This window comes from Cohnella rhizosphaerae, from assembly GCF_029525575.1.
Lineage (GTDB): Bacteria > Bacillota > Bacilli > Paenibacillales > Paenibacillaceae > Cohnella > Cohnella rhizosphaerae.
This window is the reverse complement of record NZ_JAPDIA010000003.1, coordinates 1,035,671-1,149,648: the sequence shown is the minus strand read 5'-3', so window position 1 is coordinate 1,149,648 and position 113,978 is coordinate 1,035,671. Positions and strand designations below refer to the sequence as shown.

At 59.8% G+C, this 113,978-nt stretch carries 106 protein-coding genes, 1 tRNA gene, 20 pseudogenes and 2 CRISPR repeat arrays (2 of these 129 running past the window's edge); of the genes and pseudogenes, 35 read left to right on the top strand and 92 right to left on the bottom strand.

Going from position 1 to position 113,978, the window contains the following annotated elements:
- The 4 genes and pseudogenes from OMP40_RS10935 to OMP40_RS10920 all read right to left on the bottom strand — a co-directional run.
- Positions 1 to 846, bottom strand: partial view of an ABC transporter permease gene (locus OMP40_RS10935; RefSeq protein ID WP_277531268.1) — the 5' portion only. It extends 438 nt beyond the left edge of the window; only the first 846 of its 1,284 coding nucleotides appear in the window; its start codon is at positions 844 to 846; its stop codon lies beyond the left edge, outside the window.
- A pseudogene (locus tag OMP40_RS10930) lies at positions 839 to 1,742 on the bottom strand (ABC transporter ATP-binding protein). The gene OMP40_RS10935 and the pseudogene OMP40_RS10930 overlap by 8 nt, the downstream one beginning before the upstream one ends.
- A gap of 345 nt (positions 1,743 to 2,087) precedes the next feature.
- Positions 2,088 to 3,123 (bottom strand): annotated as a pseudogene (locus OMP40_RS40015) (ATP-binding cassette domain-containing protein); the annotation flags it as partial.
- Between the two features lie 17 nt (positions 3,124 to 3,140).
- Positions 3,141 to 3,866 carry a hypothetical protein gene (locus tag OMP40_RS10920; protein ID WP_277531267.1) on the bottom strand — a complete coding sequence of 242 codons (726 nt, stop codon included), beginning with the start codon at positions 3,864 to 3,866 and terminating at the stop codon, positions 3,141 to 3,143.
- 709 nt (positions 3,867 to 4,575) lie between these two features.
- Between OMP40_RS10920 and OMP40_RS10915 the strand changes: the two are divergent.
- The 3 genes and pseudogenes from OMP40_RS10915 (at position 4,576) to OMP40_RS10905 (ending at position 9,296) form a co-directional block, all read left to right on the top strand.
- A pseudogene (locus OMP40_RS10915) lies at positions 4,576 to 5,410 on the top strand (RluA family pseudouridine synthase).
- 1,470 nt (positions 5,411 to 6,880) lie between these two features.
- Entirely contained in the window at positions 6,881 to 7,774 is an 894-nt protein-coding gene (locus tag OMP40_RS10910; RefSeq protein WP_277531266.1) for an MHYT domain-containing protein, read from the top strand.
- Positions 7,656 to 9,296, top strand: coding sequence for a sensor domain-containing protein (locus OMP40_RS10905; RefSeq protein WP_277533107.1), 1,641 nt, complete (start codon positions 7,656 to 7,658; stop codon positions 9,294 to 9,296). The genes OMP40_RS10910 and OMP40_RS10905 overlap by 119 nt, the downstream gene beginning before the upstream one ends.
- 109 nt (positions 9,297 to 9,405) lie before the next feature.
- Here the strand turns inward: OMP40_RS10905 and OMP40_RS10900 are convergent, their stop codons facing one another.
- The 14 genes and pseudogenes from OMP40_RS10900 to OMP40_RS10840 all read right to left on the bottom strand — a co-directional run bounded on the left by OMP40_RS10900 (position 9,406) and on the right by OMP40_RS10840 (position 21,841).
- A complete protein-coding gene (locus tag OMP40_RS10900; protein ID WP_277531265.1) occupies positions 9,406 to 10,617 on the bottom strand; it encodes an IucA/IucC family protein in 1,212 nt (403 codons plus the stop codon).
- A gap of 70 nt (positions 10,618 to 10,687) precedes the next feature.
- Positions 10,688 to 11,224 (bottom strand): annotated as a pseudogene (locus OMP40_RS10895) (IucA/IucC family protein); the annotation flags it as partial.
- Between the two features lie 19 nt (positions 11,225 to 11,243).
- Positions 11,244 to 11,600, bottom strand: a complete 357-nt coding sequence (locus tag OMP40_RS10890) for a type III PLP-dependent enzyme domain-containing protein (protein ID WP_277531264.1) — start codon at positions 11,598 to 11,600, stop codon at positions 11,244 to 11,246.
- A complete protein-coding gene (locus OMP40_RS10885) occupies positions 11,525 to 12,466 on the bottom strand; it encodes a type III PLP-dependent enzyme domain-containing protein (RefSeq protein ID WP_277531262.1) in 942 nt (313 codons plus the stop codon). Before OMP40_RS10885 ends, OMP40_RS10890 begins: the two co-directional genes overlap by 76 nt.
- Positions 12,463 to 13,569 (bottom strand): HpcH/HpaI aldolase family protein, encoded by a 1,107-nt coding sequence (locus tag OMP40_RS10880; RefSeq protein ID WP_277531260.1) that lies wholly within the window; start codon positions 13,567 to 13,569, stop codon positions 12,463 to 12,465. Before OMP40_RS10880 ends, OMP40_RS10885 begins: the two co-directional genes overlap by 4 nt.
- Positions 13,566 to 15,278 (bottom strand): IucA/IucC family protein, encoded by a 1,713-nt coding sequence (locus OMP40_RS10875; protein ID WP_277531258.1) that lies wholly within the window; start codon positions 15,276 to 15,278, stop codon positions 13,566 to 13,568. The genes OMP40_RS10880 and OMP40_RS10875 overlap by 4 nt, the downstream gene beginning before the upstream one ends.
- 77 nt (positions 15,279 to 15,355) lie before the next feature.
- On the bottom strand, positions 15,356 to 17,023 hold the full coding sequence (locus OMP40_RS10870) for an IucA/IucC family protein (protein ID WP_277531256.1): 1,668 nt from the start codon (positions 17,021 to 17,023) through the stop codon (positions 15,356 to 15,358).
- Positions 17,024 to 17,078: 55 nt separating this feature from the next.
- Positions 17,079 to 18,437: a diaminobutyrate--2-oxoglutarate transaminase gene (locus OMP40_RS10865; RefSeq protein ID WP_277531255.1), complete on the bottom strand. Its 1,359-nt coding sequence runs from the start codon at positions 18,435 to 18,437 to the stop codon at positions 17,079 to 17,081.
- A gap of 16 nt (positions 18,438 to 18,453) precedes the next feature.
- The gene (locus OMP40_RS10860; RefSeq protein WP_277531254.1) at positions 18,454 to 18,681 is read right to left on the bottom strand and encodes a hypothetical protein; all 228 of its coding nucleotides are present in this window, start codon (positions 18,679 to 18,681) and stop codon (positions 18,454 to 18,456) included.
- Positions 18,650 to 19,459 (bottom strand): ATP-grasp domain-containing protein, encoded by an 810-nt coding sequence (locus OMP40_RS10855; RefSeq protein WP_277531253.1) that lies wholly within the window; start codon positions 19,457 to 19,459, stop codon positions 18,650 to 18,652. Before OMP40_RS10855 ends, OMP40_RS10860 begins: the two co-directional genes overlap by 32 nt.
- 231 nt (positions 19,460 to 19,690) lie before the next feature.
- Entirely contained in the window at positions 19,691 to 19,855 is a 165-nt protein-coding gene (locus OMP40_RS41460; RefSeq protein WP_420871919.1) for a (2Fe-2S)-binding protein, read from the bottom strand.
- Positions 19,856 to 20,012: 157 nt separating this feature from the next.
- Positions 20,013 to 20,243: pseudogene (locus tag OMP40_RS41455) on the bottom strand (IucA/IucC family C-terminal-domain containing protein); the annotation flags it as partial.
- 236 nt (positions 20,244 to 20,479) lie between these two features.
- Positions 20,480 to 21,296: pseudogene (locus OMP40_RS10845) on the bottom strand (ABC transporter ATP-binding protein).
- A 107-nt stretch (positions 21,297 to 21,403) separates the two neighbouring features.
- The gene (locus tag OMP40_RS10840; protein WP_277531250.1) at positions 21,404 to 21,841 is read right to left on the bottom strand and encodes a hypothetical protein; all 438 of its coding nucleotides are present in this window, start codon (positions 21,839 to 21,841) and stop codon (positions 21,404 to 21,406) included.
- Between OMP40_RS10840 and OMP40_RS10835 the strand changes: the two genes are divergently transcribed.
- From OMP40_RS10835 to OMP40_RS43080, 4 genes are all read left to right on the top strand, one after another.
- On the top strand, positions 21,825 to 22,196 hold the full coding sequence (locus OMP40_RS10835; protein ID WP_277531249.1) for a hypothetical protein: 372 nt from the start codon (positions 21,825 to 21,827) through the stop codon (positions 22,194 to 22,196). The genes OMP40_RS10840 and OMP40_RS10835 overlap by 17 nt on opposite strands.
- A 131-nt stretch (positions 22,197 to 22,327) precedes the next feature.
- Positions 22,328 to 23,602 (top strand): stalk domain-containing protein, encoded by a 1,275-nt coding sequence (locus tag OMP40_RS10830; protein WP_277531248.1) that lies wholly within the window; start codon positions 22,328 to 22,330, stop codon positions 23,600 to 23,602.
- Between the two features lie 82 nt (positions 23,603 to 23,684).
- A complete protein-coding gene (locus OMP40_RS10825; RefSeq protein ID WP_277531247.1) occupies positions 23,685 to 24,701 on the top strand; it encodes a FecCD family ABC transporter permease in 1,017 nt (338 codons plus the stop codon).
- Positions 24,698 to 25,873 carry a FecCD family ABC transporter permease gene (locus tag OMP40_RS43080; protein WP_459076908.1) on the top strand — a complete coding sequence of 392 codons (1,176 nt, stop codon included), beginning with the start codon at positions 24,698 to 24,700 and terminating at the stop codon, positions 25,871 to 25,873. Before OMP40_RS10825 ends, OMP40_RS43080 begins: the two co-directional genes overlap by 4 nt.
- Here the strand turns inward: OMP40_RS43080 and OMP40_RS10815 are convergent.
- Positions 25,859 to 26,551: a hypothetical protein gene (locus OMP40_RS10815; RefSeq protein ID WP_277531246.1), complete on the bottom strand. Its 693-nt coding sequence runs from the start codon at positions 26,549 to 26,551 to the stop codon at positions 25,859 to 25,861. The two genes, OMP40_RS43080 and OMP40_RS10815, sit on opposite strands and share 15 nt — an antisense overlap.
- 160 nt (positions 26,552 to 26,711) lie before the next feature.
- Between OMP40_RS10815 and OMP40_RS10810 the strand changes: the two are divergent.
- A pseudogene (locus tag OMP40_RS10810) lies at positions 26,712 to 27,427 on the top strand (response regulator transcription factor).
- Here OMP40_RS10810 and OMP40_RS10805 read toward each other — a convergent pair.
- On the bottom strand, positions 27,418 to 27,693 hold the full coding sequence (locus OMP40_RS10805; RefSeq protein WP_277531245.1) for a hypothetical protein: 276 nt from the start codon (positions 27,691 to 27,693) through the stop codon (positions 27,418 to 27,420). The pseudogene OMP40_RS10810 and the gene OMP40_RS10805 sit on opposite strands and share 10 nt — an antisense overlap.
- 69 nt (positions 27,694 to 27,762) lie before the next feature.
- Positions 27,763 to 28,188 carry a hypothetical protein gene (locus tag OMP40_RS10800; RefSeq protein ID WP_277531244.1) on the bottom strand — a complete coding sequence of 142 codons (426 nt, stop codon included), beginning with the start codon at positions 28,186 to 28,188 and terminating at the stop codon, positions 27,763 to 27,765.
- Here OMP40_RS10800 and OMP40_RS10795 point away from each other — a divergent pair.
- Positions 28,187 to 28,276 (top strand): annotated as a pseudogene (locus OMP40_RS10795) (hypothetical protein); the annotation flags it as partial. The gene OMP40_RS10800 and the pseudogene OMP40_RS10795 overlap by 2 nt on opposite strands.
- A gap of 201 nt (positions 28,277 to 28,477) precedes the next feature.
- Positions 28,478 to 28,801 (top strand): sensor histidine kinase, encoded by a 324-nt coding sequence (locus OMP40_RS10790; protein WP_277533106.1) that lies wholly within the window; start codon positions 28,478 to 28,480, stop codon positions 28,799 to 28,801.
- A gap of 99 nt (positions 28,802 to 28,900) precedes the next feature.
- On the opposite strand, the gene OMP40_RS10785 is transcribed toward OMP40_RS10790, so the two are convergent.
- The 6 genes from OMP40_RS10785 to coxB form a co-directional block, all read right to left on the bottom strand.
- A complete protein-coding gene (locus tag OMP40_RS10785) occupies positions 28,901 to 29,347 on the bottom strand; it encodes a DUF420 domain-containing protein (RefSeq protein WP_420871959.1) in 447 nt (148 codons plus the stop codon).
- Positions 29,348 to 29,451: 104 nt separating this feature from the next.
- Positions 29,452 to 30,369 carry a cytochrome c oxidase assembly factor CtaG gene (ctaG, locus tag OMP40_RS10780; protein WP_277531242.1) on the bottom strand — a complete coding sequence of 306 codons (918 nt, stop codon included), beginning with the start codon at positions 30,367 to 30,369 and terminating at the stop codon, positions 29,452 to 29,454.
- Between the two features lie 127 nt (positions 30,370 to 30,496).
- Positions 30,497 to 30,817 carry a cytochrome C oxidase subunit IV family protein gene (locus OMP40_RS10775; RefSeq protein ID WP_277531241.1) on the bottom strand — a complete coding sequence of 107 codons (321 nt, stop codon included), beginning with the start codon at positions 30,815 to 30,817 and terminating at the stop codon, positions 30,497 to 30,499.
- 4 nt (positions 30,818 to 30,821) lie between these two features.
- The gene (locus tag OMP40_RS10770) at positions 30,822 to 31,442 is read right to left on the bottom strand and encodes a cytochrome (ubi)quinol oxidase subunit III (RefSeq protein ID WP_277531240.1); all 621 of its coding nucleotides are present in this window, start codon (positions 31,440 to 31,442) and stop codon (positions 30,822 to 30,824) included.
- Complete coding sequence (gene ctaD, locus OMP40_RS10765; RefSeq protein WP_277531239.1) at positions 31,439 to 33,304, bottom strand: cytochrome c oxidase subunit I; 1,866 nt, start codon at positions 33,302 to 33,304, stop codon at positions 31,439 to 31,441. The genes OMP40_RS10770 and ctaD overlap by 4 nt, the downstream gene beginning before the upstream one ends.
- Before the next feature lie 20 nt (positions 33,305 to 33,324).
- The gene (gene coxB, locus OMP40_RS10760) at positions 33,325 to 34,398 is read right to left on the bottom strand and encodes a cytochrome c oxidase subunit II (RefSeq protein WP_277531238.1); all 1,074 of its coding nucleotides are present in this window, start codon (positions 34,396 to 34,398) and stop codon (positions 33,325 to 33,327) included.
- Between the two features lie 425 nt (positions 34,399 to 34,823).
- Here coxB and OMP40_RS10755 point away from each other — a divergent pair, with 425 nt between their 5' ends.
- On the top strand, positions 34,824 to 35,558 hold the full coding sequence (locus tag OMP40_RS10755; RefSeq protein WP_277531235.1) for a hypothetical protein: 735 nt from the start codon (positions 34,824 to 34,826) through the stop codon (positions 35,556 to 35,558).
- A 758-nt stretch (positions 35,559 to 36,316) separates the two neighbouring features.
- On the opposite strand, the gene OMP40_RS10750 is transcribed toward OMP40_RS10755, so the two are convergent.
- The 3 genes from OMP40_RS10750 to OMP40_RS10740 all read right to left on the bottom strand — a co-directional run bounded on the left by OMP40_RS10750 (position 36,317) and on the right by OMP40_RS10740 (position 38,086).
- The gene (locus tag OMP40_RS10750) at positions 36,317 to 36,505 is read right to left on the bottom strand and encodes a hypothetical protein (RefSeq protein WP_090109397.1); all 189 of its coding nucleotides are present in this window, start codon (positions 36,503 to 36,505) and stop codon (positions 36,317 to 36,319) included.
- A gap of 134 nt (positions 36,506 to 36,639) precedes the next feature.
- Entirely contained in the window at positions 36,640 to 37,368 is a 729-nt protein-coding gene (locus OMP40_RS10745; RefSeq protein ID WP_277531233.1) for an FHA domain-containing protein, read from the bottom strand.
- Between the two features lie 202 nt (positions 37,369 to 37,570).
- A complete protein-coding gene (locus tag OMP40_RS10740; RefSeq protein ID WP_277531232.1) occupies positions 37,571 to 38,086 on the bottom strand; it encodes a hypothetical protein in 516 nt (171 codons plus the stop codon).
- Positions 38,087 to 38,337: 251 nt separating this feature from the next.
- Here OMP40_RS10740 and ilvA point away from each other — a divergent pair, with 251 nt between their 5' ends.
- Entirely contained in the window at positions 38,338 to 39,570 is a 1,233-nt protein-coding gene (ilvA, locus tag OMP40_RS10735; RefSeq protein ID WP_277533104.1) for a threonine ammonia-lyase IlvA, read from the top strand.
- Here the strand turns inward: ilvA and OMP40_RS40005 are convergent.
- On the bottom strand, positions 39,554 to 39,994 hold the full coding sequence (locus tag OMP40_RS40005) for a hypothetical protein (RefSeq protein ID WP_338131100.1): 441 nt from the start codon (positions 39,992 to 39,994) through the stop codon (positions 39,554 to 39,556). The two genes, ilvA and OMP40_RS40005, sit on opposite strands and share 17 nt — an antisense overlap.
- Here OMP40_RS40005 and OMP40_RS10730 point away from each other — a divergent pair.
- The 4 genes from OMP40_RS10730 (at position 39,978) to OMP40_RS10715 (ending at position 42,315) form a co-directional block, all read left to right on the top strand.
- Positions 39,978 to 40,871 (top strand): MFS transporter, encoded by an 894-nt coding sequence (locus tag OMP40_RS10730; RefSeq protein ID WP_338131099.1) that lies wholly within the window; start codon positions 39,978 to 39,980, stop codon positions 40,869 to 40,871. The two genes, OMP40_RS40005 and OMP40_RS10730, sit on opposite strands and share 17 nt — an antisense overlap.
- An 8-nt stretch (positions 40,872 to 40,879) precedes the next feature.
- On the top strand, positions 40,880 to 41,521 hold the full coding sequence (locus OMP40_RS10725) for a TVP38/TMEM64 family protein (protein ID WP_277531231.1): 642 nt from the start codon (positions 40,880 to 40,882) through the stop codon (positions 41,519 to 41,521).
- Positions 41,522 to 41,866: 345 nt separating this feature from the next.
- Positions 41,867 to 42,010 carry a hypothetical protein gene (locus OMP40_RS10720; RefSeq protein WP_277531230.1) on the top strand — a complete coding sequence of 48 codons (144 nt, stop codon included), beginning with the start codon at positions 41,867 to 41,869 and terminating at the stop codon, positions 42,008 to 42,010.
- A gap of 23 nt (positions 42,011 to 42,033) precedes the next feature.
- Complete coding sequence (locus OMP40_RS10715) at positions 42,034 to 42,315, top strand: transposase (protein ID WP_277531229.1); 282 nt, start codon at positions 42,034 to 42,036, stop codon at positions 42,313 to 42,315.
- Between the two features lie 868 nt (positions 42,316 to 43,183).
- Here OMP40_RS10715 and OMP40_RS10710 read toward each other — a convergent pair.
- From OMP40_RS10710 to OMP40_RS41450, 6 genes and pseudogenes are all read right to left on the bottom strand, one after another.
- Positions 43,184 to 44,239 (bottom strand): FUSC family protein, encoded by a 1,056-nt coding sequence (locus tag OMP40_RS10710; protein ID WP_277531228.1) that lies wholly within the window; start codon positions 44,237 to 44,239, stop codon positions 43,184 to 43,186.
- Positions 44,236 to 45,351, bottom strand: coding sequence for a DNA alkylation repair protein (locus tag OMP40_RS10705; protein WP_277531227.1), 1,116 nt, complete (start codon positions 45,349 to 45,351; stop codon positions 44,236 to 44,238). The genes OMP40_RS10710 and OMP40_RS10705 overlap by 4 nt, the downstream gene beginning before the upstream one ends.
- Positions 45,352 to 45,470: 119 nt before the next feature.
- The gene (locus OMP40_RS10700; RefSeq protein WP_277531225.1) at positions 45,471 to 46,286 is read right to left on the bottom strand and encodes a hypothetical protein; all 816 of its coding nucleotides are present in this window, start codon (positions 46,284 to 46,286) and stop codon (positions 45,471 to 45,473) included.
- Positions 46,287 to 46,460: 174 nt separating this feature from the next.
- Positions 46,461 to 47,426: a 2-hydroxyacid dehydrogenase gene (locus OMP40_RS10695; RefSeq protein ID WP_277531224.1), complete on the bottom strand. Its 966-nt coding sequence runs from the start codon at positions 47,424 to 47,426 to the stop codon at positions 46,461 to 46,463.
- 88 nt (positions 47,427 to 47,514) lie between these two features.
- Positions 47,515 to 48,186: an ATP-binding protein gene (locus OMP40_RS10690; protein WP_277533102.1), complete on the bottom strand. Its 672-nt coding sequence runs from the start codon at positions 48,184 to 48,186 to the stop codon at positions 47,515 to 47,517.
- A gap of 79 nt (positions 48,187 to 48,265) precedes the next feature.
- Positions 48,266 to 48,568: pseudogene (locus OMP40_RS41450) on the bottom strand (PAS domain S-box protein); the annotation flags it as partial.
- Positions 48,569 to 48,709: 141 nt separating this feature from the next.
- Between OMP40_RS41450 and OMP40_RS10680 the strand changes: the two are divergent.
- The 4 genes and pseudogenes from OMP40_RS10680 to OMP40_RS10665 all read left to right on the top strand — a co-directional run bounded on the left by OMP40_RS10680 (position 48,710) and on the right by OMP40_RS10665 (position 50,664).
- A complete protein-coding gene (locus tag OMP40_RS10680; RefSeq protein ID WP_277531222.1) occupies positions 48,710 to 49,327 on the top strand; it encodes a hypothetical protein in 618 nt (205 codons plus the stop codon).
- A 79-nt stretch (positions 49,328 to 49,406) separates the two neighbouring features.
- A pseudogene (gene mscL / locus OMP40_RS10675) lies at positions 49,407 to 49,899 on the top strand (large conductance mechanosensitive channel protein MscL).
- Complete coding sequence (locus OMP40_RS10670; protein ID WP_338131097.1) at positions 49,896 to 50,480, top strand: NUDIX hydrolase; 585 nt, start codon at positions 49,896 to 49,898, stop codon at positions 50,478 to 50,480. Before mscL ends, OMP40_RS10670 begins: the two are co-directional and overlap by 4 nt.
- A gap of 22 nt (positions 50,481 to 50,502) precedes the next feature.
- Entirely contained in the window at positions 50,503 to 50,664 is a 162-nt protein-coding gene (locus tag OMP40_RS10665) for a hypothetical protein (protein ID WP_277533251.1), read from the top strand.
- A 456-nt stretch (positions 50,665 to 51,120) separates the two neighbouring features.
- Here OMP40_RS10665 and OMP40_RS10660 read toward each other — a convergent pair whose 3' ends face one another.
- The 25 genes from OMP40_RS10660 to OMP40_RS10545 form a co-directional block, all read right to left on the bottom strand.
- Positions 51,121 to 52,065 (bottom strand): hypothetical protein, encoded by a 945-nt coding sequence (locus tag OMP40_RS10660; protein WP_277531221.1) that lies wholly within the window; start codon positions 52,063 to 52,065, stop codon positions 51,121 to 51,123.
- A gap of 120 nt (positions 52,066 to 52,185) precedes the next feature.
- Positions 52,186 to 53,205 (bottom strand): AI-2E family transporter, encoded by a 1,020-nt coding sequence (locus OMP40_RS10655; protein ID WP_277531220.1) that lies wholly within the window; start codon positions 53,203 to 53,205, stop codon positions 52,186 to 52,188.
- Positions 53,206 to 53,336: 131 nt separating this feature from the next.
- Positions 53,337 to 54,116 carry a DUF1906 domain-containing protein gene (locus tag OMP40_RS10650; RefSeq protein WP_277531219.1) on the bottom strand — a complete coding sequence of 260 codons (780 nt, stop codon included), beginning with the start codon at positions 54,114 to 54,116 and terminating at the stop codon, positions 53,337 to 53,339.
- Between the two features lie 116 nt (positions 54,117 to 54,232).
- Positions 54,233 to 54,724, bottom strand: a complete 492-nt coding sequence (locus OMP40_RS10645; protein WP_277531218.1) for a phage holin family protein — start codon at positions 54,722 to 54,724, stop codon at positions 54,233 to 54,235.
- An 84-nt stretch (positions 54,725 to 54,808) separates the two neighbouring features.
- Entirely contained in the window at positions 54,809 to 54,916 is a 108-nt protein-coding gene (locus OMP40_RS10640) for a CD1375 family protein (RefSeq protein ID WP_277531217.1), read from the bottom strand.
- Position 54,917: 1 nt separating this feature from the next.
- Positions 54,918 to 55,358 (bottom strand): hypothetical protein, encoded by a 441-nt coding sequence (locus OMP40_RS10635; RefSeq protein ID WP_277531216.1) that lies wholly within the window; start codon positions 55,356 to 55,358, stop codon positions 54,918 to 54,920.
- Between the two features lie 100 nt (positions 55,359 to 55,458).
- Positions 55,459 to 56,322 (bottom strand): hypothetical protein, encoded by an 864-nt coding sequence (locus tag OMP40_RS10630; protein ID WP_277531215.1) that lies wholly within the window; start codon positions 56,320 to 56,322, stop codon positions 55,459 to 55,461.
- Positions 56,297 to 57,616, bottom strand: coding sequence for a hypothetical protein (locus OMP40_RS10625; RefSeq protein WP_277531214.1), 1,320 nt, complete (start codon positions 57,614 to 57,616; stop codon positions 56,297 to 56,299). The genes OMP40_RS10630 and OMP40_RS10625 overlap by 26 nt, the downstream gene beginning before the upstream one ends.
- 681 nt (positions 57,617 to 58,297) lie before the next feature.
- Entirely contained in the window at positions 58,298 to 58,945 is a 648-nt protein-coding gene (locus OMP40_RS10620) for a hypothetical protein (RefSeq protein WP_277531213.1), read from the bottom strand.
- Positions 58,946 to 58,965: 20 nt separating this feature from the next.
- Complete coding sequence (locus OMP40_RS40000; protein WP_338131096.1) at positions 58,966 to 59,103, bottom strand: hypothetical protein; 138 nt, start codon at positions 59,101 to 59,103, stop codon at positions 58,966 to 58,968.
- Positions 59,104 to 59,125: 22 nt separating this feature from the next.
- Complete coding sequence (locus OMP40_RS10615; protein ID WP_338131095.1) at positions 59,126 to 59,539, bottom strand: putative phage tail protein; 414 nt, start codon at positions 59,537 to 59,539, stop codon at positions 59,126 to 59,128.
- Positions 59,524 to 60,648 (bottom strand): baseplate J/gp47 family protein, encoded by a 1,125-nt coding sequence (locus OMP40_RS10610; RefSeq protein WP_277533101.1) that lies wholly within the window; start codon positions 60,646 to 60,648, stop codon positions 59,524 to 59,526. The genes OMP40_RS10615 and OMP40_RS10610 overlap by 16 nt, the downstream gene beginning before the upstream one ends.
- Entirely contained in the window at positions 60,648 to 61,106 is a 459-nt protein-coding gene (locus tag OMP40_RS10605; RefSeq protein WP_420871918.1) for a DUF2634 domain-containing protein, read from the bottom strand. The genes OMP40_RS10610 and OMP40_RS10605 overlap by 1 nt, the downstream gene beginning before the upstream one ends.
- Entirely contained in the window at positions 61,099 to 61,362 is a 264-nt protein-coding gene (locus OMP40_RS10600) for a hypothetical protein (RefSeq protein ID WP_420871917.1), read from the bottom strand. Before OMP40_RS10600 ends, OMP40_RS10605 begins: the two co-directional genes overlap by 8 nt.
- Positions 61,363 to 61,385: 23 nt before the next feature.
- Complete coding sequence (locus OMP40_RS10595; protein WP_338131094.1) at positions 61,386 to 62,327, bottom strand: XkdQ/YqbQ family protein; 942 nt, start codon at positions 62,325 to 62,327, stop codon at positions 61,386 to 61,388.
- Positions 62,324 to 62,914: a LysM peptidoglycan-binding domain-containing protein gene (locus OMP40_RS10590; protein WP_277531212.1), complete on the bottom strand. Its 591-nt coding sequence runs from the start codon at positions 62,912 to 62,914 to the stop codon at positions 62,324 to 62,326. Before OMP40_RS10590 ends, OMP40_RS10595 begins: the two co-directional genes overlap by 4 nt.
- A gap of 33 nt (positions 62,915 to 62,947) precedes the next feature.
- Entirely contained in the window at positions 62,948 to 63,268 is a 321-nt protein-coding gene (locus OMP40_RS10585; protein ID WP_277531211.1) for a hypothetical protein, read from the bottom strand.
- 82 nt (positions 63,269 to 63,350) lie between these two features.
- Positions 63,351 to 64,094 (bottom strand): hypothetical protein, encoded by a 744-nt coding sequence (locus OMP40_RS10580; protein WP_277531210.1) that lies wholly within the window; start codon positions 64,092 to 64,094, stop codon positions 63,351 to 63,353.
- Positions 64,095 to 64,399: 305 nt separating this feature from the next.
- The gene (locus OMP40_RS10575; protein ID WP_277531209.1) at positions 64,400 to 64,825 is read right to left on the bottom strand and encodes a hypothetical protein; all 426 of its coding nucleotides are present in this window, start codon (positions 64,823 to 64,825) and stop codon (positions 64,400 to 64,402) included.
- Positions 64,826 to 64,832: 7 nt separating this feature from the next.
- Positions 64,833 to 65,411, bottom strand: a complete 579-nt coding sequence (locus OMP40_RS39995; protein WP_338131093.1) for a phage tail assembly chaperone — start codon at positions 65,409 to 65,411, stop codon at positions 64,833 to 64,835.
- Positions 65,412 to 65,425: 14 nt separating this feature from the next.
- Positions 65,426 to 65,833 carry a phage tail tube protein gene (locus OMP40_RS10565; RefSeq protein ID WP_277531208.1) on the bottom strand — a complete coding sequence of 136 codons (408 nt, stop codon included), beginning with the start codon at positions 65,831 to 65,833 and terminating at the stop codon, positions 65,426 to 65,428.
- Between the two features lie 19 nt (positions 65,834 to 65,852).
- Positions 65,853 to 67,301 (bottom strand): phage tail sheath family protein, encoded by a 1,449-nt coding sequence (locus OMP40_RS10560; RefSeq protein ID WP_277531207.1) that lies wholly within the window; start codon positions 67,299 to 67,301, stop codon positions 65,853 to 65,855.
- A 2-nt stretch (positions 67,302 to 67,303) separates the two neighbouring features.
- On the bottom strand, positions 67,304 to 67,501 hold the full coding sequence (locus OMP40_RS10555; RefSeq protein WP_277531206.1) for a hypothetical protein: 198 nt from the start codon (positions 67,499 to 67,501) through the stop codon (positions 67,304 to 67,306).
- Between the two features lie 12 nt (positions 67,502 to 67,513).
- Positions 67,514 to 67,963, bottom strand: coding sequence for a hypothetical protein (locus OMP40_RS10550; RefSeq protein ID WP_277531205.1), 450 nt, complete (start codon positions 67,961 to 67,963; stop codon positions 67,514 to 67,516).
- 107 nt (positions 67,964 to 68,070) lie between these two features.
- Positions 68,071 to 68,643: a sigma factor-like helix-turn-helix DNA-binding protein gene (locus OMP40_RS10545; RefSeq protein ID WP_277531202.1), complete on the bottom strand. Its 573-nt coding sequence runs from the start codon at positions 68,641 to 68,643 to the stop codon at positions 68,071 to 68,073.
- A 279-nt stretch (positions 68,644 to 68,922) separates the two neighbouring features.
- On the opposite strand from OMP40_RS10545, the gene OMP40_RS10540 reads away from it, so the two are divergent.
- Together OMP40_RS10540 and OMP40_RS10535 are read left to right on the top strand one after the other, a co-directional pair.
- Positions 68,923 to 69,318 carry a transcriptional regulator gene (locus OMP40_RS10540; RefSeq protein WP_277531200.1) on the top strand — a complete coding sequence of 132 codons (396 nt, stop codon included), beginning with the start codon at positions 68,923 to 68,925 and terminating at the stop codon, positions 69,316 to 69,318.
- Between the two features lie 74 nt (positions 69,319 to 69,392).
- Positions 69,393 to 69,971, top strand: a complete 579-nt coding sequence (locus OMP40_RS10535; protein WP_277531199.1) for an ImmA/IrrE family metallo-endopeptidase — start codon at positions 69,393 to 69,395, stop codon at positions 69,969 to 69,971.
- A 59-nt stretch (positions 69,972 to 70,030) separates the two neighbouring features.
- Here OMP40_RS10535 and OMP40_RS10530 read toward each other — a convergent pair whose 3' ends face one another.
- On the bottom strand, positions 70,031 to 70,573 hold the full coding sequence (locus tag OMP40_RS10530; protein ID WP_277531197.1) for a DJ-1/PfpI/YhbO family deglycase/protease: 543 nt from the start codon (positions 70,571 to 70,573) through the stop codon (positions 70,031 to 70,033).
- Positions 70,574 to 70,956: 383 nt separating this feature from the next.
- Positions 70,957 to 71,172 carry a hypothetical protein gene (locus OMP40_RS10525; protein ID WP_277531195.1) on the bottom strand — a complete coding sequence of 72 codons (216 nt, stop codon included), beginning with the start codon at positions 71,170 to 71,172 and terminating at the stop codon, positions 70,957 to 70,959.
- A gap of 224 nt (positions 71,173 to 71,396) precedes the next feature.
- Here OMP40_RS10525 and OMP40_RS10520 point away from each other — a divergent pair, with 224 nt between their 5' ends.
- On the top strand, positions 71,397 to 71,774 hold the full coding sequence (locus OMP40_RS10520) for a c-type cytochrome (RefSeq protein WP_277531194.1): 378 nt from the start codon (positions 71,397 to 71,399) through the stop codon (positions 71,772 to 71,774).
- Positions 71,775 to 71,843: 69 nt separating this feature from the next.
- Here the strand turns inward: OMP40_RS10520 and OMP40_RS10515 are convergent, their stop codons facing one another.
- On the bottom strand, positions 71,844 to 72,392 hold the full coding sequence (locus tag OMP40_RS10515) for a YdhK family protein (RefSeq protein WP_277531192.1): 549 nt from the start codon (positions 72,390 to 72,392) through the stop codon (positions 71,844 to 71,846).
- A 433-nt stretch (positions 72,393 to 72,825) separates the two neighbouring features.
- On the opposite strand from OMP40_RS10515, the gene OMP40_RS10510 reads away from it, so the two are divergent.
- The 3 genes from OMP40_RS10510 to OMP40_RS10500 are packed head-to-tail and all read left to right on the top strand — an operon-like array spanning position 72,826 to position 74,067.
- Positions 72,826 to 73,221 (top strand): IS110 family transposase, encoded by a 396-nt coding sequence (locus tag OMP40_RS10510; RefSeq protein ID WP_277531189.1) that lies wholly within the window; start codon positions 72,826 to 72,828, stop codon positions 73,219 to 73,221.
- Positions 73,214 to 73,780: a transposase gene (locus OMP40_RS10505; protein ID WP_277531187.1), complete on the top strand. Its 567-nt coding sequence runs from the start codon at positions 73,214 to 73,216 to the stop codon at positions 73,778 to 73,780. The genes OMP40_RS10510 and OMP40_RS10505 overlap by 8 nt, the downstream gene beginning before the upstream one ends.
- Positions 73,781 to 73,815: 35 nt before the next feature.
- On the top strand, positions 73,816 to 74,067 hold the full coding sequence (locus tag OMP40_RS10500) for a hypothetical protein (RefSeq protein ID WP_277531185.1): 252 nt from the start codon (positions 73,816 to 73,818) through the stop codon (positions 74,065 to 74,067).
- A 148-nt stretch (positions 74,068 to 74,215) separates the two neighbouring features.
- Here OMP40_RS10500 and OMP40_RS10495 read toward each other — a convergent pair.
- A tRNA-Thr gene (locus OMP40_RS10495) sits at positions 74,216 to 74,291 on the bottom strand.
- A gap of 134 nt (positions 74,292 to 74,425) precedes the next feature.
- Between OMP40_RS10495 and OMP40_RS10490 the strand changes: the two genes are divergently transcribed.
- The gene (locus OMP40_RS10490) at positions 74,426 to 75,088 is read left to right on the top strand and encodes a response regulator (protein ID WP_277531184.1); all 663 of its coding nucleotides are present in this window, start codon (positions 74,426 to 74,428) and stop codon (positions 75,086 to 75,088) included.
- Positions 75,089 to 75,663: 575 nt separating this feature from the next.
- Here OMP40_RS10490 and OMP40_RS10485 read toward each other — a convergent pair.
- Positions 75,664 to 76,149: a hypothetical protein gene (locus OMP40_RS10485; RefSeq protein ID WP_277531182.1), complete on the bottom strand. Its 486-nt coding sequence runs from the start codon at positions 76,147 to 76,149 to the stop codon at positions 75,664 to 75,666.
- A gap of 102 nt (positions 76,150 to 76,251) precedes the next feature.
- Here OMP40_RS10485 and OMP40_RS10480 point away from each other — a divergent pair, with 102 nt between their 5' ends.
- Complete coding sequence (locus OMP40_RS10480; RefSeq protein ID WP_277531179.1) at positions 76,252 to 77,271, top strand: SPL family radical SAM protein; 1,020 nt, start codon at positions 76,252 to 76,254, stop codon at positions 77,269 to 77,271.
- Positions 77,272 to 77,361: 90 nt separating this feature from the next.
- Here the strand turns inward: OMP40_RS10480 and OMP40_RS10475 are convergent, their stop codons facing one another.
- Positions 77,362 to 77,544 (bottom strand): hypothetical protein, encoded by a 183-nt coding sequence (locus OMP40_RS10475; protein WP_277531178.1) that lies wholly within the window; start codon positions 77,542 to 77,544, stop codon positions 77,362 to 77,364.
- On the opposite strand from OMP40_RS10475, the pseudogene OMP40_RS10470 reads away from it, so the two are divergent.
- Positions 77,501 to 77,611: pseudogene (locus OMP40_RS10470) on the top strand (DUF3298 and DUF4163 domain-containing protein); the annotation flags it as partial. The gene OMP40_RS10475 and the pseudogene OMP40_RS10470 overlap by 44 nt on opposite strands.
- A 163-nt stretch (positions 77,612 to 77,774) precedes the next feature.
- Positions 77,775 to 77,996: an RsiV family protein gene (locus OMP40_RS10465; RefSeq protein WP_338131153.1), complete on the top strand. Its 222-nt coding sequence runs from the start codon at positions 77,775 to 77,777 to the stop codon at positions 77,994 to 77,996.
- A gap of 140 nt (positions 77,997 to 78,136) precedes the next feature.
- Here the strand turns inward: OMP40_RS10465 and OMP40_RS10460 are convergent, their stop codons facing one another.
- Positions 78,137 to 79,222: a phosphodiester glycosidase family protein gene (locus tag OMP40_RS10460; protein WP_420871958.1), complete on the bottom strand. Its 1,086-nt coding sequence runs from the start codon at positions 79,220 to 79,222 to the stop codon at positions 78,137 to 78,139.
- 354 nt (positions 79,223 to 79,576) lie between these two features.
- Here OMP40_RS10460 and OMP40_RS10455 point away from each other — a divergent pair, with 354 nt between their 5' ends.
- Positions 79,577 to 80,464: an aldose epimerase family protein gene (locus tag OMP40_RS10455; protein ID WP_277531176.1), complete on the top strand. Its 888-nt coding sequence runs from the start codon at positions 79,577 to 79,579 to the stop codon at positions 80,462 to 80,464.
- 90 nt (positions 80,465 to 80,554) lie between these two features.
- Here OMP40_RS10455 and OMP40_RS10450 read toward each other — a convergent pair whose 3' ends face one another.
- From OMP40_RS10450 to OMP40_RS39990, 8 genes and pseudogenes are all read right to left on the bottom strand, one after another.
- Positions 80,555 to 81,427, bottom strand: coding sequence for a TetR/AcrR family transcriptional regulator (locus OMP40_RS10450; RefSeq protein ID WP_277531174.1), 873 nt, complete (start codon positions 81,425 to 81,427; stop codon positions 80,555 to 80,557).
- A 37-nt stretch (positions 81,428 to 81,464) separates the two neighbouring features.
- Positions 81,465 to 84,655 (bottom strand): annotated as a pseudogene (locus OMP40_RS10445) (efflux RND transporter permease subunit).
- 383 nt (positions 84,656 to 85,038) lie between these two features.
- Positions 85,039 to 85,746, bottom strand: coding sequence for an SDR family oxidoreductase (locus OMP40_RS10440; protein ID WP_277531172.1), 708 nt, complete (start codon positions 85,744 to 85,746; stop codon positions 85,039 to 85,041).
- Complete coding sequence (locus OMP40_RS10435; RefSeq protein WP_277531170.1) at positions 85,743 to 86,198, bottom strand: VOC family protein; 456 nt, start codon at positions 86,196 to 86,198, stop codon at positions 85,743 to 85,745. The genes OMP40_RS10440 and OMP40_RS10435 overlap by 4 nt, the downstream gene beginning before the upstream one ends.
- Before the next feature lie 127 nt (positions 86,199 to 86,325).
- Positions 86,326 to 87,249 carry a LacI family DNA-binding transcriptional regulator gene (locus OMP40_RS10430; protein WP_277531169.1) on the bottom strand — a complete coding sequence of 308 codons (924 nt, stop codon included), beginning with the start codon at positions 87,247 to 87,249 and terminating at the stop codon, positions 86,326 to 86,328.
- A gap of 55 nt (positions 87,250 to 87,304) precedes the next feature.
- Positions 87,305 to 87,370 (bottom strand): annotated as a pseudogene (locus OMP40_RS10425) (hypothetical protein); the annotation flags it as partial.
- Positions 87,371 to 87,768: 398 nt separating this feature from the next.
- A complete protein-coding gene (locus OMP40_RS10420) occupies positions 87,769 to 88,962 on the bottom strand; it encodes a DHA2 family efflux MFS transporter permease subunit (RefSeq protein WP_338131092.1) in 1,194 nt (397 codons plus the stop codon).
- 79 nt (positions 88,963 to 89,041) lie between these two features.
- Positions 89,042 to 89,263: pseudogene (locus OMP40_RS39990) on the bottom strand (MFS transporter); the annotation flags it as partial.
- Between the two features lie 315 nt (positions 89,264 to 89,578).
- Here OMP40_RS39990 and OMP40_RS10415 point away from each other — a divergent pair.
- Positions 89,579 to 90,247, top strand: a complete 669-nt coding sequence (locus OMP40_RS10415) for a TetR/AcrR family transcriptional regulator (protein ID WP_277531167.1) — start codon at positions 89,579 to 89,581, stop codon at positions 90,245 to 90,247.
- A 121-nt stretch (positions 90,248 to 90,368) separates the two neighbouring features.
- Here the strand turns inward: OMP40_RS10415 and OMP40_RS10410 are convergent.
- The 12 genes and pseudogenes from OMP40_RS10410 to OMP40_RS39985 all read right to left on the bottom strand — a co-directional run.
- A pseudogene (locus tag OMP40_RS10410) lies at positions 90,369 to 92,121 on the bottom strand (glycoside hydrolase family 2 protein); the annotation flags it as partial.
- Between the two features lie 32 nt (positions 92,122 to 92,153).
- Positions 92,154 to 93,194, bottom strand: coding sequence for a glycosyltransferase WbsX family protein (locus OMP40_RS10405; protein WP_277531165.1), 1,041 nt, complete (start codon positions 93,192 to 93,194; stop codon positions 92,154 to 92,156).
- 119 nt (positions 93,195 to 93,313) lie between these two features.
- A pseudogene (locus OMP40_RS10400) lies at positions 93,314 to 94,205 on the bottom strand (carbohydrate ABC transporter permease).
- Between the two features lie 13 nt (positions 94,206 to 94,218).
- Positions 94,219 to 95,140 (bottom strand): annotated as a pseudogene (locus tag OMP40_RS10395) (ABC transporter permease).
- Between the two features lie 82 nt (positions 95,141 to 95,222).
- The gene (locus OMP40_RS10390; RefSeq protein ID WP_277531163.1) at positions 95,223 to 95,600 is read right to left on the bottom strand and encodes a type 2 periplasmic-binding domain-containing protein; all 378 of its coding nucleotides are present in this window, start codon (positions 95,598 to 95,600) and stop codon (positions 95,223 to 95,225) included.
- A complete protein-coding gene (locus OMP40_RS10385; RefSeq protein WP_277531162.1) occupies positions 95,578 to 96,945 on the bottom strand; it encodes an extracellular solute-binding protein in 1,368 nt (455 codons plus the stop codon). The genes OMP40_RS10390 and OMP40_RS10385 overlap by 23 nt, the downstream gene beginning before the upstream one ends.
- A 113-nt stretch (positions 96,946 to 97,058) precedes the next feature.
- Positions 97,059 to 98,363 (bottom strand): response regulator, encoded by a 1,305-nt coding sequence (locus OMP40_RS10380; protein ID WP_277531161.1) that lies wholly within the window; start codon positions 98,361 to 98,363, stop codon positions 97,059 to 97,061.
- Positions 98,364 to 98,382: 19 nt separating this feature from the next.
- A complete protein-coding gene (locus OMP40_RS10375) occupies positions 98,383 to 98,697 on the bottom strand; it encodes a sensor histidine kinase (RefSeq protein WP_277531160.1) in 315 nt (104 codons plus the stop codon).
- Positions 98,698 to 98,737: 40 nt separating this feature from the next.
- A complete protein-coding gene (locus OMP40_RS10370; RefSeq protein WP_277531158.1) occupies positions 98,738 to 100,105 on the bottom strand; it encodes a sensor histidine kinase in 1,368 nt (455 codons plus the stop codon).
- A gap of 87 nt (positions 100,106 to 100,192) precedes the next feature.
- The gene (locus tag OMP40_RS10365; protein WP_277531156.1) at positions 100,193 to 100,864 is read right to left on the bottom strand and encodes a phosphatase PAP2 family protein; all 672 of its coding nucleotides are present in this window, start codon (positions 100,862 to 100,864) and stop codon (positions 100,193 to 100,195) included.
- Between the two features lie 25 nt (positions 100,865 to 100,889).
- Positions 100,890 to 102,290 (bottom strand): LTA synthase family protein, encoded by a 1,401-nt coding sequence (locus tag OMP40_RS10360; RefSeq protein ID WP_338131091.1) that lies wholly within the window; start codon positions 102,288 to 102,290, stop codon positions 100,890 to 100,892.
- Positions 102,223 to 102,633, bottom strand: coding sequence for a hypothetical protein (locus OMP40_RS39985; protein WP_338131090.1), 411 nt, complete (start codon positions 102,631 to 102,633; stop codon positions 102,223 to 102,225). Before OMP40_RS39985 ends, OMP40_RS10360 begins: the two co-directional genes overlap by 68 nt.
- Before the next feature lie 352 nt (positions 102,634 to 102,985).
- Here OMP40_RS39985 and OMP40_RS10355 point away from each other — a divergent pair, with 352 nt between their 5' ends.
- From OMP40_RS10355 to OMP40_RS10345, 3 genes and pseudogenes are all read left to right on the top strand, one after another.
- Entirely contained in the window at positions 102,986 to 103,288 is a 303-nt protein-coding gene (locus OMP40_RS10355; RefSeq protein WP_277531154.1) for a hypothetical protein, read from the top strand.
- Between the two features lie 151 nt (positions 103,289 to 103,439).
- A pseudogene (locus tag OMP40_RS43075) lies at positions 103,440 to 106,731 on the top strand (DEAD/DEAH box helicase).
- 117 nt (positions 106,732 to 106,848) lie between these two features.
- Positions 106,849 to 107,331: a copper amine oxidase N-terminal domain-containing protein gene (locus OMP40_RS10345; protein WP_277531151.1), complete on the top strand. Its 483-nt coding sequence runs from the start codon at positions 106,849 to 106,851 to the stop codon at positions 107,329 to 107,331.
- Between the two features lie 1,298 nt (positions 107,332 to 108,629).
- A CRISPR array of direct repeats spans positions 108,630 to 109,679; the repeat unit is 33 nt; unit sequence ATTTCAATCCACGCTCCCCCCGCGGGGAGCGAC.
- Positions 109,680 to 110,661: 982 nt separating this feature from the next.
- Positions 110,662 to 111,856: a CRISPR direct-repeat array (repeat unit 33 nt; unit sequence ATTTCAATCCACGCTCCCCCCGCGGGGAGCGAC).
- Positions 111,857 to 112,120: 264 nt separating this feature from the next.
- Here the strand turns inward: OMP40_RS10345 and cas2 are convergent.
- From cas2 to cas4, 3 genes and pseudogenes are all read right to left on the bottom strand, one after another.
- A complete protein-coding gene (cas2, locus tag OMP40_RS10340; protein ID WP_277531149.1) occupies positions 112,121 to 112,411 on the bottom strand; it encodes a CRISPR-associated endonuclease Cas2 in 291 nt (96 codons plus the stop codon).
- Between the two features lie 86 nt (positions 112,412 to 112,497).
- Positions 112,498 to 113,530 (bottom strand): annotated as a pseudogene (gene cas1c, locus OMP40_RS10335) (type I-C CRISPR-associated endonuclease Cas1c).
- Positions 113,527 to 113,978 (bottom strand): annotated as a pseudogene (cas4, locus tag OMP40_RS10330) (CRISPR-associated protein Cas4); it runs 230 nt beyond the window's last position. The pseudogenes cas1c and cas4 overlap by 4 nt, the downstream one beginning before the upstream one ends.

Genomic DNA, 113,978 nt, shown 5'->3' with positions numbered 1-113,978 from the left:
GTCGATGCCGAACTTCTCGAGCGCGCCCTTGTTGTGCGGCAGCGTCAGATTGACGAGCGCCGCGCCGACGAGCACGACGAGCTGGAGCAGGCCGACGAGGAAGGTGCCGATGACCTTGCCGAACATTTGCTTGAGCGGCGCTACGCTCGTGACGATGATCTCCATGACGCGCGAGCTTTTCTCCGCCGTGATCTCGGTGGCGATCAGCTGGCCCGTGATCATGACGGACATGAACAGCAGGATCAGGATGGCGTAGGTCAGGCCGATGGCCGTCCCCTGCTCCGCTTCGGTCTTGCCGCCCGCGGCGCCGTCCGAGATCTGGACGGTGTCGAGCTTGACCGGCGCCAGCAGCTTGGCGAACTGCTCGTCGGTCAGGTTCGCGTCGCGTACCGCCTGCTGTGTTTTTACGGTCTGCAGACCGGATTGCAGGGCGCTCGAGGTGCCGCTGTCCAGCATCTTTTTGGAATGATAGACGACGTCGGGGAAGCCGATCTCGGGATTTTCGGTAAAAGTAAGATAGCCTTTGATCTTGCCGTCGTCGATCGCTTGCTGGAGCGCGGCCGTCTTGTCGGCTTCCGCGCCGGAGGCTTCGACGGGCACGAGCTCGACCTGTTTCTCTTCCGCCAGGCCGAATTGCTGTTCCAGCCCCTTAATGATCTCGCCTTGCTCGCTTGCGACATAGCCTACCTTGGCCGCCGTGCCCGGCCCCGTCATCTTGTCGATGAAGTACGGCACGTTCGCGCCAACGACGAGGAGCACGCCGAGAATAATCGTCGTGATGATGAAGGACTTGCTGCGAAGCTTGTTCTGCATCGTGAAGGCAATGACCGTCCGCATGCTATTCATGGCTCTCACCTACCGTTTTAATGAAGATTTCGTTCAGCGTCGGCTCCAGCAGCTCGAAGCGTTCGACCGGGCCTTGCGCCATCGCGTGCTTGAGAATGTCCTGGGCGGCTTCCTTGCGGGAGATGCGCAGATCGTAGCCCCGCTCGGTACGGGTCGCGGAGACGACGCCCGGAATACGGTCCAGCCCGGGAATGTCCCGCTCTGCGCCGACGACCACCTTTTCCTTGGGAAAACGGCTCTTGATCTCGCGGATCGGTCCCTGCAGCACGGGATTGGACCTGTGCATGATCGTGATGTTGCGGCACAGCTCCTCGACATGCTCCATCCGGTGCGTCGAGAAGACGATGCTGGCGCCGTCGTCGCGCAGCTCCTTGACCGTCGACTTCAGCAGCTCGACGTTGACCGGATCGAGTCCGCTGAACGCCTCGTCCATGATGAGGATGCTCGGCTTGTGAATGACCGCGGCGATAAACTGGATTTTCTGCTGGTTGCCCTTGGAGAGCTCCTCGACCTTCTTGTTGTAATACTCCGGCACCTGGAACCGCTCGAGCCACCGCTTCAGATTCGCGTCCGCGTCTTTGCGCGACATGCCGCGCAGTTGGGCCAGATACAGGATCTGGTCGCTGACCTTGATCTTCGGATACATCCCCCCGCTCTTCCGGCAGGTAGCCCAGCATCGAGAGCTGTTCGGTGCTGTAAGGCTTCCCGCGGTAGCGGATGCTGCCTCCGTCCGGGAGAATGAGTCCGAGCACCATGCGCATCGTCGTCGTCTTGCCCGCGCCGTTCGCGCCGAGCAGACCGTAGATTTCCCCTTGCGCCACTTCGAAGCTGAGTCCGTTGACGGCGGTTTTGTCCCCGTATTGCTTGAACACCTTTTCGATTACGAGCGGATTCATCTTCCCGCGTCCCCCCTTCCGTACTAGACAAGCCATGATCTCTTCCAATTCCATTCGCTGCGAAGACAGGATCCGGTATCCGGCCGAGACGCAGTACGCCTCCGTCTCTTCGGGCGCGTCCGTCTCGATCCGGCAGATGCCGGGTCCGGCCTCCTGCGCCCCCTGGACGCCCGGCGCCTGCTTCAGCAACCGGGCCGCGTCCTCCCTGCCCGACGTACCCGTCTCTCCTTGCACCGCCAGCACCCGCCACGCCTCGAACAGCCGGTCTTTCTCGTACAGTCCGAGGCAGCGGCCGCGATGCATGAACAGTACGTAGTCCGCGAGCCGGCGCACTTCCTCCGTGATATGCGTCGCAAAAATCAATGTACGGTCGCCCAGGTCCATGTATCGCGTAAGTTCGTCCAGCATGGTCTTCCACGCCGAAGGGTCGAGGCCCGACGACGGTTCGTCCAGGAGCAGCAGCTCCGGATCGTGCGCCAGCGCGACCGCAAGCTCCGCCTTGCGCCGCATCCCCTTGGACAGCTTGCCGAGCTTTTTGGTCCGGTCGGCGTCAAAGCTGCGCATAAGCCGCTCGTATCGGTCCCAGCTCCAGCCGGGGTACCAAAGCGAAGCGAAGCGCGCCTTCTCGTCGGCGGTCAGATGGTTCTCGTAGGCATGCGGCAGCTCCGATACGAAGCCGATCCGTTCCCGCAATCGCATGTCGCTGTCCGGCGCCAGCCGCTGGCCGAGCACCGCCGCCTCCCCCTTCGCATGGCGTCAGCCGGAGCAGCATGCGCAGCAGGGTGCTCTTGCCGGAGCCGTTCGGCCCGACGATAGCGGTCACCATGCCCGCCGGCAAAGTCAGATCGAGCGGTCCGAGCGCGAAGCCGTCTTGCCGGACGGCAGCGCCCTTTAGCGCGACGGCGGCGCTGTCCGTCTCCGCATGCGGCAAGCCTTGCGTTCCGCGATTCATCGCTGCTCCCCCTTTTCCCCGTCGGCCTCCGCCTTTTTTGCGCGCGTAGGCTTCCAGCCAGATTCGCTCCATCTCCTCGCGGCTGCACTGCAGCTGCAGCCCCGTCTCCACCGCTCGCTCGAACGCCTCGACGACGCGGCCGAGCCTGAATTCGTCACGCGCCGACTGGTCGATGCCCGCGACGAACGTCCCCGTCCCCTGCCGCGTGCGCAGCAGCCCTTCGTTCTCCAGATCCTGATACACTCTTCGCACCGTGATGGCGCTGCACCTGAGATCCGCCGCGAACTCGCGGATGGACGGGAGCAGCGTGCCCTCCGCCAGCTGTCCGCTGAGGATAAGTCCGCGAAGCTGGACCTCTACCTGATGGTAGAGCGGCTCGGGCCGATTCTCATCGATATGAACGGGTATCCACAAACCGCCTCGCCTCATTTCCTCCCGCTGCTTGGTTAAAAGGTATAGCTTCTGCGCGCCATCCGCTTCACGATCGCCCGCCGCATCCCGTACAGCACGGCGATGGCAAGGATCCCCGCCCCGACCGGCAGCAGCACGGGCGCTTGACCGACCGCCGCCGTCACCTCGCCGACCAGGCTGATCCGCCGCCAGGCCGCCGCGAGCGCGATCAGCCCGAGCAGCAGACAGATCGACATGTATGCCTTGACGTAGGTTTTCCCGCTGAACCCCATCTCCAGGTAAAGAATGAGCGCGTTCACGATCAGTCCGTAGCAAAGCCAGACCACCGCCGTCCCCGCCCACTCGCCCGGAGAGACCCGATCGCGAAGCGCAGGCGCCAGCAGATACTGGCTGACGAAAAAAATCGTGCCGATCGCAGCCATCGCGACCGCCGCCAGCAGCATGCGGGCGCTCGCCATCCGCTCCAGGGGAATCGGCATCGTCCGCCAGTGCGACAGCCGCTTGGTGAAGACATCCCCTCGCCAATAAGCGAACATCGTGCGGTTCATCGCGCAGCCGAACGCCGGAATCGTGAACGTGTACAGCCAATCCGCCATGCCGCTCAAATAACGCGACACATCGCCGTCGCCGAATCGATCGTCGATCAGCGCGCTGATGATCGTGCCTACGTACAGGGCGAACGCAGCCGTCAATACAAGTCCCAGCCGATCTCGCTTGAACTCGAATGCCGCCAGCGCCTTCGTCGCGCGCCACCCAGACATCTGCTCGCCTCCGTCACCCATACTGTGTGTATATCCTTATACACAGTATAATCACTTCCTGAGGACGATGTCAATCCTGAATTTGGAATTTAGAATTTGGAATTTGGAATTCGGATTTACGAATTCGATGCCGTTGGCGGGCATGCGGATTTGTTGCAACGGGCCGAATCTATTAGAATAAAGACACCACGCCCGGCGCGAAGCAGATGCGCACTGGCGCGACGACCGGAGGGAATCGAGACATGAACGGGAAAAACGAACGAGGCGGACGCGGAGAAGCCGGCGGGCCGCGTGCGGGGGAGCGGCGCGAGCCGCGGGCAAGGCAACGGGAGCGGTTCGCGAGCGGGGAGCGACGCGGCGAGCGGGAGCAGGAGTGGGCGGCAGGGCGGTCCGCGGATAAGCGAATCGCGGGAGAGCCGGCCGGATGGCGGGCCAAGGTCAGGCGAATCGCGGGGGAAGCCGCCAGGCGGGGCAGACGGGCCGCGAGCGAAGCGGCGAACGGCCGCAGCGGGGGCGCGCGGACCGGGACGGCGGCGCCCGCCATGCCGGGCAGACGCGCGGCAGCGGCAGACGCGGCGCCGAAGCGGCGCGTCCGGCACAGCAGGGGCGCGGCGACGGCAAATCGGGTGCGCCCGCCGGACGGCCGGGCGCACCGAAGCGCCAAGCCGGCGGCGGCACGCGCAGCTTCGCGGTCGAGGAACAGAGCGAGCTGCTGCCCTTCTTGCTCGCGAAGCTGAGCGGCCAGGGACGCAACGCCGTCAAGGCGATCCTCGCCCGCGGCCAAGTGTCCGTCGACGGCGCGACCGTCACCGCCTACAACCATCCGCTTGCGCCCGGCGCCACCGTCTCCGTCAGCCGGGAACGCGTCGAAGAGGTCCCGCCGCTGATCGGTTTGTCCATCCTGTACGAGGACGACGACCTGATCGTCGTCGCGAAGGAGGCGGGCCTGCTCTCGATCGCTTCGCCGCAGGAGACCGAGCTGACCGCCTATCGGCAGCTCACCGATCATGTGCGGCGGACGGATCCCCCGCAGCCGCATCTTCGTCGTACACCGGCTCGACCGGGACACCTCGGGCGTCATGATGTTCGCGAAGCGCGAAGAGATTCAGCAGGCGCTCCAGAACAATTGGCAGGAAGCCGTCACCGAGCGGATCTACGTGGCGTTGGTCGAAGGCCGCGTCGCGCGCGCCGAAGGGACGGTCTCCTCCTGGCTCAAGGAGAGCAAGACGCTTAAAATGTATTCCAGCCCGTACCCGAACGACGGCCAGCATGCGGTAACGCATTACAGAACGCTCGAGGCCAAGTCGCAGCTCTCGCTGCTCGAGGTCAGGCTCGAGACCGGCCGCAAAAACCAAATTCGCGTCCACATGCAGGACATCGGCCACCCGGTCGTCGGCGATAAGAAATACGGGGCGCGCTCCAAGGTGCTCGGCCGCCTCGGATTGCACGCGAGAGTGCTCGCCTTCATCCATCCTTCGACCGGCGAGCGCTTGCGCTTTGAGACGGATATTCCGAAGGCGTTCGTTAACGCGCTTAAAGATTAAACGCAAACAGGACGAAGCAGAGCCCGTTTCTGATTCGTCCTGTTTGCGTTATGGTCAATGGCCATAGGCATTGCATAGCCATGGCCGAGGACAGCTCGTAACCGACGTCAGGCTTACGGGGATCTCGCGGTTTGCGTCAGCCGACCAAGCGGCGACTCGCTCGCGTCTCGGTATCACCATTTCCGCCACGTCGCCGCTCCCCATGCCGAAGAAGTCCCAACGGGGAACAAACCGCGCTTGCACGCAGACTACTAGTACACGCATGCTTAAATCATCGATCTATTAAAGTAAGAAGTTTGGGGATGAAGCACCTGCTGGACCGGCTTGAGAAGCTGCAGAGTAACTTTTTTGCCTTTACAGCGCCATTTAGACCGGTTCGCGAGGCTGCAGAGTAACTTTTTGCCTTTACAGCGCCATTTAGACCGGTTCGCGAGGCTGTAGAGTAACTTTTTGCTTTACAGCACCTTTAGGACCGGTTCGCGAGGTTGTAGAGTAACTTTTCGCCCCTATAGCACAATTTGGACCGGTTCGCGAGGCTGGAGAGTAACTTTTTTCCTTTACAGCACCATTTAGACCGGTCCGCGAGGCCGAAGAGCCTGTTTGAGGTGAAAATTCTGCACTTTTAATCGATTGATGATTTACGCCGTGCTGTACTAGGCAGAAGAAGTCTTCACCACAAACAAACGGTACCCCTTCGCAGCTCCTCATGCTGAAGAAGTCTCAACGGGGAACAATCCACGCTTGCACGCAGACTTCTAAGCGAAAGAAGTCTTCGCCAGGAACAAATCATGCCCCGTCGCATCTCCTCATGCCGAAGAAGTCTCAACGGGGAACAATCCACGCTCGCACGCAGACTTCTAGGTAAAAGAATTCTTCGCCAGGAACAAATCATGCCCCGTCGCTTCTCCTCATGCCGAAGAAGTCTCAACGGGGAACAATCCACGCTCGCACGCGGACTTCTAAGCGAAAGAAGTCCTCGCCAGGAACAACCGGTACCCCGTCGCATCTCCTCATGCCGAAGAAGTCCCAACGGGGAACAATCCACGCTCGCACGCAGACTTCTAGGTAAAAGAATTCTTCGCCAGGAACAAATCATGCCCCGTCGCTTCTCCTCATGCCGAAGAAGTCTCAACGGGGAACAATCCACGCTCGCACGCGGACTTCTAAGCGAAAGAAGTCCTCGCCAGGAACATTTCGGTGCTTACGAGCACGCCACAGCTGCGCAGCGCCTCGCGCGCATTGCGACAGCACCATTCCGGCGCTTGCTTCCAAGCACGCCCGACGCTCGCGCGGCGGCCCCCCCCTGCCCCCCGCTCTGCGCCTCAACGCGCGTCACCGACTTCTTTTCCGCCGAACATTACTTACTTTCCTACCTTTATGAATAAATAGGCCTATTCAATACGCTGTTAACCCGGTAAAATCAGGTTATGTCGATTCATGTCAATCATTGCCAAAGTTAGGATGGTCACGTTGATCGAACTTCAGAGCTCCTACAATGCGACCATGGTCGTTTTATCCTGCTTGATCGCGTCCATCGCTTCTTATACGGGACTCAGCATGGCGATTCAATATGCCGCGGCCTCAACCGGACGCTCCCGCCTCGCTTGGCTGGCTTGCGGGACGGCGGTTATGGGGGCGGGTATTTGGGCCGTCTGTTTCTACGAGATCAACGCTTATAAATGGTCGACCGGCATCGACTACGATTACTCCACGGTCCTGCTGACGCTGGCGATCGCGGCGGCGTCCGCTGCGCTGATCCTACGGGCGTTCAGCCGGTCCAAGCTTCGCAAGCGGGCGTTGCTCGCACGCGGCGGCATAGCGGGTATCTGCGCGGCCGCGATGCCCTTTGCCGGCCTTAGGACGATGAGATGCAGCCTGGCCCCGCGTTTCGACGCCCCGACGATCGTCTTGTTCGCGCTAGGCGTCGCTCTTATGTTTGTCGTGATCCTATGGATCGCCCACAAGCTTCAGTCGTCGCGCGGTCCGCGGCGCAAGGCTGTCGCGGGCGTGCTGCTAGGCACGGCCTATACCGCGGCGATCCATATCGGACTGGCGCTGACATCCTGGAAGTCCCCCGAGGATGTTCCCGTAGCCATACAGAGCAGCTCTTCCGCGACAATATCTTTTTTTACTGGGATTCGCTACGCTGTTCGTCATCGGAATCGCGTTCGCCGCCCTATTCATGGAGCGATTCTGGAAGGCGCAGATGCGCCGCCAGCTCGAGCGCGACATGCGGATCGAATCGCTGTTCAGGCACAGCCAGGACGCCGTCTTCTCGTACAGTCTCGAAGGCAAGCTGCTGGATGCCAACCTGGCCGCCTTCCGCTTGACAGGCTACGAGTGGGAAGATCTCTCCAGGCTTAAGCTGAGCGACATGATCTCCCCCGAGTATCAGCATACGGTCTCCGTTAACTTTCGGCACACGATATCGGGGCAGTCCCGCAACTTCGACTGCGCGCTCATCCACCGCGGCGGCAGGAGGCTGGAAGTCAACAATACGAACGTCCCCGTCCTCGTCGAAGGTCAGGTCGTCGGCGTGTACACGATCGTCCGGGACATTACCGAGCGCAAGCAGGCCGAATGGCAAATGAACCATATGGCGCATCACGATGAACTGACGGGTCTGCCGAACAGGCGGCTGTTCGAGCAGCAGCTCGTCAAGGCGATCTCGGATCAGCAGCAGGACGGGCAATCCGCCGCCGTCCTTTTTCTCGACATCGACCGCTTCAAGCTCGTCAACGATTCGCAGGGACACGACGTCGGGGACCTGCTGCTTCGCTCCGTCGCCGACCGGTTGAGCGAGGCGGTCAAGCATGCGGGGATCGTCGCCCGACTGGGCGGAGACGAATTTTCCGTGCTGCTGACGGGCGGCGTCACGCGCGAAGAAGCGCAGGCGATCGCGGCCCGCATCAACCGGGAGCTGGACATTCCGTTCTCGCTGCGGGGCAAGGACGTTCATATCACCGCCAGCATCGGCATCGCGTTGTTCCCCGAGGACGGCGATTCGCTCGTCTCGCTCATGAAGAATGCGGACACCGCGATGTACTCGGCCAAGGAAAACGGAAAAAACACTTACAACTTCTACGATTTGTCGATGAACGACTCCCTTTTCGAACGCGTCCAACTGGAGAACGAGCTGCGCAAAGCGCTCGACCGCGGCGAGTTTTTCCTCGTCTATCAGCCGCAGGTCGAGCTCGCGTCGGGCAAGGTCGTCGGCGTGGAGGCGCTCATTCGCTGGCAGCATAGCAGCAAAGGGCTCATCTCCCCCGCCGAGTTCATCCCGCTCGCCGAAGAGACCGGCATGATCGTGGCGATCGGCGAGTGGGCGCTTCGCACCGCATGTACGCTCGCGCGGCGCTGGAGCCAAACGGAGGTCGGGCCCTTGCGCATGTCGGTCAATCTGTCCAGCCGGCAGTTCGTCAGCCCCGACTTCGCCGAATCGGTGGAGCGCGTCGTACGCGAGACGGGCATGCCGCCCGAGCTTCTGGACCTCGAGATCACCGAATCGATGACGATGGACGTGAGCCGCTCGATCGAGACGCTCCGTCAGCTCAAGACGCTCGGCGTCTCCATCTCGATCGACGACTTCGGCACGGGCTACAGCTCGCTGAGCTATCTCAAGAGCTTCCCCGTCGACCGGCTCAAGATCGACCAGTCGTTCGTCCGTCAGATGCATTCGGAGACGAAGGACCGGTCCATCGTGGCGACGATCATCTCGCTCGCGCACAACCTGAACCTGCAAGTCGTCGCCGAAGGCGTAGAGACGGCGTCCCAATCCGAATTTCTCGCGCAGCAGGGCTGCGACGAGATGCAGGGCTACTATATCAGCAAGCCGCTCAAAGCCTTCGATGTAGAAGAATTCATCATTCGCAAGTCCGCCTCTTAATCGCCAAGCCATCGTCAAACAGCCGCACGGCCACCGAACGAAGTCGGTCCGCCGTGCGGCTTGTTTTTATCTGCCGAGCTTATCGAACGCTATCCTGAGCTCTTACTCTTTAGCGCTTCCTGTCGGCGGGCGATAAAAAAGGATTGTGCCCGTCGCCCTTGCCGGACGGCATCGCGCCCGGCACCCCGTCCGTCTCCAGCAGGGGACGAATGACGAGCTTCGTCGGCCAAGTCTCGGCATCGAACAGCAGGCGCGAGAGCCGCTCTTTGTCCGGTGCAGGGAGATCCGCCTGGCGGAGCGCATCCTTCATCAGCGTCTCCGTGATGTCCCACAGCGCGTCGACAGGGATGCCGTAAGCCTCCGCAAGGGACTCCATGATCGATGCCAGATTGACCTGCACGCCAAGCGACTGGATATAGAACATCAGCTTTTCCGGCGTCTCGTTGTACAGACTGTTGCCATACCCCGGACGAATCCGGTAGCCGGGATCGCCGATGCCGTGACGGTCCAGATACGGCTGATGCAGCCGCACCGAATCGTGGTCCCTGAACAGCAGGGACGATGGCACGCCGTTCCTCAGCACCAGACAGCAATTCTGACCGTGCATCTCGGGCACGATACCGATCTTGAACAGACGCAGAGCCACCTCCAGAAACAAAGCCGCGGTCTGCGCGTAAAAACGGATCGCCTCCGCTTCCGTCACATCCGCACCTAGCAGCTCCGACAGAAAATGCTTGCCTTGCGGCAGGACGCCCAGGGCGGACATCGGAACAATCCGGCTTCCCGCCCGCAGCGCCTCCGGCGGGAAGGCGCGAAGCTGTGCGGCCAGATGCCGGGGATGCTCGTCGAACAGCCCCATCGTCGGCGGCATATAGCCCCACCACCGCTTCTCCTCGCACAAATGGACCTTGTCCGCCAGCGTCTCGTCGCAGGCAAGCGCCTGCCGGAACATCCGCTCGCCCGCGAGCCCGTTCATCAGCTTCACGACCGGCAGGTACCGAGCCGCGCCCAGCGAGGCGACGCTGATCGGCAGCTTCAGCATCAAGCCAGGCGCGTCCGCCGACATCATCGTACGCACCGAGGAGGTCGCCGTGAACGCGCCCGCCTGCGTATCCAGAATGACGATCGTGCCCTCGGCGATCTCGCGCCCGAAGCCGGGACGAATCCTGTTCTCCAGCTGCCACGGATGCACGGGGATCACCGTATATTCGGGGCGCGACAAGCCCCGAAGCGACAATTCCCCCCTCAACGGCGGCACGCGCGGCGGCGCCAAGCGCGTCGAGTGCGTCGGTCCCGCCGTCCGGGGAGCCTGCGACGACATAGCGGCTGTCGATCGCCGCCCAGTGGAGCGCGACCGGGAGGCCGAACTCTGCCATGTACCGCTCATAGTCGCGAGGCGCGTAGCCGATCTTGGCCTTCGCAGCCGGGTGGAACGGCCTGTCGCGCAGCGATGCGATCCGCTCGCCCTTGGCGTACCATTCGCCGTCGGAACGCGGAGCAGGGTACCCGCCGTCTCCCTGCGACGACAAGCTCAGCGCGAGCTGCCAGACCGCCGTATCGAGCGACTGCAGCAGGTCCGCCAGTCCCGGATAGGCGTGCGCATCCCGTTGCAGCGCGATCCGGCACAGCTCGGACGGCGATCGAAGCTCGGCCCAGCCGGCTTCCGTCCGGCGATAGATCGCCGTCCCCGCAGCCCATTGATACCCCTGCCTGCGGCTGGGCCGCACGAGCAGGCAGACGTCCCCGGCATAGGCGAGCGCATCGATCGCCGCGGGATACAGCCCAGCCAGCTCGGGCGCGTCCGCCGGCGGACGGAGCGTGCCCGCATCGACCGGCAGCAGCCGCTCCGCGATCAGCGCATCGATCAGATCTTGCGTAATCTGCCGAACGGCGGCGTCCGTTCCCGCGCCAGTCAACGATCGGTTCATCGTTCAATCCCTCGTTTCGTCACGTCAGATAATGAAATTCAGGGTGGGGATGTCCCAAAAAGTCGTGGTGGGAGATCGTCCAGCAGTAAGCGCCGGACTTCTCGAACACGACGATATCCCCTGCGCGCAGCCCGTCCGTCTCCGCATCGGCATGAAGCCGGTCTTTGGGCGTGCACAGCTCGCCGACGATCGTGACCCTGCCCCCCCGCGCCGCCTCCGGGCGCTCGAACGGATAGGGCCATTCGGCAACCGGAAAGACCTGGAACGGATGATCGTGCCCCCCACGAAGCAGGCAGCCGGTTATGATGCGTCCCGCCCCGCAGCACGGCGAACCAACGGCCGTGCGAGCGCTTGATATCGACGATCTCCGCCGCATAATAGCCGTAGTCGGCGACGATCAGGCGGCCCGGCTCGAACAGCAGTTCCGTATCGCCCATCTCCCGCAAGATCGGGCTCTGCGACAGCAACCGGCAGAAAAGCCCCCCAGTCGAACCCCGCCGCGCTGTCGTAGGAGACGCCGAAGCCGCCGCCCGCATTGATCGCTTTGATCTCCAGACCGTACGCCGCCTTCCACGCCGCGACCCGCCGGACATAATATTCGACCATCGCCGCGTGCAGTTCCGCATCCAGATTGTTCGACAGCGAATGGAAATGAAACCCTGCAAAGCGGACATGCCGATGGCCGGCATCCCGCAGCAGGGCGATCGCCTCCTCCACGAACGACTCATCAAGCCCGAACGGCGTCGGCCGCCCGCCCATCGTAATTCGGGTCTGCGGCAGCGCATCGGATCTCAGGTTGACGCGCAGCAGCACGTCGATGCCGCGCTCCGCCTCTTCGGCGAACAGCAGCAGCTTGCGCAGCTCCAGCAGACTCTCGACGTGCACGTACTTCACGCCGAGCCGGAGCGCCTCGCGGAGCTCGGCATCCTTCTTGCCCGGCCCGCCGAACAGCACCGGCACATCGGCGGACACCTCCCGCACGAGCCGCAGCTCGCCCGCGGACGCCACCTCGAAGCCGGCCACGAGCGGCAGCAGCGTCTCGAGCATGCGCCTGTCCGGGTTCGCCTTGATCGCATAATACAGCCTTGCGCCCCCCGGCATCGCGTCCAGCATCGAAGAGACATGGCTTCGCAGGCCCGCCAGGTCGTAGATATAGGCGCACACCGGATCGCCGGTGCCGGATCGGCGGCGCTCGTCGATCCATTGTCCGATCCGCTCGTTCGACGTCAACTGACCGTTCATCCGCCCTCACCCTTCTTCCCCGCGATCGGCTTCGGCCCTTCCGCTGCCTGCCTCGCCGCAGCCTCGGCCGCCAGCCATATCCCATCCGCCCTTCCTCCGCGCTCCGCAGCGCCTTGGACCGTCGTCCCTGCCCCATCCGCCTTCACGCCGCCGGGCGCCGAAGCCCCATCGACCGTCGTCGCTATCCCATCCGCCCTTCCTCCGCGCTCCGCAGCGCCTTCGACCGTCGTCCCTGCCCCATCCGCCTTCACGCCGCCTGGCGCCGAAGCCCCATCGACCGTCGTCGCTGTCACTTCGGTCTTGCTGCCGCTATTCGCAGCGGACGCGACCGCCTCGCGCGTCGCCGCGACGTAGTCGTCCCGCTTGCCGCGGTACGCGCGAAACGCTGTATTGCGGTCGTCCCCGAGCACGAAAATGCGCACGCCCTTCTCCGCCCATAGGCGGTGCCCGTCCGCGCTCCGCGAGACGGTCGCGTACGGCACGCCGCAGCGCTGCGACGCCTCGTGCAGCAGCTCAAGCTGCCGCATCACCTCCGGATGCCCGGTATCCCACGGCACGCCGAGCGACTGCGACAGATCGGCCGCCCCCTCCAGCACGAAGCCGACATGCGGCGCCGATAGGATCGACGCGCGCCGCGCCACCCCCTCGGCGCTCTCGATCATCGGCACGATCAGCAGCGCCTCGTTCGCCCGCGCGATATACGCGGTCAGCGAATGCTTGGCAAAGGCGGCTGGCCGCCCGCTGTTCAGGCTTCGCCGGCCGATCGGGTGGTAAAAGGCGCACCGGACAACCTCCTCGACCTGCTCCCTGCATTCGACATGCGGGATGACGATGCCCTGGGCGCCGCAGTCGAGCACCTTCAGAATCTCCGTGCGCTCCGCCCCGGCTACGCGGACGAGCGGCGTCATCCCCGTCAGCTCCGCCGCGCGGATCAGCGACTCCGTCGTCTCCATGCTCGTCGAAGCGTGCTCGCGGTCGATGATGACGAAGTCATAGTCCGCATGACCGATCATCTCGACCGCGACCGGATGCGGGATGGAGACGAACAGCCCGTACGCCGGGACGCCGGCCGCGATTTTTTCCTTCAGCCGGTTGGCCCTCACGACAGACCGTCCCTGGCCGCGCGCAGCGGGTTGGGCGGACTGCGGAAGTACAGCGCTCCGTCGCCGTGCAGGCGCCGCTTCGTCATCTCTTCGACCAAAGCGTCCGCCGCGAACAGATCGAACAGTTCGAAGCGTTCCCGGTACTGCGGATACGCCTGCTGGTACGATTCGATCGCTTCGGCCGTCCGGCGCCAGAAGGAAGCCTCGGACAGTCCGAACGGCTCGAGCGCCAGGCAAAGATCCGTCATGCAGATGAAGAAGAAGGCGTCGTACGTATAGTCGCGCACCTCGGAGACCGATTCCGTCCGCAAAAACGAATAGCGATTGAACTTGCGGTGCGTCTCCGGCTCGGGCGCAAGCGCGGGCGCCCACTCCGGTCTGAGCAGCTTGTCCTCGACATAGCGGACGCCGTCGTGCAGGTCCTTGACGATGATCCGCGTCGGCCAGCCGTCCTCCAGGACCAGAATGATGTTCTGCGCATGCGACTCCAGCGCGATCCCGTGCGCGCACAGCAGGTGGACGATCGGCACCGTCAGCACGCGGATGAGCGCCTCGCTCCATGCCTCGACGCCATAGCGGCCGATCGCCTCCGCGATGAAAGGCCGTCCGTTCCGCTGGACGAGCGACAGCGCGTTCAGCGGCCAGGCTTCCTCGCGGTCCGTCAGATGCGCCGACACATTTTCCCTGCAGATCGCGCCCAGCGTACCGTAGGCCAGCCGATGCTGCACAGGCGGCAGCTCGCCGTAGCGGAAGGACAGCCCCAGCCATTCCCGCAAAATCTCGAACCGCTCCCGCCGCAGCAGCTCGTCGCCTTGAACGATGCGGTCCAGCCACTCGCTGATGCGCGGCGCGTTGTTCGTCGTATGCTGCGCCAGAATGCGGCTCGTGGACGTATTGACGATGCTGAGCGCCAGCTTGATATAGGAGGCGGACGCGTCGTGCCTGCTCGCCAGCGTCCGGATCGACTGCTGCGCCCGGTACGGCCGCTCCGAAGCGCCGAGCGGCACGATGTCTTTGCTTGCGAGCTGCGGCGCGAAGACGCTCGGCAGCACATGCTCCATCTGCCACGGATGCACGGGCACGAATACGTAGTTCTTGTCCGGGTGTCCGGCATCCCGCAGCACCCGCTCGAACCGGCTGCGATCCCTTTCGCTCAGGTGACGTCCGGCCAGCTCCTCCGGCGCGCGGCCTTCGGCGCACGACACATCGACGAGCCTTCTGTCGACCGCCGCCCAATGCAGCGGGACGTCGCGGTCGAACTCGGGGCCGTAGGCGCCGTTGTCCGCCAGCGAGAATCCGAGGCGAGACTTGTAGCTCGGATGATAGCGGTGCCCGTCCCGCATATGGCTTTCCAGCGCTTCGTAATGCCGGTCCGCAGGCGGAATCTCCTCCGGCTCGGACTGCCTCGCTTGCGCGTCCTTCGCCAGCGTCTCCAGCAGCTCCGCGATAAACGAAGCCGCCTTCTCCCCGGCCTCCCGGTTGAGAATGACCTCCTCCAGCAGGACATGCAAACCGGGCGTAGCCTCGCCTTCCCGGCGAATCGAGCCGGGCGCGATCTTGATGCGGCCGAACGAGCGTTTTTCCGCGGCTTCGCACGAATAGCCGACCTCCCGCCCCTGGGCGGTCCGTCCGGCGAACAGCCAGCGCCCTTCCTTGCGTTCGGCCTCCACGATGCCCTCGAACAGCAGCGCCTCCATCGTCTGGCGCACGATGCGTTCCGCGACCTCGTTCAGGATTCGTTCCGCCTCCCCCGTCCGCGACGGCCTCCCTCTTTTCGGACCTGCCGCTAATCCCGCTCATGGCATTCGCTCCCTTTGCTCTTCAGCAGATTTTTCAACGGCACGTACGAAGGCGACTCTCCGTGGGCGGCGAGACAGCTCGCCATATTTTTTTTGGCGTACAGCACGTCGGCCGTCAGCAGATGCCGCGCATAAGCATTGCCCGTCCTCGCATACTCCCGCGCCAGCGATTCCCTTACGACGGACCACAGGCCCATCTCTTCCAGCCCCGTCTCCCTCGCGATCGCGTGTATGAAGGAGCCCAGATGGTTGACGATCAAATAATAGTCGGTGCGCGCCCTCGCCTGCGCTTTGTCATAGAACAGCGGTCCCGTCGGATTCGCGCCGCGTGCGGCCAGGTCCCGGTCCACGCTGACGCCTTCGAGATCCCGGACGATAAACGTCTCGGGCATGCCGTCCCGCACGGTGAGCAGCGCGTTCTGCAGATGCGCTTCAAAATGAATGCCTTTCTCCTCGGCGGCCCGAACGAGCGGCAGCAGCGAGATGTCCAGGTAACGGCGGAACCACGGCTCCGCGCGGCGGCGGTCCATGACCTGACTCAGTCGCGACGGTCCCTCTCCGGCGGGCGCCTCGGCCAGGCTAGACAGCACATAGGTCGTCTTGGTATCGAAAAGAACCGGTCGGTAGGCGACCGTCAGCAGCGCCTCGAGCGATTCGTCGCCGAACGCGCAGCCGCATACGCCCTCCTCGGAAGCGATCCGCGTATGCGGCTCGCGGCCGAAGCAGCCGCTGTCGCGCACATACGCAGCCGCGTCCATCGTGCGCCGCATCTGCTCGCGCGTATTATTGCGCCTGAGATTCGTAATCTGAATGTCGAGCGGCAGCTTGATGTTGCAGCGCATGTCCGGCACGTAAACGGTGCGCACCGAAGATGTCGGATAGGCCATCGGACCGCAGCCGCCGAGCGGGACGACATCGCCCCGGGCGATCGCAGCCTCGACTGCGGGGATACCCAGAACATGTTCATACTGCCACGGGTGGACCGGCAGCAGCCCGTATTCGTCCGCAGCGTCGCCCAGCTTCTCCCGCGCGCGCTTGACGACGCTGCCTTGCGGCTCAACGGTTCTGCGGCCGGAGAGCCATTCCTCGCGGTACAGCTTGCCGCGGACGGCCATATAGCACAGCGGGAAGCCGTTGCCCAGCTCGGGCGCGAATCGCGACACGTCAGCCGCCGTGAAGCCCGACATATTTTTAGGAAAAGGGTGAAACGGATGGCCGAAAAGCAGCGACTGTTCGGACGACAAATAATCGAAGTCGCGCGCCGGCTTCGCGCGCCCCGCGAATAGCGCCATATTGCGGCAGCTGCCGGCGACCTTGTCCATGAAGTCGGCCGCCTGTTCGTCCGTGACGGACGCATCCTCGCGTCTAAGCTCGGCGACGATCCAACCGGCCAGCTCCGCGGATGTCGGCTCTCTTCCGTCAAAATGCCCGTACTCGTGCTCGCCCGTCGCGGCGTACATGGACAGCCGACCCGTCAGCCGGACGCCGCTCGCCGGAAAGTCGACGGCAAACGCACGCCCGCCGGACGCCGCGTTGAATAGAGCCGGGTGTTCGCAGCAGCGCTCTCTGATATAGCAATTGAGCAAGATTTTGCACGTTTGGCGGTTGGCCAGCTCCTCGGCTTCAAGCCGCCGTTGTTCTTCCGTCGCGGGCAATGCGCCGCACCTTCTTTCTCTGGATGAAACGAATACATTCGGACGGCAGCCAACTTCAGCAGGAAGGCTGCGCAGCGGCGACAGCCTCGTCGACCGCCTGCCCGAAGATGGCGAGCACCTCGGCCGTCTCCCGTTCGGAGATCGTGAGCGGCGGCAGGAAGCGCAGGACGGCCGAGTGACGGCCGCCCGACTCGACGATCAGTCCGCGCCGGAAGCATGCCGCCTGAATGCGCGATGCCAGCTCGCCGCTTGCCGGAGGACGGCCGAGGCGATCCGGGCGTCCGAAGGCGTCCACGATCTCGACGCCGATCATCAGGCCGCGGCCTCTGACGTCGCCGAGCGCCGGATGCCGCTTCTGCAGACGGCGCAGGCCTTCGAAAAACTGCGCGCTGCGCGCGTTCACATTGCCGAGCACATCGTGCTCCCTGATATATCGCAGCGTCGCGAGCCCGGTCGCCATGCCGAGCTGATTGCCGCGAAAGGTGCCGGTATGCGCGCCAGGCTGCCAGCGGTCCAGCTCCGCCTTGTAGATGACGACCGACATCGGCAAGCCGCCGCCAACCGCCTTCGAGCACACGATCACGTCCGGCACGATGCCCGCATGCTCGAAGGAGAACATGGCGCCGGTGCGCCCGATGCCCGTCTGCACCTCGTCCACGATCAACGGGATGCCCCGCTCCGCCGTCATGCGGCGCACCTGCCGGAGCCATTCGAGATCGGCCGGCACCGCGCCGCCTTCTCCCTGTACCGTCTCGACGATCAAGCCGCAGGGCGCCGCGATGCCGCTCTCGCAGTCGTCCAGCAAATTCTCGATATATTGGGCGCTGATCGCGGCCGTTTGTCCTTCGCCGACGCCGAACGGACAACGATATTCATAGGGGAACGGCAAAAAGTGGACGTCCGGCAGCAGACTTTGCATATGCTGCTTCTTGCCGAGATTGCCGCCCATCGCCATCGTCGCCTGGGTCGAGCCATGATAGGCGCCCGAGAAGGCCAGAATCGATCTGCCGCCGGTAGCGGTCTTCACCAGCTTGACGGCGGCCTCGACGCCGTCCGCGCCGGTCGGGCCGCAGAACTGGATCTTGGCGGTGTCCCGAAGTCCCTCCGGCAGCAGCGACGCGAGCTCCTGCATAAATTCGAGCTTCAGCGGCGTCGCCAAATCCAGCGTGTGCAGCGGGATCTGGCGCCGGAGCACGTCCTCGATGGCCGCCGTCACGACATCGGGATTGTGGCCGAGCGCCAGCGTTCCCGCCCCGGCGAGGCAATCGTAATACGTTTTTCCGTCCGTGTCGGTAATCTTGATGCCCTTGGCCTGGTGGATGACGAGCGGGAAGCGGCGCGGGTACGACCTCGCGTTCGACTCCCGTTCGGACTGCCATTGCAAATCGGGCTGACCCGCCTGCGTAGGTAGCATAATTCGTGCACTCCTTCTATTCTTCGAATAAGTAGCGCAAATACTGCTCGAATACGTCGGGCTCGTCGCCTTGAAAATACAAGTACGGATCGATCATGTCCGGCAAAGCGTTGACCTCAATAATCCCCCCGTTCTCCTCGTCAAGCGGCTGACGGATGTCCCGGCAGCGAATATCGACGCCGGCGACGTCGAGCGCAAGTGCGGCAGCCGCCTCAACGGCGACGCGCGCATGGTCCGGATGCATATCTCCGGATCTGTCGAACGGCACCTCGCTGATCTCGCTTGCCGCCATATTGTCCCGCTCGAACAGGCGCACCCGCTCGCCGACCGCGGGTACGTCGGCGAGACCTCTGCCCGCTTGCGCAAGGCCCGCCTGCAGCGTCTCCCCCAAGCACGTCGACCGGCAAGTAGGAGCCGACCGCTCCGGCGCGGCGGCTGCGGCTCGCCTGCTCCGCGTTCAAGCGCTCGATCAGCTGTCCCAGCGTCGACTTGCCGTCTCCCTCGACGCTCGCCGCCCGGTATTCCAGTGCGCCGACGACTCGCCCCCCGACGATGAGCACCCGGTAGTCGCTCCCGTGCACGTACTTCTGCAGCATGACGCGGTCGCTATGAACGAGCGCACGCCTCACGGCGCCGACCAGCTCGTCCTCGCTCCTCACGCGGATCGTCACGCCCGCGCTGCGGCTGGCGTCCAGCGGCTTCACCGTCACGAGGCGGTGCGCCCGCCAGAATTGGAGCGCCTCCTCGCCCGGACCGGATACGACCGTATAGGCCGGGACCGGCAGTCCGCTTCTTGCGAACAGCAGGTTGGAGGCGGCCTTGTTCTTGGCCAGCAGACCTGCCAGCAGCGGCATCCTGTGCGAGCGCGTACGGTTGACGACGATGCGTTTGCCCGCCCAAGTCAGCTCCAGAAATTCCTCGTCGCCGGGGATCAGCAGCCTCCCCGCGATTCCAAGCGCCTCCGCCTTTTTCAAAATAAGCCTGTTGTGCGTCTGTGCATCCTGCGACTGATCGCGTTTCAAGCGGCCGCTTCCTCCTCTGTCGAATCCGAATGATACGCCATGCCCTTAAATGATAATGATACTCAATATCATTTATCGCGATAATCATAAATCGCCCGGCTCATAAATGTCAATATCATTTATTTATGTATATATATGTATTGATGCATGACAAAAAACGCCTTCTTCTTGGCATGGAAAAAGGCGCTTAAAACCATCGCACTTTAATGGCGTAATCGGAAAAAATGCTGCTTACACGCTTGTCTCCGCCACCTTCTCATGTTTGAGCTTGGGGCAAGTCGGACAATAATCGTCGGGCTCGTCCGATGCCTGGTAATAAAAACAGCAGGTTTTGCGGATACGGATCGGCGTGCCCGATCCCTTCGTCGCGACCTTCGGCGCATCGAAGCGGGACAACGGGTTGACGCGTTCTCCGAACAGCTCCCCCCGGCGCGCCGCTCATCAGATAGCGGTAGTCCTCCCGCAAGCGGGCCGCCTCTTCCTCGCCGGCGCCCTCGACGAACCGGTCCTCATAGAGCCAATGCACATAGATCGCCGTATTTTCCCATAGTACGGCTTTGGACACCGGTCCGGCCTTGGACAAGCTTCCCCATACGCGCGACAAATTGTCGGCGAAGACGCGGCGAAGGACGCTCTCGCGCCATGCTTCCCGGCCCAGCGGTCCCGGCTGCGTAAGCGACCGGTCGTCCAGGCGAACCCGCGGCAGCCACGGCGATCCCTGATAGTGGGACTCGACGTGGCAGTTATCCAAGCCGTAGTCGAAGCATTTATTCAGCACGCTCATCGCGTAGAGGCTGGACGCCATCGCCAGGCAGCTGTAGCGCTTCGCGAACAGGGAGGCGCACGCCGTTCGGGTCGTGGCTTCGAACACGGCGTTGACGCGGTCAAGATAGGCGATACATAGATCCGGATCGAGCAGATCGGCGGCGCGGATCGACATGGACCGGTCCGCCGAAGGCGCCGTCGCGAAGCGGAATTCGCCGGCCAGCTTGTCGAGCTCTTCGTTGCTGAATGCTGCTGTCATATGCGTCCTCCTTTTTCCTGCGCCGCTCGCCTGCCCTTGCCGTGCGGCACGCACAGCGGCGTTCCGTACAGCGGGTCCTGAATGACGCTCGACTTCAAGCCGAACACCGCTTCGATCATGTCGGCGGTGACGATCTCTTCGGGCGCACCCTCCGCATAGATCTCGCGGTCCCGGATCGCCACGATACGATGCGCGTACCGGCAAGCCAGATTAATGTCGTGAAGCACCATGACGATCGTCCGGCCCTCGCTTTGGTTGAGCGTATACAGCAGGTCCAGCGCTTCGATCTGATGCGTCAGATCCAGATACGTCGTCGGTTCGTCCAGCAGCACGATATCGGTACCCTGCGCGAGCACCATCGCGATCCAGGCGCGCTGACGCTGCCCGCCGGACAGCGAATCGACCGGGCGCTCCGCCAGCTCCGACAGTCCGGTCGTCTCCAGCGCCTTCGTCACCTGCCGTTCGTCTTCGACGGACCACTGCCGCATCCAGCTCTGGTATGGATACCTGCCTTGCTTGACGAGCTGAAGCACGCTAAGTCCCTCCGGCGCCGTCGGCCCTTGCGGCAGCAGCGCCATCCGCTTGGCGACTTCCTTCGTCGGCAGCTCGGCGATGCTTCTTCCCTCCAGCAGCACGCCGCCCTGCCTCGGCTTGAGCAGACGCGCCATCGTCCGGAGCAGCGTCGACTTGCCGCAAGCCGTTCGGACCGATCAGCGCGGTCACCTCGCCCCTGGCAATCGACAGATTCAAATCCCGGAAAATAAAGGCGCTGCCGTAGCTAATCGACAAGTCGCGGGTTTCCAAAGCGTTCAAGCGGGCCGCCCCCTTTATTTACCATTCACTTTAAGCATTCCATGGATCGCTGTCAATGATATTGATAATTATTCTCAAAAAATGATTGATAATGAATTCCAGTTGCCCTAAAATAACGTACGACACAGACAATCAGCAAAAACCTTAGGAGGTATCTCATGGCAGTTTTTCCAACTGCGCCGCTTATTCGCTTGTCCCTGGCGGCAGTCGTCGTCATCGCAGCAGGCTGCAGCGCTTCCCCCTTCCGCCGAGCGATACATCCAATCGACCGCCGCTCCGTCCGTAACGGACGATGCGGCTTCTCCGTCTGCCGCTGCCGCCGAATCCGCTCCTTCGGCGGCGCCCTCCGGGTCCTCGCAGGCTTCGGCGTCCGCGGCGGCACAGACCGTCGAAGCGTCGGCCGTTCCCGATCCGTCTCCCGCCGCGAGCGAAGCCGCCGCTACGCCGGCCGCGCCGCCAACGCGCTCGCCCGCCGCTCCGGCCGCCACGCCGCCGCCGGCCAAAGAAGCCAAAAAGAACAACGCATCGGTGAACCAGGCGGTCACCGATTCGATACTGGACCGAAGCAAAGATACGAAGGCGACGGACGATGCGCAAATTGCCAAGCTTAAAAGCGAGATCGAGACGATACGTTCGCTCGTTAAGGAGCTCAAGCAGCAGACGGAGAACGGCGACGCGGAGAAGATCAAGGCATGCGCGGACCAGATTGCGCAAGCCTGGGAGACGATGAAGGACAAAGTGAACGCCGCCTATCCCGACATGACCGATTTTCTGCAAAAAAAGATCGATAGTCTGAACGCGCTCCAGACGAGCGACCCGTTCGATTCGGAGGCGATGCTACAGCTCGATTACGAGCTGTACCAGGCGTTCCGTCAGTTGTCCGACAAAGCGGGAGATTAATCGCGGTCAAGCGGATTTTCCAAAATAATGGTTGACAATTCTGGCTGCGGAAAAATATGATAATAACGATTTGTTTTGATAATGATTATCAATATCAATTTTATCGGACGAAAGGTGGATTCATTTTTTCTATGCTCAAATCTTTGTTCCGCACGTTAACGCTCGGTCTGACGGTCGCCTTGGCGGCCGTATCGGCCCCCTTCGCGCCGGCTGTCGCCGCCGCGCCGATCCAGGTCGTCGTGGACGGTCAGCGTCTCGCCCTCGACGTGGCGCCTCAAGTCGTGAACGGTACGACGATGGTCCCCTACAGCAGCCTGATCCCCAAGCTCGGCGCGACGTTAAGCTTCGACGCCAAGACCAAGAAGCTCGTCGTCAAGCGGAACCAGCAGAAGGTCGAGCTGACGATCGGCAGCGACAAGGCGAGCGTCGACGGCGCGTCCGTCACGCTCCCGGCCAAGGTGATCGAGCGTTCGGGACGTACGTTCGTCCCGCTGCGCTTCCTCGGCGAAGCGTTCGGTCTGTGGGTGAACTGGAACGACAGCGCCAGGACGGCCAGCATCGAGACGAAGCGCACGATCGCGCATGCGATGGGACAGACGACGCTCACTTCCGTTCCAAAGCGCGTCGTCGTTCTTTTCAACGGCATGGTCGACATCTCCCTCACGCTGGGCGTCAAGCCCGTCGGCGCGATCGAATCGTGGGTGCAGACGCCATGGTATCACTACCTGAGAGCGGATATGAGCGGCGTCAAGAGCCTCGGCAGCGAGCTTCAGCCCAATATCGAAGCGATCGTCGCGCTTAAGCCCGATCTCATCATCGGCGCCAAGACGCGACACGAGAAAATCTACGATCAGCTGTCGAAGATCGCGCCCACGCTGTTCGTCGGCCAACTGTTCGAATGGAAAGAAAATATGAGCATGGCCGCCAAAGCGCTTAACAAGGAAGCCGTAAACGATGCGTTCATGGCCGACTGGAACAAGCGGGTGGCCAGCTTCAAAGCCAACATCGGAGATCGCGCGAACAGCGAAGTATCGATCGTCCGCTTCTACGACGACAACTCGGCGCGCATCTACGTCACCGGGTTCGCGGGCTCCATTCTGAGCGAGCTCGGCCTGAGCCGGCCGAAGTCCCAGCAGTCGCCGGACAAGACGTTTGTCGACCTGTCCTCGCAGGAGCAGATTCCGCTGATGGACGGCGACATCATCTTCGACATTACGTCCAGCAATCAGGGCGGCGACGAGTTCAAGACGCAGGAAGCCTGGCAGAAGAATCCGCTCTGGACGAACCTCAAGGGCGTAAAGAACGGCAAATACTACAAGGTCAACGACATCACCTGGAACTTGTCCGGGGGCGCTACGGCAGCCAAGATGCTGCTGGACGATCTGTTCTTCTACTTTGACGTCTAATGGTCTATTGAATTGCATTGAAGCGACATGGAGGAATGAGCCCCGGGCTCATTCTTTCGCGCGCTCAGGAACTGGAGCGGAAATGATGGAAAGATTGTCAGCCAGCCCCCTGTTCAAGACAGTCGGACTTGCGCTCGGGCTCGTCCTCGTGGCCGCGGGCCTGTTCGCCAGCATGGCGTTCGGCTTGTCCACGATCGGCTTGTCCGACATCTACCGCGCGGCGACGAAGTATGACGCTGCTTCGAACGCGCAGATCATCGTGCATACGGCGCGCATGCCCCGGGCGTTCACGGCGGCGGCCATCGGCGCCTGCCTCGCCGTCGCCGGCGCGCTGATTCAGGGCCTCACGCGCAATCCGCTGGCCGATCCCAGCCTGCTCGGCATCAACTACGGCGCTTCCTGCTTGATCGTGTTCGCCGTGACCCGGCTCTCGATATCGTCGCTGCCGGCGCTGACCGCCGTCTCCTTCGCGGGAGCCGCGATCGCCGCGATCGCCGTATATATGCTCGGGGCGATCGGCCGCGACGGTCTGACGCCGCTTAAGATCATCCTCGCGGGGGCCGCGCTGAGCGCGCTATTCTCATCCTTCACGCAGGGCATGCTCGTGCTGAACGAGCAAGGGCTGAGCGAAATGATGTTCTGGCTGACCGGCTCCGTGGCGGGCAGATCGCTCGAGATGCTGCAGGCGGTGCTGCCCGTGATGGCAGCCGGCATGATCGGCGCGCTGTGGATCGCGCGGCATATGAACGTGCTGACGATGGGGGAGCATACGGCGCAAGGTCTGGGGCAGCGAACCGCGCTCATCAAGATTTTCGCCGGCATAATCGTCGTGGCGCTGGCCGGCAGCTCGGTGGCCGTAGCCGGTCCCGTGGGCTTCATCGGACTGATCGTGCCGACGCTCGTCCGTCCGTTCACCGGGAGCGATTATCGCTGGATCGTCCCCTACAGCGCCGTGGCCGGCGCGCTGCTCCTGCTCTCGGCCGACATCGCCGGACGCTTCCTCATCCGTCCGGAGGAGCTGCCGGTCGGCATCATGACCGCGATCATCGGCACGCCGGCCTTCATCGCGATCGCCAGAAAGGGGCTCGCCCAAAAGTGAAAAGCTACAAATCCGCCCGGTTCGCCAGGCTGCCGATTTCCTTTTTGCTGCACAAAAAGACGCTGACGACGGCGATCGTGCTGGCCGTCGCCGGCGCCGCGGCGCTGCTGCTCTCCGTAGGTCTCGGCGATATGCGCATGTATCCGCAGGAAGTCGTGCGGGCCATGCTCGGCAGCGGCGCCGAGGAGCACAGGCTCGTCGTCCATACGATCCGGCTTCCCCGTATTCTGGCCGCGTTCCTCGTCGGCATCGCGCTGGCGGCGGCCGGCTCTCTCCTGCAGGGCATCATCCGCAATCCGCTCGCTTCTCCCGATATTATCGGCATCACGAGCGGCGCGTCGCTGGCTGCCGTTGTTTTTATCAGCTATTTGTCGGCGACGGTCAGCATCGTCTGGCTGCCGGTCGCGGCGATGACAGGCGCCTGCCTGACCGCGCTGCTCATCTACATGCTCGCCTGGCGGCGGGGCGTGACGGCGATCCGGCTCGTGCTGGTCGGGATCGGCATCAACTTTTTGCTGGGTTCCGCGACCAAGGTGCTGCTGCTTAAAAATCCTGCCTATACGTCGTCGCAGGCTTATGTATGGCTCACCGGCACCGTGTACGGGAGCGATTGGGGGATGGTGGGGATGATCGCGCCATGGCTGGCCGTGTTTATCCCGGTCGCCTTCGCGCTCGCCCGTCATGTGAACGCCCTGCAGCTCGGCGACGATGTCGCCTCCGGCGTAGGCAGCGCCGTTCAGCGGCACCGCTTCGGCCTGCTCATGATCAGCGTGGCGCTCGCCGGCGCTGCCGTCGCCGTCGGCGGCGCCATTTCGTTCGTCGGGCTGATCGCGCCGCATATGGCTCGCAAACTGGTCGGCTCCTCGTTCGGCGGCATGCTGCCGATCTCCGCTTTGCTCGGCGGTCTGATCGTCGTCATAGCCGATACGATCTCCCGCACGGCTTTTTTTACCTTACGATATTCCGGTCGGCGTATTTACGGCCGGCGTCGGCGCGCCTTTTTTCATCTACCTGCTCTATCGCAATCGCCATGCGTGAGCGGTAATTGCCATGCGTCGCATAGGGACCGTCTCGCATACGAAAGACGGGACAAAACAGATTGCATCTCTGCTTCATCCCGTCTAGCCGATCACGGCCGATCGAACGGCTTCTTCTGTTTATACATCCTCTAACCTTTTGCGATCTCCCTGCCTTACTTCGCCTGCTGCAGCTCCGCGATGACCGATTTGTATTGCGCCAGCAGCTTGCCGAGCGCCTGCTCGATCTTCTCCGCATCGCCCGATTCGACGGCTTGGCCCAGCGCGATTCGGCCTTCGATAATGCCGACGCCTACAGGCGCCGCAGCCGCCGTCACGGTCTTGCCCCCCGGCGACGGCCGTCAATGTCGAAGGCGCCGTCACGATGCCTCCCTCGCCCGGTTTGACCAACTGCAGAGAGATCGAACCCGTCTCCGTCAGGCTTCCCTGGCGAATCGTGACGGCAGCCGCGGGCTGCGCTGCCTCGACCGAACCGGAAGCAGGCAGAGTGGCGGCAGACAGCGACAGCGTCTTGACCGGAGCGAGCTTGTTGTAACTGGCCAGCGTCTTCTTCCATTCCTCGACGGTGTCCGGCGCGTACTTCGCGGCGACCTCGGACGGGTCGGGCAGCTGCATGATCGCGGTTTGGGAGATTGCCTTTGCGGCCACTCCTGCAGTTAGCTTGGCCGACGATTGAGACAGCGGCGCCTGGGAGAGCGCATACTTCTCGGCAAGCGCAGGCCCGGCCGCCGCAAAGGCGGCGACTGGGCTGCCCAGCGCGGCGACGGCCATGGCGGTGACGGCGATTTTGGCGAACAGAGACTTGCTTTTCATCGTTGAATCACTCCTGCTTATAGTTTGTCTTGCATCTCCTACTTTAGAATGCGGATGTGGCATCCGATTGGTGGAATTGTGGAAAAACGATGGCACGCGCCCCGGCTCCGGAACGGACTTGCTATAATGAACCTATCGTTCGGCCGGGGAGGTCCTTCCTATTAACGAATATACGATTGCCGTCGTGGACGACGATCCGAATATCCGGCATCTCGTCGAGGCTTATCTCATGAAAGAAAATTATCGCACCGTCGGTCTGGGTTCCGCGGAAGAAGCTTGGGATCTATGGACGAGCAGCCCGCCGGATCTCTGGGTGCTGGATATTATGCTGCCGGGTATGGACGGATACGAGCTGTGCAGGCGCATCCGCAGCGACGCTGAAGTGCCGATCATCATGATCTCGGCCAAGGACGAAGAGGTCGACAAAATATTGGGGCTTGAGCTGGGCGGCGACGACTATCTGGTGAAGCCCTTCAGCCCCCGCGAGCTGGTGGCCCGGGTGAAGCGTCAGCTTCGCCGCTGGTACCGGCTCCATGCCGCGAACGAGACGGCCTCGCCGACAGCCGCGCCTGCCTTCGTCGAGGTCGGTTCCTTGCGCGTGTATCCGGAGGAGCGACGCGCTTATTGGGGAGGCGCCGAATTGGAGCTAACCTTTAAGGAGTATACGCTGCTTCAGGTACTGGCGGAGCATCCCAATCGCGCGTATACGCGGGAGGAACTGCTCATGCTGGTGTGGGGCGACGATTACTTCGGCAGCGACCGGGCCGTCGATCACCTGATCAAGCGGCTTGCGCAAAAAAAGCCGAGCAGCTCCCGATCGAGTCGGTGTGGGGGCACGGCTATCGCTTAAGAGCGGACGGAGGGATTCAGTCATGAAGCTGCTTCATCAGATCAATCTGGCATTCGGTTCGCTGCTCGTGCTCGTCTTGGGCATGACGGCGCTGCTCATTCATCTGGTACTGATCGATCACTTCATGGGCGAGCAAAAGCAGGAGCTTCGTACGATGGCCTCCAGCATCGCATCCTCGCTCCAGCTTCAGGCCTTGCCTTTTGCAGGCACAACCGATACGACGCGCTCTCTCGATCAAGCCGTCGCGCTGCCTGTCGACGTCGAGGCTTTCGTCTCGGATGCCGAAGGCCATATCGTCAGCGGCAATACGAGACCCGTATCGCTCACGCCTTCCGTACAGGCGCTCCCCGCGGCCGTCCTGTCAGCCAAGGACGCGATGAAGACGCTTAGCGCATCCGGCGTGCAGATCAGCAGCGGTTATCTGGTCCATACGGACCCGGTCCCCCAAGGCACGCTTACGCTGCGCACGCCGATCAGCAAGATCAACGCGATCGAACGCGCGCTTCTCGGCCGGCTGCTGATCGTGCTGGGCGTCGGCGGCGCGGTCGCTCTGCTGCTCAGTCTGCTGATCACACGCAAGCTCATTCGCCCGATGGTGAAGCTGCGCCGGGAACTCGCGAAGGTGCAGGAGCGCCGGTTCGCCGACGTTCGGCTCGTCCCCGCCGGCGGCGAGATCGGCGCAGTCGCGCGGACCGTGTACGATCTGGCGGGGGGAACTGGAACGGTACAACCGGGTGCAGAAGCAATTTTTCCAAAATGCCTCCCACGAGCTCAAGACGCCGCTCATGTCGATCGCCGGCTATGCGGAAGGCATCCGCGACGGCGTATTCGAAGGCGAAGGCGCCCGTATGGGGCTGGACATCATCGTCAACGAGAGCGGACGGATGACGAAGCTCGTCACGGAAATGACGCTCCTCGCAAAGCTGGACAGCGAAGCGGACGTCGTACAACCGATCGTCGTCCGCATTGGCGAACTGCTGACCGGCGCCGCCGAGCGGATCAATCCGCTGCTTGCGCAGCGCGGGCTGTCATTGGACATCGTCTGCGCCGACCATGCGGAGGACGAACTCGCGATCATGGCCAACAAAGACAAGCTTTTGCAGGCGCTGCTTAATGTCTTGTCCAACGCCGCTCGCCATGCTGCACGGCGTATCGTGATCGAAGCCGGAATGGTCGACGGCCGGGTCGTCATCCGGGTGCTCGATGACGGGAAGGGCTTCCCGGACGCGCTGCTCCCGCACCTGTTCCATCGATTCGTCAAGGGCAAGGACGGCGAGAACGGCCTTGGTCTGGCCATCTCCCGCGCGATCGTCGAACGATGCGGCGGCCTGATTCGGGCGGATAATCAGGCATCCGGCGGGGCCGTGATCTCCCTCAGCTTTCCGCAGTCGGCAGCCTGAAGTCCGCGCAAAATAAAGGAGCTGTATCCCCGTCTCGTCAAGACGATCCGGGGACACAGCTCCTTTTTTGGTTGTGACGAACTCATAGTCAGGCCGGATCTACCACCCGAAGATGGCGTCGATGACCGGCTTCGTATGGCCGCCCGGGTAGAGGAGGTACAGCAGCACGTACACGGTAATGCCCGTAATCGCGGTAATGAACCAAATGACGGCGGTTATGCGGCCCCATCGACGGTGCTTCGCATATTTTTCCTTGAAGCCGAGCACGAGCGTGGTGATGCCAAATACGGCCGCGACCATCGCCAGCGTGATATGGAACAGCAGGAATATCAAATAGATCGTCTTGAGATGATCCGGTCCGCCCCACTCGGTATTGCCGACGAAAATCGTGCGGGACACGTAGATGATGAAGAAAATGACGGCAGCGACCGCTGCCGCGATCATCGTCTTCTTATGGGCTTCTCGTTTTCCCCGGATAATGAGGTTCCAGCCGATCGCGACGAGAATGGCGCTAAGCGCGATAAAGCTCGTGCTGATCGTCGGCATAATGGTGTAGCTTGACAAGTGGGCTCACCTGCTCCATAAATGTTGGACAACTGCTCCCATTGTAACCTGCCTTTGGCCCCAGTTCAATTGCGTACGGCCCCACTTCACACATTGTTCAAACGGCTTGACGAAGCATGGTCGAACGCGGGATCGTCGTCCTGCGCGCGCTCTCTCCGGTACCACTGCATGAAGACGGTGTACAGCGCGGCGATGTTGACGAACTCCTGCAGGAGCTTCATGATAATGCCGCCGAGCTGCTGATCGTCGATCGGCTTGAGCAGGCTGAAAAAGGCCGGGCCGCCCTTGAACTGAGCCAAAAAAGCGGACGGGTCGCCTGCGATGCAGTAGCCCATCGCTTTAGCCCAGACATCCGCGTCGTTGTAGACGCTGAACAGCGGCGTACTCGCGAAAATAATGAGGACGCACGCCGGCGTCAGCAGCAGACCGTTCAGAAAGATGAAGCCGAGCTTGCGCAGATTGGTCAGCTTGCTCCATTCCGCGACCGGGCACATCACATGCCACCAGCTGATCAGCGCCGCGCCGAGCATCACGAAATAGTAGACGCCATGCACGACGTAGTGCGTCATGATCCAGTCATGGTTAGCCGGCATATGGTACACCGAGAACAGCAGGTTAAACGCGAACAGCCCCAGAAGCGGATTCATGAGAAACCGCAGCGGCCGCCAGAACGGCTTCGAGAAAATAGATTTCCACAACCACGCAGGCACGCCGTAAATCAACATCGGCGGCACGATAAAATAGGAAATCGCCATCGCCGTCATATGGAAAGTAAACATGAGGTGGCCCATCAGGCTAAGCGGGCCGCCCTGCGCCAAATACAGCAGCACGATGCCTGCAATGAACGCCGCTTGCCGCTTTTTGGCGACGGGCTCGCTATGAATGAACCGTTCCCGCCAGGGTCCCGTGACGAGCGAATACAAAATGACGATCAATAAAGCGATGATCATCATAACCGGGCTCCATAGGTCGGCGAACGAGAAATATTCCAATCCCATACCCATCGTCGTTCCTCCTTTCGATCAATCCCGATCCATCGCAACAAACAGGCAGCGATAAACCGCGCAAATCGCCTTAACCGTTAAAAAGAGAGGCGGCTTGTAGGCCCGCCTCTCTTCAGTTCTTGTTATTTTACCACCAAACCCAGTACAGCGCCATGATCACCATCGTGAAGACGACGATGATGCCGAAGATGATGCCCATCGTCGCGAACAGATGGCCGCGATCCTTCAAGTGCATCCAGAACGCCAGCTGTACGAAAACTTGCAGCAGCGCCATGGAGACGAGAATGATGTACGTGAAAGTCGTGTTGATCTCGCCGGCCGAAACCGCGGCGAAGGCGATGATCGTGAGCACGAGGGACAGGACAAAAGCGACGACGTGCTTCTGCGGTCCTTCGTGCCGGTGACGTCTCTTGGGTTCCGAAGCGGCTGCCGAATGGTCGTTGGCCATGAGGTTAACCCACCTTTCCCATCAGGTATACAACGGTGAAGATGAATACCCAAACGACGTCGATAAAGTGCCAGTAAATGGCGGATACGTAGATCTTCGGAGCGGTAACGACGGTAAGGCCTTTCTTGAAGATCTGGGCGATGAGCAGCCCGATCCACAGAACGCCGAACGCGACGTGCGCGCCGTGGAAGCCGACCAGCGTGTAGAACGAAGAACTGAATGCGCTCGTCGTCAGCTTGTGGCCTTCGGACACGTACGTGTTGAACTCGTAAATCTCGAGCCCGAGGAAGCTCAGGCCGAGCAGGATCGTGATGATCAGCCAGACGATCATCGCCTTGACCTTGTGCTGGTGCAGCGCCTGAACCGCGAATACGCTGGCGAGACTCGATACGAGCAGGATCATCGTCGCCGCGAATACCATCGGCAGCTCGAACAGATGATCCGGCGTCGGACCGTCGAGCGTCTGATGGCGAAGCGCGATGAAGGCCGCGAAGAGGGTTCCGAACAGCACCGTCTCCGCGCCGAGGAACAGCCAGAAGCCAAGAATTTTATTGCGGCCTTCTAACGTCGCCTTTTCGGGCTCATGAGGAAGGTGTCCGTCTAAGTGATGGTCGTGTGCGCTCATGCGTGCACCCCTTTCTCCTGCTCCTCAGGCTCGATATGGAAGCCGTGATCGTCGAACACGGAGCGGCAGAACATGCTTCCGAAGGTAACCACGAGCCCTGCGATGGCAATGATCAGGTGATCGTACATGAAGCCGAGCGCCGCGGCGAACAATCCGATGCTCATGATGAGCGGGAGAATCGAAGGCGATGGCATGTGGATCGGCCCGACCGGCTCGGCCGGCGGCATTTCGGTATTGCCCTTTTGCTTTTCGTTCCACCATGCGTCATAGGAGCGCACGAGCGGAAGCTGCTTGAAGTTGTACTCCGGCGGCGGCGAAGGGATCGACCATTCGAGCGAGCGGCCGTCCTCCCACGGATCGTCGGCCACAGGCTTCTTGTTCGCCGCGCTGACGATGACGTTGACGACGAAGATGATCGTGCCGATGCCCATCAGGAACGCGCCGACGGTGCTGACCGCATTCATCGTGTCGAAGCCTTGGCCCGGCAGGTATGTCCATACGCGGCGCGGCATCCCGATCAGTCCCAGGAAGTGCTGAATGAAGAAGGTCATGTGGAAGCCGATGAAGAACGTCCAGAAGGTCGCCTTGCCCAGCTTCTCGTTCAGCACCCGGCCGAACATCTTCGGCCACCAGTAGTGAAGGCCGGAGAAGATGCCGAAGATCAATCCGCCTACGATAACGTAGTGGAAGTGAGCGACGACGAAGTAGGTGTCGTGGTACTGGAAGTCTGCCGGCGCGACGGCCAGCATGACGCCGGTGACGCCGCCCATGACGAACGTCGGGATGAACCCGATGGCGAACAGGCTCGCGGAAGTGAACGAGATCGAGCCGCCCCACAGCGTGAACAACCAGTTAAAGATCTTGACGCCCGTCGGCACCGCGATCAGCATCGTCGCGATGGAGAACAGGCCGTTCGCGACCGGGCCGAGACCCGTCGTGAACATATGGTGCGCCCAGACCATGAAGCCGAGGAACGCGATCAGTACGGTCGCGAATACCATCGAGCTGTAGCCGAACAGGCGCTTGCGCGAGAACGTGCTGACGACTTCGGAAATGACGCCGAAGGCCGGCAGAATCAGGATGTAAACTTCGGGGTGTCCGAAAACCCAGAAGATGTGCTCCCAGAGCACGGCGTTGCCCCCGTTGCCCGTCTCGAAGAAATTCGCCTGGAACAGGCGGTCGAACGTCAGCGCGACGAGGCCGACCGTCAGAACCGGGAATGCGAATACGATCAGCGCGGACGTGATGAAGATCGTCCAGGTGAACATCGGCATGCGCATGAAGGACATGCCCGGCGCGCGCATATTGATGATCGTTGCCATAAAGTTGATGCCGCCCAGCAGCGTGCCGATACCGGCGATCTGCAGGCCCATCAGATAGTAATCGACGCCGTGGCCGCCTGCGTACATGGGTCCGGCCAGCGGCACGTACGACGTCCAGCCCGCATCCGGGATGTCGCCTGCGAACCAGCTGATGTTCAGCAGAACGCCGCCCGCGAAGAAAGTCCAGAAGCCGAGCGAGTTCAGGAACGGGAACGCGACGTCGCGCGCCCCGATCTGCAGCGGGATGACCGCGTTCATGAGCGCGAACAGCATCGGCATCGCCGCCAGGAAGATCATCGTCGTACCGTGCATCGTGATCAGTTGGTTAAACGTATCCGCCCCGACGAAGTCGTTCATGGGCTTAATCAGTTGAATCCGGATCAGGACCGCCTCAAGGCCGCCGACCAGGAAGAACAAACCGCCGGCGATTAAGTACAGGATCCCTATTTTCTTGTGGTCGACGGTCGTCAGCCAGTCCATCAAGCCGCGATATCGCTTGACCGTGTGCGCGTGTGCAGCCAAAGCCGCGTCCTCCTTCATTCCCCGCAGAAGCTAGAGTATTAGTATTCGAGCTTTTGGCCGGCCAGATACTTCGCGATGCCGTCGAGCTCTTCTTCCGTAAGGCCGGTCGCCGTCGTGCCCTTGCCAGGTCCGTACTTGACATCCGTGCCGACGTCCGGCATCTGGTTGCCCGGCTTGATCGTCTGCGCGTGAGCGATCCAGTCCTTGAGGTTCTCCTCTGCCGACTTTTCGTCGTTGTAGAGGATACCGCCGACGGTGAGCCTGCTGCCGACGCCCGTAAGGTTCGGCGCCGCGCTGCCCGCGTTCGTCTCGCCGATCGCGTGGCAGGTCAGGCACTTGCTCTCGAACGCCGCCTTGACGTTCTCGTCCGCAGGCATGGAGACCGGAGTCTTCATCGCCGCGACCCAGCGGTCGAACGAAGCCTGGTTGACGGCCTTCGCCTTGAAGTCCATCAAAGCGTGGGAAGGGCCGCAAAGCTCGGCGCACTTGCCTCTGAACACGCCTTCGTTGGGGAACTCGAGGTAAAGCTTGTTCGTCGTGCCAAGACCCGCGTTGGTGTCGATCTTGCCGCCGATGGACGGAATCCAGAAGGCGTGCGTCACGTCGCCGGACGCCAGCTTGAACTGGATCTTGCGGCCCGTCGGCACGATCAGCTCCTGCGCGGTCTTAATGCCGTATTCCGGATACTCGAACTCCCACCAGTATTGGTGAGAAGTGACGGTAACCTGAACCGCCTCGGGATCCTTGGAATAGTCCTTGGACAACCCGAAAACCGTGTTGATCGTCGGGACGCCCAGAATGAGCAGCAAAATAATCGGAACGACCGTCCAGATAATCTCCAGCGTGTGATTCCCTTCGACTTGCTTCGGGACCGTATTGTCGCCTTTGCGCCGGCGGAAGCGGATCAGTACGTAAATACAGATCGCAAACACGACGACAACGACAAGCGCCATGATCGAGATCGAGAGCGTCATCAGGTCAAATTGCTTTTGCGCCACCGGCCCTTTAGGGCTCAATGTCGACAGATCCTCCCTACCGCACGCCGACAGCAATAGCGCCATGCCGGCCACGAGCGGAAGCAAACGCTTTAATACGCGCCACCGATTCATCATCCATTCATCCCCACTTTGACATAATCACGGATCGCCCTCTTCTCTGACTGTGGCGGCGGCGATCCATGTGTTGCGCGATGTCGAACTTTGTACACGCACGTGCCTAAACCCTCTAATAAATATAAAGATTGGTACGACAGTTTGTCAATGTTCACACAACAGTTCACAAATTGTTCTCAAAACTGTCAAAATCGTTGCGCCGCAAGGGTTTCAAGGCTCGATTTTGCGTTTTCGCGGGCCTTTGGCCCCCTCATGCAAAGGCTTTCTTCGTCCGCAAGCCCGCGAGGGCTCCCGATCTTCGGCCGCAGGCCTTTCCATCAGCTTTTACCATTGACGGCTTGTTTTATGTACGCGGGCGCGGCATACTTTTGCGGCGGCGGCGAACACTAGTCGCATCGCATCCAGATTCCGAGGAGGACCCGTTTATGAACAAGCGCCGTTGCGCCCATGCAGTTCTGCTCGCGGCCGCGCTGACGGCGACGTTGGGCGGCTGCAACTATAAAGCCCATCATCAGCAAAGCGCCAACGATTACGGCAGCAGAACGGCTAACGATCCCAAAATGTCCGGCGTTCGCGCCTACAGCCATGTCGTCACCGATCCGCGCGCGCATGACAATCGTTATTTCGAATACAGCTCCGCCCTTTCCTACCGCTTGTCCAACGTGCCGGGCGTCGCCAACGCCATCGTCATGGTGACGGATAAAAACGCGTACGTCGGCATATCCACCGATCTGACGGCGACGGGCGTTCGCTCGCACGGCGGCGGTCAAAAAGCGCGCGAACAGGACAATACCGGCACAACCGAAGGCGTCTATAACGTGGATACGGGCAGCACTTCCTGGGATTTGACGAAAATCGTGACGCCCTACAATTCCTCGTTTTCACACAAGGACATCTCGGATCTCTCGACGGAATTCCGGCAGACCTTGGCCAACGAGGTGCGCAAAATGGCGCCCAACGTTAACGGCGTCCACATCTCCGCCAACATGGAGTATGTGAACCAACTGCTCGGCTATGCCAAAGCCGCCTGGGACGGACAACCGCTTGCCCCCCTTACGCCAAGCTTCAACAGGCTTGCCAAGTATATGTTCGCGGCAGGCGACGAAGTCCCCCTTCCGGTGCCCGAGCCTACCGCGCACGCCGCGCGCAAGCATGGATGACCGACACACCTTAAAAGCGGGCTGCGCAGAGAGCTTCATTTCTGCAGCGGCCCGCATTTTATTTATTTGTGAGTTTGAGTTAGGCGATTTTATCGCACATCTCGCGCCGAAGAGCCGAGCAGCGGCCGAGTTAGGCGATTTTATCGCACATCTCGCGCTGTAAAGCCGAGTAGCGGCCGAGTTATACGATTTTATCGCACATCTCGCGCTGAAGAGCCGAGCAGCGGCTGAGTTATGCGATTTTATCGCACATCTCGCGCTTAAGAGCCGAGCAACGACCGAGTTATGCGATTTTATCGCACATCTCGCGCCGAAGAGCCGAGCAGCGCCTGAGTTATGCGATTTTATCGCACATCTCGCGCCGAAGAGCCGAGCAGCGGCTGAGTTATGCGATTTTATCGCACATCTCGCGCTGTAAAGCCGAGTAGCGGCTGAGTTATGCGATTTTATCGCACATCTCGCGCTGAAGAGCCGAGCAGCGGCGGAGTTATGCGATTTTATCGCACATCTCGCGCCGAAGAGCCGAAGAGCCGAGCAGCGGCCGAGTTATGCGATTTTATCGCACATCTCGCGGCCGAAGTCCGGCTTCGCAAGGGCGATCGGTCGGTTGGTTGGCATTTCAAGGTGAGGGTACGATAATTGAAATCAAACTTGCAGGGGGGCTGATTCGCATGAGCGATCTTGAATAGAAGCGCAAAATGCCGCGACATAAAAAAAACAAGGCCCCGAGTCGGAGAGGCCTTGCGAAAAATCGGTGGTCAGGAAGCGGACGAGTTGATCCTCATCAGCTCGCGTTCAACGATAACGGTAAGTTCATCTTCATAGCCGCCGGTGATTCTGTATTTCCGGATGTAGTCCTTCACGAACTTGCGCGGATCCTTGGGGCGAAAAATTCTCGTTAGTTCCTGCAGACTCTCCTGAACTTCGTTATGACCGCGCTTTGCCATGCCATAATCCCTCCCGGCGGAAACTTCCCGCAAGATTCGTACAGAGTTGACGCCCGGCTGCCCATATTTAGATGTTTACTTCCCGTTCGCCTCATTATACCAGTTCGACTTGAGGTTTAACAGAAAAACCGTCCTCAGACGTCTACCTCGAACCATTGTTCCCCGCCCGGCAAGCTGAAACGGTCGCCCGCCTTGAGCTCTTGCCGATCCCCGGCAGCCAGCCGCGTGCCGTCGGGCAAATATGTACCGTTGGACGAGCCGTGGTCGACCAGCGAAAAAACGCGGCGGGAAGGATCGTAGCTGACCGTGCAATGCTTGCGGCTGATCTCGGCGTGGCCGTCCGGATAGACGAGCTCGCATTGATGGCTGTCCCTGCCGATGGCCAAAGGCCTGTCCGCCAAGCTGTAGCTGACGCCGGCAAACTGCCCCGCCACGCCGACGAGACGCGGCTCGCCTTCGCCTGCCGTCGCAGTCGTGCCCCGCCCGGTCTTATCCGACGCGTCGCCCAGGCTCCGGAGCGGGATGGTGTATCCCGGCTCGTCGCTTTCTTCCTTATCGGTATCGGCGTCATAGCCGTGAGCGGCTTGGTTCGAAGTAAACAAGTCCGAATTCGCGGGCCTGGACTCGTCCTCCTTCGTACTCTTACCCCGCGAAGTCATCTGCAGAAACGCCAGCACCGCGATAACCGATACGGCGATGCCGATCGCCATGGCCGCCAGGAGCGGAAGCATGCCTTGCGACTCCAGGCGCTCTGCGGCCGTTTGAGCGGCCGGCGCCGCCTCCGCCTTCAGGCCCGGCCATGCCGCGGCGGCGAGCGCCAGCGCGGCGGCCGACAGGGCGCGGAAGCCGGACCTTCTTTTCATGGCGGCTCCTCCTAGTCATGTAAACGCTTACTAATGCGTATGCGCAGGTTTATTATTTAATACCGCTTATGATCTCGATTATAGCTTGATTCCGCGGCCCGTTCAATGTTTGCCCGGATGGCCGGGACGAGATCGGCAGCCTGACTAAAGGCCGCCGATCAGGTCGCGGAGCTCGCTCGCCGAAGGCGCGCGAAAGGACACCTTAAGTCCGCTCGCGTCCGACGATATGTCCTTGATCTTGACGACCTTGGGCAGCTCGTCGCCCAGCGGGATGACGACGTCCTCGAACCGGTCGGCGGGCAGCTTCACGCCCCGGAGCGAAGCCCCCCTCGACCTCCGCAATCAGGTTGGGCGACGCCCATTTTAGCCGATATACGATCGTCAATCCGACCGGGATCCGCTCCCTGATCTTCAGATTCACGTCCGCCGCCAAACGATCGCCGTCGAGCAGGCGGAAACGGGCGCCCGTGATCCGCGCGTCGGGCGTGTACATTGGATTTTGCGCGATCGATTCCTTGGCCAGGTTGTTGACGTCAGCCTCGGAGAGCGCCAGCTGCGTCGACACGCGCTTGAGCATTTCGACCGCTTTTTTCTCGAGATCGACCTTCTCGTAGGAGAGATCGAGACGCTCGGCCGGCTTGATCAATTGATATAGAATAACGCTCCCCACTGCGATGAGCACGACGAGGGCGATGAGGGCGAACAGCAGTTTTTTCAAAGGAAGGCCTCCTCCTGACAGTACTTCTTGCGGGGCGCATGCGAGCCTGGCGCACATTGACTTGCATCCCTACTTAAGAGTATAACATTAAGTAATTCAAACGTCGGACAGTTCGATCGCCGCGCGGACTTGGCGCCCTGTCCGAGCTCCAGCCAGCCGTCCCTTCGGGGGCGGCTCTTCATTTAGGATCAGGAAGGAAGATGATGACCTTGTCAGACTCATTACCCAGCAGCGCCCCCGCCTCTATCCGGATGGAGGACATTCTGTTCGCGGCCCATACGCTCCGCAGCGTCGTAGCGCCCACCCCGCTGCAGTTCAATCCTCGCCTGTCCGCCAAGCACGGCTGCAGGATCCATCTGAAGCGCGAGGACCAACAGGTCGTGCGCTCCTTCAAAATTCGCGGCGCCTACAACCTGATCTCCGGCTTGCCCGCGGAGGAGCGCGAACGCGGCGTCATCTGCGCGAGCGCGGGCAATCATGCGCAGGGCGTCGCTTATTCCTGCGCCGCGCTCGACATTCCAGGCATTATTTACATGCCCGCGACGACGCCGCGCCAAAAGGTCGGACAGGTCGAGCTGTTCGGCGGAGACAAGGTCGAGGTCAGGCTTACCGGCGATACGTTCGACGACGCCTATGCCGAAGCCCTGCGGGCGGTGCGGGAAACGGGCATGACCTTCGTCCATCCTTTCGACGATCCCCGAATCATCGCAGGCAACGGAACGGTGGGTAAAGAAATCATGGAGGTGTGCAAGGAGCCTGTCGACGTGCTGATCGTGACCGTCGGCGGGGGCGGTCTCGCCGCGGGCGTCGCGTCCTACGTGAAAGCCGTCAGCCCGAGTACGCGCATCATCGGCGTCGAGCCCGAAGGCGCCCCTTCGATGCTGGCCGCGATGGAACGCGGCGAGGTCGTGCCGCTCGAGGAGATCGACAAGTTCGTGGACGGCGCGGCCGTCAAGCGGGTCGGCGATCTGACTTACGCACTGTGCCGCGACCTGCTCGACGAGGTGGTCGTCGTGCCGGAAGGACGCGTATGCACGACGATCCTCGAACTGTACAACGAGCACGCGATCGTGGCGGAGCCGGCCGGGGCGCTGACCGTCGCCGCCCTGCCCATGCTGGCGGAACGTCTGGCCGGCCTGAGCGTCGTCTGCGTCGTAAGCGGCGGCAACAACGATGTCGACCGCATGCAGGAGATCAAGGAGCGTTCGATGATTTACGAAGGGCTCAAGCATTACTTCATGGTCAACTTTCCGCAACGCTCCGGCGCGCTCAGAGAGTTCCTCGACGACGTGCTCGGCCCGGACGACGATATCGTCCAATTCGAATACACGAAGAAGCATAATAAGGAAAACGGCCCGGCCCTTGTGGGCATCGAGCTCAAGAGCCGGGACGACTACGGCCCTCTGGTCGAGCGGATGAATCATAAAGGGTTCCGGTACGCGGAGCTGAACAAGGACCCGCTGTTGTTCAACCTGCTGATCTGACCGGCCTCGGCCGCGGCTTTGATCGCATGCAGATTATGGCTATAATGGTGAGGTCATGCATTCCGCCCGCCGCTTGCGCGCCAGAGGGCTTCAAAGGAGAATTCCGTTGAAGACGGCTTCGATCAAATCGATGTTTACCAAAGAAATATCGCTGCTGGCCATCATCCTCTATCTGGTGGAGTTCGTGCGCGGGGCGGCGCTCATCGGCTTTTTGCCCATCTACGGCAAGGAGACGCTCGGTCTTGACCTGGACGTGATCGGCGCGGCCATCACCGCGCACTACTTGATCGATACGGCGCTTAAGCTGGGGATGGGGTATCTCGTCCACCGGTTTCCCGTCAAAAAAAATCATCAATATCGGCTTGCTCGCCTCGCTGGCCGGGATGGCGCTCATCGGTTGGGCGGACGTGCCCTGGATCTTCATCTCGGCCGCCGGCCTGTATGGGCTCGGCATCTCGCCGATCTGGATTTATTGCCTAACCAAGGTCAAGGAAGAGAGCCGCGGCGCCCAGATGGGCTTCTTGTACATGATCTGGCTCGTCGGGCTCGGCTCCGGTCCCGTCGTCCTCAATCTGGTGCTCGTGCACAGCGAGATGGCGAGCTACTGGATCATGGTGCTCGTCTCCGCCGGCGCCTGGCTGCTCTCTCTGATGATTCCGAAGGAAGCGCATGCCGAAGTGGCAGCCGTACCCTTTCGCAAGCAATTGGCCGTGCTCGGCACGCATTTGAAGGACATGCGCTTGCTGCTGCCCGGCATGATCCTGCAGACGCTGGCGGCCGGCATGCTGCAACCGATCCTGCCCAGCTTCGTAAAAGATCATCTCGGAATGGCATCCTGGCAATATACGCTTCTTCTGCTCGCCGGCGGCGGATTTACGGCGCTCGGGCTGATCCCGATGGGCAGACTGTCGGACCGGCTCGGCAAAAAGTGGTTTCTGGTCGTCGGCTTCATCCTGTTCGGCGTCGCGCTCTACGGCTTGACGCTCGGCCCAGTGACCGTGCTGGCATTTGTATGGGCCGTCACGCTCGGGTTGTCCTACGCGGCCGTGCTGCCCGCCTGGAACGCGCTGCTGGCGGCTTACGTGCCGCCCGAGCAGAAGGGCCTCGGATGGGGCGTGCTCTCCGCCGTCGAAGGCATCGGCGGACTGCTCGGCCCGATCATCGGCGGATTCGCGGCTACCGGCTACGGCGAGCCGTCCGTCGTCTTGAGCACGGCGGTCATCTTTGCCGTCATCGGCGTCATCTACCTGCTGTTCCCATTCCGCCTGTTTCGCGGGGAGACGCCCGCACAGCGCATGTGAGGTAATCTATGCTTCAGCTATTGTCCGACAGAATCGCCGCATTCGCCGCCACGCGCTGGCAGGAGTGGATGACCTACCTAAAAGGCATGAGCCTCGAAGACATTCAGGCGTTGCTCGACCGCTATTCGGCGCTCGGGCCGCTGCCCGGCATTCTGCTGCCTTTGGCCGAGTCGCTGCTGCCTTTTTTGCCGCTCATCGTCATCGTCGTGGGCAATGCCTTGTCCTACGGACTATGGCTTGGCTTCCTTTATTCCTGGATCGGCGCCAGCTGCGGCGCCATCCTCGTGTTCCTGCTCGCCCGCCGCTTCGGCTCCCGCTACGGCGAGCGCATCCGGAGGCGGATGCCCCGCATGGAGCGCCTTTTCTCCTGGGTGGAGCGCAAAGGGTTTACGCCGATATTTATCCTGTCGTGCCTGCCCTTCTCTCCGTCGGCCGTCGTTAATATCGCATCGGGCATCTCCAAGATCCCGACGCATACGTTCGTTACCGCCATCATCATGGGCAAGGCCGTCATGATCTTTACGCTCTGCTTCCTCGGACACGACCTGAACGCGCTCGTCCACCAGCCCTGGCGGCTGCTCGTCGCCGGAGTCATCCTGGCCGCGCTGTGGTTCGCGGGGAAGAGGCTGGAGGGCCGGTACGTAGGGTGAGCTGGTGCGCAAGGCTGCGGGTCGTAGGCGGACCGAGACATTGGCACTGGCAACCGAGGCCCGGCATGGAGTCGGGCACCGAGGCCTGAGATGGAAGTTGGCATGGAGGCTGGCAAGGACTGGCATGGAGGCTGGCACGTCGTATGGCATGGAGTCCCTGGCATGGAGTTCTTGGCATGGAGGTCCTGGCATGGAGGCTGGCACGGCGTCTGGTACGGCGACTGTCGTCAGGTGCCAACAGTCGCCGATAACGCGGCTTCCTGATGCTGAACGCCCGGCATAAGGACGCCTTGCACGTGGCAACCTATCCGGGAGTCGACGATATCACCGGAAGGAGGGATCGCCATGTCCGGCGAACAACCGTCAGGCGCTCAGATCGAGGCCAGAAAAGCGCAGTCCAATGCCGACAGGACAGGCTCCGGCAAGGACGCGGCCAGCCGCCTCCAGTCCGAATCCGACCACTCCGCCATGCGCAAGCACGGCAAGTAATCCCAGCGAGGCGGTGACTTCAGATGAGCGAAAATAACGAAATGCTGCCATTGTCCGGCGAAAAGGTCGAATCCGACGGCATCTACCGCGACGAGTGGGGACGCGAGCTGAAGCTCGAACGCGGGGACGAATTTCCGTCCGATCCGATGGTCGGCAGCACGGAGTGGGAATGGGTCGAGGCGGTCTACGACAACCACCACGACGGCGAAACGGACCCGCGCCTGGTCCCGAAGGAAAAGGACGTCAACAAGCAGGATAAAATCGAGCATCCGCGCAGGCAAGTGGACCGCGGCTCCAAAGGCTGAATACGAAAAATCGGCGATCGCTCCGAGTATTTTGGAGGCGATCGCCGATTTTTTGATTGTGGCGAGGATGATGATATCGGTGCGGCAGGGGGATAAGACGTTGGTGAGGCGTTGTTGCGTAGATGGGACCAGGTAACTGGGGAGAGTAAGACGATGGCGCGACGTTGTTGCGTAGATGCGAACGATTAGCTGGCGAATAAGACGATGGCGCGGCGTTATTGCGTTGATGTGATCAGGTAACCGGGAAATAAGACGATGGCGCGGCGTTATTGCGTTGATGCGACAGGGTAACCGGAGAATAAGACGATGGCGCAGCGTTATTGCGTAGATGCAACAGGGTAACTGGGGAATAAGACGATGGCGTAGCGTTATTGCGAGCATTAGTTCGCGGAGATGCTAACGGATGCCAACCTGCAAGGTGCAGCAACCAAGGTTGGAAGCCTGTAGAGTAACTTTTAGTCTCTACAGCATCATTTAGACCGGTTCGCGAGGCTGTAGAGTAACTTGTTGCCCCTCCAGCACCATTTAGACCATGCCGCGAGACTGTAGAGTAACTTTTTGCCCTTATAGCACCGTTTAGACTGATTCGCGAGGTTGTAGCGTAAATTTTTTCCTTTACAGCACCCTTATATCGTATCACGAGCCCGTGAATCAATTTAACTGATGTCCCAAGCGGCTTATACGTTTTTTGAGCCGGATGATTATGCAGTGCCCGACTCGGTAATTCGCATGGAGATGCACGGTTTTTCCGTGCAATTCTGCTGGCGGGGACAGCGTTGCCCGGAGATGCACGACTTTTCCGTACAACTCTGTCCGCGGGATGGCGTAGCTGCGCAGATGCACGGTTTTTCCGTACATCTGCTCTCTCCTACAGTCCCAGCAGCCGCTCCGGATCTTCCGGCGCGCCGTCTCTCCGATCCTGCCAATGCTCGACCAACTTGTCGAGCCGGCGGAGCCGCTCCTCGTAGGCGTAGATCGCCGAAGCGACGACGGCCAGGCGCGTCTTGTCCGCGCGCTCCATCTCCGCCGAGCCTGCGATGCGCTCGAGCAACGCCGACGTTTCAGGCGGCGGAGCGGAAGCAAAGGCGCCCGGCTTGAGCAGGCCGTCCCATTTCCACATCAGATGCTCGTGATAGGCGCATAGCGATTCGATATGGCTGTCGATCTCGCGTCGCCATGCCCCGTCCGCAGCCGCGGCAAAGTAGTGCACCTCCACCGCCTCGATCAACGTGACGCCCCGCTCAAGCGCGCTTAGCATGCCCTGGTACACAACGAGCAGGCGAGCCCGATCGGCCCGTGGCGCCTTGCGGACGACCCGTTCCTCCGCATACAGATCGTAGGCGTCCTCGAGCTTGCGCAGCTGCCCCTTCAACGCGGACAGCTCCCGGTTGAACACATTCTCCCGGAGCTCGTTGGATACCGCGGTTCGCAGCAGAAGGGACAACTGCGTCTGCGACTTTTTCATCTGCGCGACGAACCGGCCCCGATGGCGAGGCGGCGCGATCGCGATGTTGACGACGAAGGCCGTGACGATGCCCGTCAGCAGCGCCGCGAGCCTGTCCATGACGAGCGGCCAGCCGAGGCCGTGCGCCTCCATCAGGACGACGACGGTGACGACGGTAAGGCCGATCGTCTCTTCCGCGCGGAGGCGTATGCAGAGCAGGATCACCAGAACGCTGACGATGCCGATGGACAACGGGCTGCTGCCGACCAGCCATACCGCGGCGATCGCGACGGCGGCGCCGAGCACGTTGCTCTGCAGTTGCTGGAGCACCTGCACCCAGCTGCGATAAATCGAGGGCTGGATCATGACGACCGAAGCGATCGCCGCGATGAGCGGCAGCTTCAGTCCGATCAAGCTGCCGATCCACAGCGCGATCGCGACGGCGAGGCCGGTCTTGAATACGCGGGCTCCGATCGTCAAGGCGCGGCCTCCTTTGCGGCCTCCAGCGCCACGGACGTCGTCGCGGTCTCTTTGCCGTTGACGACGAGCGCGAGCGTGTGCGTACCCGGATAGTGGCGCCTGGTCGACAGATCCTTAAAGGACAGCTTGCGCGTTCCTTCGATTCCGGCGCCGCCCGCAATCTCGCGCTCCGCCAGCCTGAACAGCTTGCGGTAGCCGCTCCCCTCGGCGCTGCGCGGGTAGGTCACCGCGAGCTCGAGTCTGAGCTTGCGCGACTCCGCTTCGGGCAGCGACAGCTCCACCGCATAGGCTACCGTCACGGAATCTCCGATCGCGGCCGCCTCCGGCGTGACTGTCCACGTCCGCACGACCGCCTCCGGCGCGGGCAGCAGGCCGAAAAGGCGCATCGCGTCTTCGTCGGCCCGGCCGCGGATCAATCCCCGGCAGGCATGGCGCAGCAGCGCGTCCGTCTGCGGATTGTCCCCGTGCCAGCGGGCAGCCAGCTCCATCACCAAGCCAGGATGGTCCTTGGAGATGTCGTTCAGGTTGTTGGCGACGCTTCGCCGCACATACTCCGACGGGTCTGCTTTAAGCGCCTCCAGGATCGGTAGAATTGGCGACGGATCCCGCTTGAACGCCGGCAATGCGTCCGCCCACGGCAGCCTCGGCCGGCAGCCCTCGCTGGCGAGCCTGCGCACGTGCTCGTCCGGGTTTGCGCTCCATGCCAGCATTTGCGCCATCATCCTTACCGGATCTTGCTTGATGAAGGGGCGGACGGCGAACTCCGCGGACGACGACCGCGTGAACAGCGCGAGCGCGCGCACCGACCTGTCCCAGTGGGATAACCCGAATACCTCTACGAAGTCCGGGAAAAACAAATAAGGAAAGCCGCGGCACTCGCCGGCTATCCCCTCCAAAATATCGAGCGCGCGCTCGTAGTCGTCCGGCAGCACGGCGCCCAGCGACAGCGAGATGCGGCGCATACGCCCTTTGAGCGCAAGCGCCTCCCACCCGTCCGCGAGCGACAGGCTCACGAAGCGCTCCGTATCGAACGGCTGCCACGCACGGGCCACCCGAGCGCCGAACTCTTTTAGAAAAGCTTCGTCGTACATATTTTTAAGCGGCTCCGCCACGATAAAACTCCTCCTATAGCCGGCGTATCAATCGCGCATGTCCCGCCGAATCGAAGTTTTATTATAACACGCGGACAGCCGGCCGGTCAGCACGGACAGGAACGCCGATACGAACGCCGTCATCGCGGCCGTCTCCAGGCATTCCTCGATCGTCTGCAGCAGCCGCTCGCTGTCCTTGCCCAGGCTGCGGATGTCGATCGTGTCCATCGAGACCGCGCAGAAGGAGATGACCAGACCCGCGATAAAAAAAGCGCGCGCGGCCGCCCCCCCTGCCAAGCAGACGCCATAGCGCCCATACTGCCGCCAACCCGCATACCGCGTAGAGCGGGATGAGCCAATCGCCCGCTTCCATCCAGGGCAGCAAGCCGGATACCCGTCCGCTTCAAATAACGGTCCCTCAGCCGCTCGTGCAGCGCGAACCGTTCGTCGAGCGCCAGCCAGGCGAAGGCCGCGGCCGTGATCGTCCATCCCCAAGCGCCATGCCTGCCGATCCATGCCGATAGACGCGCGCCGCGTTCGCCCGGTCGTACGTCGGCCGGCTGCCGCGCGCCGCGCCCGCGCCGCCCGACCGAAGGCGCCGCCTGCGCCGACATCCAGGCTTCGCGGGCATCTTGCCCCGCTTCTCCCGCTACTTCCGCTTCGCGGCCGCGTTCTCCGAACGGTGCTGCGAGCTCTTTTTCGAGCGATGCTACGACCGCATTGAGCGCCGCCACAGCCGCGGCCAGCACGAGCAGCACGCTCTCGAGCCATGCCTGCGGCGTCGTCTCCGCGGCGACGTACACCCAATATCGCGGCCAGCCGGCTGCGATCATGCCGACCGTGAACAGCAGGACGGCCAGCCATAGCGCGGCCAGCAGCCGCTTTCCCGCTAATGGCAGCCGCCCCGATTCCGCAAGGACGACCGAATCGTCCGACCCTCGCTTAGACGCTCGCATTCGCCGGCCCCCTTTTCAAAGCTGATTTCCCTGCAGCGATCTGCGCCCGATCTGCCGAACTATCGAGCTGCCGCGCTCTTGTCCTGCTAATCTACGCAGCCTGCTGAATTGCCTAACTTCCGATTACTTTATTTTCCGATTACTTTATCTTCCGATTGCCAACCTTCTGATTGCCTACACCAGATTCAGCGGCTCGCCGGTCGCGAGCCCGCATAGGTTGTCCACCCATGTCTCGTATCCGCGCTCCAGCACCTCCACCGAATACCAGGCCGTATGCCCGGTCTGCAGCAGCCGTCCCTCCGCGATCTGCCTCGCCGCGCGTTCGTCCTTGTCCGCGATCGGAAACAGGTCGTCTACCGCGTAGCCGCGCAGGCGGCCCTCTTCGATCGCGTGCACGACCGCATAGGGGTCGACCAGCGCGCAGCGCGAGACGTTGATCAGCGTCGCGCCGTTCTTGATGCGCGCGAGCTCCGCTTCGCCGATGGCGGCCGGGCCCTGCCACTGCGCCGGCATATGTAAGCTTACGATGTCGCTCGAAGCGAGCAGCTCGTCGAGGCCGACCAGACGGACGCCCGCGGCGCTTTTCTCCCGCGGGTCGCAGGCCAGCACGCGCATCCCGAAAGCGGCGGCCAGCTCGGCCACGCGCGAGCCGATCCGGCCGAGCCCGACGATGCCCAGCGTCTTGCCGCGCAGCTCGAAGCCGAGTACGCTCGTGCCGGGCGGCACGCGGCCGCGCACGCGATCCTGGCTCAGATGGATGCGCCGCGACATCGTCAGCATCATGCCGAGCGCGTGCTCGGCCACCGAGTCCGCGGAATACTCGGGCAGATGGCTGAGCGCGATGCCGTGCTTCTTCAGCCAGGAAGTATCGATATAGTCTACGCCGGTCGCGAAAACGGCGATGCCCCTGATCTTCGGCAAGCGGGACAGCCAAGCGCCGTCGATCGACGGCACGGAGCGCGGCGTCAGCCCGCACACGTCCGCGTCCTTCAGCATGTCGACGAGATCGTCGGGCGGAATCGGTTTTTCTGCGTACAGGAACCGCACGTCGGCGGCCCTCTCCAGGCGCGCCGCCTGGGGCTCCGTAAAGGTGCTTCTTCCTCTTGCCGTGATGACGACGGCCTTCGAGCGGTAGGACATGAGCGCAGCCTCCTTTTCAGATCGATGGATTCTCCTAGTTTTAACCCAATTCCCCCCCTCTTCGAACGACGATTCGCATGCGCGGGCTTCAACCGGTCTTGACGGGCGTCGTGTCCGGATACCGGAACGGCAGCAAAATCTCGAACGTCGTGCCGCTTCCCAGCTGGCTGTAAACCTGAATCTTGCCCTGATGGTTATCCACGATCTTGTAGCTGACCATCAGGCCGAGCCCCGTTCCTTTGTCCTTCGTCGTGTAAAACGGCTGTCCCATCTTGGCGAGCTGGCTGTCCTCGATGCCAGGCCCTTCGTCCATGATGCGGATGCGCACCGAGTTGTCGACGCGCTTCATATGGACGCGGATCGCGCCGCCGTCCGTCATCGCTTCGATCGCGTTTTTGATGACGTTGATGAACACTTGTTTGATCTGGCTCTCCACGCCGTAGATCCAGAGCGGATCCGGACCGAAGTCGCTCTCGATCTGGATGCTGTGGAGGATCGCCTGCGTCTCGAGCAGCGTGACGGTCTCGCGCATGACGTGCCGGGTATCGTGATAAGACAGCTCGTACACCTGGGGCTTGGACAGCATGAGCATCTCGCTGACGATATTTTCGATGCGGGTGAGCTCCGACTTCATGATGTCGTAATACGTGCCGTTGTTTTTTCTCCCGGAAGAGAGCAGTTGGAGAAAGCCCTTGAGCGAGGTCAGCGGGTTGCGGATCTCGTGCGCGATGCCGGCCGCGAGCTGGCCCGCTACGTACAGCTTTTCCGAATTGATCAGCAGCTCTTCGTTTTTTTTTGCGTTCGGAGATGTCGCGGATGATGATCTGCAGGGCCGGCTCGTTCTCGATCGACGTCATCAGCTCCACGATCTCGGTATTGAGCGTCCGTCCTTTGAGCGTGACCCACTCCTGCTCGAGCGGCCCGCTGTTGCCGGTCATGGCGAGATTGTGCATGCGCTCCCGCACCCTGTCGTGGTCCTCGGGCAGCAGGTACTCGAAGATGGACGACCCCAGCAGTTCCGCCGGCTCGGTCGCGTCGAACATCCGTAGTCCCGCTTCGTTCACGAACACCCATCTATCCTTTTTGAAAATGGCGATCGTGTCCAGCGAGTTCTCGACGAGCAGCTTGTACCGTTCATCCATATGATTCATGCGCTTGTCGATATACCAGGTAAACAGCGTCGACGTCAGAATCAGCAGCATGCCGATGCCGATAATGATCGACAGCCGATAAATATCCTCCTGCAGCCGGTCCGCGGATGCGTACATGGCGCCGTCCCGGTATTGGAGAAGCATCGCCTGCTTGGAGATTTGGCTTTCGACGAATACCGCCATGCCGAGCGTCAGGCTCGCCAGCCATTTGTTCCGTTCTCCGGGCCATTCCGACAGGCGAAGCGCCGCATAGATGCCGCTGAACAGCAACAGAACGCCCAGCACGACGTAGACCGTCACCGTTCGGATCTCCGAGACCGTATCGCCCAGCTCGCCGAAGTAGCTCATGAACGCGACGGCGAAAGCCAGAATGAAGCTCCCCGCAGCCAGACGGAATCGGACCGTATTTTGAAAAGCGAGCATGACGAATGCCATCGAGCTGAAAAAGATCGTGAACAGCAGCGAGACGACGGCCGCCCACGTGAATACGATCGTCTGGTCCCATGCCAGCGTCGTCAGAAATTGCTTGACCCACATCCCGATGCCGAATACAAAAGCTCCGCCCGAAAGCCAGAATACGCGGAAGTGATTGTCTTTGCGCTGGAGATTGCCAGTGAAGTTGAACATGGTGTAGGATGCGATTATGCTGATAATCAGCGCCAACAGCAGAAGACCGATCTTCCAGGACGTCTCGGAATCGTACATCGTGTGATCCCCCGCAGTCGAAGATGTAATGAAGATGGAATGTGAATGCCTTGGTGATACAGTTCGACAAGTTTTTAGGAAATCCTACTTTTTCCAACTTAAAAAAATGGAGGTTTTGGATGAAATGTTAAGAAAAATGGCAGGAGAGTTTAAGACGTTCGCCATGCGCGGCAACGTGATCGATCTGGCGGTCGGCGTTATTATCGGCGGCGCGTTCGGACAAATCGTGACATCGCTCGTCAACGATATCGTTATGCCGCCGATCGGGCGGCTGCTGGGGGGCGTGGATTTTAAGGATTTGTACTGGCGGATCGGGGATTACCAAAGTGGAAAAGAGCTGCCCTCAGGCAGTTCGCTGGAAGCGGTCCGCGCCGCCGGAGCGCCGGTTATCGCGTACGGGCAATTCATCAACATCCTCATCAACTTCCTCATCATCGCCTTCTGCGTGTTCATGGTGGTAAAGGTCATCAACAAGCTGACGGAGGGCCGCAAAAAAGGACGAGCCGCTGGCCGAGCCGACCTCGAAGGAATGCCCGTACTGCCTGTCCGTCGTGCCCATCAAGGCGGTGCGCTGCGCGCACTGCACGTCCGAGCTTGAGGCAACGGCGCGCGCATGAACGGAGAGGAACAGGCGGGCGGTGCCGACCGAATGAGCGGAGCGGAAAAAGTGAATCGCGCTGGCCGCATAAGCGGTGGAGGAGCCGGGAGCAACGGCGGGGAGGTGGGAATCACCGACGCTCGGAAATCGGAGGAGCTGTTCGACATCTACGATGAGCAAGACCTGCCCATCGGCACGGCGACGCGTTCGGAAGCGCATACGCGCGGGCTGTGGCATCATACGTTCCACTGCTGGCTCGCTCGCCGCGGCGAGGACGGCCGGGCGCGCATCCTTTTCCAGCGGCGCAATAAGGACAAGGATACGAATCCCGACCGCTTCGACATCACGGCGGCCGGGCACCTGTCCGCCGGAGAGACGGTTCGGGATGCGGTCCGGGAGCTCGAAGAAGAGCTCGGGCTTCGCGTCTCGCTCGAGGACCTGACGCCGCTCGGCACGTTTCGGGAGGAAGACGAGGGCTTCGCCCAGGGCGTGAAGTACATCGACCGCGAGGTCAGCGAGGTGTACGGCTACTTGACGGACCGGGGGGCCTGCGGCGTTCCGGCTTCAGCGCGAGGAGCTGGCCGGCCTGTACGAGGCTGATGCGGAGGCGCTGCTTGCGCTGATGCGCGGCGAGAAGGAGACGGTATTGGCGGATGGCGCCGAATTGGACGCGGACGGTGATTTGGTGCCCGTGTCCGGCGTCGCGGTGAGGATGGCAGACTTCGTTGCGCGGGACACGGCTTATTACATCCGCGTAATCGAAGCGCTGATTCAGCTGGCGTAGCGGGGAATGACAGGGACGGGAATGGCGCGCCCGGTTGTTGCTCTGGGAAGCAGACAGTTAAGCGGCGTAGTCGAAGTAGTTAGTCTTAATTGGGCCTACTTCAGGATGTCGGGTGGCGTAGTCGCAGCAGTTCGTCCTAATCGGGACTACTTCAGGATGTTGGGTGACGCAATCACAGCAGTTCTTCCTAATCAGGACTTCTTCCGGCTATCGGGCAGCGCGATGAAGCCTATTCGTTCTAGCGGGTACTTCTTCGGGCCGTCAGGTGGCGCAGTTGAAGCAGTTAGTCTTAATTGGGACTACTGCAGAATGTCGGGTGGCGTAGTCGCAGCAGTTCGTCCTAACTGAGACTACTTCAGGATGTCGGGTGGCGTAGTCGCAGCAGTTCGTCCTAATCAGGACTTCTTCCGACCACGGGGCGACGCGATCCAAGCTTAAAGTTCCAGCTAGGACTTCCTACGGCCAGCAGGCAGCACAGCCCGACCAGACCGTTCCGTTAGGACCTCTCCCGGCTCTTCTCCACAAAAGCGCAGCCCCGGAACCGACTCGTTCCGGGGCTGCGCTTTTTTTTACGACCGCCTTATTTCCTGCCAGACCAGCTTGCCGGCACTCAGCTTGCCTTCCCGCCACTTCCCGTCGGGCAAGCTGTAATACAGCACCTCGCTTCGTCCGTCTCCATCCGTATCCCACACGCGCAGGAAACGTACGTCCGGCTTCGCGCCCTGCACGCCGCCTTCGCCGATAAGCAGCCAGTTCACATGGAGGAGCGAATGGGTCGCGTTGGCCAAGGTTCCTTCCGTAACGCGCCCCAGCCACCAGCGACCGCTCTCCGGCACGTACCGGAGCAGCTCCGCCGTCTCGTCCGCATCCGCCCGCACGTCCGCATCCGTCGCGAACCGGCCCCCCCCATTCCAGCATGCCCTGATTGACGCGCCCCGCCGCTTCCCAGTTGCGGTACCATCCGTCGATCATGCCGTGAATGTTGTAGAACACCGTGTTGCGCGGAGCGACGTCGAAGTCGTTGATGTCGGGCTCCCCGTACAAATCCGCCGCCGTCTCATGGATGCAGCCGTGCAGACCCGAGCCTTCGATGAACAGTCCCAGCTCGTCGGCCGTCCGAAACGACTGCGGCTGCATGACGATCCTCGCCTCCGCGGACCGATCGTAACACGGCGCCCGTCGTATCTCTTCGGGCACGCGCTGCCAGGGCGCAACCAAGGACATATCGTAGTGCTGCCGGCCGTACCAATCGAGCGCCCTGCGGATAAATCCGCGGTGGAACTGAAGAAATTCCGCTCCGTATCCCGGACGCAGTTGCGACGGATCGTCCACATGATGCGCGTGGTGCCAGTTCATATGTTCTTCCAGCAGATCCTGCGGAAAGTTCGCTATCGTCGGCATTCCCGCCTAGCCTCCCCATGCCTGCAGCCGAAAAGGCGCAGGGCATTCGCCTTGTTTGCGGTCATTGTATGCAAGAGACCGGACAAAAGGTGAATGCGGGGGGAGCGAGACGAAGCCGGCTCATTCGATAATTTCGATTTTTCGTAGGCGATAAATCTGGTAGAGATGCGTCACGATGACCTTGAGAACCGCATAGCCCGGCACGGCCAGGAACATGCCCAGCAATCCGAACAGACTCCCCACGATGAGCAGCACGATGATGATGGTGAGCGGATGGATATCGAGCTTTTTGCCCATGATCTGCGGCGAGAGCAGCCGGTCTTCGATCTGCTGCGCGATGAGGATGACGACGATCGTCCAGACGACCTTCCACGGCGAATCGATGAACGCGACGATGACGCTCGGCACCGAACCGATGAGCACGCCGACGTAAGGGATGACGTTGAGAAACGTAAACACGATCGCCAGCAGCAGCGCGTATTTGAGTCCGATGATGAGGTAGCCGGTCAGCATCATGATCCCGAGGCAGATGCTTACCAGAATTTTGCCTTGTATGTATGCGCTGAGCGCCCTGTCCATTTCCAGCATGATCGACTTGGCTTGGTCGTCGTGCCTGTCGGGCACGATCTTTACGACATAGTCCGGTACCTTAGAGCCCGTCTTGAGCATATAGTAGGCGATAAACGGAACCGTCGAGAGCAGCAGCACGAACTGCGAGATCCAGCCCATGATCTTGTTGAAGGCATTGCCCGTGTTGGAAATGACGCCGTTCACCAAATCCGGAATGCGGGACGTCAGGTCGAACTTCGGATCGTTCAAGTACTTGGTCGCCCATTCGTACTCTTGCAGCTTGTTCACTTGATCCTGCGCGAGCTGTACGAGCTGCGGCACGCTGTCGATAAGACTGTCGATTTGATCGCGGATGATCGGGCCGACCAGCATGATAAAAAACGTGAACAACGCAGCCAGCGCCAAATAAACGATCGCAATCGAGGTAGACTTGTTGATGCCCCTTTTTTCCAGTACGCCGACGACGGGCCGCAGCAAATAGTACATGATCGCGGACAATAGCATCGGCAGGAGCAGCACCTCGAGTACCGTCACCAGCGGGTTGAAGATGAACCTGACCTTGGAAGCCAAAAAAGATGATCACCAGCACGACAATGATGCCGTAGCCGATCCTGAAGTACTTGCCTTGAGGCATGCAGCCCACCGACCTTCGGAAAGTTATAATAAGATATAACCTTCGTCGGCCGGCGGGAAACTCCTTCTTACTCGGTCGGCATGCCCGCCGCTTTGCGAACCTCGTTGGCCAGGCGATTGAACTCCGCCTTGTCCGCCTTCGTCGTCGCCGCGAACCATGCGGCGGACAGGAACTTGATGATTTTCTCCGCGTCTTCCGGCTTCATCGCACTCTCCTCCTCGTCTGGTTTGGGATTCGGGTTCGGATTGGGGTTGGCGCTCGCATTCGTGTCCCACCAGCCTTCGTTGCCGTAGGACTCGTTCAGGTCCAGCGGGATGCCCGAGACCTTCGTGTCGATCTTATATTGGAAAATGTTCGCTTTGTCGCTGCGTTTGCCCCTGCTCCAAGCGTACGTCTGCCAAAAATGCGAGCACGCGCGGCGCTTCGCCATCTCCTCGACGACCGCGTAAGAGCCATAGACGCCCGTATCGTAGCCCGCGACCTGCTTGGCCGCGGCCTTCAGGTAAGCTTCGATGGCGTCGAAGTCCTTCGGCTGCGCGTCGTAATCCACCGCGAAGTAGATCGCGCTGCCTTTCGGCTGCCCGACGGCGAGCGCCTCCGCGTAAGCGGCGGCCCCGTCGTTGCGCCCCGCGTCCGCCCCGCTCGCCGCGCGGCTCGCCGTCGTCTCGAACACCGAGACGATCTGCATGCCCGCCGCCGTAATCAGCTTCGCCTCGTCCGCGGTCATCCGCTTCCAGCCGTATGCCGGCGGCACCAGATAGCGCGCGGCGAAGGTATAGCCGGCGGACGCCAGCGTCTTGGCCTGCGCGGCCGTGACAGGTGCGGCTTTGTCGATGCCTTTGGCCATGGGGGTGGCTCCTTTCTTTGATATGCTAAAAGACTATGAGGGCTATATGGCTGATGTGGTGCTTGTTGTATTTTATTCGGGGACAAGCGTTGGGGTCACGGCGCTCGTCCGAACGATTATTTCGTGTCCGGCTTAACTGCCGCTTCATCTTCCTTTTGGTTAAACTGTTCTAGACGCTTGGTGATGACGCCAGGAAGAGAGACGCCGAGCGCGCCAAAGTTCTCAACCAGGCTGAGACCTTCTCTTCCAACGTAAAAATAGATCGCGGCCGTCCGGAACATGGGCACCCCGGGTTGCAACCAGTCGTCAAGCTGTGCCGCAAGCGCGACGACAGCCAGCACGATGATTTTCCGAATGCCGCCCCAGTAGAGCTTGTCCGAGTTTAAATTGTGATTTTTAATCGCGCTGGCAACGCCGCTGACGTAATCAAGGACAATGAGCGTGAATAGCACTTCCAGTGCTTTGTCCCAGCCACCGAGGATCGTAGTAAGAAGCATGCCGATCGCCGCCCCCATTCCGCCCGCGAATGCCTCCTTGCCGCCGGCCGCGGCCGCATACCAGGCGTTGGATAGTAGTAGTTTCAGTTGTAGCAGGTCGACCCCCTCCAAAATAGGAAAGACACCGTTTGCTTTCCGGTGCCTTGATATAGGTATTTATTTTACTAATCCAATCAATGCCGATCCATCCGCCACTTAATCCTCGGTATCAAGGATGGCTTGAACCTCAGCGCGCTTACCTTCCGGTACGTCGTCGATCGTCTTCAGAGCCCGGCGGATCAGGTTCGCATAAACTTGGGCCATATCAGCTCTCACCTCCTTCGAGCGCAGCGACACGGGCCGTCAGGTCGTCTATGACTGCCTGCTGCTGCATAATAACGTCATATGCCTCCGCGAGCCCGAGCATCGTGTTGACGGCCTCTTCCTCGCGGGCGGCGTCGGCGGCCGTGGCCGTCTCGTATACCTCGGCGACGGCGAGCATGGTTTGCACGCTTTCCGCTTGCAGCGCGGCGACCTGCACCGACAGCGGCGCCTGGTAAAATGGCGGATCCTCCGGGTTTTCTGGATCGGGATACGAAAAAAGCAGCTGCGGCTCATCGCCGCTGACGTCTACGCGGTAACCGTTCATGGCTGCGAAGTCCTCGGCAAACTGCTTGAACTCCAGCCGCAGCACACCGACCGTCTCTGGTACACGTTCAGATAACTCTCGGTAGTTTTCGAAGTCCTGTTCCTGCGTAGTTTCCACGGTGTAATCGCCCCAGCATTCCCCCCGTGTCTGCTAGAACACGCCCAGTTTGCTTGTCGTAGTAAATCTTTCTGCCTATATCCATATTTGTCCCCTCCTTTTAGGCTACAGCGAACCAATTGTAAGTTGTGGACGGGTACTTTACAGGTAATCCGAAAAATCCCGGACGTACAGCAACAAAAACGTGGTCCACCTGGGCTAACCAGCTTTGTCCGAAGTGATATCCATGAACGACCATCGAGGTACTTTGTCCTATCTTAAAGCCGCCGGTAAAAAACACACAATAATCGTTATCCCCAGAAATAACGACTACGGACGGATTAAAACTAAAACTACTTCCTTGTACTCTGTATCCCATATAATACGATGAATTGTCTGGGTAATACGCCTGCCATTGTGAGGAAAGCGAGGTAGAAGTTCCGCTCGCCCACGGTCGACCTGCAATCGCCGTTCCGTTTACGCCTAATATCGTGACACCTGATAGAATATTGGACGCTTTATGATTAGGGTCAAAATTATGAACTTCTGTCGTTCCGGGATTTCCAAAGCCCCCGCCTTGTAAATAAGCGCCGACAGGAAAGCCGAAGGAAATATTACCTAGCCCGTCGGCCCAGACATTCGTGATGTTGGTCCCCAGCGGGTAAGACGGCATCGTACCCGGCGTACCGAACATCGTTTTATTGCTTGGCCAATTCGCCGGCACGAAGTTCGGGTCGTTGGCTATTAATGTACCGAAGTTACCCGCATTTTTACCCGGCCCATAGATTCCTAAAGGCGGCTCCATAACGATATTGCCACCCGAATCTGACATTGCCGATACGGCGCTCACATATTGGCCTACCGCTGGATAACCGCGACGGTCAGGCAGCGTACCCGCGGCTTGGTAATTCGTACCCGCGCTGAACTTCTTCGGTGCAGCAACGTCGGACGGCTGCGCGTCACCAGATATAAATATTTGCCCCATCGGTTACACCCCCAAAATAGACGCAGATACTTTTTACGGCCCCGGAGACGGACGACGACGCCAGAAGAATGATATTCGAATTCGCATTCGCGTTAAAAAACACGGGCAGCAGCGAATAGCTTCCCACCGTGAACGCCTGCGCGCTAACAACGACTGTTGACTGCGCTCCTGTTGCGTCTGCGTAATTCACGGATACCGAAACGGTAGTCGCCGCCGTTACCCGAAGATAAATCATAGCGTTGTAATTCCCGGCAGGTACACTTGACGCCGTCAGGAATTGCGCCAAGGATGCGCTGGTTACGTTGAACTCGGTGACCGACATGGGTTTCGCGACCATGCTCGCGGCCAGGTCGGGCAACGTGACCTTCGGCGCTGGGAGTACGGTCGTGTCGGTCGTATAGGCAGCGCCAAGCGCGGCAGCCATCATGTTCGGGGCGTTGTTCCCGTTCTGCGAGGCGCCTTCGATAATTAAGGTGAACGTTTCCGCGCCCGTGCTGGTGCCGATCTTGGCAATCTGTGCGCGCCACCGGCTGTTTGCGGAATCCCATGATAGGTCACTGATCGCGATCTGACTTTTGATGCCGCCTATCGCTTCGGTGTACCGGGTTTCTTGCGCGCTAACGGTGCCACTGCCCGATACGGTAAATGCCAGGCGCTTCGTCAAGCGTCCGGTTCCGTTTACGGCGTTCCATCCGCCAGTTATCGTAACGTCAAGGTACCCGGAAAGCGCTGCGGAGGCCGGGAAGTATAGGTCGGCCTTTTGGTTCGCGATGCTAGCGGCGAATACGACGTTACCGACCAGCTTTTTAAAGGAATTCCCATCCGTGACGATCGGCGCGACGACCTTGCCCCGAAAGTTCGCGCTGTAGTCGGCGGCAAGGCGAAGTGCTGCGTTCGCGTCGCTGTTTGATTGGCCGTTGACGATGAAGTTAAGGTAACCGGCCGCTGTCGTCGCCGAAACATAGTTAGCGTCTCCGCGAGAAAACGTTAGAGAGTTACCAGCTGCCGATACGCCGAAGTTGCCGGAAGACCCTGCGACCGTGAGGGATCCCGCAAAGGACGCGCTTAGATCGCTTTTAAGCATGAGTATGTCAGCACTCGTCGTCCCCATATGAAAATTCCCGTCGGCCCCCGAATACATGCCGTATGTCCTGCCCGTCGCCTGCGTATTTTCGAAATGCATGCCCGATCCCCAGCCGCCGCTGCTGGAGATCAGTTTCAGGGCGTAGGTGTTTGTTGCACCTCGATCGATAACGGCATTTTTGAACGTCGCGCCCCCCCGAGCCGTCGTCAAGCGTGTTGTTTGCCGTCCTGACTGTCGTCGCGACTCCGTCTTTGCCTGTAAGCCATAGCGTTTGACTGCCGTCGTTTGCCGGGTTTACCGCTTGCACGTACGAGCCCGATCCTCCCACAACAAGCCGGACAAAACCGCTAGTCGAACTACCCGCACGAACAAGGGAAAAGGTCGGGCCTGCTGTTGACCGCACGTCTTGATCCAGATGGAACCCGTCCACCGTGTCGGCGTCCAAGCCGCTCCCCCGTGCCATCGTTGCCCTCGTTCCAAACCTTGCGCCAGATGCCCCATGTCCCCGTCCCGCCGACGTCCGAAGGGTTGCCCGAACGTACGTAAACGTCGTTGTTGCTGTACGAAACGCCAAATTGTGCGACCGTATCCCCGCCGCCATACATGACTAAAAGCTGCCCATAGGCTAGGGACGTTGGCATATTCGGATTACTACCCGACAGCCTATATACCCCCGGGGCCGTAAGTGTATTCAGGTCTACCGTGTTCGCCTGAACGCCGCCCTTTTGCATGAGGTCTGCGGCGTGCTTTCCGTCTACCGTGTCGGCGTTAAAATTCGCGTTAACCGTCGTAGATGTCACGTTAAACGGGGCGACACCTTGGGCGGCATAGTTTACTACCTGACCATTTGAGCCAATCCGGAAAATTTTCGCGTCGCTGGCGCCTTGAATTTCAAACCCGTTCGCTGTACCTGCTCCCGATCCCCCCGATCCTAATACGCGGTATGTCTGATAACCAGGAGAGGGCAATATTGGCCGAAGTATTGTTAGGATTCGAGGAACGGAAGGTCGGAGCATTGACTTCGCCCGTAAAAGCCCCGTTAACGAACGTCGGGCTGGCCGTTGTCTTAACGGACTGATCCAGATATCCAGCAGTTTGCTCAGCAAACGTGATTGCCGTCGTTCCCAATATCACAGCGGATGAGTTGCTCATGATAAAAGTCTTGCCGACGTTGACGGTCCCAGCTCGAACATACACGCTGATGCCCGCCGCAACCTTGGCCGAGCTGTCCGCATCCGTCGCGCGCGTCCAAGCCCCGGATGCGGCGACGTATATGCCGTTCTGACTTCCCGTCGTCTGATTCTTGACGAGCACCCTATCGCCGGCCGCTAGTACGACGCCGTCTACCGTCTGCAGCCCTGACAGCGTGATATTCGCCGTCGTCGCGACGCGCACATCTCCGTCGACACCTTTCAACGCCATGGCCGCATCAATCTTGTCCCAGTTGTCGTTCAGCATCGTTTGGATATTGAACGTATCCGCGCCGTCCGTTGCCGGGTTCTTCTTGAGCAGGTTCAGAATGCTCGTGAAAATAGCCATGCGGTAAGCCGCTCCCTTCCCTATGCATCCAAAAACGGCGCGAAGTCCGTCAGCGGATGGCTTTGCATTTGATTGATCGTCAGCCCGTTAACCTCGTTAACGGTCAAGTATCTAAACGAATAAGACACGGCCAGATGCGCAGGCACGATGGCGTTCAAAGCGTCTTTAATATCGTCAAGGTTAGGCGGCAATCCGACCGTATCGACGAAGCGAATCGTCACTGTGTAAAGCGACGGCTTGCTGCGTGACCTCGATCGCGCCGTTGTCGAACGATTCCGCCACGCTGCGCATCAGCGCGACCGTCACCGTGCCGGTGCCGCGAAGCTTGGATTTAACCAGGCTGCGCCGCTGATCCAGCGGTTTCATAGGATCCGTCGCGATGCCAAGGTCGCTCTCCCAGCGATCCAGACCCCATGTTGCCGTATCTACGAAAAATTGCGCCAGCGTTTCGTCCAGCGCCCGCTGTAGCAGGTCCAGCTCCGTTCCTTCCGACGCCATGAGCGAGCACATGACGCGCGAAGAAGCGTAGTAGCCCGGCAAATAGCCGAGCATCCCCTGTCCCCGCACGCTCGTCATCGTCACCGCCTCAGACACTGGCGTTCACCGCCCCCGGCACCGCGACCTGACCGATCCCGACCGTCACGTTGGACGTGCCCCCCGTTTATCGTCAGATTCGCCAAGTCTTCAACAGCCGGGACGTCGAGCAGCAAGCTGTTCACTTTCGAATAACGAATGACGGCATCGGCAAAGGCCAACGACTTCAGGTAATCGGTCATGATCGCCTGAATTCCCGAGACGGCCTGCGCCAACGTCCAGCCGGTACGAAGGGTCAATTTCACGCCGATGGCAATCGGCACTTCAGCAGGCGCGGCCACGACGACGTTCGCGCCGATCGGCGCCTTGCCCGCTCCCGTGCCCGACGTCCCCGGCGCGATTACCGCTTGCACGGACGCTACGATCGCCGCTGAAGCCGCGCGCTTCTCCTGGTTCAGCACAAACACCTTCACCGTGCCCGGCCCATTCCATAACGGCTGAACCTGCGCGCCGCCGACGCCGTCCGTCTCTAGCGCCCATTGCAGATAGTCGGACCGGTTGCCGCTCGTGCCCGGATTGCGCACCTTGAGCAGGTAGCGCTCCAGCAGCGACGCATCGCTCTCGGTCTCGGCGCCTCCGCCGAACGCCGCGGCGTTCGCGATGCCCGTCACGCCAGGCACCGGCTCGACCAGCACCGCGATCGACCCGGCCGCGATGTTGCCCAAGACACCTGCCTCGAACGCTACCACGCCCGCTTCCACCAGTCCCAGGCCGCCGATCGTAACCGCCTCAACCGTCTCGAATTCCACGGACGGCGTCGAAGTGACGGCATCCGCCGCCGTCGCCACGCGGGTGCCCGCAGGCACGACGACGCCCAACGTGCCCGCGAACGTCACCTTCCCCGTCGCCTTCTCCGCCGGACGCCGCTCTACGCCATGCTCGCCGCATCTGAGTTCCAGATAGGCGCCGAATGCCGTCGTCGCGAACCCGCGCCGAAGCACCTCCTGCGCCCAGCCCGCCGACAGGAACAACTCGTACGCCGCAGGCGCAAGCGCGTCCCATATATAAGAGCCTTCGGCCTTGTCTACATCCGCCGGAATCCGGCTCAGCATGCGCGCCAGAATGCCCTCTTCCTTTTGCTCCGTCAAATAATCCGGCAAAGCCGTCATCACAAGCTCACCACGCTTCCTTCAATCGTTCCCGCTTCGTCCCGCACGCTGGTCACCGAGCAGACGAAGCTGCAGGCTTCCCCTTGCCATGAAAATACAAATCCCCCGACACGCGCCGTTCGGGGATCGGCCAGCAGCGTCTCCGAAGCGATGCGCGCGATTTCGCTCTCGACAGCGGCACGCGAGAGGCCGAGCCCGATGAGCGACTCGAACTCATGCCCGTACAGCCGCGAATACACGAGATGACGGTACCGCTCGGTCGCAAGCGCTTTGCGGCACCATTCGAGCCATGCCTCGGCGTCTGCGGCAGCGCCCGCGATTTTCCCCGTGGGCGTCAGTACGAATTCACCCGCTTCAAAATCAAACTTCCAGCTCCGGCCGAACGACGCGCCCGATGCCTGCGTCTCGTCCGGAATCACTTCCGCAGCGACCGGCGTCAAAGGAAACAAATCAGCCACCAGCGCTCACCACCTTGCATACGACGACGGCCTGACTGCCGCCCGCAACCGGGATCGCGAGCACGCGATCTCCCGGCGCCAGCATCAAACCCTCCGCTTGCAAATAATCCGGCATTTCATATTTAAAGGAATCCAGCTTCAAGCCGGCTCCCGTCATCGTCCCCAGCTCCGCGGGCACCCCCGCGACTTGCTTGGCCGCCACCCGGTTCATACGGCTCTCCAGCGCGGCGGCCAGCTGTTTGTAAGGATCAGCCACAGTAATCCCTCCTCACCTTGGCTTCACGAGCCAGCTCCAACTGCATATGTCCAGGCTCGCCCAGCTGGTGCCGGACGGATGTCACGAACAGGCGCTGCCCGTCCAGCTCGACCAAATCTCCGGCTCGGATCAGATTGATATCGAGCGCGGTTACCGACATCGTTTCCTGCAAGCCCAGCAGCAGCGGCTCCGCCGCCTTGCGCGCCTGGGCGGGCGTCTCGATGGCGCAGTCCTGCAGCACCTTTTGCAGCGTGCCGTATTTCTCGATCTCGCCTTTGACGATCGCCAGCACCGGAGACAGCTTCGTCTCGCTTCCCTCGCTGCCGAGCACCTTCACCTGCGTGACGGCCCCCCTCGAGCGTCCGTTTTTGACTAACCGACTCCAGCGACTCCAACTGCCAGACCTTGTCATTGCCACCCAGCTTCACGAGCGTCAGTCCGTTTGGCGTCATGCGCGGCCGGTACAGCTCTCCGCCCTTGCTCGCCGTCTCCTTCAAGTCTTCCAGAATCATGCTGAAAATCGATTGGCTACGCTTCACGCTGCGCTTCAACTTGATGCCGGTGTCCGGCAACGCCGCGAGCGGAATGTTCCAGCCTGAAGCATAAGAAGCGAGCCGCTCCGCCGCCGTCTGGCCGTCTGGCATCAGCCGCTCGTCCTCGGACTTGGACAGATACAGCGTCCGGTCGTACGCCGTGACGTTCAGATGCTTGCCGCTGCCCGCCGATCGCTCGCTCTCGCATTCCCACACAAGTGCCGGGTGAAGCAAATAAGCCATTCCAGTCGAACCGTGGGGCACGCCGGAAATGCGAATCTCCTGACCGGGCGCGATCGCCGGCAGCCCTGGTCGGACCGTCAGGCGAATATTCGCCCGGTAAGCGATCTCCTCCAGCGAATCTTCCAGCGTGATCTCTTCCGCCAGGTCGCCCAAATAATATTTCCCATCCAAAACCACCTCGTAGCTCAAGGCATCACCAGCTTTTGCCCAGGACGGATTAGGCCCGGGTCGCTGCCGATCAGCGCTTTGTTTTTCGCGTAAATCTCGCTCCATCTTGCGCTGCTGCCGAGTTCTCGCTTGGCAATGGCGTAGAGCGTGTCGCCTTGGCGAACCGCGTACGTCTTCGGGACCGGCTTCAAGTCCGTGCGGACAGTCGCGCCAGATGCCGCCGTCGTGCGGACCTTCGGCTCCCGCCAAGTGCGAATTGCGATATCAAAATAGATGTCGCCCGGCTCGCCGCCCCGCAGACTGGTCGAGTGGGAAGAGATGTAGCCGAGTATGTTAATGCCGGCCTCCGTGATAAGAAGACGCACCGGCTGCTTGCTGACCATGTAGCTCGTGAGCAGGTTCATCGAGCCGATCGGATCTTTGTCCGCAGGGAAGAAGGAGGAGAACGAAATCTCCTTCAGCTTCTCCTCCTGCGCCATATCCACCTCGCCGAGCGAGAGAATGTTGACGGTTTCGAGCTGCTTTTCGCGCCGAATCGAGACCTCTTCCGGATTGACGGGGAAAAGGAAACTGTTTTTGCCGGACGCGTCTTTCAGATAAAATTCCACGCTTCTCCTCCTTCCGCCGCGCGGTGTTATATATTAAGGCCTGTTCTCCAGCGTCTGCCGGATCGAGGCCGTCAGTCGGGCGCTAACCTGCGCCGTGATCGCACTGTAGTCGATGTCGGTCTCCTTGACCGTCAGTTGAACGGCGCCTGCCGGGATGTTGATGTTGATGGTTGGAGCAGGCGGGTTGGCAGGTTGACGGGGAGAATTCGGCTGCACTGTAGGAGTCAGAGACAATTTCTGAGCGTTCCCCGGGTTAAACGGCAAAGCAGAAGAAGCGCCGACAACGGCAGGTACGCCTGGCGCGCTCAGTCTCGACTTGAACCATTCCACGATCGGCAATAGTCCGCCGAGCAAGCCGCTTTGTCCGATTGCGCCACCCCCAAGCCGTCCGAGCGCTGCTCGGGTTCCAATGCCTGCGATGATACCTGTTTGTGCTTTAGGTGCTGCGGCGAATGAAGTTCCAGGAGCGTTGACCCCTGCCAACATCGTCGCCGGCATTAATCGATCCGGTTGAAAGATGTTTGCGACTCCGCGGAGGGGGGCTAGCTTTTAAGCCTTGCGATGCGTTTGCCGTCGAAAATCCGGACATCTTTGACTGCTCTTCATTGGCAGACACGTTTGCTTGAACGGTATTCAGGTTGGAGGCAACCGACAGTTCATCTGGCGTCTTCTCTTTCTTGGACCTCCTCTTACCAAGTCCGCGAACCCACTTGGAGCCGCCGGAAATCCATCCCTGCACGGCTTTTCCCACTTTGCCTTCGGCAAGCTTCTCACCGACGTAACCGCCGACTAGGCCGCCCACCAATGTTCCCGCCCCCGGCACGATCGAGCCAAGCGTCGCGCCGATCGCTGTTCCGGCAGCGTTGCCGACGGCTCCGCGTATTTGCTTATTGCGTTCTTCGCCCGGCTTGGCGGTAGCGATTGAGGTAGCCGTAGCGATATAACCGAGCGGTTTAATCCACTTGCCAGCTGTCTTTAATAGCTTGGACTCTACCAGCTTCGGAACCGGATTGTTAATGGCTTTAGATAAGTTTCCCTGGTTGATTGTTCCTGTAAAACCGCGCTTGGATGAGGAGAAACCTCGTCCCTTTTCACTGGTCGGTAAGGAACGTCTCTCCGGAACTGAATTTAACGGGGTACCGTTTGAAGGAACAATTCCGTTGCCAGGCCCGCCGCCCATCCAATTCTTGGATTTATTGAAGATTTTTTTGCCGAATTCAACGGTGTTTTTGCCAAGATCTTTGAATCTGGTTGTGAAAGATTTTCGGGTGCTTGGAAAAGGTCGTTCTTGTGAATCTAAAATGATTCCTTTCTGCTGCTTGTTGTTCCCTGAAGTCGGACCAGATCCTTTGCGTGTTTTCCGTGATTCTCCAAGAAGATTACCGAAATATCCCCCCGATTGTTCCGCTGATAATATTTGACACTAAATCCACAGCTGATTGAGCCCAGTTAACTTCATTGTCTGAGCTGCTTGATTTGTCTGAATCACCTGAATCGCCCTTCCCCCCCAGACACCGCCACCTTCAACTGCATCCCCTCAAGGGCAGCCTTCACCTTCGCCAGCAAAGCAGTCGGATCAAGCGCAGCTTCAAAGTTGTCGTTGAAGCTCTTTCCGGCATTACGACCTGCCTCTACAAAAATAGAAGGATCTAACGCAATGCCGATCTTGGTCGTGACAGGAACGATCCAGCGCGATTTAGTCAGCGATTCCAGAGTCGCCCGTATCCGCCTGATCGGCTCGCACAAACAATCGCTCAGCCGAATCGGAATCACGACCCGCATCCGCGACAGCCGATCTACCCGCCACTGAATGCGCTCCATGTACCGGTCGACCGAACGCAGCAGCGTCACGTTCTCCTTCAACCCGTCGGCATCGATAATATAATCGTAAGGCACAGCGTTTTCCGCCATCTGTCGCCTAACCTCCTTTCCCGCCGTTCTGGCCGCGCTCGGCTTCGAGCTCGAGCTCCATGCTCGCCATCAAAAAGAGCTGCTCCCCCCCGGGAAGCAGCCAGAACTGTCCGGGGCGCAGATGGTGCCGGACCCAGATGGCATGGAGCATGCCGGCCAGCGCCCCGGAGGCGATCAGTTTTTTTACGTCTTCGAGCTCCGTATTGAAGCCGGAGAGGTCGAGCACGACGTCGCCGAGCGCCGACAGTTCTCCGGCGAGCAGGATGCGCTTGACGACCTCTTCGGCGCTGCTCGCGCTGAACTTGGCGAGCAGCTTGCCGTCGCCCCAAGCGGGCGACACGGTGGACGCCGCGATCAGCGACACGTTAAAGAGCTCTTCGTCGAGCCGCTCGACGGTCTGGCCTCGCCTTTCTTTGCGTTCCGTGCATCGTTCGCGGATGCCGAACACCTGCTTGCCCGTGAGGCCCCGGATCTTAACCGGAATGCCGAGCCGCTCCAGCAGCACCGTGCGCTCGGGCAGCGCATCGGCGTCGAGCAGCCGCTGCAGCACTTGCTCTTCCGTCATTTGACCGATATCGATCGTCATGCCTGACGCCTCCCTTAGTTCGCCTTGATCGGATCGAGCAGCTCGTAGCCCTCGAACGTAAATGCCGTCTCTTCCGCCACTTCCTCGCCCGCGGTCCAGTTGGCCAGCTGCAGCTTGTCCGCTACGCAGTTCGACAGCCGGATACGTTCGAAGCCGTAGGCTTCCGGATCGGACAGCTTGTTAATGATCTCGAACTTGGCGAAGCCGCGCGAGATCATGTCGCTCGTCACCTTGTAGCCGCTCATCGTGCCGGTGCCTTTCTTGGCGCCGAGCTTGTGCTGCGTCCATTCCGAGCCGGCAAGCTTGAGCTCCCGCTTCTCCACCTCGACCGAAGCCTCCAGGTGGTTGATATTCGTCTGCCAGTTGCCGTCGATGAACACTTGTCCGTACGTGCCGAGAATCGCTCTGGTCGGATCCATCATGGTCTCTCGTCCCCCTCTTTTATTGCACGATAAACGTGCCGAAAATTTGCTCGACCACATCGGTCAGGCGCGCTTCCCACTTCAAGAACACCTGGTCCGCCGCCGCAGGAACGGACGCGTCGACCGCGACGTCGTATCCGGTCGCTTCGATGACGCCGGCCGACGCCAGCGCGGCCATGTACTGCTTGCAGGCGCCGACGAGCGCAAGGCGGCCTTCCTCGGTGTTGTTCACCTTGCCGATGTACTGGTCCTCGGCGGTGCGCTGGAGATCGGCGTTCACGCTGTCGAGCACGCGGATCGTCCGAATCTTCTTCCAGGCCGCGTTCTGGCCGGCCCCCAGCGTCACAAGGCTGTTCACGCCGCGCAGCGCCTTGACGATACGGCCGTCGTGGACGTGGAGAAATACCCCGCCGCGCACGGCCTGTTCCTGCTCGGAGCGTGTCCAGCGGCGCACGACGTCCTGGAACGGCGAGGACGCGTACGTCGTCGATCCGTTCAGCGGCTGACCGGCGATGAGACCGGCGACATACGCCGCCACCTGCGCGGAGCTGTACTCGACGTCGGCCAGCACGGCGCCCGTGCCGACGTTCACGATGCCTTCGTGGTTATAGGAAGCGCTGCGCTGCGCGGCTTTGCCGACGGCATCCGCCGCCTTGTCGTCCGCAAGCGAGCCGCCGAGTACGGCGATCGCGCCATGTCCTTCGCCGCGAATTCGCGCCACCCATGCGACCAAGCTCGCGTGCAGCGCCGCGTCGGAAATGCCGTCGAGCGCGACTGCGTTAAACGTCTGCGTCTCGAAGGCGGACAGCGCGTTCACGTAGTCCGCGTTCGCGATGCCCGAGATGCCCGACGCGCCGCCCGTCAGCGCGGCGCCGGCGATCGGCGCCAGCGCGCCGTTGCCGCTGGCGATCTTGGACGCGGTCACCCATACGTTGGCCGCGTCCTCGTTGACGGCGTCGACGGCCGCCTGCACGGAGCCGTCGGCGAAGGTGAAGGTGCGCAGGAGCGTATTGCCTTCGAACAGCTTGATGTCCTTCAGGCCGGCATCCGCCGGATTGACCTGCACCGTCACCTTGAAATTGTTGCCGCGCGCGCCGGTCTGCTTGGCATCGAGCTTCAGCACGTCGACCGGCGTGCCCGCTCCGTCCTTGAGCGTCTTGGACGCCTTCGCGTCCGTGCCGTCCGACAGCCGGTACGCGAGCACCTTGCTCGCGCCGCCGAGCAGCGCGAAGCGGAGCGACGTGTACGCCGTAGCGCCGCCCGTCTCGTCGATCGCGTAGAGCTTCGCGATATCGGACTCGCTCCTCACCTCCGCGAATTGCTTGACCGGTCCCCAATGGGCCTTGACGGGCATGATGACCACGCCTCGTTCCCCTGCTTGCACCGCGGCCGCGGCCGCCGAGCGAAATGCCATATAAAAGCCGGGCAATACCGGCAGATCCGTCTGATTCCAAGTGCCTCCAGCCATGCTCAGTTCACCTTCCTGTTCATGAAATTATGGACGAGCGCCTTCGCGCCCTCGATGTCGTAGCGTTTCCCTTCGTCCGTTCCGTACAGGGCGCCTTGCACCGCTTCCGGACCGACGCCGAACAGTTCGCCCGCATAGGCGATCAGCTCATCCTTGCCGTATGTCGCGACCGTTTCTTCGCCTTGTTTTTTTCCCGCCATTCGCCGGACACCTCATTCTTCTTTTTGTTGAAAAGCGACCTCGCGCATCAGCGGCGCCGTCGCGGCCGAACGTCGGTTTTTGCGGCTCAGCGTCAGGCTCAGCTGGCCCGTCGCGACCGCATCCGCCTTAAGATCGGCCATGGTCTCCCCGACCAGCAAATACCGCCGCTCCGCCGCGTCGAGCGGCAGCTTGACCGCGGCGCGCAGCGCGCCCGTCAACCGTGCGGCCGAGGCCGCTTCCTCCGCGGCATCCCGCCCGAGCACGTGCCCGGCGTAGCGCCGCATCTCCTCGCCGTAAGCGGAATTGCCCATCTTCGTCTCGGCGCCTGCAAGCCGCCACAACACGGCAGGCCGCTCATAGTCGGCGGGCCACGCATGCTGGTACACCTGCCACTCGACATCGTCAAGCGCCTGCACCGTCCAGCTCGCGAGCGCCTGCATCCAGCCTCCGTCTCCGCTCATCGAAGCTTCCTCTCCTTCATGCCGCCGCGCCGAAGCGTCCTGCCGCACCACCATTTTTGAGAACGCATGTTCGCTTCCTCATCTATAGGTGGCATTCGTACGACAAGCTAACCGACGCTGCTGCCGCCTCCCTCCTGCAGGTTCGCCTCGATCTTGCGTCTGGCCCTCAGCAGGTACGTGCCGGCGCTCGACTTGCTGATCTTCAGCACCTCCGCCGCCTCGACGAGCGTGAATCCTTCGGCTTGGGTCAGTCTGAAGCAGTCGCGTTCCCGCTCCGTCAACCCGCCGAGCGCGCGTTCGAGCGCCAGACTTGGCGCATCGCTTTCGCCCTCCCCATCCGACAACGCGCAGCCGCTCCTCCCTTCCAGCACGGCCGCCATCGCGGAAGGATCGGTAGGAATCTCACGCTGATAGCCCGCGCGCCGTTCGATGCCCCTTCGGTTGCCAGGCATGCGTCCGGATTCCAGCCAATCGATAATATAGGAGCAGCTCGCGATCATTTCGATAACCAGCCGGCGCTGCCTGTCCAACTCGGACCAAGCTTTTCCGGCTTCGCTCGCTTTCCCCGATTCAGTCGCAAGCGTCCCCATCCGTTGCGTAAGCTTGTCCGCCGCGATCATCAGCAGACGGCGCGTCTGTCGATAGCTTTCCGGCGTAGCTTGAACCGTCGTCTCATCCATATCATGAACACCCACTTTGCCAAATTGGTAAAATCCCAACCTAATAAACCTTTTAAATCAGATGTCATCCATTTTCTGTCCATTTGTATAACGGCTTGACCTCATAGAATTACACAAAATAAGAACACAAGTTCGTATTTGTGGTTGTTAATCCATCATATATTGCCAACTCGGCAACTGTCAATTCCTTTTTTTAACGGTTTTATGGAAATTGGTTTGCCATATCGGAAAATCAATGATAATATAAAAAAGAACTTCTTACCGGAGGGAAAGATGGTCATGACGTTGGGAAGCCGGCTGAGAGAACGGCGCGAGCGTCTCGGCAAGACGCAGTTGACCGCTGCCAAGGAATTAGGGATCAGCAATGTCCAGCTTTCGCGCTACGAATCCGACGACCGCAAGCCCGAGCCCGACATGCTCGGCCGTTTCGCCGAATATTACAAGACGACCGCCGACTACCTCCTTGGTCTGACCAGCGATTCGACGCTGGAGGGAGCGACGGGCATCCCGTCGGAAGCGGCGGCCTTCGAAGAATTCATGCGGAATCCCGAGCACGGATTATTTTTCAAAGACTACTTGGATGCGCCTGAAGCCCGGCAGGAGGAGATGCTGCGTTTTTGGACGTTTATCCGCGAGCAGGAGCGTCTCCGCAGAACGGATCGCGATCATGAATAGACGAGCCGGCGCCCTTTGGGCGTTTCTTTTTCGCCGACCGACCGAACGTACATTCTTATTCCGAGGTGCCGCAGATGCTCCAGTATTATCAACCGACGCCCCTCGAACAGTGGATCGAGGCGCTTTGGCACAGGGCCGGGATTTTGAGACCGGATCAATTGACCATCGAGGAAGTGTCCGATCGGTTGGACGTATGGGTTCATTATATGAACGCGTCCAGCAAAGCCTTGGAGTGGATGGGAATACGATCGGTGCTTATCGACCTGCGCTTGACGGCCGAGCGGCAATGGGAGGATTATTTGCACGAACTATGTCATATTCTCCGGCACGCCGGCAACCAGACGGTCATGCCGCGCGCTTTTCTGGAGCATCAGGAGGCCGAGGCGAAGCGATTCGTCCTCTACGCTTCAATGCCCTTTTCGATGATCAAGGATATCAAGCTTCCTGCGATTCGCGGGGAGGCGGTGCAGTTGCTGGCCAGCCGGTTCGGCGTCACCTGCGAGCTGGCGGACGTTCGCCTCGACCAGTTTCAGCGCCGGGCTTTCGAGGCGGTGCTATGGGAGGAGATCGGCAAGATGAAGAAGGAACCGACCGCGGAGGCCGCCCGCGAAAAAAATGAAGCTTCCATGCCGGGAGACGAGCCGCCCACGTAAAATAAAAAAGGATGCGTTCGGCGGCTTCGCCTCGCATCCTTTTCCTGTCGATCGGCGGCTCAGTAGGCCGTCACGCCGATTTTCGCGATCGTCTCGCGGATGAACGCCGGCTCGTCCTCCGGCTTGCGCGACGTGATCAGATTGCCGTCCACGACAACCTCCCGATCCACGAATACGCCGCCGGCGGCCTCGACCTCCTCTTGAATGGACGCGGTCGCCGTTAGCGTTTTGCCGCCGAGCACGCCCGCCTTCGCAAGCACCTGCGGACCGTGACAGATCGCCGCGATCGGAATGCCTGCGCTGTCTGCTTCGGCCACGAATGCGATGACCGCCGGATCGTCCCGCAGCTTGGCGGGCGAGCCGCCGCCGGGAATCACGATCGCCTCATAGTCTCCGGCTTTGGCGTCGCCCGCCGCCAGATGGGACGTGTACGCGACCGTCCCCTTCTTACCCTTCAGCTCCTTGCCTTTCTCGGTGCTGATGATGTCGATATCGTTGCCGTTTTCGACCAGCGCGTCGTACGGATTTTGCATTTCCGAATCCTCATAGCCATCCTCCAGTAAAAACGCGACCTTGCGGAGCCCTTGCTTGACGGTTGCCATATCGAATCAATCACCTCTTGTTCGCTGTTTATGTACGGAAGCAGAACGCGGCTTGCGGTGCCGCGTTCTGCTCCATGACTGCTATTAAAAATGGTCATCCTCGACAACAACAATTCGTTCGTTCGCTTCGCGCGGGTGCCGGGAACATTTCAGACGGTTGCCCGATTGTTAAGCCCTGCCTCATTCGAACATGGAGGATTGTTGCGGGCTGTGGCGGTGACCTGAGCAAGCGTCAACTCGAACCCTTGGCCGTGATGCTGCGGAACGCTATTGCCGTTCCGCGATTCCGCGCTGTCCTTCCTGGTTCAACGGAATCACATCCTGTCCTTAGGCGATAGCAAGTTTGCCATGCCATTCTTATCCGGAATCATCGTCAGGCGGCCTCAGCGCTCGCTCGCGAACCTGCCGTGATCGTCACGAACCTGGTTCCCGATGTCAGGCTGCAGCCCGGCCTGCTGATCCCATGATGCCCTTGATTCGGCATTCGCTCGTCCCAACTCTTCGTCGTCGTGTTCACGATCCGGAGATCTAGCCCTCGCTTCTCCGCCGTGCATCGTGGCTTCGCGCCTCGCGCTCACGTCTGGATCTGCTCGTGCCATTTGAATCACTCCTTCAAGGGTGGAATGGCCTTGCCCTTATTATTACCCGCCGGGACAGCCGCGAACCGGTTTTAACCGTTTTCAATCATTAAACAATTTTAATGCGCCGTTAACAAATGCGCCTTCGCGAATCTCTTCGCCAAAATTAGCTCCTTCGGGCCTAACTAACAATCGAAGAAACGGGTAATCTTATTTAAAGATGCGATTAAGGAGGAACACGACCGATGAAAAAATGGTTCATGCCCGGATTGATTACCGCTTGCTGCTTGATTGCCGTCCTAATGGTGTTTTTCTCCCTCAGGGACAAAGAGCCGTCCGGCGGAACGCACGAGGCCGCGCCTTCCGCATCCGCCGGCGAAGCGCCCGCCGCAGTCGATGCGGAGGCCGCGACCGCCATCTACAAGAGCAATTGCCTGGCCTGCCACGGCGATCAATTGCAAGGCGGCATGGGCCCGGCGCTGACGAAAGTCGGAGCGGACATGTCCGAAGCGGACATCCACAAGCAGATCCTGAACGGCGGGGGCGGCATGCCGGCCTTCAAGGGCACGCTGACGGACGAGCAGATCGCCACGCTGACGTCTTGGTTGGCGGCGAAAAAATAAGCGTAATCCGGCGACCCCGCAGGGGTCGCTTTTTTTATTACTCCAAAATAGCCTTCCGAGGTTCCAAACTTACTTGGCGGACAGTTCGCTTTCTGTAACCCACTTATGGTTTTTGACGGTCTCTCCGCCTGTCGTGGGAGCGTAATCAACCATATAAACCGTGGTCGCTTCCGCCGATTCAATCTTGCCCGTCGCGCCTTTCATTCCCGGCATGTGATCCGCTTCGATGACGACTTCCGAACCAGGCTCGAACGGCTTGTCCCCCGCCTCCTTCAACTCCTGATGAATGACCCATTTATGATCTTTCACAGGTTCGCCGCCGGTTGTAGGCGTATAGGTGACAACGTACGCGGTCGTATCGTAAGCCCCCACGATCGTTGCGGCAGCGCCTTTCATCCCTGGCATGTGGTCTGCCTGAATGACGGCCCGACTCCCCACTTTGAAAGTCGGGGCGGCAGCTTCCGTCAATCCGGCAGGAACGTCCCCGCCGTGACTCATATCCGTATGAGTCATGCCGCTTGATGGACTGCTTGGTTCAGCTTCGTTATCCTTCGTATTCCCGCACCCGCTCGCAGCCAGCACGGCCGCAAGGCAGAGCAACGCCAAACGTCTTCTCATTTTCAAGCGTCAACTCCTTTTAAACGGATAATATACTACGCCATTATACCCCCTGGGGGTATTTTTGCAACATCTTTATATATGTCCGTCTTCAAGCTCGGCTATACCAGCTCTTTTAAGCAAGCATCAAAAGGAATTCGCGGCCGCGGTCCGGCAATCTCTATCTTTAAAGGGAACGATAACACAAAACATTCATGATCCTGCCGGGTCACAGGCTATGATGAATATCTCATCGTAGCCTTTTTTTAGTGATTTCTAAGATACTGAAGTTGACCAGGTCAAGTTCGTGGTTTTTTGCGGTGGATCTTACCCCGAACACAAAACTGAATGGACAACCTTCGAAGCACAGGCTATTGGATTGCGAGTCCGGATAAAAAATTTTCACGTTTCAGGTTGTCTTCCTGGTTTTCATGATGGAAAGGAGCGCATGGGTATGCTTGAAGCCATTCTAGAGCGTTGTGCTGGACTGGACGTGCACCAGGAATCCGTCGTCGCTTGTGTGCTGTCCGGTCCGCTTGACCAAAAGCCCAAGTGCGAAATTCGCACGTTTGGCACGATGACCGACGAACTGCTGGCCCTTGGCGAGTGGCTGTCGGAACAAGGTTGTAGTCAGGTCGCCATGGAAAGTACCGGCGTGTACTGGAAGCCCATTTGGAACGTGCTGGAATCCTTCGATTTCGATCTGCTGCTTGCCAATGCACATCATATCAAGAATCTACCCGGCCGTAAGACCGACATCAAGGATGCTGAATGGATTGCCAAGCTGCTTCGCTGCGGTTTGATCGAGAACAGCTTCGTCCCCCCCGGTCGATATTCGCGAATTGCGTGATCTGACACGATACCGCAAGAAGTTGGTCCAGGAAGCGACAGCGGAGAAAAACCGCATTCACAAGCTGCTGCAGGATGCCAATGTGAAGCTGACCTCGCACATGTCCGACATCTTCGGCGTTTCCGGCCGCCTGTTGCTCCAGAAGATTGTGGATCACGAGGTCATCACGATGGATTTTCTGGAGACGCACATGAAGGGTGCGCTAAGGCATAAATCTCCCAAGCTGCTTCAATCGCTTAACAGCCGCCTTCGCGCTCACCATCGCAGCATGATCCGTATGTCCTGGGAGCATTTGCAATACATCGAGTCCTCCATCGCTCAGATGGAAACGCATATTCGCAACTACACCAAAGACAAAGAGGAGAGCTTCAACCTGCTGCTGACCGTACCGGGAATCAACGAAAACGCGGCGGCCGTGATCTTGGCCGAAATCGGAACGGACATGAGTCAATTCAAAAGCGACCACAGTCTGGCAGCTTGGGCAGGTATGAGCCCGGGCAATCACGAGAGTGCGGGTAAAAAAAACGGCAGCGGGCAAGGTCCGGAAACAGTCAACTAAAAGCGATCCTTTGCGAATGTGCTTGGGCGGCCTCGATGACACGAAATACAAGGCTTTCTGCCCGTTATTGGTCGTGGGTAAAACGACTGGGCAAGAAGAAAACGTTGGTTGCGCTGGGCCATACTTTGCTTCGAATCGTCTATCACCTCCTGCTTCATCGCCGTCCGTATCAAGAGTTGGGACCCGATTACCTGGATCGGCATCGCGCTGAACGTCAGCTTCGCAAGCAGTCTCAAATGATTAAACAGCTTGAAGAAAGCGGCTTTTCCGTCACCAAATTGGCTTAATGAATGCTGACTCTACAACCCCCCTAAGAACTTCCAAATCGGCAGTTCTATTTTTGCATGCGCGTCGAAGGCAGTACGTGCATGGCGATATTCATAAAAAAAGACGCGGTCCCGAGTCTCGGGAAACCGCGCCGTCGTTGGCGTCTTATGGTGCTGATGAAGGGATTCGAACCCCCGACCTACGCATTACGAATGCGTTGCTCTACCAGCTGAGCTACATCAGCGAACACTTTTACAGAATACCGAATTCACCGCCTATAGTCAAGCGTTTTTTCGTTTTTTTTTTGATTTTCCATCCTGGGGGGTTCGATATGGGCCGAATGTGCCTTATAATGAGGCTCAAAGGAGTGAACGCCGGGTGTACAGGATTCTGATCGCCGATGACCAGACGCTCATGCGGGACGGGCTGCAGACGATAATACAACTCGAAGACGACATGGAGGTCGTCGGGACCGCCGAGAACGGCGAAGACGCCTGCGCGCTCGCGATTCGGCACAAGCCGGACCTGGTGCTGATGGACATCCGCATGCCCGTGATGAACGGCATCGAGGCGGTCAAGAAGCTCCGGCAGGATGCCCCCGGCGTAAGAGTGCTTATGCTGACTACGTTCGACGAGGACGATTATATTATTGAAGCGCTCGCGAGCGGCGCGGTCGGGTTTCTGCTCAAGGACATTCAGAGCGACAAGCTGCTCCAGGCGATTCGGGACGCGGCACGCGGCGAGATGATGCTGCCCGCCGGCATCGCGGCCAAACTGGCCGCACGCCTCGCTTCCCCGCATGGCGGCAAGCCGACGGGCTTGCGCGCCCGCGGCCGGACGGACGGGCTCAAGTTTACGGACCGCGAGCTCAGCATCATCGCCTTAATGGTCGAGGGCCGTACCAACCGCGAGATCGCGGGCCAGCTGTTCATGAGCGAAGGCACCGTTAAAAATTACGTCAGCACCATCTACGACAAAATCGGGACGAACGATCGAACGCAGGCGGTCATCTGGCTGAAGGAGATGGGGAGCGGCGGTTGAGCCCATTCGCCCGGCGTCAGTTACCGGCATCGTTCAAGAAAGGACGCCTCACATCATGAACGCGAATGCTCCAAAACTTGCCCCCGGCCGATCGGCGCGGGGGCTCATCGCGCTGATTACCCTCGAACGCACCTTGCCGCTCATACGCTCGTGCCGACCACATCTGCTTTCCCTCGCAAGCACCTTGCCGCTCATACGCTCGCGCCGACCATTTGTGCTTTCCCTCGCAAGCACCTTGCCGCTCATACGCCCGCGCCAACCATTTGTGCTTTCCCTCGAAAGCACCTTGCCGCTCATACGCCCGCGCCAACCATTTGTGCTTTCCCCTCGAAAGCACCTTGCCGCTCATACGCTCGTGCCGACCACATCTGCTTTCCCTCGCAAGCACCTTGCCGCTCATACGCCCGTGACAACCATTTGTGCTTTCCCTCGAAAGCACCTTGCCGCTCTTCGGCCCGCACCGACCACATGTGCTTTCCCTCGAAAGCACCTTGCCGCTCATACGCCCGCGCCAACCACATGTGCTTTCTCTCGAAAGCACTTTGTCGCTCATACGCCCGCGCCAACCACATGTGCTATCCCTCGAAAGCACCTTGCCGCTCATACGCCCGCGCCAACCATTTGTGCTTTCCCTCGAAAGCACCTTGCCGCTCATACGCCCGCGCCAACCATTTGCGCTTTCCCTCGAAAGCACCTTGCCGCTCATACGCTCGTGCCAACCATTTGTGCTTTCCCTCGAAAGCACCTTGCCGCTCATACGCTCGCGCCAACCCTTTGTGCTTTCCCTCGAAAGCACCTTGCCGCTCTTCGGCCCGCACCAACCATTTGTGCTTTCCCTCGAAAGCACCTTGCCGCTCTTCGGCCCGCACCAACCATTTGTGCTTTCTCTCGAAAGCACCTTGCCGCTCATACGCTCGTGCCGACCACATGTGCTTTCCCTCGAAAGCACCTTGCCGCTCTTCGGCCCGCACCGACCACATGTGCTTTCCCTCGAAAGCACTTTGCCGCACGCCAGCCCGCAATGGCCGAATGAGCTGCTCCTCTCCCTCCGTACCACTCAACTGGAAACCATCCCTGCTTTACTCCGCCCCTCAAGTCTGTTATCTTAAAACAAGAACATAAGTTCCCATAACCTTTTATAATTCTCGGAGGAGGTCCACTGGATGAATCCGACGCAATATTTGCCCATGCGCGCCAAGACGATTCTGAACGCAGTGAACGCCCCGTCGATGCCCTTCGATTGGTCGATCAATCCTTACCGGGGCTGCCAGCACGGCTGCAGCTTCTGTTATGCGCGAAGCACGCACGCTTTTCTCGGCGAAGCGGCGGACGACGCGTTCCAGCATCGCATCTTTTACAAGGACGATGCGCCGACGATCCTGCGCGCCCAGCTGCAGCGCATGCGCGCGCGGGGCAAACTGCCTTCGCACGTGGCGATCGGCACAGCGACGGATCCGTACCAGCAGCTCGAGGCCAAGGCGAAGCTGACGCGCGGCTGTCTGGAGACGCTCGCCGAATTCGGCGTAGGCGTCAGCATCACCACCCGCTCGCCGCTCGTGCTGCGGGACCTCGACCTGCTGCGCGCGCTGCCAGGGGTCTCGGTGAATATCAGCGTTCATACGCTGGACACCCGGATCTGGCGGACATTCGAACCGTCGACCCCATCGCCCGCGCGGCGGCTCGAATGCGCGCGCACGCTGACAGAGGCCGGCATTCGCGTGCATGCCTTCGCCGCGCCCATGCTGCCGCTGCTCACCGACGGCGAAGCCGATACCGAGGCGCTCGTCGAAGCGCTCGCGAACGCGGGCGTCCGCTATATGATGTCGTCATTTTTGCGGCTGTCCACGCCCGAGGTCAAGAGCTGGTTTTTCTCGGTGCTGCGGTCGGCGCACCCCGAATTGGCCGAAGCCTACGGCAAGCTATACTGGCATTCCGCGCGCCTCCCGGACAGCTATCGCCGGCCGGTTTATTCCCGAATCGCTTCGCAGATGAAGCGCTACGGGCTATCCGAGATCGGCGCCATGGAAGTGCCGAAGGGCGATGCCGCCTATGTCTTAGGCTCCGTTTCAGGTGCCGCGCCTCCCGCGACGGCCGCTTCGCCCCATTTACCGACGACCGCATCGCCTCTTTCAAGCAAAGTGGTCGACTTGCCATGCCAGCCGGTACAGTTGGCGCTTTTCTGAGGCGATCCACCGCATGCTCCAGCGCTCGCTCGGGCATCCCATTCCGGCACGCCCCTCTCCCCCTCGCGCATAAGCTGTGATGACAATCGCCTAGCGCAGGCAAAGGGGAATGAAAATGAACGTACAAACGCTGATGCTCCCGATCTCGATCGAGCGGACCGAGAAGCCTCCGCTCAAGCTCAGCACGCCTGTCATCACAGGCGGAACGGGCGAGCAAGCCCGCAAGACCATGAACGAAGCGATCAAGCGCGAAGAGGCGTCGTTGATGTCCATCCAAGGCTATCCGTCGCCCGACGTACAGGAGATGGACGGAACGTTCGAAGTGAAGACGAACCAGCGCGGCGTCCTCAGCCTGTCGCTGCTCAACTATGTGTTCACGGGCGGCGCGCATGGCAACACGATCCAGAAGTCGCTTACCTTCGACGCGGACACGGGCCGCTCTTACAAGCTGAAGGACCTGTTCAAAAAAAGGGGCCGATTACGAAAAGAAGCTCAATGCGCTTATCGAAGCCCAGATCAAAGCGCGCAAACTCCCGCTGCTGTCCTCCTATCCCGGCATTTCTGCGGACCAGGATTACTACATCGCGGACAAAGCGCTCGTCATTTATTTTCAGCTTTACGATCTGGTCCCTTACGCTTGGGGCTTTCCCTACTTCCCGATTTCCGTATATGCCATTCAGGACATCATCGACGAAGACGGACCGCTCGGTGCGATGATCTATTGAGGACGAGCGACACGACGCTCATCGCAAAAAAAAGGAAGGCCGCCGTCGCAGCGGGATGCGGTTCGGCAGCCTTCCTTTATGCTTTTCCGGCGTTCAACGCGCCCCAAGCCCCAACGCGCCACGCTGCTTACGATCCATCGTTACCATTTGCCCGGATCGATGTCCTGCGGCGTCAGTCCGGCCCAGATATTCGGCACGTCCACCGACGCCGGGTCGTCGAACACCAGGAACGCCGTCGGCAAGTACCGTCCGCCTTCGCCCTTGGACGACGGCTTGTTCACGAGCTCGCCGCCTTCCTTGACCAGCACGGTGGACGAACCGCCGTCGAGATTGGCCGCGATGACCGCGCCGTGCTCCAGCATGATCTGCTGGCAATCGTACAGATCCGCGCCGATGCTGTAGCCGATCTGACGGCCGTCGATGATCAAGAACAGAATCTTGCCGTCCGCCCGCTGGCCCATAACCGTTCGGGGCGCGATGCCCCAGCCGTTCGCGTGGTTTTTGATGAGCCCTTTGCCGTTGACGATGATCCGCGGCTCGAAGCTGACCGCTTCGGAGATGCCGAGGTCCATCAGCTCCTTGATCGAATAATGGCCCGCGATCATTTTGCCGTTTTTGTCCAGCCCCACGATCTGCGTGCTGCTGTTCTTGCCCAGCCCGTTATAATAAATCTTGCCCTGGGTGATGACGAGGCCGATCGGCTGAAAGCCGTTGCCTTGCCAGTTCGGGTCCGCGAAGCCGCCCGCATTGACGCCCGCGATCGCGCCGGTCCGCTTGACCATGCTCGGCACCTTCTCGCCTTTGCCCGCCTTCGCCGGCACGACGAGTCGAATCTTGGTCGGATCCGACACGGTGAGCAGGTAGCCGTGAAAGCCCTTGCCGTCCACTTCTTCGATGGACGTGAGCGGGTCCGTCGCAGCCGTCTCGTCTTCGCGCGGCGCGTCCGCGGGGAGCGCGATCTCATGGGTATCCTTTTCTTCGCCCATGTCTTTAAACTGCTGGGCGTAAGCGGCCACCCGTTCCCGGAGCCCTTCTTCGCCGATCAAATACTTCGCGTACTCGCGATGCTGCGTCGTGATGATCGCATCCGCCAGCCGATAACGAACCGAAGTACCCGACGGCGTCACGAAAAACCAAACGGCAAACGCCGCCGCGAGCACGACCATCGTCCAGAAAAACGCGACCAAACGCCGCCAGGCTTTATTTTCTTCAGGGCGCCGGCCCATGGCCGAGCGCGCGGACTTGTTGGCATACACCTCGGCCCGGGAACGCCCGCCAGGCGCGCCTCCGGGTGTCGACACGTGAGGATTAGGAATGATGTCACGCTCCTGTCTGTTGGCAAATCTACCGAAATAGACGTTTGAATCGCGCCGAGAGTTGCATTTCCGACCAAAATGGGTATAAGGCCCGCCCACCGCGCCGGCATCCGACATCATTGCCCAGGAAATGACAGCTTAAATTGTCGTTCAACCTTCGCAATTGCCGTCATATTCGGTTACCATAAGGCGAACGAACTTGTTATAATGGACCGAAAGCCGCCTTGCAGCATTGCAGCGGCACACGGGATCGGAGGCCACTCAATGAGCGAGAACACGAAAACCAAAACCTATGGAATAACCACCCGCACCGATACATATGTCGTCTACGAGCTGACCGACAGCGCGACGGATTCCAAAGTGACCGTATGTCCGCAGCGCGGGGGCATCGTCATCGGCTGCCGGCTGAACGGCGAAGAGCTGCTCTACCTGGACCGCGATACGTTCATCGACCCGACCGCGAACATTCGGGGCGGCATTCCCGTGCTGTTCCCCATTTGCGGTCAGCTTCAAGGCGGCGCCTACGAGTGGGAAGGACAGACTTACCGCATGAAAAATCACGGCGTCGCCCGCACCGCTGCCTGGGAAGTCGTGAACGCGTATGCGGACGAGGACGAGGCCGCGCTGACGCTCGAGCTTCAAAGCAACGAAGAGACGCTCGCGTCGTATCCTTTCGAATTCGAACTTCATTTCACCTATCGACTCAAGGCGGGCAAGCTCTATATCGAGCAGTCCTACAACAACCTGTCCGAACGGGACATGCCGGTACAGGCAGGGTTCCATCCTTATTTCGCTTCGGCAGACAAGCATATGACGTACAAGATCGACGCCACGAAGGCGCTCGACTACAACGACGGCCAAATCAAACCGTTCGACGGCGCGCTGGACCTTGGCGGTCTGGTCGAATCGGTCGCGCTCCTTGATCCCAAGACGCCCGAGATCTCCTTCCCGTCGACGTCCGGCCGCACGATCAAGCTGAGCTACAGCGACGTATTCGGCGTCGTCGTGCTTTGGTCCGTCGAAGGCAAGCCTTTCGTCTGCGTCGAGCCCTGGACCGCCTTGAACGAGGCGCTCAACCGCAAAGAAGGCCTCATCCTCGTGCCCCCAGGCGACAGTCTGGATGCCGACTTCACGATCGAGACCGAAGCTTAATCCAAAGTCCAAGAAAATTGCGCCCGTACTGCAAAGCGGCCTGCCGCGCCTGATCATCCCGAGGGATGACGAGGGCGGCAGGCCGCTTATTTACGGTTCGAGCTTCAGCATGGCGCCCGCCGCTTCAAGACGGTCGCGCCCTGCCGGCGGACAAATCGTCTTCAGATAAGCGTACAGGCTGCGCGTAAGGATACGATCCGGGATCGGCTGGCCGATCTCCTCGATCAGTCTGCCCGCCGCTTCGAGCAGGTCGGATCGGCGATCGGGCTCAAGCGACTCCTCGCCGCTTTGCTCGACGTCGTTTACGAACGCGCGCAGCGCGGCGACGTATTCGCTGTCCACCTCGTTCTTGGCGTCGTCGTCCATGAGCGGCGCGGGACGGCGCTCCGCAAACCCGGCCATCACATCGTCGAGCCGCTCCAGCAAATAACCTCCGACCTGCTCGCCCTCGATATTCCGCCGCTCCAGCAAGCAGGCGTGCATAATCTCGTTCAGCATGCCGCTGAGCAGATGCGCGCCGTCCTGACCGTAAGCGGAAGCGGCTTCGCCGTAGATCGCCACGATATACTGCCGCTTCCACAGGAGCAGCCGGCTTCGCAGCTCGTGCAGCAGCTTCGACTTCTGCTCCTGGCCGATATTGACCTGCGGCTCCTGCATCAGCATCATGAGGAACTCCCAATTGTTCCTGAAATAATCGAATTGCCTGACGAGCTGCAGCCGGAACTGCTCGCGCGGGCCGAGCTGCCGCTCTTCCGGCAGCACGGCGAGCTCCGCCATCATCCGTTCGACGAAGTGCCAGATGACGGCGAGCAGCAGCTCTTCCTTGCCTTTGAAGTAAAAGTAGATCGATCCCTTCGCCATCCCGAGCTCGTCGACGATCTCCTGGATGGACGTCGCGTGGAATCCCTTCCGCGCGAAGCAGCGCATGGCCGCTTCGATGATCTGATGCTTGCGCGCGCTCATGTCCGACCCTCCCTTGCGGAAGAAGCTTGTCTAAGCCTTAAACGCTCGGCTTGGACTTGCGGCTCAGCTTCGCGCGCAGCTTCATCAGCGTCTCGTAAGCGATCGGCACGATCAGCAGCGTGAGCAGCGTGGAGCTGACCAGACCGCCGATGACGGTCACGCCGAGTCCTTTGGAGATGATGCCCGCGCTCTCGAAGCCGAACGCCAGCGGCAGCAGCGCGCCGATCGTGGCGAGCGCGGTCATGAGGATCGGACGCAGACGCGTGCCCGCCGCCTCCAGAATCGCTTCCCGCGTGGAGAGGCCTTCCTGCTCCTTGTGAATGACCCGGTCGATCAGGACGATCGCGTTGGTGACGACGATGCCGATCAGCATCAGCGCGCCCATCAGCGCGGATACGCTGAGCGTCTCGCCGGTCAGCCAGAGCGCGACCAGGCCGCCAATGATGGCGAACGGCAGCGAGAACATGATCGCGAACGGCGCCAAGCCGCCGCCGAACGTCAGCACGAGCACGAGGTAAACGATCGCGATCGCCGCGGCCATGGCCAGGCCGAGCTGCGTGAATGTCTCGTTGATCTGCTCCGTGACGCCGCCATAGCTGACTTCGATGCCTTCCGGCAGCTTCAGCTTATCTACTTGATCTTGCAAATCGGACGATACCTTGGCGACGTTGGAAGCCGTAATATCGGCGCTTACCGTCGCGACGAGACGCCCGTTCTCCCGCGCGATCGAATTCGGTGCCGCCCCTTCCTGGACGTCCACGACATCCTTGATCGGCACCTGAATGCCGAGCGGGGATTGCAGCACGACGTTTTGGATATCCGCGATGCCGCCGTAGGTCGCCGTTTCCTTTTTCACGAAGACGTCGTACTTTTTTGCCGTCCTCTTCAATGCGGGCGAGCGCCTTGGACTGCTGCTGCGGCATGAGCGCCAGCGCGACCTGGCCGGCCGTCAGTCCGTACTGGCTCAGCTTTTGCTGATTCGCCGCGAGCGTATACTGCTCATACGTCTTGGACAAGCTCGTATCGACCTTCTTGAAGTCGCTGTTCTTCTTCATCAGCTCGGCGACCTGATTCGCAGCCGTGCCTACAGCCGTCAGATCGTCGCCGTAAACGCTCATACTGAACGTGCTGCCGCCTACGCCGCCGGAGAAGTCCATCTCCGACCACGTTCCTTCAGGCACAAGCGCCTGCAGGTCTGCGACGAGCTTCTCCTTTTTGTCGGCGAAATGCTTCGTCTCGTTTTTGAACTGCAGGTAGAACAGACCGCTCTTGGATGGTCCGGGCGACAGCGGGTTGCTGCCTCCGATCGAATACTGCATGTTCGTAATGTCCGAATCCTTGAGCAGGGCCTCCTCCGCCTTGAGCGCGCGCGCCTCGACGTCGGACAGCAGCGCACCCGGCTCGGGCGAGTAGGTGATCATCGTGTACTTCTCTTCTTCTTCGGGCAGGAAGCTCGCGCCGATGACCGGGATCAGGAACAAGCTCGCCACCAGGATGACGACCGAGATGACGACCGTGATCACCTTGTGTCGCAGCGCTGCGGCCAAAATGCGCCGGTAGCCCATCGCCATCTTGCCAGGCTTGTCCTCGTGGTCGTGTCCTTTGCCCGGCTTCACGCCGTTCTTGAACAACGTGTGCGCCAGCATCGGCACGACCGTGATCGCCACGAGCAGCGAAGCAAGCAGGGCGAATACGATCGTGAGCGCAAACGGCAGGAACAGCTGTCCGACCATCCCGCTGACGGTGCCGAGCGGCAGGAAGACCGCGATCGTGACGATCGTCGACGACATGATCGGCATGAACATCTCGCGCGTCGCCTCCAGCACGAGTTCCTTGCCTCTCAGCTTCTCGCCTGTCAGCGACATTCGTCTGTATATATTTTCGATGACGACGATCGAGTCGTCCACGACCCGTCCGATGGCGACCGTCATCGCGCCCAGCGTCATGATGTTAAGCGTGATGTCGAACTGCTTGAGCAGCAGCACGCCGATGATGAGCGACAGCGGGATCGACAGGATGGAGATTAAAGTGGTGCGGATATTGCGCAGGAAAAGCAAGATGATGATGACCGCGAACAGCGCGCCGAACAGCGCCTTGTTCAGCATCGTCTCGACCGACTTTTCGATCGGCTTGCCCTGGTCGAGCAGCGTCGTCAGCGACAGATCCGGATGGTCGGCCTTCAGCTCGTCGGCCTTGTCCTTGACGGCGTTGACGACGTCGACCGTGTTGGCATCGTTCGACTTGACGATCTGGATGCCGATCGAGTCCTTGCCGTTCGTGCGCGATACCGATTCGGACTGGGATACGAGTTCTACGCTGGCGAGCTCGCTCAGCTTGACGGTGGGGATGCCCGCCGCGGCGCCGGCTCCGTTGCCTGCGCCTGCCGCGCCATTGCCGGCTGCGCCGCCGGCAGCGCCGTTAGCGCCCGCACCGCCTGCAGCAGCGCCGCCTTGTCCGGCGCCCGAAGCGCCAGCGCCAGCCGAAGCGGGCACCGCCGGAATCGCGAGGTTTTTCAGATCGTCCAGCGTGACGACGCCGCCGTCGACGAGGATCGACTTTTCGGACTTGCCCATGGTGAAAATGCCCAGCGGCACTTCGACCGCGGACGCCTGGATCATCTGCTCGACGGACGCTTCGGTCATGCCGTATTGCGCGAGCTTGGCCTGGTCGAAAGCCAGCTTCACTTCTTTGACCGATTGCCCCGAGATCTGGACGGAGGCCACGCCCGGGATATCCTCGAGCGCAGGCTGCACCACGTCGGTCACGATCTTGGTGAGGTCCTCCAGACTGCCCTCGCCCGAGGCGCTGAGCGACATGACGGGGAACGTATTGATCGAGAACTTGGAGATCGTCGGCGTCTGCGCGCCTTCCGGCAGCGCCGTCGCCGCGATCGCTTCGCGAACGTCGCTCATCGCCTTGTCCATATTCTGGCCGAAGTCGAATTCCAGATTGATGTTGGATACGTTCGACATCGACGTCGACGTTACGTTTTTAACGTTCTCGACGTTTTGCAGACGCTGCTCCAACGGCTCCGTCACCTGCTCGATGACGCCCTGCGGAGCGGCGCCCGGCATAACCGTCGTGACGCTCAAATAAGGAAACGACAGGTTGGGCAGGCTCTCCTGCTTCATGTTCAGACCGGAATACAAACCGGCCACGAGGACGATAATGGTAATCATCCAGACGGCGAATTTGTTTTTTTAGCGAAAATCCGATGACGCTCCTCATGCACTCCGCTCCTTTGATCTTTCTCTTTAACTGCCGCACAAAGCTTGACGTGCCGATCGCAACTCCGGAACCGCACGCTTCTACTGCCATCCTATCGAACGACCGTTCAAATGTCAATTAACGCCAACGAGCAACGTTATCCTTACTTTCTATGCTTGAGAATGGTTCTTCATTAAAACCCATTCGAACGATCGTTCAAGTCGATGGCCGACACCTTTGTATACGCCGCCTTCGGCAAAGCCGTTTCAGATTTAACGTGAATGGGGGCAGATCCGCCCCGCCATGCCGTTCGACAAAAAAACGCGCTTCGCCGGCAGCCGATCGCCGGAAAGCGCGTCCTTTCTTATCTAGCCATTCTTTGTTGTCGTAGTCGCTCTGGCCGATCAAACCGGCATCGCCCTGCCCGTATAATCGACGAACCAGGTTTCCGCAGGCACTTCGGTCGTACCTTCGACAAGGTCGATGATGCCGAGCGCGCTCTCCGCCGGAGACAGCGGCGCCGACTGCCCGCCCATGTCCGTGCGCATCCAGCCGGGGTGTACGGCGAGCGCCCGAATGCCTCTGGGCTTCAGCTCTTCGTTCAACTGCTTCGTGAACATCGACAGCGCGATCTTGGACAGCGCGTACGGATAATCGCCGCCATAAGCCCCCGCGAAACTTCCTGCGTCCGAGGCGACGTGCACGACGATCTCCGCGCCGGACATACTCTCCCGCATGAGCGGCGTCAGATGCTTGGACACGATCAGCGGACCGTAGAGATTCACCTCGAACGTCCGCTTTAGATCGTCCAAGTCCAGCGAGGCGATACCGCCGCTTCGGCCGAGCAGGATGCCCGCGTTGTTCACCAGCGCGTCCAGTACGAACCCTTCGCCGCGAAGCTTGGCGGCGAGCGCCTGCGCCTGCGGCTCGTCCGTCACGTCGAGCGCCTCGATGCGCACCAATCCCGGGTAGCGGTCCGCGAGCCGCGCGAGGCCGTCGCCCGGACTCCCCGCGTCGCGGACGCAAGCCGCCACGACATGGCCTCGTGCGGCGGCGAGCTTGGCGAGCTCGTACCCGAGGCCGCGCGAGGCGCCGGTGATCAGCAGGTTCATCGGTCGTTCTCCAGCAGCTCGACCAGCAGCTTCAGCTCGGACGACGTATCCATATAGGCGTAGCGTCCGCCCGTGTACTCGCCCTTCTGCAGCAGCTTGTGGCCCTGGCGGCCGAGCAGTTCGATTTTCTGCTGCATCCCTTCGATGACGAAGGCGATGTGGTGAAAGCCCTCGCCGTCACGCTCGAGCGACTCCCGCCAGGTGCTCGGGTGCTCGTCGGGTTCGATCAGCTCGAGCTGCAGGGAGCCCATGTCGAAAAAAGCGAGCTTCGCCCGCGCCTGCGAGGGCTGTCCGCCGTATTCGGTGCGCGCGGCCTCGGGCGCGTCCGTCCAGAACCAGGCGGGCTTGTCGATGCCGAAAAAGTCGGCGTAAGCCTGCGAGGTTTTCTCGATGTCGCGGACGACCAGTCCGATCTGCGTAATCGTATTGTTGCCCAGCAAGTTTTTCTCCATGTTCCCTCGCTCCTCCGCTCGCTTGAATTGCTGCTTACTCGCTTGAATTGCCGCTAAATAGGTGCCGCCTAATCTCTGCCCCTACGGCGCTTCCGCTTTATCTCTTCCGCTTTATCTCTTCCGCTAATCATCCGATCGGCCGGCAAGACTCCCGCTTGATGAGCTTGGATCTCGACATATACCGGCTCTCGGTGCCTTCGGTGCCTTCGATACGGCCAATCACGTAGTCCGTCAGACGGCTCATCATCTCGCCGAAGTCGATCGCGACCGTCGTCAAAGCCGGCTTGAACCTCGCGCTCAGCGCATGGTCGTCGAACCCGATGACGGACATGTCTTCGGGCACCGACATCCCGGCCTCCTGCAGGGCGCGGATCCCGCCGAACGCCACGCTGTCGTTGGCCATGATCATCGCCGTAGGCAGTTGCCTCTCCTCTTCAAGCAGCTTGCGCGTCGCCCTGTAGCCGTCCTCTTCATGGAAGGAGCCCGGCCGCACCCATCGCTCCCGCACCTCCAGGCCATGCTCGCGCATCGCGACCAGAAACCCGTTGTACTTGTCGACGCCGGAATAGCGGTTCATGTCGCCGTTCACGATGCCGATCTCGCGATGCCCAAGCTCCGCGAGATATCCGACCGCCAGACGCATGCCATAGGCATTGTCGAAATTGGCGACGATCCGGTTGCCTTCGCTGCGGCCCGGCAGATGCTGGTCCACGACGCCGACCGGGAAGCCGTCCGCGATCAGCGCCTCGATGAACGGCTCTTCGTTGGCCGCGCCGATGAAGACGCCGCCGTCCACGCGCCGCTGGTAGAAGGCGTCCTTGACGCCCCGCACGCTGTCCGCATCCGACGTATCGCGGATAATATAGGTCAGCACGTAATAGCCGCGCGAAGAAGCATGCTCGACGACGCTCGCGAGCAGCAGGTTCGTCAGCATATCGCCCGAGACGCGGCCGGCTTCGATGACGAACAGGCCGATCGTGCGCGTCCCTTTGCCCGCGAGCACCTGCGCCGACAGATTCGGCACGTAATGGTAGGCGTCGATGACCTCCATGACCTTTCTGCGCGTCTCGGGGGGGCACGTTGGCATAATTGTTGATGACGCGGCTGACCGTGCTTCGGGACACGCCCGCTAGCCTGGCGATCTCGACCGAATTGATTTCCGTTTTTTTCATGTATAGCCATCCTTCAAGAACGTCAATCCAAAGGGGTGTAAACGCGTGTTCACAATGCTATTCTACTGAATCCGCTTGTCGCGGTCAATCCCCTGCTTGACGTCTTCACATTGACAATCTGCATTGCCTTCATGTATTATAATATATTAGACAAGTGTTTACCCTCTGATTTTTCCTCTCCATTGGGGTCGAACCCCTCTGCGTTCCCCACATCATTCCTTTTTACCAAGGCTGCTGGAAGGACACGAATTCAAGACTGGCGCGGTCATCGGAGCCGCAAGAACGACTGAGAGGCAGGGCTTTCGTTGCTTTCGTGCATATGATTTATCAGGAAGAATTGCGCGGTTTCGCTTGTAGGTGTAGGTGTATGGCAAGTTCAATTGCATCGCATTAAAAAATCAGACCCCCCGCAGGGTACCCTGCGGGGGTCGTCCAATTGGGCAGGCGTCCGTCCGCGCGCGAACGCGGACAGACGCCTTCAGCAGATTTAACCGACGATCATGTGCATTTCGGCGCCGGCTTCCCCCTTCGGGCAGCGGATTCTTCGGCTTGGAGAGCAGCACGCCGAGCACCAGGCCGACGACGGCGACGCCCGTCAGCACGAGGAAGGTGAAGCCGAACGCGTCCGCGTAGGTATGAAGGTCGGGCGCCTGCAGCTGTTTGTCGACCATGATATCCTTCATCCGCGCCGCGGACAGCGTCGTGAGGCCGGCTACCGCGAACGACATCATGACCTGCTGCGCGGCGTTCGTGAGCGAGGTCACGCGGCCGACGAGATTTTGCGGAGCGGATTGAATCAGGTACGTGTTGAGCGGCATCATGAACAATCCCATTCCTGCGCCGAGCAAGGCCAGCGGCAGGATAATCGAACTCACGCCGGCGTCTGCGGAAATGCCGGACAGCAGGAAGGCGGATGCCGTCGTGACGATCATGCCTGCAAGCACGAGCGGGCGGGCGCCGAACTTGTCGCTCAGCTTGCCGCCGATCGGCATCATGATCGCGGAGGCGAGCGCCTGCGGAATCATGATCAAGCCGGTCTCGAACGCCGTGTAGCCCTTCGCCTGCTGCAGGAACAGCGGGACGAGGAACATCGTGCCGAACAGGGCGATCTGCGAAACCCATTGAACGATAATGCCGCGGGTGAACGTGCTGGAGCGGAATACGCGCAGCTCGAGCAGCGGATCGCGGCGCCTCAGCTCGACGACGATGAACAGGATGAGCGCGACGACGCCGATCCCGATGCCGGTCAGCGTCGTAGCCGCCGTCCAGTTGTTGCCCGTCGCGACCGTCTTGCCGCCCTCCGACACGCCGTAGACGAGCGCTGCGAAGGCGATCGGCGCGAGGATGATGCCGAGCATGTCGAGCGAAGCGACGGACTGGCGGTCCATCTTCGGCAGCGTGCGAATGCCGAGCAGGATACCGATGACGCCGATCGGCAGGTTCAACAGGAAGATCCATTCCCAGCTTGCGTAATCGACGAGCCAGCCGGCGATGACCGGGCCGAGCGCGGGCGCGAGCAGGATCGGGATGCCGAGCATGCCCATGACTTGACCGACCTTGCCCGGAGGCGACAGTCTGTAGATGAAGGCCATGGCGATCGGGCTGACGACGCCCCCCGCCGAGACCTTGAAGGATGCGGAACGCGATGAGCATCTCGACCGAATTGGACAGCGCGCACAAGATCGATCCGATCGTGAACAAGCCGATCGCGATCAGGAACACCCGCTTGGCGCCGAAGCGGTCCGACAGCCAGCCCGCGAGCGGGATGACGGCAGCCTGGGCCAGCGCGTAGCCCGTGACCGTCCATTGGACGAGGGACAGGCTGTTCTGTTTGAACTCGACCATCAGCTGGGGCAGGGCGACATTCACGGCCGTCCCGTCCAGGATGACCATAAATATGCCGACGATGATGGCGATCAGCGGCGCGAATACATCCCGGATGGATGTCGGCTGACCTTGCGATGCAGCATTGGCTTGCATTTTAGCGCTCCACTCTCCCTTTGAATTGCCGTTCGCCCCCGCGCCTCTCTTCGACCCATCGCGCCGTTGACCGCCGAGAGGCTTCAACGTTACAATAGATTCACTTAAGGCTGTAAAGGACGACGGCTTCACCAAGCGGACAATTGTCCGCTTTTAAATGCCATGTTACCGGACAATTGTCCGTTTGTCAACGCGAAGTTCTATTCATTCTGGAAGGAGCGTCCCTCGATGATCAAGCCACGCAAGCGCAGCGACGCCGCCGAGAATTGCCGCCTGATCCTGCAGGCCGCGAAGAAGCTGTTCGCGGAGCAGGGCGTTCAGACGGTCAGCATGCATCAGATCGCCAAGACGGCCGGGGTCGGCCAGGGCACGCTCTACCGCTGTTACGCCCACAAGGGCGACCTGTGCGCCGCGATCGCCGAGCAAGTCGGCATGGAAAAGATCAAAGAGCTGGAAGCTTTTCTGCTGACGAACAAGCATCTGCCTGCCGGCGAGCGGATCGGCGGCGTGCTCCATTACATTATTCAGTTTATCGACGAAAAAGTTCAGCTTCTGCTGCCGATTCATACGGTCCATGACTGCGAGGACGAGTCCGCTTACTTCCGCTCGCCGATGTATCGTCTGATTTGGGATAAGCTGACGGGCTTGTACGCGGAGCTGGAGCCCGATTACGATGCCGGCGCGGCAGCAGCGCAAAAGGCGGGGCAGGAGTCGCCTGGCGCCAGCTCGGCGAATGCAGGCTCCGAGCGACGCGACGCGGCCTGGAAGCGCGCCAACGCCAAGGCGCATATTCTGCTGAGCTCCCTTCATCCCGGCGGCATCATTCACATGCGCGAGAGCATGGGACTGACCCAGGAGCAAGTCACGCAATATTACTGCGAGCTGTTCGCCCGGTAGATCGCAATGCGAACATCGTGAACCTCCGAGTCGCGACCGGGGCACGACCCCGCCCGCAAAAAAAGGGAGCAGGTTGCCTCGGCAACCCGCTCCCTTCGCCTATTCGCCCAAATTCACTTTTTTTGATTCGATCAAGCGGGACCTTGGGCTCCCTCGTCTCAGTCAATAAACCGTTGACCTCCTGCTGAACGTCAGTCACCTGCGTGTAACAATAGCCGCAAATATATTCCGTATCCTGGATAGCTTTGGTGATATGATAAAACCGCTCTAAGAAAGCCTCCTCGGAATCGACCTGGTTGCCGTAGCCCCAGCCCTCTTCGGTCTTGAAGGCGATCCCGCCATACTCGCTGACGATAATCGGCTGGCCTCGATATTCGTATCCCTGCGCCATCGCATACTTCCGATTCCAATGCGATATTTCGTTGCTCGTGATCGCTTCTTTGTTTTCTTTGCCGGCGTAGCGCTTGCGGAACAGTTCGCCCGACTCTTCGTAATCGTGCAAAGTTATAATATCCGAGACCGTGTGCTCCCATCCGTCGTTTACGACGACAGGCCGATAGGGATCGATCGTCTTGGTCAAGTAATAGATCGCTTCCGTAAATTGCTGCTGCTTCCGGTCGACGCCTACTTGAGCGATTCCCCACGATTCGTTAAAAGGAACCCAGGTCACGATGCATGGATGATTGTACTGCTGCCGGACGATATCCATCCATTCCCTGGTGAATCTGTCTATCGCGCGATCGTTGAATTCATAGGCGGCGGCCATCTCGGACCATACCAGCACCCCTTTGACATCGCACCAATACAGAAACCGCGGGTCCTCGATCTTCTGATGCTTTCTCACGCCGTTGTAGCCCATCGCCAAGATTTTGTCGATATCCTCGATGATCGCTTCCTCGGAGGGCGGCGTCAGGTGACTTTCCGGCCAATAGCCCTGATCCAGAATCAACCGCTGATAGATCGGCGCGTTGTTCAGAAGCACCGTGCCCTTTTGAATCGACACCTTGCGAAGTCCGAAGTACGAGTGAACCACGTCCACGACGATATTCGATTTGCTCAAAATGAATTCCACTTCGTAGAGCTTCGGATTTTCCGGACTCCAGGTCTCTACCCTCCATTCAAGCGCATCGCAGATCAATTCGACGCTGGCCGACAATTGCGTGCGGTCTACCGCCAGTTTTATTTCCTTTATCGCCTCCCCCGTCCATGCTGATCTTCGCGGTCAAATGGAGATCGCCGTGCGCGGCTGCATCCGCTACCTGATAGTCGAAGCGAACGGCGTTCGTATCCAGCTCGGGCGTTATTTTCACCGCCTTCAGATGCTGCGGATTGACGTACTCCAACCATACCGTCTGCCAGATGCCCGTCGTCTGTACGTACCAGCAGAGAAAGTTGCTGTCCCTCCAGCGTTGCTTCCCTCTGGGTTGCGTGCAATCGTGGCTGTCTTCCACCTTTACGACAAGAAGATGCTCGCCATCCCCGTCATTCAGGTGTGGCGTCACGTCGAAGGAAAAAGCGGTATAGCCGCCTTCATGGCGACCGACGAACTGGCCGTTAAGCCATACCTTTGCCACGTAATCCGCCGCTTGAAAATGCAAAATGACGCGCTTGCCGCGAAACTCGTCCGGAACGACAAAGTTCCGTTTGTACCAAATATTCGGATGCAGTTCAGCTTCCCCGATACCGCTTGCTTTCGTTTCGTATACGAACGGCACCTGGATTTTCAGCTCTCCTGAAAAGGACTCGAACCATCGCTCCCGCTCTCCGACATTGTCGTCGTCAAAGCGAAAGTCCCACTCCCCGTTCAAGTTCTGCCAGTCTTCCCGAACGAATTGCGGCCTGGGATAATCTTTCCTGTAACTTTTTAAACCCATGTAATCATCGTTCCTTTGCGTAGGATGTCCCTTTATTTGGCGAAGGTATGCTTGACTGCCTCAAGATAGCCGTAACCGTACAGGTCGTCGGGTTGAAGATAACTAGTCTCCGTCCATTCGTTCCAGCTGTTGATGGTCATCAACGGATATTGACCCGGATGCTCGTCGATATATCGCTTGGCTCGTTGAAGCGCTTTTTGCACGCTCTCCGGCGTGTTCTTCCTCACGATGCCGGGACGAAACGTTTGAAATCTCGGATTGTTGTCCCAGCCGATTGAAATATGCGGGAAATAGGGAATGTCATAGGTTCGGTCGATGCGCTCCCATTCCCGGACGACATCCTCCATAATCTCGTCGTAGTCTCTATCGATATCGGTAAAATGCACGAACTGATAGTGTGACAAGCTGTCAAACCCGAGCAGTGCGGCCAGCTCGCTTGTCGTGGCCTCCTTGCCGCCGTCGACGCCGCTAAGGTTGTAATTCAATTCGCTCCACAGGGTCAATTGAAGATGCAGTCCCGGAAGCCCTTCCTCGACCGCCCTGCCGCGGAACCATTCCAGCGCTTCTTTGGTTGCGTCCGCTCCTCCCAGGCCTTTCATCAAATTAGCCAGATCGTAAATCATGAATACCGGCTTGCCGTCGATGGTGTAGTAGGAAGGGTGCTTGAAGTATTCGGCGATCAATCGGTCGGCGATTCGCTCGAACTCGGACCGATCCACCGCGGCATTCCAAATGACCGTATCCTCCATATTAGAAAGCCGGATATCCCAAGTATGATTGACATCGTGATTGGCCCACATCAGATAAAATTTAACCCTGTCGTTATTTCGCGCCTTTAAGTATCCGTCGTTTAAACACTGCTCCAGAAAAGGCCGCTTGTCGTACCAGTACCAGTCGTATATAAATACGTTGACGCCGTGGTCCGCCGCTGCGTTAATTTGCATCTCCATCACGTAGGGATCCGCTTCGTTGACATATCCCCATAGCGGCTTCCTCGGCCAATTGTGTTCGGGAAATTTCTTCACCGCATTTTTGACGGACTGCCACTCGCCGATTCCTTCCGGCCAAAACATCCGGGTTCGGGGTTCGTCCCCCCGTATAAGCCGGCCACACATACGCGGCCACATCATAGTTATTTCTGCTCTTCATCAGAAGCCCTCCTGCCGTCCGTATATACGATACGCCCCGGGAACTACCCCTTGACGCTTCCGAGCACGATGCCTTTCATAAAATAACGTTGTAAAAACGGATAAACGACCAATATGGGCGCTGCGGCAATAAAGATCTGCGCGGACTTGAGCGTACGGTCGGATATTTGCGACAGCTGCTTCAGCTCCTCTTGGGAAGCCGTCGTAAATAAGGACATATCCCGGTTGACGATGATCGTCTGCAAGTAGGTCTGCAACGGATAATGCTCGGGAGAGGACATCAGAATCAACCCGTCAAACCAGGAATTCCAGTGGCCTACGCATGTGAACAGCACAAGCGTCGCGATCGCCGGGGTCGACAGCGGCAAGTATACCTTCCATAGGATCGTCCAATGTCCGGCGCCGTCCATCCAGGCCGATTCGCTGATTTCCTTGGGCAGCTGACGAAAAAAGTTTAGTAAAATAATGACATTGAATACCGGAAGGGCACCGGGCAGCACAAGCGCCCAGAGCGAATCGATCAGCCCCGTCTGCTTGATCGTCATATACCAGGGAATCAAACCGCCGCTGAATATGATCGTAATGAAAAAATACCAGGAAAAAGCGTTCCGCCCCATCAGCTCCCCTTTTTCTTTGGAGAGCGGATAGGCGGCAAGGACGGTAAGCAGCATATTGATCCCGAGGCCCAGTCCGACACGCTCCAATGTACGAAGGAAGGCATCCAGAAACTGGGGCTTGGCAAGCGCATATTGGTAGGAGTAGAGATTAAAACCGACCGGCCAAATGCCGACCTCCCCCCGAAGAGGCCGCCGTGCTCGAGCTAAAGGAGATCGCCAGTACGTGTACGATCGGAAAAATGCACAAGAGCGAGATCGCAATGAGGACGACGTAGTTGATCGCATCGAACCAATTGCCTTTGGCTGCTCCGAGATTCATTGACCATGCCTCCTCAAAATACGCGGTAGCCTGCGTATTTCACGGCAAGCCTGTATCCGACGGCTATAAAAATGAACGACACGACCGATTTGAATAACCCAACGGCGGTCGCTACGCCGTATTGGCTGTTCTGAAGTCCGATTCGATACACAAACGTGTCGAGAATATCGCCTGTGCGGTAGACGACAGGACTATATAAATTGAACACTTGCTCGAACCCGGCGTTCAAAACGTTGCCCAGGCTAAGCGTCGCCATAAGCACGATAATCGGCATGATGCCCGGAATCGTGATATGGAACACTTGACGCCATCGGTTGGCGCCGTCCATCGTCGCCGCTTCGTATAGCGCGGGATTAATGGACGTGATGGCTGCCAAGTAAATAATCGTGCCGTAGCCGAATTCCTTCCACACATCCGAAATAACAAGCACGTAAGGAAATGCGGTTTCATTCGACAAAAAAAAACACGGGATTCAAGCCTACGCTTTTAAGGATGGCATTTACGATACCGGTGCTTGGCGACAAAATATCGATCAATATGCCGGATAGGATCACCCAGGACAAGAAGTGCGGAATATAGATGATCGTCTGGACGACGCGCTTAATGCGTTGGCGACGCAGCAAATCCAGCAAAATCGCGAATGCGACCGGTACGATCAAGCCGAGCACGATTTTCATAAAGGCGATGAATACCGTATTCCATACCACCTGCAAGGTATCCGGCATGGCAAATACGTATTCAAAGTTATCCAGCCCGACGAATTTCGACTGAAAAAAACCTTTAGTGGGGTTGTAGTTTTGAAAGGCGATAACGATACCGATCATCGGATAGTAGGAGAACACGGCCACAAGTACGATACAAGGCAGCAGCATCAGATGCATGGGGTACTGATTTCGAAGTTTTTTAACGATGGAGAGTCCTTTTGAACCGTTCATGCCGTTCACTTCCTTACGGTTTCTGGATCGTATGAAAGGAGAGGGAGCGCATGCGGGACACGCGCTCGCCTCGGCCGTTTTCTTATTTGTTCGCGTTCACTTCTTTGGTGATGTCGTCTCCGCCCAGCTTCCTCCACTTCTCCGTGAAGCGATCGAACTCGTCGATCGGCGCCGCCCCCATGATGATCTTCGTGAACGTCTCGCTCCGCATCTGGTTAAGCGTGGCCCCCTTCTGCGTCATCGATTCCGTATCCGCTTTGATATAGCCGTTCTGCTGGAACAACTTGTTCGTATCGTAATAATCGATGACGCTGAATGCGCTATGGTCCGGACCGGACCATGAATAAGCGCTCCACAGCTTGTTGTCTCCCGCCTGGTACTTCTGTATTTGCTCGACATTGTCCTTGACCCAATAATTGTCCTTTGCCGACTGATCGTTATCCGTAAAGAACTTCTTCACATTCTGATGGATAAATAAGTTTTGCTTCGGATAGAAGCTGATCATCGGAGATAGCTGGAACAATTGATCCGGCTTGGTGTCCTGCTCGCCGTTCACGCCATGGAAGGCCGGATCGAAGTCCGGGCTGATGGCAGGGTCTTTTTTTGTAATAGTAGTTGTACAGCTTGATGGCCGCTTCCGGATGCGCCATGTTTTTGTTAATGACGTAATAGGTCGTTGCCGATCCGTTAATGAGCGGCTTAGCCGGTTGTTCATCGGCGGAGACGATCGGATAGGCTTGCCAATCTGCTTTCGGATCTTTATTTTTGGCATCCTGGAGCGGGTAGAACGGCACCCAGTGCTGACCGAACATCATGCCGACTTTGCCGGCTATGAGCGATTCCGCGACCTTCGCCCCGTCCTTGACCGAAAATTCATTGTCGATATATCCGCTCTTGTACATGTCCGCCAGTTTTGCCAATGCGGTTTTCATTTGCGGCTGAACGGCGCCATAGACCAATTGGCCGGAGCCGTCGTCCACCCATCCGTTCACATATGCGTGATAGCCCTCAAAGAAGCCGTCGAGATCGGCAAGCCCGGTCCCGATCAAATCTTTGGTTAACGCCAAACCGGTCGTATCGTTTTTGCCATTCTGATCCGGATCGTTTTTCGTGAACGCTTCCGCGATTTTGAATACGTCCTCCATCGTCTTGGGCGCCTGGAGATTCAGATTTTTCAACCAATCGGCGCGCAGCCAGATCATATGCGCGCCGTCAATCGAGCCATTGATGGAGGGAAGACCCATCAGCTTGCCGTTGACCGTCGCCTGATCCAGCCCGACATGGTTGTCTTCGTCCATCATTTTCTTCGTGAAGTCCGAAGCGTATTGATCGAACAGCTCGGTGATGTCCAGCGCCACGCCGGAATCGACCAGCAGCTTGAACTGTCTCGAGTTCACCGGGATGATGTCCGGCAGATCGTTCGAAGAGATCGCCACATTGAGCTTCTGCTCCATTTGCGCGCCGGGAACCGACCACAGGTATTTGATTTTGATGCCAAGCTCGCTCTCGTATCCGCGCGTCCAAATGTTATCGGTAAGAACGGAGTTTTTGATTGAAATCGCTTTCTGTGCAATGTCGTTTATACCCATGATGGTAGATACCGTGACGGGCTGCTCGTACTTGCCGAGCGGATCGGCGGCGGCGCCTGCGTCTCCCGAGCCTGTAGAGGCAGCGCTCTCCGAGCCCGTCGAACCCGCTCCGCTAGCTGCCGAGTTGCCGTCGTTTCCGCTGCAAGCAGTCAAAGCCAGCAATAGCGCTGTCATGGACAAGGCAACGACGATTCTATTCCGTTTTGCGTCTTTCATGCGAACTCCCCTTTGTCGATCACAAGATTAACAGAGGCCTTCTGTAAGGTTAATTATAGTGAGGAATAAAGCGCTTTCCTATCCTCATCTCTTTACTCCGCCCATTCAGTTGTTTACCTGCGAAGGAGATCTCTGTATTCTTGCGGGGCCAAGCCCGTCAGCTTCTTGAAGGAACGAGCGAAGTTTGAAGCGGAGCCATATCCGAGCGAATTAGCGATGTCGTTGATGCGGTTGTCGGGATCGGCCAGCAGCAGCCTGGCCCGGTCCAGGCGTACGCTCTGGATGAACTCGGACAGGTTGAGTCCGGCTTGTTGTTTGAAAAAGCGGGATAGATACGTGGGATTGAACTGAACGAGATCCGCAAGCCTCACAAGAGAAATATCCTCATGGAGATGGGATTCGACGTACGCTTGAACTTTGGCGACGATATCCTGCGACCGGGTGTCCTGCTTGTCGGTACGAAGCATCTCCGTATCTGCGCCCAATCGGTGATCCATAAGAAGGGCGAGCGATTGATAAGCTTCCGCCATCCGCTCCCATTCCAAAGTCTCGGTGCGGACCGCAAACGAAACCGTTCGTCCGATCGTTTCCTTTGCCGCCCTTTGGATCGTTTCGAGGGTCTCTCGGATGAACAGTCCGATTTGCGCTTCCCGGTGGCCGGACCATGCGCCGCTGTCGCCTCCGCCGGCATTCTTGGCCTGCAGAAGCCATACCATCAGATTTGAATCCGAAGCGGTCATGACGCCCTCCACCAGCGGCGCAAAAAATTGCGCTGCGATAAGTCGGATCGTCTCTTCGGAAGCCTTCCTGTCTCGATATCCCGACGGGACGGACGGGAATGGCTGGTCAAAACGACAAACGGTCATCCACACCGGCTTAAACGGGTCGAGAGGCATGCCGAGCCTCGACAGCTCTTCGGCAAATTCGGGTCCCGCCTCCGTCTCTCCGCACAATGCGGCTGTCAGCAAGTCATGCAGCATCCTCTCGTTGAGCACGTGAAGCTTCTGTTCCGCTTCGGCGATCAGCGCCTCTGCCCGAAGCGATTGCTCTATCTCCGCGATCGTCTGCTCCACGGCTTCGATGATCTTGTCGTACCCTTCCGTCTTCAGAATATATCGGGCTGCGCCGTACTCCATGGCGCGGTGCGCATAGTCGAACTCCTTGTAGCCGGTTAAGAAGATCACGCGACAGGATGGCCAACTGCTTTTAACATGATGAAGCAATCCGATCCCGTCCATGCCGGGCATTCGAATGTCCGAAATGATAAGGTCGACTTTCATTCGGCCCAATAATTCAAGCGCTCCCTTGCCGGAATAAGCGCGATGCACATCCATTTCCCATTTGCCCAGCTCTTTGAACTCTTCGTACAAGCCGTCCACGATGATCGGCTCGTCATCGACGATCAGCAACGTATACATGAGGATCCCCCCTGTCGATTCAGATGGTAGCCAACCGAATGGAGACGATGACGCCGAACGCGCCGCTTGCAACGCTTAGCCCGCTCTCGTTGCCCATCAGCAGCCTGATACGCCGGTGTATGTTGATCAAGCCCGTGACTTCCGCCGCCTCGTTGGATTGGATATCGAATTGGAACTGACGAAGCGTCTCGTCGGTCATAGGCGCTCCGTTGTTCGCCACTTCAATGAGCAATCCGTCCTTTTCCGGAAGGAATCTGACGCTAAGCAGACCGTTCTCTTCAAGATCCTCCAGACCATGCTCGAAAGCGTTCTCAAGAACCGGCTGTAAAATCAATCTTGGCACCGCTATGTTCCGATAGACCGGCGGAAGTTCGTCAAATTCCACCCTGATTCGATTGGAGAAGCGCATCGCCTGTATGTCGCAGTAGGTCCGTGCATGGACGACTTCCTGCGCCAGCGTCACCTCGTCCGAAGCATTGCGGGTTACGAATTGAAAATACTCCCCCTAGCTGAAGTTGAAATTTCATTAATTGCTCGTATTCGCCTCTTCGGGTCATCGTGTACAGGATAAAAAAGCTGTTATATAGAAAATGCGGGTTGATTTGGGCTTGAAGCTGCTTCAGCTCCGCTCGCTGCACCATGATGGTCTGCTTGTAATTCTGGTCGATCAGCGATCGCAATCGTCCGAGCATCGAATTGAATCTGTCGTAGAGAACGCCGAATTCATCTTCGTATCGATGGCCGATCGTAAAGTCCATCTCTCCCTTTTCAAGGCGCCTAAACCCTCTGATCAGCGTATGCAGCGGCATCCTGATAAAACGAAGAATCGCCAGCGAGAAAACGATAATGATCAATACGACGGCCATGGACAAAAGCCCGAACGTGAATTTGTATTTCCCCAGCCCGGCAAACAGAGCGCTTTCCGGAATATAGCTGACGAGTGTAAGTCCCAGATACGACGAAGTCCGGTAAATATAAAGATAGCGCTCCTGATTCATGGCGATCGAGCCTTTGCCGTTGTCGGAATGGCCCACCAGGGAGCGGATACGTTCCTGGGTCGGCGTCGCTTCGTTGCCTGAAATCGATAACTGCTTGCTGGCATCCATAAGAAACGAACCGCTATCCGCGTTGAGATTGAATTGACGCAAGGATTCCTTGAGCTGAGGCACGGACAGCTTGATCTGCACGGCATACAGCGGCTTAAGGCTCTTCTTCACGGCGTTCGGAGGAAAAAATGCGTTAAGCACCAGTTGCCCTTCGTTATAAATGAGCTGGGAAGGCGTCGAATTGTCGGACCATATCATTCGGCCCAAATCCGAATCCCGCAATTCCCCTATGCTGCCTTCCGCCGGGATCGTCCGCCCTATGGAGGGAATATAAGCAACGACGTTTTCGATGTAATTGCTGCCGTTCTTAATCGCGCTCAGCCTCTGCTGCAAATTGTTCAAATAATAACCGCGCTCGTAATTGTCCATATACTGAACGCTATTGGCCAGTCGGTTGATATCGTCGTTGTACAACGTCTCGGACTGTACGAACTTCAACCGCTGCGTCTCTTGCTCGAGCTTGTCCATATAGTAGGTCATCTGCGCCGCTTTAGAATTGAGAATCTCCCGTTTAATCGCGCTGACGCCCCAATTGTACATGCCGATGCCGATCCCGTACAGCGGCGCCATGATGATCAGAAAAGTAAGGACAAGCCGCATAAATATAGATCTTCGCCAAAAGCCGAATAGCTTCAAGGTCTCTCCTCCTTCGCGCAAAAAGCTGCATAACCGCCGTCATGCGGAAATGCAGCTTTTTTTATAACCTCATGCCGCAGCGTACGCTTAAGAGCTGAGCGTCGTGCTCTTGGAGCGCCTTGAGACGGACAATTCGCCGGCGAACCAGCGCTCGGCCAGCACGACCACCGGCAGCGCCAGCTCGACGAGCATGATCGCGGCGGCCAGGTCCAGCACGACGTGCTGCTTGATGAACTGCGTCGACAGGATGATCAGCCCGGAGCCGATGCCGACCAGCGTCAGGCTGCGTCGAGTCTTGAAGCTGCTGCCGGCGAGGATGCGGAAGACCATATAGCTGGAGAAGCAATGGATGCTCGGAAAGCAGTTAAAAGGTTGATCACGGTTATAAATGTAGGCCACCAGCCGCGTGAACGGGTCGCTGCCGCTTAGTTGCGGCCGCGGCACGGTCGTTTGAAAAACGCTGTAAACCAAATAACAAAGGAGCGCGCACAACGTGTACGTAATGACCCCGCGGTAGAACGTCCGCACGTCCTTGACGAAGAAGTACAGCAAGCATACATAGATGAACACGATCCACACCGAATACGGCAGCGCAAACCACTTGATAAAAGGAACGGCGCGGTCGAGCGGCGTCACGAGATTCCACACGCGCCCGTCCACCCGATTCACCGCCGCATACATCATCCCGAGTACCGGGAAAACCAGCATCGCAAGCAGCGGTGCGAATCGCTTGGCGTACGCCTTTATATTTCTATTCAAATTCGTTCCCCCTCCCCCCGATCCGCTACTTGCGCTCCGGCAGGGAACGCACGTACCCGTCGGACATGCTGAGCAGCTTCATCGCATTGTCGTAGTTCGCGCGGCTGTCGCCGCCAGGCGTCTCTCCGCCGTCCTTGAAGCCGAGCGTGCGCCCGTCCTCGAAGCCCGTTCCGGAGATGAACATGCCGCTGTCGTCGATATAGGAGCCCGTCGGCAAATAATAGCGCTCCGGCAGCAGATTGCCGGTTGAATTGAGCAAATCTTGGCCAAAATGAAGATGATCGGACATCGACAGGCCGGCCAGATTCGCGATCGTCGGAAAAATATCCGATTGACCGCCGAGCGTGCCGATCGTACGGTGCTCTGCCGCTCCTGCGGGGAGCTTGATCAGCAGCGGGATATTGAGCATGTCGGTCAACGCGTAGTCCCGGCCGAGCAGCTCCTTCATGAGCTTCTTCTCGCCGGAAGTGAGCGAGTAGATCGGCAGACCCTGATGATCGCCGTACAGCACGACCGTCGTGTCGTCCCACAGCCCGCGCGCCTTCAGATCGGCGATCAGCCCGCCGAGGGCGAAGTCCGCGTAATTCTGCGCGCGGATATAATCGCCGACCAGCGTGCCCTTGAAGCGGTCCGGCAGCTCCATCTTGTACTTGCGCGACGGAATCTTGTACGGATGGTGGCCGGACATGGAGATCAGCTGCGCGTAGAAAGGTTTGCCGCCCGCCGCCATCTCCGCCAGCTTTTCCGCGGACTTGGCGTACAGCACTTCGTCGGAAGCGCCGAACATGACCGTATCCTCGTCGCCGAACAGCTTTTTATCGTAATACGTCTGCCAGCCTAGCGCCGGATACAGCTCCGTGCGGTTCCAGAACACGGCGTCGTTCGTATGGAACGTCGCGGTGTCGTACCCGTTAGAGCCGAACAAGCGGGGCATGCCCGGCAGCTCCTTGCCCGCGTACTCCTGCGAAGCCGCGCCATGGCTCGGCACGAACATCGACGTGTTCACGACGAACTCCGCGTCCGCCGTGTTGCCCTGCCCGACCTGCTGGTAGAATCGGTCGAAGTAAAGGCTGTCGCCGACGAGCGCATTCAGGTTGGGCGTGACGACCTGACCGTCCACGGACTTGCCGATCAGGAAGTTCTGCAGCGCCTCCATCTGGACGACGAGCACGTTTTTGCCGCTGGCCTTGCCCCAATAGAGCGGCGTGCCGGGCGGCGGCGTATAGCCTTTAAGCTGGTCGATCTGCGCCTGCGTGATGCCGGAGACGTCGACGGGCCGGTCCTTGGAAGGCGCGAACGCGGCGTAGACCTCGTAGTTGACGATGCCCATTTTCTCCGCCTGCACGACCTCGTTCATGCTATGCCGGTACGGCCAGACGGTAAAGATGCAAGCGGCCAGCGACAGCACGCCGATGACGGACAGCACGCTGCGCCGTTCGCGGATCTTGAGTCCGCGTCCCCAGGCGCAGAACGGCTTGCTCAGACACAGCAGGAGCAGCAGTACGACGAAATCGGTGTAGATAAGCAAGAAGTAAGGATGCAGCAGCGAGAAAACGCTCCCCCTTGACCTCCGTGACCTGGTTCACCTGCTGCAGCGCATGGTAGGTGACGATGACGCCGAAATATTTATAATACATAATCACGGCAAAATAGACCGACGTCAAAACGCCGTTCGCCGTTAAATACAAGCCGAGCTTGCGCCTGGGCGCGAGCAGCTCGATCAGGCAGAAGACGACCCATACGGACGGCAGGCCCGTCGCGAGCGGCAAGCCACAGACGCCATCCCTCGAAAATGACGTACCCCGCCAGGTACATTTTCAGAATCATCAAGAGGGAGAACAACACAAACGGCTTCGTGAGCCAAAACCGTACTCGCTGCCATGCCATCATAAACGCAAGACCATCCCTCTGTTTAATCTATCCCGTACGCCAAAAAACGCCGGCCGAATGTAAATTGCAAGTATACGCAGCCCCAATCAACTTCATCATTATAGTCCTTTGCCGCCTTCAAATAAAGCGATGCATGCAATTGCCAGCCGATGCCGGATTCGGGCCTGCCGCACGCTTCGCGCACGGGAAAAATAAGCTATAATGTGGACATACGAAAGGAAGTGAGCGAGCGTGGCCATTCGATATACGAGACCGTACGACGAGATTCTGGATGAGCTGTCCGAGGCATTGGCGACCATCCCGGACTGCTACGATACGTTCGAGATGGAGGCGCAGGATTGGGCGGAGCTGACCCAGGCGGAAAAGGACGTGTGCATCCGCACGCTGGCCGACGACCTCTTCTACGTGCTAGGCGCGGAGAAGTCGGCGAGCGCGGGCTCGGGCAGCGTCGAATACGACAAGACGCATCATGTCATCAAGGTCGTCTCGACGCCGCAGCTCGTTCATATCGTGGGTCTCAGGGAAAAAGCCTGATTCAGCGAACGCTGAAGCCCTCCGTCCGAACCGGGCGCGAAGGGCTTTTTGATTTTGTCCGCGGCAGGCGGTCCGTCTAAAAGCGTTCGGGCCTGTGGTATAATGAAATATTACCATTCGCGCGCGCAGACGCGGGGAAGGAAGCTTACGCATGATTCATCATCCGTCCCTCCAGCAGATCAAGCTGCTGTGCGGGCAAACCGCTTACGAGCGCGGCATGAAGCTGGATAAGGCGGGCAAGGCGATGGCCGCCGACGAGCAGAAGGACGAACGCCGGTACGACGCGTACGTGTGGGGCGCCGAAGGGCGCAGAAGCGTGCGCATCGATCTCGGCGATTCCGGCATCGTCGACGCCAGGTGCGATTGCTCGGCCGCGCACTCGCAATATTACTGCGAGCATATCGCGGCGGCGCTCATCCACCTCCACGAAGAGCGGGCGCCCGAGCCGGCGGAACGTGAGCTGCCCGCGATGCCCGCGGCCAGACGGGAAGCGCTGATCCCGACCCGCGACCTTCTTTTCACCAAAGGTCTCATCTCGCTGTTCGACGGCTCCGTCGGGGCGACCGACGCGAGCGAAGAGGTCGGGACCGAAGCCGGGGAGATCGTCCCGCTCGACGTCGAATTCATCTGCAAGTCGGTGACCGAAAATACCCGCTCGCCGCTGCTCGCGATCGAGATGAAGGTCGGACCGAAGCGGCTGTACGTCGTGCCCAGGCTCAAGGAGTTTCTCGAACGGATCGAGCTCGGGCAGTCGTACGCGTTCGCCAAGCACTTCGTCTACGATCCCGCCGTCCACGCCTTCAAGCCGGAGGATCGCGCGATCGTCGACAAGCTCATCGTCGTCTCCCGCAGCGAGGCCGCCTATCGCGACGCCTTCCGCGCGGCTCCGGGCGGCTCGGCCTTCGCGATGGAGCGGCTGCTCATCCTGCCGCCGCTCGCCTGGGAGGACCTGCTGCCGCTGTTCGCGCGCGCGAACGTTCTTTTCGAGTACGGCATGCGCACCGCCGAAGCCGTCGTCGTCACCGATGACCCGCTCCCCCCTCGTTTTCGAGCTGGACAGCGCCGAGGATCTCGAAGGCTACCGGCTCGACATCCGGGGCCTCGAGAAGGTCGTCATTCTCGAAAACTACGGTTTCGTGCTCGCTGACGGAACGCTTCACCGCACGGGCGACGCTACGATCCGGCGGCTGGAGGAGCTCAAGCGGATGTTCGCCTACAAACCGTCCAAGCAAGCGTTGATCGCGCCCGCGCAGATGGAATCGTTCCTCGACCGCGTCGTCCCTTCCCCTCAAGCGAATCGGACGGGTCGACATCGCGCAGCCGATCGCGGACCGGATCGTCAGCCCGCCGCTCGCGGCACGGCTCGACCTCGACTGGCTGAACGGCAGGCTGCTCGCCCGGCTCACCTACCGTTACGGCGACAAAGAGATCAACGCGCTGCAGGCGGACAGCCCGCTGCGCCGCGATGCCATCGACAGCGACGCCATCCTCGTTCGCGACGTCGACGCCGAGCAGCGGATCATGGCCTTGATCGAGCGCGCCTCGTTCAAGTACAACGGCAGCGAGCTGTATCTTGAGGAAGAGGAGCTCATCTACCGCTTCCAGTACCGGCTGCTGCCCGAGCTGGAGCGGCTCGTCCAGGTGAGCGCGACAGCGCCGATGCGGCGGCTTCTCCAGGACTTGCCCCCCCGCGCCGCGCATGACGATCGACTACGACGCGCATGCCTCCTGGCTCGAGGTGCGCTTCGACGTCGAGGGCATCGACGACGAGGAGATCCGCGACATCTTGCGCAACCTGGTCGAAAAGAAGCCCTATTACCGCCTGTCCGGCGGCGGCCTGCTGTCGCTCGAGGACGGCAGCTATGCCGAGATCTCCCGGCTGATGGACGAGATGGGCATCCGCAAATCCGAGATCAAGGGCGCCCGGCTCGATCTGGCGGCCGTGCGCGGCCTGCCGCTCATGGACGCGGACGTTCGCGGCGGCAGCGTCAGGCTCACGCGTGCGCTGCGCGAGCTGCTCGACAACATGCGCAATCCCGACAATCTCGATTTTCCGATTCCCGAAGGCCTGACCGCCACGCTCCGCGACTATCAGAAGTATGGCTATCAATGGATGCGCACGCTCGCGCACTACCGGTTCGGCGGCGTGCTCGCGGACGACATGGGCCTCGGCAAGACGCTTCAGGCCATTTCCTTCATCGCAGCTGTCGTGGGGGGAAATTCGCGCCTCCGGCCGTCCCGCGCTCATCGTGTCGCCAGCTTCGCTCATCTTCAACTGGAAGCACGAGCTGTCCCGCTTCGCGCCCGATCTTCGCGTCCGGATGGCCGCCGGCGACAAGCAGGAGCGCCTGGACACGCTTACCGGGATGGAGGACGCCGACGTCGTGATCACCTCCTACCCGCTGCTGCGCCGCGATATGGAGCTGTACGGGGCGCTCAAGTTTTACTGTCTCTTCCTGGACGAAGCCCAGGCGATCAAAAACCATGCGACCCAGACCGCGCAGGCCGTGGGACGCATCCAGGCGGGCATTCGCTTCGCGCTCACCGGCACGCCGATCGAGAACTCGCTCGACGAGCTGTGGTCGCTGTACGACGCCGTCTTCCCCGAGCTGTTCGGCAGCCGGCGGGAGTTCGCCGCGCTCTCCCGCGAGCTCGTCGCGAAGCGCGTGCGGCCCTTCCTGCTGCGCCGGATGAAGCGCGACGTGCTGAAGGAGCTGCCCGACAAGATCGAGACGCTGCAGCATTCGGAGCTGACCGACGATCAGAAGAAGCTGTACGTCGCCTATCTCTCGAGGCTCCAGACCGAGACGCTGCAGCAGCTTGAGCACGACGGCTTCCAGAAGAGCCGGATGCGCATTCTGGCCGGGCTCACGCGACTCCGCCAGCTGTGCTGCCACCCGGCGCTGTTCGTCGAAGGCTACGAAGGCAGCTCCGGCAAGCTCGACCAGCTGCTCGAGATCGTCGGAGACGCGCTGGACGCGGGGAAGCGGATCCTGCTGTTTTCCCAGTTCACGTCCATGCTCGCCATCATTCGCGAGGAGCTGTCGCTGCGCGGGGTGCCCTACTTCTATCTGGACGGCCAGACGCCGGCGGCGGAACGGCTGGAGCTGTGCACCCGGTTCAACGAAGGCGAAAACGACATCTTCCTGATCTCGCTGCGCGCCGGCGGCACGGGCCTTAATCTGACCGGCGCCGACACGGTCATCCTTTACGACCTCTGGTGGAACCCGGCGGTCGAGCAGCAGGCCGCGGACCGGGCGCACCGGATCGGGCAGAAAAACGTCGTGCAGGTCATCAAACTCGTCGCCGAAGGCACGATCGAGGAAAAGATGGTCGAGCTGCAGCAGCGCAAGCGCGACCTCATCGCCGAGGTCATCCAGCCGGGCGAAGAGAGCCTCTCCGCCATGACCGAGGACGAGATTCGCGAGCTGCTCAATATTTAATCCAATATTTGTTGTCCCGTATTGATTGCAAATTAAAAGTTCGGGGTATAAAATTCATGAAATATTCGTCGGTCATACCGACGTAGTACATATCATCCTACTAAGGAGTGATCTTTCATGAAACAGCCCATGAAGAAGACCGCCGCGCTGCTGCTCGGCGCCGCCATCGCGATGTCCGCCACCGGCGCCGCCGCTTACGCGGAGGAGACGCCTGCGCCGATGCCTTCGAAGCTGTGGTTCCAGGTCGGCAACCACAACATCGGCATCGACGACGGCGTCGAGACGCTCGACACGACGCCGTACATCGAGAACGGCGTCACGTTCGTGCCGTTCGCGGTCATCGCCGGCAAGTCCGGCGCGCGCATCAACTACAACGGCAAGAAGACGATTTACATGAAGACGAGGAACAACAAGGATACGTACACGTTCACGATCGGCTCGAACAAGTACATGTACAACGGCGAAGAAAAAACGCTCGCGGCCAAGCTGACCGTCAAGAGCGGACGCGTCGTCGTCCCGCTTCGCGACATCGGCACGCTGCTGGGCTGGAAGGTCGTCTCGTACGATAACGAGAAGAAGATCGTGCAGATGACGATGTAAACTATTTACTCCGTTAAATTCAAAAGGCCGCCCCATCAGTCGAATCGCTTGACTTGGTGGGGTGGTTTTTTTCGCTGCTGCTGTGTACGAGTTGTATAGGGGCGACTATTGACTTGCGTTGATCATCGCAAGGCTTAAGGCCTTGCGCAGGAAGCCTACTGACTTAAGTTACACATCTTGTGGTATGTCGCGTTTGCCAACTCTCTCCCCTTTTAAATTGTTCTACTTTGATATTTGTTTCGAACAGTGCAATGTAGCCACTGGGGTATCGGAATTACTCGCCCAACAAGACGCCAAGGATAGGACTTCATTCCTCGCTTTCCCACATGGAGAGCGACTTGTGGGTTGAGCATTTTATCCATCCAGCTTGATATCTCAATCCACGCTCCTCCACAGGGAGCGATACGTTTACCGACAAATGCTCCTCACTGGCAAAGATTCTCAATCCACGCCCTTCTCAGGGAGCGAAGAGTCTTCTTCGATTCACCCTTAATCATGCCAGTATTTCAATCCACGCTCCCACACGGGGAGCGACTTCCAGCCTGCTCGCGCTCGTAATCTTTCTCATAATTTCAATCCACGCTCCCCACGGGAACGACGACGAATACGATCACATACGACATAACGACTATTATTTCAAACCACGCCCCCCACACGGGGAGCGACTTTGCCGAGTTCCTGGTCGATGATCGTCAACCGATTTCAATCCACGCTCCCACACGGGGAGCGACCGAAGGCCGTTTGGGCCGAGGCACGCGCATCGCTATTTCAATCCACGCTCCCACACGGGGAGCGACGTGTAGCGCTCGCGGCAGATCGTCATCGTATCGATATTTCAATCCACGCTCCCCCCGCGGGGAGCGACCCGTCCCAAGCCGTGCCCAGGTCGCTATCCTGCAATTTCAATCCACGCTCCCCCCGCGGGGAGCGACACGGCACGCCAAAACATCGCCGGCTCTATCCCTATTTCAATCCACGCTCCCCCCGCGGGGAGCGACCGGGCACGCGCTCGCAGCTCCAAGCGATCCCGATTTCAATCCACGCTCCCCCCCGCGGGGAGCGACGCACGGCGGCGACATTGTCGGGTTTGAACGTTCGATTTCAATCCACGCTCCCCCCGCGGGGAGCGACTTATAGAAGATGTTTATGCTGCCGCCGCCAGAAATTTCAATCCACGCTCCCCCCGCGGGGAGCGACCAAGGATAAGCTGGTCCAAAGCCTTTCCACTCGTGATTTCAATCCACGCTCCCCCCCGCGGGGAGCGACGGTTCTCGTCACCTCGCAGCTGCAGTTTTGCGTATTTCAATCCACGCTCCCCCCGCGGGGAGCGACATGTCTATACGTCATGGCCGTTTTTTTGTGTTCACTATTTCAATCCACGCTCCCCCCGCGGGGAGCGACGCGGTACGACTTCTTTATCGTGGAATAGCAAGTTTGATTTCAATCCACGCTCCCCCCGCGGGGAGCGACGGGCGATGTCGATTACACCGACCCCGCGCAGCATGAATTTCAATCCACGCTCCCCCCGCGGGGAGCGACCCGGAAGGTGGCGGGCTTGTCGGGTGCGGTGGACCTATTTCAATCCACGCTCCCCCCGCGGGGAGCGACCAGCAAGTCAGCAGAGACGCCGCAGATCGTCTTATTTCAATCCACGCTCCCCCCGCGGGGAGCGACTCCTGCAGCTTCCAAGTCGTCATCCGCCAATGCAGATTTCAATCCACGCTCCCCCCGCGGGGAGCGACCCCCTGGTCAACACGCCCGAGCCGATCTTCCATCTATTTCAATCCACGCTCCCCCCGCGGGGAGCGACGGCGGTGCTGCTAAGGGTTATTCTGACGCAGGATTTATTTCAATCCACGCTCCCCCCGCGGGGAGCGACGCGTCCGTGTACTTCGAAATACTTTCAGCAGTTGATTTCAATCCACGCTCCCCCCGCGGGGAGCGACCGGATGTATCGGCTATTATCCCGACGACCATCCTATTTCAATCCACGCTCCCCCCGCGGGGAGCGACCGTATTCGTTTGGCTTCAAACGGTCCGCGTTGACATTTCAATCCACGCTCCCCCCGCGGGGAGCGACTGCATGACGCAAGCGCAGTATCCATTCGGACGATCATTTCAATCCACGCTCCCCCCGCGGGGAGCGACGCCAATCGAAGGTTGCCTCGTTGTTGAGCTGTTCATTTCAATCCACGCTCCCCCCGCGGGGAGCGACGAAATCGGTGCAATTCCTTTGCCGCGTACAATAATTTCAATCCACGCTCCCCCCGCGGGGAGCGACCACGGCAAACTCCAGGAACTCGCCGACCAAATAGATTTCAATCCACGCTCCCCCCGCGGGGGAGCGACTACGGGCAAGGACTTCGACGCGCTGCTGGACAACGAATTTCAATCCACGCTCCCCCGCGGGGAGCGACGAACAAGTCTCTCGACGTCGTCATTGGGTTGTTTATTTCAATCCACGCTCCCCCCCCGCGGGGAGCGACGAACAAGTCTCTCGACGTCGTCATTGGGTTGTTTATTTCAATCCACGCTCCCCCCGCGGGGAGCGACTGCGGACGTCCTGCCGGATAAAGGTTACTTGCTGGAATTTCAATCCACGCTCCCCCCGCGGGGAGCGACGTCGCGCCCTTCTCGAAAAATTGCCCACAGCGCAATATTTCAATCCACGCTCCCCCCGCGGGGAGCGACGATTTCATAGGTAGCGCCCGTATCGGTGATAACCTATTTCAATCCACGCTCCCCCCCGCGGGGAGCGACGCAAAGCCCGAGCTCATGGACGACTTCATGACAAAATTTCAATCCACGCTCCCCCCGCGGGGAGCGACGCTTTTCACAGTATCGGCGGTACTGCACATGATCGATTTCAATCCACGCTCCCCCCGCGGGGAGCGACAATTGCGGCTGCTACATGAATCCGATTCGCGAACGGATTTCAATCCACGCTCCCCCCCGCGGGGAGCGACTCTCGGATGGAGATATGGGTTCCTGTCACATCCCATTTCAATCCACGCTCCCCCCGCGGGGAGCGACTGTCAGCGGCATATGGCGTAATCAATCCTGTATTATTTCAATCCACGCTCCCCCCCGCGGGGAGCGACCGTGATCGTGCGTGCGGACGCGACCGACGTCGACGATTTCAATCCACGCTCCCCCCGCGGGGAGCGACGGCCGCCGGCACGCTCGCCCATGAGATCGCGGAGCTATTTCAATCCACGCTCCCCCCGCGGGGAGCGACCAGTAAGCAGCAGCAGGCAATCGTCGACATCAACATATTTCAATTGCGGGGAGCGACGAGCCCGCTGGAAGCTAAGTATCTGCCGACCGGACAATTTCAATCCACGCTCCCCCCGCGGGGAGCGACTGCGTGCGCCCAGCTCCTCCAGGGCTCCGAAGATGATTTCAATCCACGCTCCCCCCGCGGGGAGCGACTGGCTACCGCAAAAGCAAGGATCAGCCAGAACGACGAATTTCAATCCACGCTCCCCCCGCGGGGAGCGACGAGTTAACCGCTTGGGGCGTTACTACCGTTACCGAATTTCAATCCACGCTCCCCCCGCGGGGAGCGACACGAAATCGGTGCAATTCCTTTTGCCGCGCACAATAATTTCAATCCACGCTCCCCCCGCGGGGAGCGACGGTACCGGGGCTACCGTGGTCATTGATTGGATATGATTTCAATCCACGCTCCCCCCGCGGGGAGCGACGATTGGATATGGAAGGTGAGTCGATGACGACTCAAATTTCAATCCACGCTCCCCCCGCGGGGAGCGACCTGATCTGGGGCGCGAATTGGGTGGTGCGAAATTTCAATCCACGCTCCCCCCGCGGGGAGCGACGGAATGCGACAAAGTGAAATTCTAGGGCTTCACTGGATTTCAATCCACGCTCCCCCCGCGGGGAGCGACTTCATTAGGGTACGTCTATAACTAAATGCAATGAATTTCAATCCACGCTCCCCCCGCGGGGAGCGACGGGAAGACAAATTTTCTTGGGTTATTGGTATTATATATTTCAATCCACGCTCCCCCCGCGGGGAGCGACGTTCATGGGTTATCGCTCCCTGTTGGATTGTTTTCAATTTCAATCCACGCTCCCCCCGCGGGGAGCGACCTAACACACATTTTAACAATATTTTGTCTTATTGTAAAATTTCAATCCACGCTCCCCCCGCGGGGAGCGACGCGCATCGCCGGCCGGAATGACATTGGCGCGGGGACATTTCAATCCACGCTCCCCCCGCGGGGAGCGACGAGGAGTTCGAGGACTGGGGTCCGCTAGACGCGGACGATTTCAATCCACGCTCCCCCCGCGGGGAGCGACGCCCCGCCGCGCGTGCCGCCTTCAGGTGATCGGCATTTCAATCCACGCTCCCCCCGCGGGGAGCGACTAGTATAAGCTTGAAATAAAGTGAGACCTGGAGCCATTTCAATCCACGCTCCCCCCGCGGGGAGCGACGGTTGATTTTGTCGACATTATCACGCCGGCGATTATTTCAATCCACGCTCCCCCCGCGGGGAGCGACGTAACAGCATCAGAACTAAGCGTCATCATACTTATTTCAATCCACGCTCCCCCCCGCGGGGAGCGACAGCAAAAACTACGCACATCCATGCCCGCATGGCATAGATTCCATCCATTTCCGCTTTCCTAGCCACTCACTTAGCATAAATCCAATCTTGACAAACTCATTTAACAAATTAAAATCAGCTTTTTCGACAATTTCCGAGGTGCGAATCCTGCGGGTATTTCATGGGAGCCGGCCTTTCGCACCGGTCCAGCCGCTCATTTATATAATGAGCGGGCTGTCCATATCATAGGCGGGCTTGGCCCCGATATGGGCGACCTTCGTCTTGTATTTGTCACCCAGATTATAAAGTCGCAGACTATCCGTAGCCGGATCGATCAGCGCCTCCAGCTCCAATCGGAGTCGGCGCAGTTGGGTGGCGTCTAAGATACATTCAAACACCGAGTTTTGAACGCGTTGTCCGTAATCCTGGCATTTTTTCGCCACCTGCGACAGTCTGCGGCGTCCCTCGGCGTTGATCGTGCTGACATCGTATGTAATTAATACGAGCATTGTAAATGCCTCCTTCCGACATCGCAACCTCCTGATCTGAGGGCTGCCCGCCTCCAGGATTTTCGCTCGGAAAGCCCGGCCGCCTGCTATTTCCACAGGAACGGCGGATATTCGTCGAGATCGCCGCGAATGGTCCGCGCAAGCAACATGGCTTGCACGTAGGGTACCAGCCCCCAGGAGATCGACTCCTTTAAAAAAGGGATGAATCACCTTTTCCTGCTTGCGATCTTGCCAAGCTTTAATGACCTTCTTCCGCGTCTCGTCGTCCATGAGCACGGCGCCGTTCTCCTTACGTGTGAACCCTTCCGGCGACACGATCTTCTTGTTGATGAGCGTCAGCATGAGCCGATCGGCATAGACGGAACGCAGCTCCTCCATCAGATCCAGCGCCAAAGACGCCCTTCCCGGGCGGTCCCGGTGAAGAAATCCGACGTAAGCATCGAGCCCGGCCGCCTCCAGCGCAGCTCTCATCTCGTTAGCAAGCAGCGAATAGGCAAAGGATAGCAGCGCATTGACGTTGTCCAGCGGCGGGCGTTTGCTTCGACCTCGGAAGAAGAACGCCTCCTTCTGCTGCAAGATCAACTGGTCGAACACCCGATTATACTGAACCGCCGCCGCCCCTTCCACGCCACGAAGCACCTCCAGACTTTCGATCTGGCGAGCCAGTTTCATCGACTCGGTTAATGATGCGCTCACCTGCTTCAATGGCTCGATATCCAGGCGAAGCGCATAATCCCGCGTGGCACGTTCCAGCACCCATTTCATGTTAAAAAGCTTGCCCACGATCATATTGCGTGCCATGAGAGCGCTGCGCCGCTCGTCGTCCGAGATCCGATATTGTTCCTTTCGCAATACGACGTTGCCCTTCGACTCGCCGACCACCCGCCCGAGGAAACGACCGCTGCGCGTCATAAACGCCAGATCGACGCCACGTTCGGCGCAAGCGCCCATCAACGCAGGGCTGACACCCGCATAGCCGAACGTGCATACCGCCTCCAGATTGTGCATCGGGTAGCGGGCAAGTATTTTGTCTTCCAGGCGGATGACGATATTTTCTCCATCCTTGGACAAGTAGGTGTCGGGTGTCGTCACGTACAGCGTATTCAGCAGCTTCTTCATCCCGCGTGGCCGCCTTCCTCGTTCAATCGGCTGTCGATATAGCTCGCAGCCGAACGTTTGGTCAACAGTTCGGGCAGGCAAACATGCTGCAGGGAGCAAGCTGTCGCAATGCGGACCTGTCTTGACCTTCGGCGTGTGTTTTCTATTATAGTAGCGATGCATGTCTGCAACCGAGCTTTTGACGCGTTCTCTGTCCTCAGTCGACACAGTCATCTCAACGCGCTGCTTGATCTCATCATAAAAAAAAGTAGCCGGTCGTCAGCTCGCAGGCCAGCATCTCCTCAAGACAAATCAGCTGTGCCACGAGCTGTGAAAAATCGGAATCGTTCTTCTTCGGCTTGCCCCGCTTGTATTCGACAGGATAAGGCTTGTACAAGCCTTCTTCTCCGCGCAGCGGGATACCTTCCGGATCGCGCACGAATTCGACGACGTCGCAGATGCCCGTCAG

Excerpts from the sequence above, each read along its gene's own strand:
- OMP40_RS10790 (WP_277533106.1), top strand. The coding sequence starts at position 28,478 with ATGGCCAACAAAGACAAGCTTTTGCAGGCGCTGCTTAATGTCTTGTCC.
- OMP40_RS10380 (WP_277531161.1), bottom strand. The coding sequence starts at position 98,363 with ATGTATACGTTGCTGATCGTCGATGACGAGCCGATCATCGTGGACGGC.
- ilvA (WP_277533104.1), top strand. The coding sequence starts at position 38,338 with ATGGAGGACATTCTGTTCGCGGCCCATACGCTCCGCAGCGTCGTAGCG.
- OMP40_RS10890 (WP_277531264.1), bottom strand. The coding sequence starts at position 11,600 with ATGCGGCGGAGATCGTCGATATCAAGCGCTCGCACGGCCGTTGGTTCG.
- OMP40_RS10385 (WP_277531162.1), bottom strand. The coding sequence starts at position 96,945 with ATGAAAGACGCAAAACGGAATAGAATCGTCGTTGCCTTGTCCATGACA.
- OMP40_RS10520 (WP_277531194.1), top strand. The coding sequence starts at position 71,397 with ATGAAAAAATGGTTCATGCCCGGATTGATTACCGCTTGCTGCTTGATT.
- OMP40_RS10665 (WP_277533251.1), top strand. The coding sequence starts at position 50,503 with ATGCGCGGCGAGAAGGAGACGGTATTGGCGGATGGCGCCGAATTGGAC.
- OMP40_RS10755 (WP_277531235.1), top strand. The coding sequence starts at position 34,824 with ATGAACAAGCGCCGTTGCGCCCATGCAGTTCTGCTCGCGGCCGCGCTG.
- OMP40_RS10515 (WP_277531192.1), bottom strand. The coding sequence starts at position 72,392 with ATGAGAAGACGTTTGGCGTTGCTCTGCCTTGCGGCCGTGCTGGCTGCG.
- OMP40_RS40005 (WP_338131100.1), bottom strand. The coding sequence starts at position 39,994 with ATGAAGATCCAGGGCACGTCCGCCCAACCGATGAGCGCCATCCCGGCC.
- OMP40_RS10545 (WP_277531202.1), bottom strand. The coding sequence starts at position 68,643 with ATGGATGAGACGACGGTTCAAGCTACGCCGGAAAGCTATCGACAGACG.
- OMP40_RS10435 (WP_277531170.1), bottom strand. The coding sequence starts at position 86,198 with ATGGAGAAAAACTTGCTGGGCAACAATACGATTACGCAGATCGGACTG.
- OMP40_RS10715 (WP_277531229.1), top strand. The coding sequence starts at position 42,034 with ATGAGCGAAAATAACGAAATGCTGCCATTGTCCGGCGAAAAGGTCGAA.
- OMP40_RS10560 (WP_277531207.1), bottom strand. The coding sequence starts at position 67,301 with ATGGCTGGAGGCACTTGGAATCAGACGGATCTGCCGGTATTGCCCGGC.
- OMP40_RS39995 (WP_338131093.1), bottom strand. The coding sequence starts at position 65,411 with ATGACGATCGATATCGGTCAAATGACGGAAGAGCAAGTGCTGCAGCGG.
- OMP40_RS10480 (WP_277531179.1), top strand. The coding sequence starts at position 76,252 with ATGAATCCGACGCAATATTTGCCCATGCGCGCCAAGACGATTCTGAAC.
- OMP40_RS10580 (WP_277531210.1), bottom strand. The coding sequence starts at position 64,094 with ATGGGCGGCGGGCCTGGCAACGGAATTGTTCCTTCAAACGGTACCCCG.
- OMP40_RS10415 (WP_277531167.1), top strand. The coding sequence starts at position 89,579 with ATGATCAAGCCACGCAAGCGCAGCGACGCCGCCGAGAATTGCCGCCTG.
- OMP40_RS10830 (WP_277531248.1), top strand. The coding sequence starts at position 22,328 with ATGCTCAAATCTTTGTTCCGCACGTTAACGCTCGGTCTGACGGTCGCC.
- OMP40_RS10900 (WP_277531265.1), bottom strand. The coding sequence starts at position 10,617 with ATGTCGTCGCAGGCTCCCCGGACGGCGGGACCGACGCACTCGACGCGC.
- OMP40_RS10785 (WP_420871959.1), bottom strand. The coding sequence starts at position 29,347 with ATGCCGACGATCAGCACGAGCTTTATCGCGCTTAGCGCCATTCTCGTC.
- OMP40_RS10800 (WP_277531244.1), bottom strand. The coding sequence starts at position 28,188 with ATGAGCGGCGTCTTGAGCTCGTGGGAGGCATTTTGGAAAAATTGCTTC.
- OMP40_RS10405 (WP_277531165.1), bottom strand. The coding sequence starts at position 93,194 with ATGTTTTGGCCGGAAGGAATCGGCGAGTGGCAGTCCGTCAAAAATGCG.
- OMP40_RS10475 (WP_277531178.1), bottom strand. The coding sequence starts at position 77,544 with ATGGACATCAACGACGCCTCTTCGCGCTTGATCGCTTCGTTCATGGTC.
- OMP40_RS10535 (WP_277531199.1), top strand. The coding sequence starts at position 69,393 with ATGCTCCAGTATTATCAACCGACGCCCCTCGAACAGTGGATCGAGGCG.
- OMP40_RS10575 (WP_277531209.1), bottom strand. The coding sequence starts at position 64,825 with ATGGCGGAAAACGCTGTGCCTTACGATTATATTATCGATGCCGACGGG.
- OMP40_RS10725 (WP_277531231.1), top strand. The coding sequence starts at position 40,880 with ATGCTTCAGCTATTGTCCGACAGAATCGCCGCATTCGCCGCCACGCGC.
- OMP40_RS10540 (WP_277531200.1), top strand. The coding sequence starts at position 68,923 with ATGACGTTGGGAAGCCGGCTGAGAGAACGGCGCGAGCGTCTCGGCAAG.
- OMP40_RS10640 (WP_277531217.1), bottom strand. The coding sequence starts at position 54,916 with ATGGCCCAAGTTTATGCGAACCTGATCCGCCGGGCTCTGAAGACGATC.
- OMP40_RS10430 (WP_277531169.1), bottom strand. The coding sequence starts at position 87,249 with ATGGAGGTCATCGACGCCTACCATTACGTGCCGAATCTGTCGGCGCAG.
- coxB (WP_277531238.1), bottom strand. The coding sequence starts at position 34,398 with ATGATGAATCGGTGGCGCGTATTAAAGCGTTTGCTTCCGCTCGTGGCC.
- OMP40_RS10450 (WP_277531174.1), bottom strand. The coding sequence starts at position 81,427 with ATGAGCGCGCGCAAGCATCAGATCATCGAAGCGGCCATGCGCTGCTTC.
- OMP40_RS10510 (WP_277531189.1), top strand. The coding sequence starts at position 72,826 with ATGCTTGAAGCCATTCTAGAGCGTTGTGCTGGACTGGACGTGCACCAG.
- OMP40_RS10650 (WP_277531219.1), bottom strand. The coding sequence starts at position 54,116 with ATGGCCAAAGGCATCGACAAAGCCGCACCTGTCACGGCCGCGCAGGCC.
- OMP40_RS10695 (WP_277531224.1), bottom strand. The coding sequence starts at position 47,426 with ATGTCCTACCGCTCGAAGGCCGTCGTCATCACGGCAAGAGGAAGAAGC.
- OMP40_RS10660 (WP_277531221.1), bottom strand. The coding sequence starts at position 52,065 with ATGCCGACGATAGCGAACTTTCCGCAGGATCTGCTGGAAGAACATATG.
- OMP40_RS10860 (WP_277531254.1), bottom strand. The coding sequence starts at position 18,681 with ATGCATCCGGACCATGCGCGCGTCGCCGTTGAGGCGGCTGCCGCACTT.
- OMP40_RS10805 (WP_277531245.1), bottom strand. The coding sequence starts at position 27,693 with ATGGCCTTCGGCATCCGAGACGAAAGCCTCGACGTCGACAGGCAGCGC.
- OMP40_RS10920 (WP_277531267.1), bottom strand. The coding sequence starts at position 3,866 with ATGTCTGGGTGGCGCGCGACGAAGGCGCTGGCGGCATTCGAGTTCAAG.
- OMP40_RS10455 (WP_277531176.1), top strand. The coding sequence starts at position 79,577 with ATGAGCGAGAACACGAAAACCAAAACCTATGGAATAACCACCCGCACC.
- OMP40_RS10620 (WP_277531213.1), bottom strand. The coding sequence starts at position 58,945 with ATGGCTATTTTCACGAGCATTCTGAACCTGCTCAAGAAGAACCCGGCA.
- OMP40_RS10345 (WP_277531151.1), top strand. The coding sequence starts at position 106,849 with ATGAAACAGCCCATGAAGAAGACCGCCGCGCTGCTGCTCGGCGCCGCC.
- OMP40_RS10440 (WP_277531172.1), bottom strand. The coding sequence starts at position 85,746 with ATGAACCTGCTGATCACCGGCGCCTCGCGCGGCCTCGGGTACGAGCTC.
- OMP40_RS10530 (WP_277531197.1), bottom strand. The coding sequence starts at position 70,573 with ATGGCAACCGTCAAGCAAGGGCTCCGCAAGGTCGCGTTTTTACTGGAG.
- OMP40_RS10460 (WP_420871958.1), bottom strand. The coding sequence starts at position 79,222 with ATGGGCCGGCGCCCTGAAGAAAATAAAGCCTGGCGGCGTTTGGTCGCG.
- OMP40_RS10670 (WP_338131097.1), top strand. The coding sequence starts at position 49,896 with ATGAACGGAGAGGAACAGGCGGGCGGTGCCGACCGAATGAGCGGAGCG.
- OMP40_RS10610 (WP_277533101.1), bottom strand. The coding sequence starts at position 60,648 with ATGACGGCTTTGCCGGATTATTTGACGGAGCAAAAGGAAGAGGGCATT.
- ctaG (WP_277531242.1), bottom strand. The coding sequence starts at position 30,369 with ATGGGTATGGGATTGGAATATTTCTCGTTCGCCGACCTATGGAGCCCG.
- OMP40_RS10825 (WP_277531247.1), top strand. The coding sequence starts at position 23,685 with ATGATGGAAAGATTGTCAGCCAGCCCCCTGTTCAAGACAGTCGGACTT.
- OMP40_RS10525 (WP_277531195.1), bottom strand. The coding sequence starts at position 71,172 with ATGGCACGAGCAGATCCAGACGTGAGCGCGAGGCGCGAAGCCACGATG.
- OMP40_RS10420 (WP_338131092.1), bottom strand. The coding sequence starts at position 88,962 with ATGGCCTTCATCTACAGACTGTCGCCTCCGGGCAAGGTCGGTCAAGTC.
- ctaD (WP_277531239.1), bottom strand. The coding sequence starts at position 33,304 with ATGAAGGAGGACGCGGCTTTGGCTGCACACGCGCACACGGTCAAGCGA.
- OMP40_RS10550 (WP_277531205.1), bottom strand. The coding sequence starts at position 67,963 with ATGAGCGGAGACGGAGGCTGGATGCAGGCGCTCGCGAGCTGGACGGTG.
- OMP40_RS10750 (WP_090109397.1), bottom strand. The coding sequence starts at position 36,505 with ATGGCAAAGCGCGGTCATAACGAAGTTCAGGAGAGTCTGCAGGAACTA.
- cas2 (WP_277531149.1), bottom strand. The coding sequence starts at position 112,411 with ATGCTCGTATTAATTACATACGATGTCAGCACGATCAACGCCGAGGGA.
- OMP40_RS10885 (WP_277531262.1), bottom strand. The coding sequence starts at position 12,466 with ATGAACGGTCAGTTGACGTCGAACGAGCGGATCGGACAATGGATCGAC.
- OMP40_RS10745 (WP_277531233.1), bottom strand. The coding sequence starts at position 37,368 with ATGAAAAGAAGGTCCGGCTTCCGCGCCCTGTCGGCCGCCGCGCTGGCG.
- OMP40_RS10700 (WP_277531225.1), bottom strand. The coding sequence starts at position 46,286 with ATGCGAGCGTCTAAGCGAGGGTCGGACGATTCGGTCGTCCTTGCGGAA.
- OMP40_RS10500 (WP_277531185.1), top strand. The coding sequence starts at position 73,816 with ATGACACGAAATACAAGGCTTTCTGCCCGTTATTGGTCGTGGGTAAAA.
- OMP40_RS10555 (WP_277531206.1), bottom strand. The coding sequence starts at position 67,501 with ATGGCGGGAAAAAAACAAGGCGAAGAAACGGTCGCGACATACGGCAAG.
- OMP40_RS10630 (WP_277531215.1), bottom strand. The coding sequence starts at position 56,322 with ATGGGGCAAATATTTATATCTGGTGACGCGCAGCCGTCCGACGTTGCT.
- OMP40_RS10815 (WP_277531246.1), bottom strand. The coding sequence starts at position 26,551 with ATGAAAAGCAAGTCTCTGTTCGCCAAAATCGCCGTCACCGCCATGGCC.
- OMP40_RS10865 (WP_277531255.1), bottom strand. The coding sequence starts at position 18,437 with ATGCTACCTACGCAGGCGGGTCAGCCCGATTTGCAATGGCAGTCCGAA.
- OMP40_RS10775 (WP_277531241.1), bottom strand. The coding sequence starts at position 30,817 with ATGGCCAACGACCATTCGGCAGCCGCTTCGGAACCCAAGAGACGTCAC.
- OMP40_RS10720 (WP_277531230.1), top strand. The coding sequence starts at position 41,867 with ATGTCCGGCGAACAACCGTCAGGCGCTCAGATCGAGGCCAGAAAAGCG.
- OMP40_RS10770 (WP_277531240.1), bottom strand. The coding sequence starts at position 31,442 with ATGAGCGCACACGACCATCACTTAGACGGACACCTTCCTCATGAGCCC.
- OMP40_RS10565 (WP_277531208.1), bottom strand. The coding sequence starts at position 65,833 with ATGATGGATCCGACCAGAGCGATTCTCGGCACGTACGGACAAGTGTTC.